The organism is Paraburkholderia sp. RCC_158, assembly GCF_041355255.1.
GTDB classification, from domain to species: Bacteria; Pseudomonadota; Gammaproteobacteria; order Burkholderiales; family Burkholderiaceae; genus Paraburkholderia; species Paraburkholderia graminis.
In genome coordinates, this window is sequence record NZ_JBFUPM010000004.1 from 346029 (window position 1) to 461371 (window position 115343).

At 59.2% G+C, this 115343-nt stretch carries 98 protein-coding genes and 5 pseudogenes (1 of these 103 only partly in view); 47 read left to right on the forward strand and 56 right to left on the reverse strand.

Annotated elements, in window-relative coordinates; translation table 11 throughout:
- Positions 1–1278 precede the first annotated feature (1278 nt).
- The 5 genes from AB6809_RS10990 (at position 1279) to AB6809_RS11010 (ending at position 4981) form a co-directional block, all read left to right on the forward strand.
- Entirely contained in the window at positions 1279–1719 is a 441-nt protein-coding gene (locus AB6809_RS10990) for a hypothetical protein (RefSeq protein WP_244814151.1), read from the forward strand.
- 25 nt (positions 1720–1744) lie between these two features.
- Positions 1745–2071: a hypothetical protein gene (locus AB6809_RS10995; protein ID WP_244814152.1), complete on the forward strand. Its 327-nt coding sequence runs from the start codon at positions 1745–1747 to the stop codon at positions 2069–2071.
- Positions 2072–2239: 168 nt separating this feature from the next.
- Positions 2240–3247, forward strand: a complete 1008-nt coding sequence (locus AB6809_RS11000; RefSeq protein WP_371026627.1) for a hypothetical protein — start codon at positions 2240–2242, stop codon at positions 3245–3247.
- A 194-nt stretch (positions 3248–3441) separates the two neighbouring features.
- On the forward strand, positions 3442–3765 hold the full coding sequence (locus tag AB6809_RS11005; RefSeq protein ID WP_371026628.1) for a hypothetical protein: 324 nt from the start codon (positions 3442–3444) through the stop codon (positions 3763–3765).
- 232 nt (positions 3766–3997) lie between these two features.
- Positions 3998–4981 carry a hypothetical protein gene (locus tag AB6809_RS11010; RefSeq protein WP_371026629.1) on the forward strand — a complete coding sequence of 328 codons (984 nt, stop codon included), beginning with the start codon at positions 3998–4000 and terminating at the stop codon, positions 4979–4981.
- A gap of 658 nt (positions 4982–5639) precedes the next feature.
- Here AB6809_RS11010 and AB6809_RS11015 read toward each other — a convergent pair.
- The gene (locus tag AB6809_RS11015) at positions 5640–7877 is read right to left on the reverse strand and encodes a DUF262 domain-containing protein (protein WP_371026630.1); all 2238 of its coding nucleotides are present in this window, start codon (positions 7875–7877) and stop codon (positions 5640–5642) included.
- A 742-nt stretch (positions 7878–8619) separates the two neighbouring features.
- Between AB6809_RS11015 and AB6809_RS11020 the strand changes: the two genes are divergently transcribed.
- Positions 8620–9066, forward strand: a complete 447-nt coding sequence (locus AB6809_RS11020; RefSeq protein ID WP_371026631.1) for a hypothetical protein — start codon at positions 8620–8622, stop codon at positions 9064–9066.
- A gap of 107 nt (positions 9067–9173) precedes the next feature.
- Positions 9174–9659 carry a hypothetical protein gene (locus tag AB6809_RS11025; RefSeq protein ID WP_371026632.1) on the forward strand — a complete coding sequence of 162 codons (486 nt, stop codon included), beginning with the start codon at positions 9174–9176 and terminating at the stop codon, positions 9657–9659.
- 195 nt (positions 9660–9854) lie between these two features.
- Here AB6809_RS11025 and AB6809_RS11030 read toward each other — a convergent pair whose 3' ends face one another.
- A complete protein-coding gene (locus AB6809_RS11030; RefSeq protein ID WP_371026633.1) occupies positions 9855–10214 on the reverse strand; it encodes a hypothetical protein in 360 nt (119 codons plus the stop codon).
- A 444-nt stretch (positions 10215–10658) separates the two neighbouring features.
- Here AB6809_RS11030 and AB6809_RS11035 point away from each other — a divergent pair, with 444 nt between their 5' ends.
- A complete protein-coding gene (locus tag AB6809_RS11035; protein ID WP_371026634.1) occupies positions 10659–10793 on the forward strand; it encodes a hypothetical protein in 135 nt (44 codons plus the stop codon).
- A 408-nt stretch (positions 10794–11201) separates the two neighbouring features.
- Here the strand turns inward: AB6809_RS11035 and AB6809_RS11040 are convergent, their stop codons facing one another.
- Positions 11202–14663 carry a TM0106 family RecB-like putative nuclease gene (locus tag AB6809_RS11040; RefSeq protein WP_371026635.1) on the reverse strand — a complete coding sequence of 1154 codons (3462 nt, stop codon included), beginning with the start codon at positions 14661–14663 and terminating at the stop codon, positions 11202–11204.
- Positions 14664–14905: 242 nt separating this feature from the next.
- Here AB6809_RS11040 and AB6809_RS11045 point away from each other — a divergent pair, with 242 nt between their 5' ends.
- From AB6809_RS11045 to AB6809_RS11060, 4 genes are all read left to right on the forward strand, one after another.
- Complete coding sequence (locus AB6809_RS11045; protein WP_244814164.1) at positions 14906–15571, forward strand: hypothetical protein; 666 nt, start codon at positions 14906–14908, stop codon at positions 15569–15571.
- Between the two features lie 113 nt (positions 15572–15684).
- Positions 15685–16899 (forward strand): hypothetical protein, encoded by a 1215-nt coding sequence (locus tag AB6809_RS11050; RefSeq protein ID WP_244814165.1) that lies wholly within the window; start codon positions 15685–15687, stop codon positions 16897–16899.
- Positions 16900–16923: 24 nt separating this feature from the next.
- Positions 16924–17334 carry a hypothetical protein gene (locus tag AB6809_RS11055; protein ID WP_244814166.1) on the forward strand — a complete coding sequence of 137 codons (411 nt, stop codon included), beginning with the start codon at positions 16924–16926 and terminating at the stop codon, positions 17332–17334.
- Positions 17335–17852: 518 nt separating this feature from the next.
- Positions 17853–18524, forward strand: coding sequence for a hypothetical protein (locus AB6809_RS11060; RefSeq protein ID WP_371026636.1), 672 nt, complete (start codon positions 17853–17855; stop codon positions 18522–18524).
- Positions 18525–20708: 2184 nt separating this feature from the next.
- Here the strand turns inward: AB6809_RS11060 and repC are convergent.
- Genes repC through AB6809_RS11075 form a run of 3 tightly spaced genes read right to left on the reverse strand, consistent with a single transcriptional unit; the run spans position 20709 to position 22782 of the window.
- Complete coding sequence (gene repC, locus AB6809_RS11065) at positions 20709–21671, reverse strand: replication protein C, IncQ-type (protein ID WP_244814168.1); 963 nt, start codon at positions 21669–21671, stop codon at positions 20709–20711.
- On the reverse strand, positions 21668–22594 hold the full coding sequence (locus AB6809_RS11070) for a helicase RepA family protein (RefSeq protein ID WP_244814169.1): 927 nt from the start codon (positions 22592–22594) through the stop codon (positions 21668–21670). The genes repC and AB6809_RS11070 overlap by 4 nt, the downstream gene beginning before the upstream one ends.
- Positions 22591–22782 carry a hypothetical protein gene (locus AB6809_RS11075; protein WP_244814170.1) on the reverse strand — a complete coding sequence of 64 codons (192 nt, stop codon included), beginning with the start codon at positions 22780–22782 and terminating at the stop codon, positions 22591–22593. The genes AB6809_RS11070 and AB6809_RS11075 overlap by 4 nt, the downstream gene beginning before the upstream one ends.
- Positions 22783–23183: 401 nt before the next feature.
- On the opposite strand from AB6809_RS11075, the gene AB6809_RS11080 reads away from it, so the two are divergent.
- Both AB6809_RS11080 and AB6809_RS11085 read left to right on the forward strand, forming a co-directional pair.
- Complete coding sequence (locus tag AB6809_RS11080) at positions 23184–23537, forward strand: hypothetical protein (protein ID WP_244814171.1); 354 nt, start codon at positions 23184–23186, stop codon at positions 23535–23537.
- Between the two features lie 21 nt (positions 23538–23558).
- Complete coding sequence (locus AB6809_RS11085) at positions 23559–23942, forward strand: restriction endonuclease (RefSeq protein ID WP_255751452.1); 384 nt, start codon at positions 23559–23561, stop codon at positions 23940–23942.
- 531 nt (positions 23943–24473) lie between these two features.
- On the opposite strand, the gene AB6809_RS11090 is transcribed toward AB6809_RS11085, so the two are convergent.
- The 3 genes from AB6809_RS11090 to AB6809_RS11100 all read right to left on the reverse strand — a co-directional run bounded on the left by AB6809_RS11090 (position 24474) and on the right by AB6809_RS11100 (position 29819).
- Positions 24474–26282 carry a hypothetical protein gene (locus tag AB6809_RS11090; RefSeq protein ID WP_244814172.1) on the reverse strand — a complete coding sequence of 603 codons (1809 nt, stop codon included), beginning with the start codon at positions 26280–26282 and terminating at the stop codon, positions 24474–24476.
- A 1-nt stretch (position 26283) separates the two neighbouring features.
- On the reverse strand, positions 26284–28875 hold the full coding sequence (locus tag AB6809_RS11095; RefSeq protein WP_244814173.1) for a hypothetical protein: 2592 nt from the start codon (positions 28873–28875) through the stop codon (positions 26284–26286).
- A 293-nt stretch (positions 28876–29168) separates the two neighbouring features.
- Positions 29169–29819 carry a hypothetical protein gene (locus AB6809_RS11100; RefSeq protein WP_371026637.1) on the reverse strand — a complete coding sequence of 217 codons (651 nt, stop codon included), beginning with the start codon at positions 29817–29819 and terminating at the stop codon, positions 29169–29171.
- An 888-nt stretch (positions 29820–30707) separates the two neighbouring features.
- Here AB6809_RS11100 and AB6809_RS11105 point away from each other — a divergent pair.
- From AB6809_RS11105 to AB6809_RS11145, 9 genes are all read left to right on the forward strand, one after another.
- Complete coding sequence (locus AB6809_RS11105) at positions 30708–31985, forward strand: hypothetical protein (protein WP_371026638.1); 1278 nt, start codon at positions 30708–30710, stop codon at positions 31983–31985.
- 58 nt (positions 31986–32043) lie between these two features.
- Complete coding sequence (locus tag AB6809_RS11110; protein WP_029972175.1) at positions 32044–32373, forward strand: single-stranded DNA-binding protein; 330 nt, start codon at positions 32044–32046, stop codon at positions 32371–32373.
- Between the two features lie 304 nt (positions 32374–32677).
- A complete protein-coding gene (locus AB6809_RS11115; protein WP_029972174.1) occupies positions 32678–33742 on the forward strand; it encodes a hypothetical protein in 1065 nt (354 codons plus the stop codon).
- Between the two features lie 607 nt (positions 33743–34349).
- Positions 34350–34775 carry a hypothetical protein gene (locus AB6809_RS11120; protein WP_244814177.1) on the forward strand — a complete coding sequence of 142 codons (426 nt, stop codon included), beginning with the start codon at positions 34350–34352 and terminating at the stop codon, positions 34773–34775.
- Positions 34750–35067, forward strand: a complete 318-nt coding sequence (locus tag AB6809_RS11125) for an ImmA/IrrE family metallo-endopeptidase (protein WP_244814178.1) — start codon at positions 34750–34752, stop codon at positions 35065–35067. The genes AB6809_RS11120 and AB6809_RS11125 overlap by 26 nt, the downstream gene beginning before the upstream one ends.
- A 123-nt stretch (positions 35068–35190) precedes the next feature.
- Positions 35191–36171 (forward strand): toll/interleukin-1 receptor domain-containing protein, encoded by a 981-nt coding sequence (locus AB6809_RS11130; protein ID WP_244814179.1) that lies wholly within the window; start codon positions 35191–35193, stop codon positions 36169–36171.
- A 276-nt stretch (positions 36172–36447) separates the two neighbouring features.
- Positions 36448–37296, forward strand: a complete 849-nt coding sequence (locus AB6809_RS11135) for a hypothetical protein (RefSeq protein WP_244814180.1) — start codon at positions 36448–36450, stop codon at positions 37294–37296.
- A 137-nt stretch (positions 37297–37433) separates the two neighbouring features.
- Complete coding sequence (locus tag AB6809_RS11140; protein ID WP_029972166.1) at positions 37434–37802, forward strand: helix-turn-helix domain-containing protein; 369 nt, start codon at positions 37434–37436, stop codon at positions 37800–37802.
- Positions 37803–38347: 545 nt separating this feature from the next.
- Positions 38348–40192, forward strand: a complete 1845-nt coding sequence (locus AB6809_RS11145; RefSeq protein ID WP_371026639.1) for a P-loop NTPase fold protein — start codon at positions 38348–38350, stop codon at positions 40190–40192.
- A gap of 38 nt (positions 40193–40230) precedes the next feature.
- Here AB6809_RS11145 and AB6809_RS11150 read toward each other — a convergent pair whose 3' ends face one another.
- Entirely contained in the window at positions 40231–40383 is a 153-nt protein-coding gene (locus AB6809_RS11150; RefSeq protein WP_244814182.1) for a hypothetical protein, read from the reverse strand.
- A gap of 177 nt (positions 40384–40560) precedes the next feature.
- On the opposite strand from AB6809_RS11150, the gene AB6809_RS11155 reads away from it, so the two are divergent.
- The 3 genes from AB6809_RS11155 to qatD are packed head-to-tail and all read left to right on the forward strand — an operon-like array spanning position 40561 to position 43081.
- Positions 40561–41076 carry a hypothetical protein gene (locus AB6809_RS11155; RefSeq protein ID WP_233386162.1) on the forward strand — a complete coding sequence of 172 codons (516 nt, stop codon included), beginning with the start codon at positions 40561–40563 and terminating at the stop codon, positions 41074–41076.
- On the forward strand, positions 41073–42335 hold the full coding sequence (qatC, locus tag AB6809_RS11160) for a Qat anti-phage system QueC-like protein QatC (protein ID WP_029972163.1): 1263 nt from the start codon (positions 41073–41075) through the stop codon (positions 42333–42335). Before AB6809_RS11155 ends, qatC begins: the two co-directional genes overlap by 4 nt.
- Positions 42335–43081: a Qat anti-phage system TatD family nuclease QatD gene (gene qatD, locus AB6809_RS11165; protein ID WP_029972162.1), complete on the forward strand. Its 747-nt coding sequence runs from the start codon at positions 42335–42337 to the stop codon at positions 43079–43081. Before qatC ends, qatD begins: the two co-directional genes overlap by 1 nt.
- A gap of 698 nt (positions 43082–43779) precedes the next feature.
- Here the strand turns inward: qatD and AB6809_RS11170 are convergent.
- From AB6809_RS11170 to AB6809_RS11245, 16 genes and pseudogenes are all read right to left on the reverse strand, one after another.
- Positions 43780–44475: an H-NS family nucleoid-associated regulatory protein gene (locus AB6809_RS11170; RefSeq protein WP_371026640.1), complete on the reverse strand. Its 696-nt coding sequence runs from the start codon at positions 44473–44475 to the stop codon at positions 43780–43782.
- A 400-nt stretch (positions 44476–44875) separates the two neighbouring features.
- Positions 44876–45160, reverse strand: a complete 285-nt coding sequence (locus AB6809_RS11175) for a PAAR domain-containing protein (RefSeq protein WP_371026641.1) — start codon at positions 45158–45160, stop codon at positions 44876–44878.
- 123 nt (positions 45161–45283) lie between these two features.
- Positions 45284–45802, reverse strand: coding sequence for a hypothetical protein (locus tag AB6809_RS11180; RefSeq protein WP_371026642.1), 519 nt, complete (start codon positions 45800–45802; stop codon positions 45284–45286).
- Between the two features lie 188 nt (positions 45803–45990).
- Positions 45991–46956 carry a DUF6708 domain-containing protein gene (locus AB6809_RS11185; RefSeq protein ID WP_371026643.1) on the reverse strand — a complete coding sequence of 322 codons (966 nt, stop codon included), beginning with the start codon at positions 46954–46956 and terminating at the stop codon, positions 45991–45993.
- Between the two features lie 75 nt (positions 46957–47031).
- Complete coding sequence (locus AB6809_RS11190) at positions 47032–48120, reverse strand: Imm72 family immunity protein (RefSeq protein WP_371026644.1); 1089 nt, start codon at positions 48118–48120, stop codon at positions 47032–47034.
- A gap of 57 nt (positions 48121–48177) precedes the next feature.
- Entirely contained in the window at positions 48178–49680 is a 1503-nt protein-coding gene (locus tag AB6809_RS11195) for a hypothetical protein (RefSeq protein WP_371026645.1), read from the reverse strand.
- A gap of 2 nt (positions 49681–49682) precedes the next feature.
- The gene (locus AB6809_RS11200; RefSeq protein ID WP_371026646.1) at positions 49683–52451 is read right to left on the reverse strand and encodes a type VI secretion system Vgr family protein; all 2769 of its coding nucleotides are present in this window, start codon (positions 52449–52451) and stop codon (positions 49683–49685) included.
- 1152 nt (positions 52452–53603) lie between these two features.
- Positions 53604–54113: a hypothetical protein gene (locus tag AB6809_RS11205; protein WP_371026647.1), complete on the reverse strand. Its 510-nt coding sequence runs from the start codon at positions 54111–54113 to the stop codon at positions 53604–53606.
- Between the two features lie 387 nt (positions 54114–54500).
- Positions 54501–55183: pseudogene (locus AB6809_RS11210) on the reverse strand (transposase); the annotation flags it as partial.
- A 132-nt stretch (positions 55184–55315) separates the two neighbouring features.
- Positions 55316–55567: a hypothetical protein gene (locus AB6809_RS11215; RefSeq protein WP_371026648.1), complete on the reverse strand. Its 252-nt coding sequence runs from the start codon at positions 55565–55567 to the stop codon at positions 55316–55318.
- Positions 55568–57443: 1876 nt separating this feature from the next.
- Positions 57444–57563 (reverse strand): annotated as a pseudogene (locus AB6809_RS11220) (DUF1289 domain-containing protein); the annotation flags it as partial.
- A gap of 11 nt (positions 57564–57574) precedes the next feature.
- Positions 57575–57808, reverse strand: a complete 234-nt coding sequence (locus tag AB6809_RS11225) for a hypothetical protein (RefSeq protein WP_371026649.1) — start codon at positions 57806–57808, stop codon at positions 57575–57577.
- 109 nt (positions 57809–57917) lie between these two features.
- Complete coding sequence (locus tag AB6809_RS11230; protein ID WP_371026650.1) at positions 57918–58199, reverse strand: hypothetical protein; 282 nt, start codon at positions 58197–58199, stop codon at positions 57918–57920.
- A gap of 545 nt (positions 58200–58744) precedes the next feature.
- Positions 58745–60148, reverse strand: coding sequence for an ATP-binding protein (locus tag AB6809_RS11235; protein WP_371026651.1), 1404 nt, complete (start codon positions 60146–60148; stop codon positions 58745–58747).
- Entirely contained in the window at positions 60145–60807 is a 663-nt protein-coding gene (locus AB6809_RS11240; protein ID WP_371026652.1) for a response regulator, read from the reverse strand. Before AB6809_RS11240 ends, AB6809_RS11235 begins: the two co-directional genes overlap by 4 nt.
- Positions 60808–61008: 201 nt before the next feature.
- Positions 61009–61311 carry a PepSY domain-containing protein gene (locus AB6809_RS11245; RefSeq protein ID WP_371026653.1) on the reverse strand — a complete coding sequence of 101 codons (303 nt, stop codon included), beginning with the start codon at positions 61309–61311 and terminating at the stop codon, positions 61009–61011.
- Positions 61312–61533: 222 nt separating this feature from the next.
- Here AB6809_RS11245 and AB6809_RS11250 point away from each other — a divergent pair, with 222 nt between their 5' ends.
- On the forward strand, positions 61534–61857 hold the full coding sequence (locus AB6809_RS11250; RefSeq protein WP_371026654.1) for a DUF4148 domain-containing protein: 324 nt from the start codon (positions 61534–61536) through the stop codon (positions 61855–61857).
- Between the two features lie 1368 nt (positions 61858–63225).
- On the opposite strand, the gene AB6809_RS11255 is transcribed toward AB6809_RS11250, so the two are convergent.
- Together AB6809_RS11255 and AB6809_RS11260 are read right to left on the reverse strand one after the other, a co-directional pair.
- Entirely contained in the window at positions 63226–63606 is a 381-nt protein-coding gene (locus AB6809_RS11255; RefSeq protein WP_371026655.1) for a hypothetical protein, read from the reverse strand.
- Between the two features lie 11 nt (positions 63607–63617).
- Complete coding sequence (locus AB6809_RS11260) at positions 63618–64085, reverse strand: PRC-barrel domain-containing protein (RefSeq protein WP_371026656.1); 468 nt, start codon at positions 64083–64085, stop codon at positions 63618–63620.
- A gap of 231 nt (positions 64086–64316) precedes the next feature.
- Between AB6809_RS11260 and AB6809_RS11265 the strand changes: the two genes are divergently transcribed.
- From AB6809_RS11265 to AB6809_RS11315, 11 genes and pseudogenes are all read left to right on the forward strand, one after another.
- Positions 64317–64757: a PleD family two-component system response regulator gene (locus AB6809_RS11265; protein WP_371026657.1), complete on the forward strand. Its 441-nt coding sequence runs from the start codon at positions 64317–64319 to the stop codon at positions 64755–64757.
- Positions 64758–65056: 299 nt separating this feature from the next.
- Positions 65057–66766 (forward strand): ATP-binding protein, encoded by a 1710-nt coding sequence (locus tag AB6809_RS11270; RefSeq protein ID WP_371026658.1) that lies wholly within the window; start codon positions 65057–65059, stop codon positions 66764–66766.
- A 547-nt stretch (positions 66767–67313) separates the two neighbouring features.
- A pseudogene (locus tag AB6809_RS11275) lies at positions 67314–67538 on the forward strand (recombinase family protein); the annotation flags it as partial.
- 38 nt (positions 67539–67576) lie between these two features.
- Positions 67577–67846, forward strand: coding sequence for a recombinase family protein (locus AB6809_RS11280; RefSeq protein ID WP_371026723.1), 270 nt, complete (start codon positions 67577–67579; stop codon positions 67844–67846).
- Positions 67847–67999: 153 nt separating this feature from the next.
- The gene (locus AB6809_RS11285) at positions 68000–68185 is read left to right on the forward strand and encodes a recombinase family protein (protein WP_371026716.1); all 186 of its coding nucleotides are present in this window, start codon (positions 68000–68002) and stop codon (positions 68183–68185) included.
- A 711-nt stretch (positions 68186–68896) separates the two neighbouring features.
- Positions 68897–69568: a cation:dicarboxylate symporter family transporter gene (locus AB6809_RS11290; protein WP_371026659.1), complete on the forward strand. Its 672-nt coding sequence runs from the start codon at positions 68897–68899 to the stop codon at positions 69566–69568.
- 135 nt (positions 69569–69703) lie between these two features.
- On the forward strand, positions 69704–70384 hold the full coding sequence (locus AB6809_RS11295; protein ID WP_371026660.1) for a hypothetical protein: 681 nt from the start codon (positions 69704–69706) through the stop codon (positions 70382–70384).
- Positions 70385–70678: 294 nt separating this feature from the next.
- The gene (locus tag AB6809_RS11300) at positions 70679–71398 is read left to right on the forward strand and encodes a hypothetical protein (RefSeq protein WP_371026661.1); all 720 of its coding nucleotides are present in this window, start codon (positions 70679–70681) and stop codon (positions 71396–71398) included.
- A gap of 98 nt (positions 71399–71496) precedes the next feature.
- The gene (locus AB6809_RS11305) at positions 71497–71742 is read left to right on the forward strand and encodes a DUF2934 domain-containing protein (RefSeq protein ID WP_371026662.1); all 246 of its coding nucleotides are present in this window, start codon (positions 71497–71499) and stop codon (positions 71740–71742) included.
- A gap of 284 nt (positions 71743–72026) precedes the next feature.
- Positions 72027–72494 (forward strand): annotated as a pseudogene (locus AB6809_RS11310) (PRC-barrel domain-containing protein).
- A 326-nt stretch (positions 72495–72820) separates the two neighbouring features.
- The gene (locus tag AB6809_RS11315; protein ID WP_371026663.1) at positions 72821–73306 is read left to right on the forward strand and encodes a hypothetical protein; all 486 of its coding nucleotides are present in this window, start codon (positions 72821–72823) and stop codon (positions 73304–73306) included.
- Between the two features lie 172 nt (positions 73307–73478).
- Here the strand turns inward: AB6809_RS11315 and AB6809_RS11320 are convergent, their stop codons facing one another.
- On the reverse strand, positions 73479–73667 hold the full coding sequence (locus AB6809_RS11320) for a CsbD family protein (RefSeq protein WP_371026664.1): 189 nt from the start codon (positions 73665–73667) through the stop codon (positions 73479–73481).
- A 726-nt stretch (positions 73668–74393) separates the two neighbouring features.
- Between AB6809_RS11320 and AB6809_RS11325 the strand changes: the two genes are divergently transcribed.
- Positions 74394–75737, forward strand: a complete 1344-nt coding sequence (locus AB6809_RS11325; RefSeq protein ID WP_371026665.1) for an alkaline phosphatase family protein — start codon at positions 74394–74396, stop codon at positions 75735–75737.
- 96 nt (positions 75738–75833) lie between these two features.
- On the opposite strand, the gene AB6809_RS11330 is transcribed toward AB6809_RS11325, so the two are convergent.
- From AB6809_RS11330 to imuA (AB6809_RS11345), 4 genes and pseudogenes are all read right to left on the reverse strand, one after another.
- A complete protein-coding gene (locus AB6809_RS11330) occupies positions 75834–76067 on the reverse strand; it encodes a dodecin domain-containing protein (RefSeq protein ID WP_371026666.1) in 234 nt (77 codons plus the stop codon).
- Positions 76068–76381: 314 nt separating this feature from the next.
- On the reverse strand, positions 76382–78259 hold the full coding sequence (locus tag AB6809_RS11335) for a potassium transporter Kup (RefSeq protein ID WP_371026667.1): 1878 nt from the start codon (positions 78257–78259) through the stop codon (positions 76382–76384).
- Positions 78260–78566: 307 nt separating this feature from the next.
- Positions 78567–78965: a hypothetical protein gene (locus AB6809_RS11340; protein ID WP_371026668.1), complete on the reverse strand. Its 399-nt coding sequence runs from the start codon at positions 78963–78965 to the stop codon at positions 78567–78569.
- A 119-nt stretch (positions 78966–79084) separates the two neighbouring features.
- Positions 79085–79806 (reverse strand): annotated as a pseudogene (gene imuA, locus AB6809_RS11345) (translesion DNA synthesis-associated protein ImuA).
- 127 nt (positions 79807–79933) lie between these two features.
- On the opposite strand from imuA (AB6809_RS11345), the gene AB6809_RS11350 reads away from it, so the two are divergent.
- Complete coding sequence (locus AB6809_RS11350) at positions 79934–80143, forward strand: hypothetical protein (protein WP_371026669.1); 210 nt, start codon at positions 79934–79936, stop codon at positions 80141–80143.
- A gap of 1023 nt (positions 80144–81166) precedes the next feature.
- Here AB6809_RS11350 and AB6809_RS11355 read toward each other — a convergent pair.
- From AB6809_RS11355 to imuA (AB6809_RS11385), 7 genes are all read right to left on the reverse strand, one after another.
- Entirely contained in the window at positions 81167–81976 is an 810-nt protein-coding gene (locus AB6809_RS11355) for a tetratricopeptide repeat protein (protein ID WP_371026670.1), read from the reverse strand.
- A 29-nt stretch (positions 81977–82005) separates the two neighbouring features.
- Positions 82006–82956 (reverse strand): Ku protein, encoded by a 951-nt coding sequence (locus tag AB6809_RS11360; protein WP_371026671.1) that lies wholly within the window; start codon positions 82954–82956, stop codon positions 82006–82008.
- Positions 82957–83674: 718 nt separating this feature from the next.
- Positions 83675–84019 carry a response regulator gene (locus AB6809_RS11365; protein WP_371026672.1) on the reverse strand — a complete coding sequence of 115 codons (345 nt, stop codon included), beginning with the start codon at positions 84017–84019 and terminating at the stop codon, positions 83675–83677.
- A gap of 264 nt (positions 84020–84283) precedes the next feature.
- Complete coding sequence (locus tag AB6809_RS11370) at positions 84284–85243, reverse strand: SOS response-associated peptidase family protein (RefSeq protein WP_371026717.1); 960 nt, start codon at positions 85241–85243, stop codon at positions 84284–84286.
- A 118-nt stretch (positions 85244–85361) separates the two neighbouring features.
- A complete protein-coding gene (locus AB6809_RS11375) occupies positions 85362–88511 on the reverse strand; it encodes an error-prone DNA polymerase (RefSeq protein ID WP_371026673.1) in 3150 nt (1049 codons plus the stop codon).
- Positions 88512–88517: 6 nt separating this feature from the next.
- Positions 88518–89999, reverse strand: coding sequence for a DNA polymerase Y family protein (locus tag AB6809_RS11380; protein WP_371026674.1), 1482 nt, complete (start codon positions 89997–89999; stop codon positions 88518–88520).
- Positions 89929–90636 carry a translesion DNA synthesis-associated protein ImuA gene (gene imuA, locus AB6809_RS11385; protein WP_371026675.1) on the reverse strand — a complete coding sequence of 236 codons (708 nt, stop codon included), beginning with the start codon at positions 90634–90636 and terminating at the stop codon, positions 89929–89931. The genes AB6809_RS11380 and imuA (AB6809_RS11385) overlap by 71 nt, the downstream gene beginning before the upstream one ends.
- 83 nt (positions 90637–90719) lie before the next feature.
- Here imuA (AB6809_RS11385) and AB6809_RS11390 point away from each other — a divergent pair, with 83 nt between their 5' ends.
- The 4 genes from AB6809_RS11390 (at position 90720) to ligD (ending at position 96920) form a co-directional block, all read left to right on the forward strand.
- Positions 90720–91037 (forward strand): hypothetical protein, encoded by a 318-nt coding sequence (locus tag AB6809_RS11390; protein WP_371026718.1) that lies wholly within the window; start codon positions 90720–90722, stop codon positions 91035–91037.
- A gap of 346 nt (positions 91038–91383) precedes the next feature.
- Positions 91384–91605 (forward strand): hypothetical protein, encoded by a 222-nt coding sequence (locus tag AB6809_RS11395; protein ID WP_371026676.1) that lies wholly within the window; start codon positions 91384–91386, stop codon positions 91603–91605.
- A 502-nt stretch (positions 91606–92107) separates the two neighbouring features.
- Entirely contained in the window at positions 92108–94528 is a 2421-nt protein-coding gene (locus AB6809_RS11400; RefSeq protein WP_371026677.1) for an EAL domain-containing protein, read from the forward strand.
- Between the two features lie 487 nt (positions 94529–95015).
- Positions 95016–96920 carry a DNA ligase D gene (gene ligD / locus AB6809_RS11405; RefSeq protein ID WP_371026719.1) on the forward strand — a complete coding sequence of 635 codons (1905 nt, stop codon included), beginning with the start codon at positions 95016–95018 and terminating at the stop codon, positions 96918–96920.
- 145 nt (positions 96921–97065) lie between these two features.
- Here the strand turns inward: ligD and AB6809_RS11410 are convergent, their stop codons facing one another.
- The 13 genes from AB6809_RS11410 to AB6809_RS11470 all read right to left on the reverse strand — a co-directional run bounded on the left by AB6809_RS11410 (position 97066) and on the right by AB6809_RS11470 (position 110633).
- Positions 97066–97221, reverse strand: a complete 156-nt coding sequence (locus AB6809_RS11410; protein WP_371026678.1) for a hypothetical protein — start codon at positions 97219–97221, stop codon at positions 97066–97068.
- A gap of 91 nt (positions 97222–97312) precedes the next feature.
- On the reverse strand, positions 97313–97540 hold the full coding sequence (locus tag AB6809_RS11415) for a DUF2933 domain-containing protein (RefSeq protein ID WP_371026679.1): 228 nt from the start codon (positions 97538–97540) through the stop codon (positions 97313–97315).
- Positions 97541–97595: 55 nt separating this feature from the next.
- Positions 97596–97736, reverse strand: a complete 141-nt coding sequence (locus AB6809_RS11420; protein ID WP_371026680.1) for a hypothetical protein — start codon at positions 97734–97736, stop codon at positions 97596–97598.
- A 732-nt stretch (positions 97737–98468) separates the two neighbouring features.
- On the reverse strand, positions 98469–100322 hold the full coding sequence (gene dsbD, locus AB6809_RS11425; RefSeq protein ID WP_371026681.1) for a protein-disulfide reductase DsbD: 1854 nt from the start codon (positions 100320–100322) through the stop codon (positions 98469–98471).
- Positions 100323–100417: 95 nt separating this feature from the next.
- Positions 100418–100765, reverse strand: coding sequence for a copper-binding protein (locus AB6809_RS11430; protein ID WP_371026682.1), 348 nt, complete (start codon positions 100763–100765; stop codon positions 100418–100420).
- A complete protein-coding gene (locus AB6809_RS11435; protein ID WP_371026683.1) occupies positions 100762–103968 on the reverse strand; it encodes an efflux RND transporter permease subunit in 3207 nt (1068 codons plus the stop codon). Before AB6809_RS11435 ends, AB6809_RS11430 begins: the two co-directional genes overlap by 4 nt.
- Complete coding sequence (locus AB6809_RS11440) at positions 103965–105491, reverse strand: efflux RND transporter periplasmic adaptor subunit (RefSeq protein ID WP_371026720.1); 1527 nt, start codon at positions 105489–105491, stop codon at positions 103965–103967. Before AB6809_RS11440 ends, AB6809_RS11435 begins: the two co-directional genes overlap by 4 nt.
- Before the next feature lie 11 nt (positions 105492–105502).
- Positions 105503–106798, reverse strand: coding sequence for a TolC family protein (locus AB6809_RS11445; RefSeq protein WP_371026684.1), 1296 nt, complete (start codon positions 106796–106798; stop codon positions 105503–105505).
- A gap of 93 nt (positions 106799–106891) precedes the next feature.
- A complete protein-coding gene (locus AB6809_RS11450; protein ID WP_371026721.1) occupies positions 106892–107254 on the reverse strand; it encodes a hypothetical protein in 363 nt (120 codons plus the stop codon).
- Between the two features lie 290 nt (positions 107255–107544).
- On the reverse strand, positions 107545–108750 hold the full coding sequence (locus AB6809_RS11455) for an MFS transporter (protein ID WP_371026685.1): 1206 nt from the start codon (positions 108748–108750) through the stop codon (positions 107545–107547).
- 58 nt (positions 108751–108808) lie between these two features.
- A complete protein-coding gene (locus AB6809_RS11460) occupies positions 108809–109063 on the reverse strand; it encodes a DUF1289 domain-containing protein (RefSeq protein ID WP_371026686.1) in 255 nt (84 codons plus the stop codon).
- Positions 109064–109066: 3 nt separating this feature from the next.
- A complete protein-coding gene (dmeF, locus tag AB6809_RS11465) occupies positions 109067–110344 on the reverse strand; it encodes a CDF family Co(II)/Ni(II) efflux transporter DmeF (RefSeq protein ID WP_371026687.1) in 1278 nt (425 codons plus the stop codon).
- A 13-nt stretch (positions 110345–110357) separates the two neighbouring features.
- Positions 110358–110633, reverse strand: coding sequence for a metal/formaldehyde-sensitive transcriptional repressor (locus AB6809_RS11470; RefSeq protein ID WP_371026688.1), 276 nt, complete (start codon positions 110631–110633; stop codon positions 110358–110360).
- A 626-nt stretch (positions 110634–111259) separates the two neighbouring features.
- On the opposite strand from AB6809_RS11470, the gene AB6809_RS11475 reads away from it, so the two are divergent.
- Both AB6809_RS11475 and AB6809_RS11480 read left to right on the forward strand, forming a co-directional pair.
- Positions 111260–111457 carry a hypothetical protein gene (locus tag AB6809_RS11475; RefSeq protein ID WP_371026689.1) on the forward strand — a complete coding sequence of 66 codons (198 nt, stop codon included), beginning with the start codon at positions 111260–111262 and terminating at the stop codon, positions 111455–111457.
- Positions 111457–111675: a hypothetical protein gene (locus tag AB6809_RS11480; protein ID WP_244814208.1), complete on the forward strand. Its 219-nt coding sequence runs from the start codon at positions 111457–111459 to the stop codon at positions 111673–111675. The genes AB6809_RS11475 and AB6809_RS11480 overlap by 1 nt, the downstream gene beginning before the upstream one ends.
- Before the next feature lie 387 nt (positions 111676–112062).
- Here the strand turns inward: AB6809_RS11480 and AB6809_RS11485 are convergent, their stop codons facing one another.
- Together AB6809_RS11485 and AB6809_RS11490 are read right to left on the reverse strand one after the other, a co-directional pair.
- Positions 112063–112425, reverse strand: coding sequence for a hypothetical protein (locus AB6809_RS11485; protein ID WP_371026690.1), 363 nt, complete (start codon positions 112423–112425; stop codon positions 112063–112065).
- 358 nt (positions 112426–112783) lie between these two features.
- Positions 112784–113899: an IS630 family transposase gene (locus tag AB6809_RS11490; RefSeq protein ID WP_371026691.1), complete on the reverse strand. Its 1116-nt coding sequence runs from the start codon at positions 113897–113899 to the stop codon at positions 112784–112786.
- Positions 113900–114458: 559 nt separating this feature from the next.
- Here AB6809_RS11490 and AB6809_RS11495 point away from each other — a divergent pair.
- A complete protein-coding gene (locus AB6809_RS11495; RefSeq protein WP_371026692.1) occupies positions 114459–114923 on the forward strand; it encodes an SET domain-containing protein in 465 nt (154 codons plus the stop codon).
- Positions 114924–115185: 262 nt separating this feature from the next.
- Here AB6809_RS11495 and AB6809_RS11500 read toward each other — a convergent pair whose 3' ends face one another.
- Positions 115186–115343 carry the 3' end of an SWIM zinc finger domain-containing protein gene (locus AB6809_RS11500; protein ID WP_371026693.1) on the reverse strand. Its footprint extends 1618 nt past the window's final position, so the window shows 158 of its 1776 coding nt (coding positions 1619–1776); its start codon lies beyond the right edge, outside the window — the gene reads right to left on this strand; its stop codon occupies positions 115186–115188.

Consider the following 115343-nt stretch of genomic DNA (forward strand, 5'->3'; position numbering starts at 1 on the left):
AGTTGCATAGCTCACCGCCGTATAAATCTGAGCTTCCGGCAGCCGTACTCTATGGTCTCTATATAGTTACGCTCACTGGAGCCCACGACTGATGGCGTCGCGCGCTGTTATGCAATCGTGTGCGCGACACACGTCTATCCTCTTGACGAGACCGACGTCACGTGAAACAAACGCAGCGAGACTTCAGCGGCCAGTTGACGCATTATGAGGCCGGGTTGAGACATTTCATGTCTTATAAGGATGGCGGCTGCGGCGTCGGTCTGCCAAATTGCCTCGAACGGACAGGTGCGCCGGCGGCTGTCCCTCGCCGGGAACAACAGCATCAGGTGCAGAACGCCCCATCATGCATCACCTTTTGCGCCTGCTGTCGACTACATAAGCTTCCGGCGCCGCATCGGGTCGTCCCGGCACCATTGCCAAGAAGAAACATTCAGCAATTGCGACACCAGATGTCTCAATCCGGATGAATACTGTCGACCTAGCCCACGTCAGAGGGACATTCCCCGATGCCGTTCGACCGGGAGCTCGCCGCCCAATATTTTCATGTCCAGCCCAAACCGGAAGCGTGGCACCACAACCCGACGAAAGAAAAAAGCCATACCCGCTCGGCCGCCGCACAAGAAAAACGTTCTCGTGTAGTTATCGAGGCACGAGGGAATGCCATTGGCTGTGACGCGACCAGAACAACTTTCAAGACGCACGCTGGAGCCTGAGAGAATGACCCAACCCCATCCCCGCATCGCCTTCCTAGCCGACCTGCTCGGACTACGTCCGCCAGAAGGAGGCAGCGAGCGAAGCCTGACAGAGCTGGTATTAGGCAGACTTGAGAAGAAATGCCAACGCTTGCGCGATGAATTGCCCGGTCTCACATTTTCCGCGAGTGAGGCGACTATCGCGCGAGCTTGCGCCATTCCGAAATGGCGGCTACTTATACACGAGCTCGCGGAACCTACATGCTTTACGAGGTTCCCAAGCGGGCGCTGGTCTGTCGCGGACGTTCTACCGGCTGCTGTCGACGTCGACAGCATCGAAGTTCCGTTGAACGACGGTCAGCGACTTTATGCGCGGCACTTCGCCATGAGACTCGCTAAGGCACTTGCTCTCGAACAACCCGCTGCCCACGACCTGGCCGCACGCCTTTACGGAGCAGAAAGCTGGCTGGCTCTGGTTGGGAATATTCCGTTCCTCGCGCCTGATGAACCCCTATACACGTACCGAAAGACTGACCCCGGGACAGATGCGAGGGCCGCACTGCACTCTTCGACGGGATGTGTACGGTTGGCCGCAGAGCTTACGGCGCTCACATACCTTGCACACCCGGACGCCAGAGCGCATGCAGCACGCCACGCACTCACCCGAAGGCCGGATTTTCTGACCGCCGCACGCATCGCCGTGGACGCGCTTATCGAACAGGGGGCGGACCAGGAGGCTTTGGATTGCGCGAATCGCACGTTGCGCGCCGTATCCAGAACCATCCCCCCAGCCTCTCCAAGCCTTGATTCGTCCAGTGCCGCGAACATCGAATATTTCCGGCTGCGTTGCGCCCGTATCATCGCGCTTAGGCAGCTTGCGCAGTTTGACAATGCCGACGATGAGAAAGTGGAACTGGTTGCGGAGCTCGTCGCGGCAGGTGCACGAGGCGAGGCGTTGGCAACGCAGTGGCTCGCTGAATATAGCGCCGCTCAGGGGCTTTGGCCGCAAGCAACCACGTGCCTGTGATACAGGTCGCGACATGGAGAGCAGCATGACAGTAACCGCCGGCAAGCTGATTTTCCTTAGCGTCGAGTATGTCCGCACCGCGCGGTATCGCACGCGACGCCAAACCGAGAGCCATCGCACCCCGCGCTATCACGTGCGATACCAACTGGAGAACCAATCTGCTCATGAGGCGATGGTCGGCCCAAATCCACGACAGTATCTCGTGGCTCACATTCGTGCGAGCAAGCTCGGGGACATAGTCGAGGTGAGGCTATCCAAAAGCGGGACCGACATCGTCGATTGGACAAACAGAACAGACGAAGAGCTTATGAGGGACTTTGGCGGAACGTGGTTCGAGCAGTGTGATTTGTGAATGACAAAAGCAAACAAAATGGCCAGTCAGCTAGGCGTAGCCGAGAACCGAGACTGAGTGGCAGCGGTTCGAATCGCAAGGCCCTCGGGCTGACGAGACGTCTAACATTTGAGACACGGTTTGTCTTGTTCTCAGCTTACGATTCAATATCAACACGAGACGGAGAAAGTGAACAAGGTGAGCTACAAGCGATTCTTTGCGCTCTGTGAGGTCGTTGGCCTTCCCGCGCCCGGCACCGTCAAGGCCGAAAAGCTAATTGAGATAATCGAAAAACGTCTGCTCATCAAGAGCGAACGCCTCTCTCAGGAAGTCGAGGGTCTGAGCTTCGAGGGCGCCCGGGATGCAGTGGCCGCAGCCTGTCAGTCTATTCACTGGGAACGGTTGACCAGGGCGTACGGAGCAATTCGCAATCAGCAGTACCTGGTCAATGGAGCGTGGGACGTCATCAGCAGCCTGCCGGCAACGTTTGAGCCAAAGCCCGAAGACATTCCGCTCAATGCGATGCGCCGCATAATCATCCGGGAGTTCGCATCCGGTATGCAGGCAGCACTCCGGCTCGAAGCGCCGGCTGCTCACGACCTCACGGCGCGACTGTACGGAGTACCGGACTGGTTCACACTGACGGGACCGCGTGTAGTCATGTGCCCGGCCACGCCACTCTACCAGTATCGCGAACGCGCCACCGTCGACGGAACTGTCGCATTCCTCGAGCCAAGCTCTGCCGCATTGATTGCCGAAGAAGAAATTGAGGCGGAGACTGCCCTATGGAACGCGGATAGGCGCGCCGACATCGCAATGCACCACCTCGCCCACCGCGCCGACCTATTGGCGGCAGGCGCAATTGCGTGTTCGTCGGCAATCGCAGCAGGAAGGTACGAGCAGGCACTATTCTGCGCGAACCGCGTCATTCAAGCCATGAAGCCGGTGCTCCCTGCTGAGCTTGCCCCGCTTTCGACTCGCTGGCGCAGCAACCAGTACTGGCGGGAGGTCTTAGGAGCGTGGGTTGCCGCTGTTCGCAAACTTGGCCCGGCTGCAGAAGTGTCGCGCCGTCAAACGCGTTACGCATTCCGCGCCCTTGAAACATTTTGCGCAACGGACAGCGTCCGAGGACCGGCCTTCCCGCCCACACCGCTCGCCGACCGCAGCGCATTCAGACTCGTCTTACGTGAAGTTTAAAATCGCATTGTATGTAAGACTCGATGACACAACGCTCTAGCGACCGCAGACTGCCCTGGTTGCCGAGTTCGACGCAGTCGGCACTTCGGGGGCGCCCCAAGTGACACGGTGGCTACTGACCATGACACCCAGCCGAGCCATCGGGTAGCAAGCAATGACGTCACGACGATGCAGTTGACGATGCGAGGAACCCAATGGCAGTGACTGCCGGCACGCTTGTCTTCATTTCCGTCGAGTTTGTTCGCACCGCCCGGTATCGCACGCGACGTCAAACCGAGAGCCATCGCACGCCACGCTATCGCGTGCGATTTCAGCTCGAAGACCAAACGGCCCACGAGGCGATAGTCGGCCCGAGTCCGAGACAAGGTCTGGTGGGGCGTCTACGCGGAAGCAGGCCCGGCGATATGGTTGAGGTCCTCCTCTCAGAGGACGGAAAAAGCATCGTCGACTGGACAAACAAGACGAAGGACGAACTGTGGAAGGACTTCGACGGGACATGGTTCGAAAGCGACTTTTGAGCGCAAGCGTGAATGCCGAGAACGCGTCTCACAAAATTGGACCAAGCCGCTCGCGTTCGGAGCGAACTTATTACGGAGCTCGAGGAGCCCCGAGCTGACGCTACCGCTATTGTCTCAACGTAGCTACTAACTATGACGCCCACCTGGCGACGATGCTCATTGAAGGCCAACAGCATTATTCAAGATTTCGTCCTTCGTGCCGACAACGTATAGGTTAGCGAGCGGAAGCTAGATGGACTTCTCGAAGCTCAAAAAAATTCTTGTCAACCAATTTATGGAGTGGCCAATGAGAGGGATAGGCGCGCGCGTGCTTTTCCACGATTTTTTTGTCGGGGAACTAAAGCCGAATCGAATGGCGGGGAACAACGTCGTCTTCGAGGGAACCGACCCACGAGGCACCGCAACAGTTATCCGCGACCAGGTTATGGGTGTTCACAACCCCCTGTCGTCCAACCCTCCACAATGGCAAGCTGCCCAGAACCATGCAAAAAGCGTGGCAACGACTATGAAGGGCTTACTAGGGCTTGGCGGACCGGAAAGGGACCACGTCGCTCTCGAGGTGAGAAGTACCGTCCAGAGAGTGCCCGCAATGCCTTTTCCGCAAGCGTTGGATTACATCGCATCGGCAGTGCAGCCGAACGTAAGAGAGCGGCGCCCAATCTCCGGTATATCGAAAATGCTCCAGCTATATCCTGGATATTCGGAACAGGCCGTGATTTACGACAGCATGGTAACAAGCGTTCTAGCATCGATGGGTATGCCTCGCGTTCAGGGAAACGCTCGAGACCTAGCTCATCTTCAGAACTATTGTTCCTTGGTCGCGGACCTGCTCACTGTTCCACTGCTGTTCAACGATTTCCGGCCAGCTGGAACCAGTCAAAAGTTGGACCCTGCAGATATGAGCCAAGAATTGCGTGCTAGTCCGCTTGACGGTTACTCCGCGATAGGCGGTCACCTCACGAGGCAAGGACCTGTGGGACCGGAGTGGATTAGCATCGAGGAGTTTTTCAACCATCCGGATGTTGTCTTTGAGGTTAGCAACAGCCATCCGTGGGCAGCAAAATTGTCGGCCTTCATGAATCGACGCGGCTTGGACCGCGTGCTATGGCACATGGGAGCTATCGACGGACTTTTAGCGGCGCCGTCAGTTGCTGCTCCGGCCCCTACCACGCCATCTTCTACAGCGCCCTCTGCGACGACGACCGTCAACCCGTAACTGTTTGCTTGCGCCGCCTACCAGTTGCCAGTGGCTTACTCGAGCACTGTGTGGCGGCGACTCACGCCTATCCTCAAGCTGGCTCCAATGGGCGTTGGGGCTTCAACGGCGCTCTGCTTGGCATCGGAAATTCTTTTTGCAAGTGATTCAATTTTGTACGGTATTCCCTCTGTTTTTTTACGAGCGGCGACCAGTTGTTGACGTCCAGCGTTCAAACGTTCTTACTGGCCCGTCCTCGTCTGCCCCCCCGTGAGGTTCTCGCGGACATGGTGAACGCCTTTCCCCATGCCGCCTCTAACTTTTTCAGTTAGCGGATTCTTGTACCATGCCAAGGCCTGGTCGAGACAAGCCTGATATTTTTCAACCCATTCCTGGTTAACCATGTCGCGGAACTGCGGGTCTGATTGCCTTGCACAATGCCGAATTTGGACAGCCGACGGGAGAAAGCAGCCGACGCGGAAAGGGCCGTTCGGCATTAGGGAGCACTCGTCGCATTGCGCAGCCGCGGCTGTCTTCCGTCGGGAGGCACAGTTTAGTGCGCCGCCATGCCCCCTAAACGGCTGTCAAGCAAGACAACAACCAGGAGCAACAGTTTCGCTTTGCTTCGAAGAAGCACTATGGTTGCCCGAGCGTGTGTGGTCGCTTCTGTGCAACTGGCTCAGGCCAGTTCCTCAACCGGTCGCGTGACAACTGTCGCGGGCGTCGCACTGTCCGTCACGTTGACCGTAAGACCGAGCCCACGTAATTCGCTGATGATATTGTCGATGCGAGCTTCGACGAAGTTCAACAGAGCGTCGGCCGGCAGTTCATCAAGCGAGGCAATACGCGCCAGGTCCGTGCCAATCAGGTGGCTCTCCATGACTTTGTTAAACGCTTCGCCCACGTAGTCCTTCAGGTAGTCGACCGGATTTTGGTCGCTGATGTCAAGGTTCGTAATCTGGGTGAGATAGGCGATGTTCATTAGACTGTTACCCAGTTGTTTACCATGCAGGAACGAATCCCGCTCGACAAAGGCGCGCGGAAAAACGTGATGAAGATTGGGCTGGTCTGTTGCCTGATAGTACGTATTGGCCAGCACTCGCTCGTGTGGCGGGGCCCAGTCGCGAGGCTCTTGGCTTGCGAAAAAGCCCACGACAGCACGGTAAAACCGCGATTTCGAGTTATAGCTTGACGTGCGCAGGTCAGCCTTGTCCAGTTCGAGCGTGCTGAATGATGGAATTGACGGCGAGGTTGCTGCTGCGTTCGACGCTGCGATGAGTTCTCGTGCCTGCGCCCACATCTGGCTCGTGCCGCTGAGCAGGTCTTTCTGGTGGAACGACACCGTCCAGAAATAGCGCCGCAGCAGCGAATAGTCGGGTCTTTCGATATTGTAGAAGTACGCGGCGAGGACCATGTAGAGATAACGGTACGGAACCAGTCCGGGGCCGCCGAGATGAAGCTGGTGGTGTAGGAAATGAAACGTCTCGCGAAAAGCGTAGGTCGCACGCTCCCAGACGTGTTCCACGTGGTCGGCTCGTAACTGCGGCAAATACCGGTCGGTGATGTTCTCAACGTCGCACTGATTCCCGAACTGAAACTTCACAACGACTGCAAGCATCTGCAGGTAATCCAGGTCGCTCAGATTCCGGTAAGGACTCTGACTCATTTGCGGACTATCGCGGAAGGCGTCGAACATTTCGCGCAGATAGAATGGCAAAAGGCCTTTGCCGGGTTCAGCGGGACGATAGGTCTTTGCCACCACGATATCGAATATATTGAGCGGCTTGCCGCCAGTGTTCACGCGCGCGAAAATCTCGCACACCTCGGCAACCTGAATGCCATTCAGCTCGATAATCGAAAGTCGATAGTTGCTGAAGAGCGCCATGAAACGCCGCAAGCTTTCGCGTGCCGGGTGGCTGAATTCGTAGCCAAGTTTCTCGAGAGCGCTTTCAACGCCTAGATAATTTTCCAGCACATCCTGAAGTTTGACGATTTTTCGCGCTGCGTAGCGCTCCCGGAGCTCGGGGTCTTCAAGAATCTCCTGCGCGAAAAGAAAGCGTTGCCGGTAGCTCACGTCATCAACGTCACTAGAATCCCCCACGGTGAGGTCGACACACAACTGGGGATTGAAGCCTGGACGGCCTGCAATAGCGCCACCGAAAATTGAGGTAAAGAGCGCCGTGGTGCGCTGCTGACCGTCTAGCAGGTAATGAAATTCTCTCAGCGGCTCGTCCGAGCCAATCTCAACACCGCCAATGGCGCGGTGGCGATGCAACTGGATATCGGTACGCCAAACAAGGATGCTCCCGAGAGGGTAGAACTTGTAAAGGCTGTCCCACAGCTTTTTGACGTTTTCGGCTTCCCAGACGACGTCGCGCTGAAATGTGGGAATCTGATATCGGCGTTCTCGGAGGTTGTTCAGAAACTTGCTGATGGTCAGGTCCGTGGGCAGGATGCGGTTCGCATAGGTGCTCGTGACCTTTCCCGGACTGCCACTGGCGGGTGCGACGAGGTCGTCAAGAGACTGGATTTCGGCTGATGTGCTGGTCATGCGTCCCCCGGAAAATATGAAAGCCTCTTCGCCGTGCAAAAAGGCGTGTTTATATGAAGGCGTTACGCTATCACAACCCAGTCCACACTCCCAGCCGGCTACTTCTCGCACGAGCGCATCGATTTTCCGCAGAGCGGCCCGCGCTTGGCCATAGCCGGAAAAGCCGAAGCCGCACGATGCGGCATAAGGCGCCGGAGCAAAGCTCAGTCGAAGCAAAAAGTTCGAGGCAATTGAACTTGGGGATGCGTCTCGCCATTGACAACGTGAGCCTTCTGGGTCGATGACATCGCGCTCAAGAGCTGGTTGAGGTGGAAAAGATGGATTCTCGATGATATGAGGCTTCCTTAACGGAATCATTGGGGACATGCCATCGCCTACAGATGCCGCACTCGACGACGCGGTGGACCGACGTTGCCAGGTGCTTTTTCATATTATCGTGGGACGGCCAGCGGAGGTTTCTCGCCGCACTTGGTATGAATTGCGCTGCTGCCCAGGTACGATGGGCTGGCTGCAGTGCTCGGCGGATTTGGCCAACTTCACCTTGCAACGAATCGCGGTGCAGGCACTGGAAGAAGAGAAGTGCACGGCCCGAGTCCGCACCGGGCGTTTAACGAAAGGCATCCATTCAAAACCTCGTTCCGATTGGAGCGTTGTTAGTAACCTTCACGGTATGGAGGTATCAGCCAAGGCTCTCCATACGGTGCGCTCTCACGGCACCGGCCAAGCACTGGCAATACGCGGACCCGGCGAGAGGGAAACTTGTATGTTCGAAAGGGCCAACCCATACTTGACGATATTGAATCCCGCCAGACCCACTTCTGGTGGCCGGCATGTTCAAAGCGGTCTTTCGCCCTGAAACACGAAAATAAAAAAAATCGAGCCACCGAATGTCTCAACCCCAGCGCACACTAACGTCTTGGAGAACATTCAAGATGGCGCTCGACCAGGAGCTCGCTACTCAGTATGCAAATGTGCTGCCCGCACTCGAGGCGTGGTAACGCAATCCGGCCAACGAAAACACCGATATCGTTCTCGACGTCGCGGGCATTCGCGGCGTCGGAACGGGCACAATAGAGGCAACAACATTGCACATCAAGGAGGTCCCAGCTTGAACGACACCCCCGCCCTGAGCGCAGAGTTCAGTCGTCTGGCCTTTCGATTGGAGAGCATGTTTCACGTCGACACGATGCTCGACGACGGCCGCCTGCCTGCAGATATCAGGAAGGCATTCACGGACGATTTCGACTCGGTGATGCTTGCACTGCGCCGCGATTTCCTCGGAGGACGGGCAGACCAACCCGCCAACGCGGAGCAGTTGCACCAGAAGATTGAATCCTTTATCGAGGACGAGAACGGCGAGCTTGGCTGGCTGGTCAAGGCCCGGCAGCGCGAGTTCGTCGTAGTCGGCAATGGCGAAGTTCACTTTTCTTGGGCGCCGGTGCGCACCGCCTGGTTTCACGCACCGAGCTACGAGGCCGCACAACGCGCGGCGCTCGAGTGGGCAGAACGGTATTCGCGAGAAGTCTGGGGCGAGGCGGAGGACGACGAAGCCTGAGCCACTTGGCGGGTCGCGGTCCCTAATCAGCATGATGCCAGCGAAAAAGAGACAAAGTTTGTCCCGTTTGTGCTCGACAATTCTGTTCATTGACAAGAGGAGACTAGATGACCGGCACGCCCATTCAATGCTTCATCCGTTGCAACGCTCTGTCGGTGCGCCTCGAGCGCATCATGCATCTCGATTCCATGCTCGTCGACTGGCGCTTCTTTGACCCGACGCGTTCGGAAATCGAAGCAGAACTGTCCGATGCGCGAGATGCCCTTCTCGCCGGCGGCTTGCACCTGCCCGGCCTTGAAACGGCAAACACCATCGACGACTTCGAGGAAATCCTGCATAACAGCGTATTCGACCGGGAGCAGGTGCTCGGCTTCCTCGTCAAGGCGCGCCAGCCGTACTTCCAGGTAGATGGCGAGCGGCTCGGTTATTCTTGGGAAGTGAGTCGCGACCAGTGGTTTTACGCACTCACCTTCGAAGACGCACTCGAGAAGGCCTGTACCTGGGGCCAAGCCTTCCACGACGAGGCTCGGGCTCGGCACGCGGAGAGCAATAAGCCGCGTCTGTTCAGGCTGCGGCATTCACGTCCCCGGTGATACCGAACCGCGTCGACGAAAAGCAGGACAAGCAGAACGACTAAGCTCGCAGCTAGCGGTACGCCCAGCATCGCGCCGAGAATTTGAACGCAGCCTTTGAAGGACCGCGGTCAGCGCGCAGAACAAGCGTGGCCATTGCGGCCATGAAGCCTCGCCGCCACTTAAACCCCGCAGCGCTCCGCTCGTCTGGACTGCTTACGCGGCCTTCGCGAGATGTTCCGCGCGGGCAATGACGTCGAAAATCACCGCCTTCGTTCCATGCTTGGCACAAAATGCCTTAATGGCAGCCTGCGCTTTCTCATACTGTGTAGCGGCTCTCCCATGGTCGGCTTCGGATGACTTATAGTCAAAGTCTTTTCTGAGAAGCTCCTCGGCCAACTTGATTACCGGCTCGTTGAGCGTCGCATCGCCTTTTTCGTAGATAGCCTCGGCAAGTTGTTGGCCCAACTCGGGATGCGCGCGGAGCGCCTTAATGGCCAAATTCACGAAGCGCCGAGCGGAATGCACCGAAAGCGCCGGTGCCGAAGGGTCACGTGCCGCGTTCCAATCAGTCATTAGAAGCTTTTCCGCAACAACTCGAAGCTTCCAAAACTTTACCCGTACGAATTTCGGCGATGCTGGGATTGCCCGACTGAATGCTACTGATAAGCTTGCTATGCCACGATTTCAGAACTTCGCTAGGCGACTTCGGGCCTGGCGCGAGGTAACCGGTGCTCACACGCACATCATCGTAAAACACTCCGGTTAGCGTCTGCTCGGTAGTCGGGTCGAAGAACCACCTGGTAGCCGGCTCGATTTGAGCTTCGAATTCGTCGATATTCACTCTCGCCCCTAATTGTGATAGGTGCTTATTTTAACCGGAGCTCACTGGATTGCGAACGAAGAGAAGGACGGAGAGGCAATCATGGAAAATTGCTATAAACCCGGGCCGGGCAACAGAAAAAAAGGCGGCTGAGAGACCAAAACTTTCGAGGATGCCCTTCCGTACTTGCAGGCAACATGGCCTTCGAAGATGCGGCCTTTTGCATTGTCGATTTCTTCGCCGCCATCCTCTTGGCCGCAACCGGTACGCTCTTGCTCACGACAGCGTTCGGTTTAGCACCCGCCGTCCTGACCGCACTCTTCTCGAAGTGACCTTCTCCTCGGACCGCCGACTTTTCGCTGCAAGCTTCTTCGCTGCTAGGGCCTTCTTCACAGACGCTTTCCATGGAGTCGGGACCGTCTCGAAGCACGCTTTAGTCAGATGCGCGGCCTCTTCTAGTGTGAACCGACCGAACCGGGTGCCAATCTGCCAGTCGGTCGTTTGCAGTATTCTCATTGTTTATGCCTTCTGCATTTTTGTCGGAGTCTGTCGTCTGATTCTGCCCCGCTCACGTGACGGCTTCAGAAGATACCGACCTGACGCCCTCGACTATTCCTGAACAGGGGATGTTTTGTGCCCCTCTCCGCTCCCGATGCCCCTTAACAACATGAACGCAGGAAGGCGGCCATGAAAACAGCCACCCGAAATGGGTGGCTTTAGCTCTCTGTGCCGGCCGTCCTTCAAACCACCACCCGGGCGCTGGCGGGCAACTCCCTGCTCGCGATGCGGCCGGAGTAATGCACGAGGGCGCACAGCGTGTTGACGAGTGCCATCTGCTCCGGCGTCGAACATGGCACGGTGAGCAGGTCGGGACAAGCGACCAGGATAGCAAGCGCCTTCGCCCGAGAGATTCCGACATTCAGGCGATTCTTGCTGAACAGGAACTCGATATCGCGCGGTAGGTAGTCCGCGTTGGACGTCGCCATCGACATGATGACGACGTGCGCTTCCTGTCCCTGGAACTTGTCGACGGTGCCGACGCGAGCGCCGGCCGGCAGTGCGCGTTTGAGCTCATTGACCTGCACGTTGTACGGCGCCACGACCAGGATATCGTCAAGCGTCATCGGAACCATCTGTCCGCCGTCGTCGCGCGTGCCTTGAAGAAGCTCGTTCACCAGACTCACGACCTTCTGCACTTCTTCCTTGCTCGATTGTGCGTTTCCGTCATGCGGAACGGGAATGAAGCGAATGCCTGTCATCGGCGCGGCGCTCCGCCCTTCAAACGGTGCATTCACGACACGAGCGGAGGTGCCAGGCGCTGGCTCTAGGCGACTGTCGTATACGGCGTCCGAGATGAATTCGCAGACGTTGGGGTGCATGCGGTAGCTTGCCTTAAGGAAGATGCCCTTGTCCGCCGGGATGGTCGCGATGCCGTCGAGCAGGTAATCAAGTGAAGACTCTCCGGAACGGCCCGGGTGCATGCCTTTGCTCGGCTGCGCGAGCTGCATCTGGTCGCCGAGCAGCACGATGTTCTTCGTGCACATACCGACGGCCGCGAGGTTCGCGAGCGCCATCTGCCCTGCTTCGTCGACAAACAGGTAGTCAAGCTGGTCGTGCATTTCTTCCTTGACGAAAAGCCAAGACGTACCGGCGACCAAATCCGCCTCGCCGTAGAAAACGTCCTCGTCGTCGCCCACATCGACAATGATGGAGCCGCACAGTTCCGATTCGCCGCCGCTGGACTTCTTCACACCTGAAAACACGAACTTCTCGTCATGCGCGCGCTTTTCCACCGCCTGAAGCAGATTGTTGATGGCGTGATGGCTGTTGGACGTGACGCCTACGCGCTTGCCCTGCTTCAGCAACTCGAGGATGACATGCGAGCCCGTGAACGTCTTGCCTGCGCCCGGCGGCCCCTGGATGAACAAGCACGTTTCGTCCATACCCTTGACGATATCAACCACCTGCGGAAGCAGGTCGGCATTCTCGTTAATTAGCGCGGACCCGGGGACGACTTCCTTAATTCGCGGCGTTTCCCGACGCAGCAGCGCATGCACAGCCTTGTAGCTCTTTACGCCGTTACGGAACTCAGTCGCGAAGCGAACCAGCGCGGCGCGATGGTACTTGGTCTCAACAGGCCCGGTCGGTCCGATGGACAATCTGTCGCCCGGCTCCGCCGTCGCGGTGAACGAAACGCTCAGGTTATCCATGTCGACCTGGAGGTTGGACAACCCTTTGCCCGTGAGTACATCCATGCAGCGAGAATCACTGCGCAGCTTGGTTTCCTGCGGCGGCGCGTTATAAAAGTAGCGCTTGGAGCGTTTCACCGCTTCCGGCTTGCGCGTGATATCCCGCGTCAAGCCTCCGAGGCATTCTGCATCCTCGGTGAGCTCAATGTCCGACATTTCTTTGCGGGCAAACACCGCCCACCACTCCGGCTTAGCTTCTCGCTGGTGAAACAAGACCATCCGCGCGATGAGCGCGCGGTACTCATGCTCGGGCGTCCAGTCAAATTCATCAGGAGGCAGCGTACTCAGAAGCGACTCGACGAGCAGCTGAGCCTGGAGAATTTCTTCTTTGACGGCAGCTGCCGCCGCGGCTGCACCTCCGTTCGGGTCGCGGCGATTCGACCATTGAAGCGGCGTCGGCCGAAGTGAAAGTAACCACTGGAGCAGCTTGTACGTCGACACGACGTCGTCTTGGTTGTAATCCGAAATGTCCTGCAACAGCTTGTCTGCGTCAGCTCTCTTCTCGGGGTCCTCGCGCAGCGCCTTCCAACGCTCGTAAAACACGATGCTCGCGCCGGCGTTGGTGACGTCGCCCGCACGGGCGCCGCGGTAGAACCGCTCCACGTACTTGATAGAGTAGCTCGACTCGGAAACGCGCAACGCCTCGCGCACGACTGCGTACAGGTCGATGAGCTTGCCCTGACGGAGAAGATTGTCCACGGACGATTCGCGCGTGCCGTGCACCGACATCAGCTTTTTGAGTGCGGTCGGCTCATACGGCGCGTAATGATAAATGTGCGCGTCCGGGTACTTCTTCAGGCGCTCCTCGACGTAGTCCATGAACGCTTCGAACGCGAGCTTCTCTTCGGCTCGGTTGTGCGCCCAGAAAGAAACGAACTCGCCCTCCGGCTCGTCGACTTCCCAGACCCCGAACAGATACTCAAGGCCGCCGCTCTCCAACGGATTGCCTTCCATGTCGAAAAACATATCGCCAGGGCTCGGTTCCGGCAGACGTTCGAATCCGCGAAGTCGCGTGTCTTCCTTGGCTTTCGGGATAAGAATGACTTTCCGCTGTCCGGTTTCGCGGAAGTGCCGCTGGAGTTCTGCTTGCGAGCGCAAACGCGCGAGCGTCTCGTCCGCGATTTTGGGGACAGACGTAACGGACGGCATAGTTGCAAGCGCTGCGAGCGTCGGCACGCCTGCACTGACAAGCTTGCGCACTTGCACGCGCGTGATGCCCGCGACTTGCGACAGGTGGTCGTCGTCGACACGGCGTTTATCGCAGAGCTCGCTCCAGTGACACTGCGAGCACTTGTCGCACGGGTCAGGATACGTCTCGACCTCGGCAGCGGTCACGCTCGCAGCCTCGTCAATCGTCACGCGCGCGAGGAAGCGCGACAGCGCCATGTCGAAATAGTGGCGATACTCGGCGCAGCGGTAGGTCGTCGTCTTGTTCGAGCCGAGGACGACTGCCATGTGCTCCGGGTAGACGCCTTGCGCCTTGGCGAGCAGGTGCGAGTAAAAGGAAAGCTGCGTGATGAACTTGCCGCGCGACGAAAGCGCGAGCTTAGTGTCGACGGCTTCGTAGCTGAAGGCCCCAAGGTCGGACGGCGTCGCAACCTTTACCAGAAAATCTGCGTAGCCGAGAAGATTCGAGTCGAGGAAGGCGGCCTGGTAGATGACGTCGTAGCCGGCGCGCATCGCCTTAAGCGTCGCGTCCACGCGAGCCTGGATGTCTTTGCCTGCGACCGCGTTGATGTCGATGATGGACTTGCCGGATGCGGTCAGGTCAGCGAGATAAGCTTTCTCGTGTATGAGTCCCCGTTCTTGCACGAGCGCGAGCTGGTCGTCCTTCGGACTGCGCTCAAGCGGCGTATCCATATCGATAAGCGCCAGCGTTGTGCTGTGCTCGCATTCCAGGAAGGACACGAGGTCCGACGCCGAATAGATTCTCACACCGTCAACATGCAGCATCTCTTCTCCTTGTTCTCCGCAGCCTGCTCATGATACGGCCATAAGAGACAGAATATGTCTCCTATTGGCGGTATCGTGGCGCCGTTGGATTGCGGTCAGCCATATTTGACGACCAGATGGTGGGGAACCTGGGGCAAAAAGCGCCCGGCCCTTCAGAAATCCGATAAGTGTGCCGTTATTAACGCGCAGCGCCCGGCTTGCCGAGGCATTCACATCAATTGATATTGAGCGAGGCAGACCCCTTGAGTACGCCCAACACCAATCCGACGGAGCATTCCCTTGTCCTTCGCGGCTATCAAAGCTCCATTGACACGTGCCGCCAGCAATTTCGAATCGTCAACAACGAGAATACGAAGTGGGGTGCCACACCCGGCGCGTTCAGGGGAAACCAGAGCGGACCAGAAGGTTACCCGCGCACGGGCTACGAGATTTACAACGCCTGGGCAGAGGCGGAGCTGAAAAAACTCATCGTCCTTAAACGGGACGGCAAGCTCAGCGGGATGGTGACTTCGCCACAATCCTTCGATGAGTGGCATAAGAACATGCTGGCTTCCCTGCATGAAGCATGGGCGGCTCAGGCGCATCGCGAGTTTCCACTAAAGCGTCGGCAATCGCACAAGCTCGTCAACCTGTTCATCAAATGGCTCCGCATCAAGCCAATCCCGCAGGAATTCCGGAATGCTATCGAGCAGTGGGGGCACACCACGCTTAGCAAACCAACGATGAATCGCATTGGCGGACTGCTGCAGGACGATACGCTCGCCTTCCCACCGGAGGAGCAGTTCGACGACTGGTACCGGATGACCCAACAGCGCCTGCGCGAATTTACACAGGAGAACGGTGGCTCGCCCATGCTGGTCGATATTTACTGTCGTTGGGAGTCTCTCGGTGACCCAGACGAAGACTGAAGTTATTGAGTGATTGAGCGCTGAGCCGAAGTCGCTGCGCAACGCAGTCTGCCGCAACTTATCGCAAGCTCACTGCACGGTATCAGTAACGTCTTCACCACCAGAACAGAGCTATGACTGCATTTCTTTTCGATGAGAAGGCGAGCGGCGTCCTCGCACCGTTCGAGCGCGTTTCGCTGTCGGCGACCACAGGACATAGCGAGCGTTGGCTACAGGAGCGACTCTATGAGTTGCCGCAACTGCTGCCGATGACGGAAATGTTCGGCTACGGCGAGAGTTTCGTGCCGCTTTGTCGCGAACTGCGTCTGCGCTACAGCGCGTCGAACGTCTTTCTGGACCTGCTCGGGGTTTCGGCGAGCGGCAGGCTCGTTCTGGTCGAGTGCAAGCTATGGCGCAACCCGGAAGCGCGACGGGAGGTTGTTGCTCAGCTGTTCGAGTATGCGACCATCCTCGCCGGCCTGACTTATTCCGACCTCGAGGCACAGCTCAAGAAGTCGCGAGGGCTGACTGGCGAGAATCCGATTTTTGCCGCGGCCAAAGCCGTGCATCCGGACCTAGAGGAAGCGCCATTCGTCGACGCGGTGAACCAATCTCTTACGGGTGGCGACTTCCTGCTCGCCATCGCCGGCGACGGCATCCGGAGTGACCTTCACGCTCTGCGGCGCCTGCTAGCCAGCCAGGGCGGATTGCTGTCGCGGCTTGCCTTTGTCGAAATCCGCACGTTCCGGGATGACGCCGGCCGCACGTTGCTCATTCCGGCAGTGTCGGTTCAGACGGAATTGGTGAGACGAGAAGTCCTCGTGCGGGGCGATGGAAGCGCCGTCGAACGCCTGCCGCAATTGGGACCCGTCCGCGCGGACGAAGCTGGAGGTCGTGCGGACTCGACCAGCTCGAGCCGCAACGAGAATCGCGCGTTCTGGGACAGGTTCATCGCGCAAGCCACGTTCGACCATCCTGACCAGCCGCCACCACGGCATGGCGGCAACAATTGGGTTCAGCTTGCCTTGCCCGGACCGGTAGTCGGCCTGACTGCTTATCGCGCCCTGCCGACGACAGCCGGGTTCTCAGTCACCTTCAAAGGAGCCCGAGGGCGAGAGGCACTCCAGACGCTGCTGGACGACCAAGCGGCGCTCGAGCAGGAAATCGGCGAGCCGGTGCGGTTCGACATTGCCGCTGATGCTGACCCGAAGGCAGGAACGATGGTCGTCGACTTCAAGCCGCCGGAAGAATCCGTGCAGCACGACGAGGCACAGATGGCTTGGCTGTTGCGGACTGCAAATGCACTTGTGAACACCCTCCGCCCGAGGTTTGCAAGCTTCGAAAGCTGAAAGTTAAACCATGGGAGACCGAGAATGCCGATGCTTATCAAGCACATCGACGCGATTGCCCGCGAGAAGCAACGCGATGTCCTTTACCTGTCGTTTCCACCGGCTGAAAAGCGGGAGAGCCGAACACACTATGAACAGCTCGATAGCCGAAAACGGATTATCGAGTGGCTCGACGCTCATCACGTGATATGGCTCATGTGCGGCGACGTCGCAAACGAGAATGTTATGCGTTCGTACGCCGGCCAGATTTACGTTGACGTGCCGTATGACACGGAAGACCCGACGTATCACTCTCTCCAAGAGTTACTCGAACACTCCGACGGCTCGATGCGGTTCAAGGATGTGATGTTCTGGGTCGTGTCGCTTCAACTGGCAATGAAGAACGCACATCACGATGAACCAGGCTTCTGGGAAAAGTGGGCCGAAGACTTCTGAGCCGTCGGTCCCACCCTAGCGGCTCTCTGTTCGCCGCGCCAAACGTACTCTGAAAAGAGTTCTTCGCCCGGACGCTGAATGCCCCGCCGCCATCCAAATCAGGGTAGTTGCGAACGAAAAAAGAGCACCGAGGCAATTATGGAGGGCAGCCGAACGTCGGAACGTCGGGCATACGCGGACGGATTGCCATGCATCTCTGATTCGAGTTACCGACTTGTCCGGCAGCAGAATGTCCCTCTGATTATAGGCTCGCGCGGCCGAGGAGCCAACCGCGGCTCCTCGATTCTAGTCAGCGTTCTGCCCTGCATCCTTGTCTTGCCACAGTTGCGCGTCGCCGGCATACGCTCGTTGGGACGCGAAACGTCCCAATCGTGACGGACGATTCAGATGTAGCTGCAACGAAGCAGTTAAAGAATTTCATTAGCTTCGCCGATACTTTCGTTGAAAAGTCCACGGCGTCGGGACGACAGAAACATCCAGCGCCCAGACTGCGAACCTTATCTGCTACCGTGGAAATCATGTACGAATCCGTGCTGCAATACGTCAGGAATCGAATCGAAAAGTTGCCGGAGCAATATACCTGGTCATTCACTGAAGGGGCGCTGCCTTTCGATATCCGGTTGCCTGCGGGCTCATGGTTTGAAAAGAACCTGGCGCTGAAAAAAGCACTTCATTTGGCGTGGCAACTCGGCTCGCGCGACGCGCGCATAGCGTTATGCGACTGGTATATCTCTGTTTGGGGCGGTATCCGGCGGAACAGCGCTGAGAACATCCGCCTTTACGCTACCGGGAGCGAGGAAAATATTTTTGCGCGCGGAGTCCAGGGAATTGCGTCCTGGTCAAAGGCGCTCACCATTCGCGACCCGGGCAGGTTCGCGATTTTTGACGCTCGCACGTCGGTATCGCTGACAGCCATCCAAGTCCTGGCGAACACGCCCGACCCCGTCATATTCCCGCCATTGCCCAGCCAGAACACGCAGGTGAAGGGCGCGAGTGCGCTGGTCAGGACACTTTGCAAGACACGCGCGTTTCAACGCGTGGCGCCCTCAAGCTGCTATGCGGATTACAACAGGCTTTTGATAGACGTTGCAAAAAACGTCGGCCGGGGCATCACAAATCAGATGGTGGAGATGGTCCTGTTCGCTGATGCCGAGTTGCTGGGCGAAAAGTTGATTCGCCACTATCAATGAAATTCCCTTTACGGGCGGCCACGTTCACCAGCATAGATGCAATGGTTGCTTGCCGCAGAAAGTCGACTCTTGCCGTTCAGCGGAAGCAGGAGAGGGGCTTGCGCCCTTCGAGCGGAATCGTGGCGACGCCGCCTCGCTCCCTAGTTGCCTGCGCGCCATTGCAGAGGCCATCGCAGACCTTCGTGCCAGCGCGCGCTTATCGCAGGCAAGTATCGAATCAGGACGGTGCGACGGCACGACGTCTCGCTGTGTTGTGCGTCAATCTCCGATTTGCTTATGGGGCGAACCAGCCGATTCGATAGAGACGCCAAATGTCCCGATGCACAACGACAATACGTCATCGAAAGTCGGCGAATGCTTGGGCGACGACATCCATGCGGACGGGTTAGGACGCGCCACCGTTGCTACCTTAATGCCTGTTTTACAGGGCACACAAGAACCTGAGAGAACAGATGAACAGCAATATCAAAGAGAGGAGCGGCGTCCAGAGCCCGCATACGGCTCAGAACGTTGACGCCGCTATCGCGCATCTCGAACGCATACTGTCGTTAGAAGGCTCCCACTCATTGTTCGGCCAGACCTACTGGCGAGCCCGAGTCATGCAAGTATGCGCAACCCGCGGGCTGATGCACGGGCAGCGGACGCGGTTGCAACGACTGCTTGGCCTTCTTGCGGACGCCGCAAGCACGTCACCGCCCCAAAGCTCGAGCTACAAAAGTCCGGGACAGGATGGTTATATGGCTAGTCTGGACGGTTTGCGTCATTCCAAACAAGTAGGACAGGCGACAACGGTACGCGTGGCGACGCACCTATCACGGGCGAATGTCGCATAGGACGACCGAACGCCGCTTTGCCGCATTTCGCCGTTCGCAATTTGCCTATCGTCGGAATCATCGGATTCGATAGAGACGCCAGATGTCTCAATGCGCGGAGACAATAAGCCATCAGCACTCGGTGAGCTTTTCCGCAACGACATACAGGCGGACCTGGCCATGGACGCGCAGGCAGCGCCATTTCGCTCCCTGATTCCTGCCACGAGCCAAAAGTGCGCAAGCTGGCTTGCCGTCGTCGGAAAAAGTTGACGACCGCGCGACGCACCGACGGTCGCATGTAGCGTTTCGGAAAAACGCACCAAAGAACCTGAGAGAAACCAGATGACAACCAACCCATAAGGAACAAGGGCGGTCCAAAGTCCGTCCACAGCTCAGAACGTTGACGCCGCAATCGCTCACCTCGAGCATGTCTTATCATCAGAGGGCGCCCATTCACTGTCGGTCAGACCTACTGGCGAGTCAGGGTCATGCAGGTGCGCGCGACACCGAGTTTGATGCATACGCAACGAGCGCGCCTACAACGACTGCTGGACCTTATTGCGGACGCTGCAGGTACGTCACCGCATCAACGTCCCGGCACTAACAACGCATTTGCAGAAAGTATGCCTATGTGATGTTCGTGGTCTTCGTCCGTTCACCAGTCGGACGGCAGTAACTGTAGAGCGGATGCCGACGCCAGTCATTGGACACGCGCACCATACGAGCGCCTGTGAGCCCTCGCGAACTCGCTGCAGGTACGCAACCATTGGTCGAGGCCAGCCAAGCGGACAGTGGTCACGGGAGGCCCCGCGAAAACGGCCGCCGCTGTTTTGTTGGAGCATCTCCATGACTGATTCGCGACCTGGACGGCGTTACCTTCGGGCATCGTACAACTCCCGGGGCATTCGGCTGCATCTTGAAAAATACCGCCGTCACTGCAATGGACAGCGTGACCTGGTCAACATGAAGCGCCGGTCCGACATATCGGGTCGACTACGGCATCGGCCTGAGGCCGTTTCCGAGGAGTTCTTCCCATTACGAGAAAGTTCTTCGACGCCGAAGGCGTCCGGTGCCTACGGCGGTGCAACGCACCGCATAGAAAGACTGGCGTCGACTGAGGGTCGCGCCAATCTTCCCCTTCGCATAAGACCTTATTCTTTCTTAAGAAAGAATAGAGTGACCTTGTCAAAAACCCGGCAACTCCTTGTGATACGAGGCTCCGCCGATACCACTCCGTTCACGACATGCCCGGCTCGTTCACCAAATGCCGCGTCATTACGTGAACGCGCGACGGGTTTAAAAGGAAGCTCAAAAGGACTGCTGGTGTCGTTCGTCGTTCAGGGCTACCGGCCCAGACAAGCACGGACATTCCTCACACGCACAAGGCAGATATGTCGACGCCGATATTCGGGCTATGGTCGCCGGAGCTCTCTAGGCGTACGGCGGCCTTCCTCCCCTTGTCTGATGCGGCTTTAGCTCGTTTGACGCGTTTCGTCGGCTGCCAGTCTGTTGACCATCGCACGATTCGTACGGTGCCAGGCACCGCGCACACCGGCTTGATGGTCCAACCCTTGACGCCCCCGAGTTGCTGCAATGCGTCGCGAATTTCCTGCCGGCGCCTGCGTACGGTGGCATCGGCCACGGCATCTCCTGACCAAACGTACGCGGCGAGCGTATCCAGCTTGAATTGCATGGTACCCCCAGGCCGCATACGAACCGAGAGGCTACAATGCAATGCCCGTGCGCAGTCCGTCGTGAGTGAGAGACGCTGCCCTAGGGAGACGGGCGAAAACTGGCCGCCAAACAGTACTTCGGCGAGCCGCCAGTTCAACACGACATCAACGCCTGCGTTGTCACTGCGGCGCCAGGCTAGCAATCGCGACGAAATCTGCCTGTCTTTCTCGGCAGACATCCAGACCGTCACCTCGCATAGGCGTTCAAGCTCGCGCCGAATCTGACGGGATGCACTACCGCCGCTCGCTCCCCGTCCAAGCTTGCGGCACAACTCCGCAAAGCTCACATGGAGACTCACAACAGGAGGCCTCCGTGCTTCCTCGTTAGCGTAAAGCATGTCCTCCATCGCCGCAATGCAAGCGTCTTGCCCCTCCGCGCCAATCTGTTCTTGAGCTAGTTCGAGCAATACCAGCAGTAAGGTCTGTTCGGGAATGCCAAGCCTATCTGGACCGCGCCAACGCCACGTGAGACCGGCAAACTCATACGTGACATCGAGCTTCGGCCGTGGGCCGTTCGGCAGGGAGCAGAACACGCCAGCGGTTGCAAGCGCCGTGTCATATCGAACCAGGCGAACTTCAACGAAGGTCCCAGGTCCAGTCATCGCGCCACCCGGGATTCTTTGGGCCGCCGCACCGCGGGAGCCTTCGGCCGCGCACCGACCCACGGCATGAGCGCCCCTGTCTCGCGGACCTTGCGCAGAACGACTGGCTCTAGCGGTTCCATATAGTTCGACTTTGAGAAATCGAATCGAACAAAGTACCGGCGCTCATCCTGCGCAATCCCCAGCTTTTCGGCAAACGACTCCGAGAGTCCCGACAGATTTGCCTGCCACCGCACGCCATCGGTCAGCGCGGAAGAGCCACGAGACGCTGTCGCCTGGTCGCCGGTACCGCTTAACGTCGAGCTGCGGTTGGTATGATGAGCAAGCAGCACTGCGGCGCCGGTCTTTTTGGCAATGCGCTGGAATGCGTCGACAACCGCCGTCATATGACCGCTGTCATTCTCATCGCCATCATGGAAACGTCGCAATGGGTCGGCGATAATCAGCCGGGCATCCCGGCACTGGTCGAGTATCTGCTTGTATCCCGCGCCATCGATTGCGTCAGCGCCAATACACAACAGCCGTCCCTCTCCGCCCAACGGGTACATGAAGAGATTGTCAGTGAGGCGATTGACGATGGCCAGCCGGCTTTCACGGTCATTCGTCTGCAAACCGGCAAACAACTGCTGTGCTGCCCCGTGAAGACGGTGGTGCATCACGGGTCTCGTCTCCTCCGCGAGAAAGGTCACGACTTTGGCTGGCGTCGATGCCGGGCAATTTGTCATCGCGCCGCCCAGCACCGGCTGGCCCGCGGCAATCGCCAACGCAATTTGTGTCAGAAGCATGCTTTTGCCCGTCCCCCCGGGCGCCGCGACGACACCGACCGAACCGGCCAGCAATCCCGGCAAGACATGGTCGAGTGTAGGCGGAGGTGTGGTGAGAGTCAGGCGGATATCGAGCCGCAATTCTTCAAGCTTCATCATCGCGCACCTCCCGCGACATGTTCGGCAAGCCACGCTTCAACGTCGCACTCGCGCCAGCGCAGCAGCCGCGTGCCCGGTATGTGCAACCGCGGCGGCACCGCGATTGGGTTACGGCGGAGGTCCTTCTTGATGGTTTCGGGGCTGCGCCTGAGAAGCGCGGCCAGCTCATCGAGGTCGAGGAGTTTCATGGTTGGTCCCAAAGAAACGGTTTTCTGGGACACGGGAGGGCGTTCAGCGCCGACACGTGCCGTTACGTGCCGTGAGGCGACGTAACGGGGCGTGTAGAGTGGCGGGTTTATATTTCGCACGAACAGAAACTGTGCGGCGTCGCTCAATCTGACGTCGAGCGCCGCGCCCGAAACCACTCGCGTCGTTTCGATGCGCGCGTCTGATTGCGCAAGCAGTTCTTCTGTCTCTGTTGCGGTTGCAACGCGCCGCCGTGGGCAGCATTCGCGCCCGTGCGCACAGCGGCCTTCCTTTGTTGTCGGCGACGCCTCTTCTGCGATGGAGGCAACACGTCCGCGTCAGCCTAAAGGTTTATGGGCGAATGCCGCTAAGACATACTCGACGAACATTCAATGGAGCGCACGTGGCAACAAAATTGACCTCGAAATCGCCGGCCGAGAGGGACGCCATGGCAGAGCTGGAGAAACTGATGAAGAGGCTGCAGAAGGACAACGCGGACTCCGTGAAGGCGGCTGCGTACCTCAGTCACATCAGTACGCCTCTGCACGCACTGATGGCCGCAAGCGCGGACTTCTTCGTGGCGGCAGAGGCTCTAAGGGCGGCCGAAGCAAGCGGCGACAAGACGACAACAAAAAGCGCGAATCGTGAGGTGAATAGGCACAAGCGCAAGCTGGACAAGAGCCGGGATGAGCTGTTACAGATGGTCGAGATGTCAAAGTTTGCTTTCAAGCGCAAACCCAAAACAGCAGCAGCCTGAGGACGCGCGTCGTAAGGTGGCCTGCCGCCCCGAGCCTCGCGGGCCGATGCTGGCAGAGCGGTCGGTCAGAGCGGCGATGAAGGCATCGACGGCATCATCAAGAAAGACCGGCTGGGGTTGGATATCATTCACCTGCGGGCGAAGCGCTGGCAGAATCCGGTTGGACGCCCGCAGGTCCAAGCGTTCGTGGGCAGCCTTGTCGGCAAGGGTGCGGGCAAAGGCGTCATGCTCACCACCTCACGCTTCACCGACGACGCCAGACAGTTCGTCAAGCACCTTCAGCAAAAGGTCGTGCTCATCGACGGCGAAGAACTCACCGGCCTGATTGACTTCAACGTAGGCGTCTCGGCCACGACACAGTACGTCATGAAGAAGATAGACCTCGATTACTTTGGCGAGGAGTAACGGACCGGAACAAACGATTGGAAAAGAGAGCCCGCCAACAGGCGGGCTCTCTTTCGTTACTACTTTCAATCCGCCTGCACGGCGGCTAACGGAATGCAGCGACTGCACGGAGACGTCCGGTTGACCAATGAAAGGGGCGACGGTCGACACCAGACTGCGTATTTTCTAAGCCGCCTACTCGGCGGTTACCACCCGTGCGCTGCGTTCACAAGAAAATAGAGAGACGATTTATATTCGTGCCGATACCTTCTTCGCCTACCCAAACATCTCCCTCTGCAAGACCGTGGACGGACTGTCCTGTCCTCAATCGCAGGCCTCATCGATGCAGCGCTGGCGGCAGTTTGCGTCGGTGTCGCGCACATTGACGGAAGGCGCCACACTGTTGTGACTAGCCTTGAACGCAGCTTGCGCCTGCTGACGCGCTGCCATCGGTGTGAGATTCGCACCCGGTAAGGCGGCCGCCCTGACGGTCCAGCTGGTTCGCTTGCGTGCCATGGGGTATCTTGGAAAGGCAGAGTCCTTCCTAGCCTATCACGCTACCGCCGGGAGCTCCGGAGGGCTGGTCGGCGGCGGGAAAGCCGACTCGTCGACACTGGATGCGAGGAACTCGGCCGCGCGCCGGCGGCCCTCCGGTGTCACCTTGAACGCGAGCACATCACGCTTCTTTTCGTCCTTTTCGAGCAGGCCTGCCTGCGTCAGAAGCAGCATCGCGCAGCGCAGTCGGTCCGTCAGAATGGGCGGCTTGAACGTCGTCTGGCGTTCGAAGTTGAGTTCAAGGCCCTCCTCGCCTGGAACGAGAATGTATCGCTCCCGGGGATTGGTCGGCTCCGCTTCAGCCCGCTCGCGGGCCACCTTGAAGTGCAGATTGACGACGAAATCCCGGGCTATCATGGACAGGAACTCCTGCGCGGGTCGAGCGCCGTATCTGGTCGCCAGCTGGGCGAGCCGCTGCGGTGCAAGGCGGTCTCGGCCGTCGGCCAGCCGATAGGTTTTGTTGCCCTCCCAATTGCGCGCCTCGACCGCGCAATAGGTCAGCGCGACGAGCGCCTGATAAGCGGCTTTGCCTGCTTTGTCCATCTTCTGCTTCGAGGTAGCCCGCAGCTTGTCGAAGAGTGCTGGGAGGCTCATGAGGTCCGGAGCCGCGCCCTCGACGGCCCCGGCTTCGTACAACGTGTCGGCGCTGCCCTGCAGACCGTTCCATCGCTCAAGCCAGGCGTCCAGTGGTTCCTGCACACGTGCCCCGTCAGACGCCAGGGCAGCAACGGCATCAGCCACCTGCTGGATTCGATGCGCTCCCGAACCCATAAGGCCCCGGGTCGTGAATTCGGTCAGACGCAGGAGCGTCTCGAGAGCAAGCTTGAGATACTGCCGGACCTGGAGGCTTGCCCATACGCCGCGTGCCAGCTCAATCTCGTCGATATCGACCTTGGTGCCATCAGGAGCGAGCCCGCTGCCCATGGCATGTCGCAACATGGCCTCGGGAACGAAACCCTTGGGGGCGCCAGCATCATTCTCCGCAGCGATGATGGCTCGCAACGCAAGTGCGATGCCCTGGTGACGCCCCGTCCATTCCGCCGTGAGTTCTTTTGGCTTGGCATCGGGCGACGGGAAATACTGCCCGAGAAATGCTTCCTGCTCCTTCGGATGCGGCATATCAAGATGCAGCAGAGGATACAGTTCGGGCACGCGAGACGGCGCAATATCAAGCGCTTCCGGGTCCTCGAGCCACCTTACCAGTTGCCGCGTGCTTTCCGGGTCGTCACTCTTGGAAATCTCGTGTTCCAGATGCTCAGCAAAGGCGTCGGCGAGGCTGTGACCGGCATCGGTCAGTCTGTAGAAGCCCTTGATGTCGGTGGCGTACGCAAGGAATCCCAGGCCGGTGACGATGCTCGGCCTGTACTGGGGTGCAGTCATCAGGTAGGCGCCGCGCGCCGTGTTGACTTCCCCTGTTGCCTTCTTTTTTTCCGCCTGCGCCTTGCTAAGGATATCCTTGAGCCGCAACGTGACCGGCTCGTCACCTTCGGGCCATTCCCGGTCAGTGCCCGGCAGGCCGCTTCGTTTCGAACGGTTGCACCACACCAGAAGCAGGTCAATCTTCTCCAGAGCGCCCACGGCGAGCTCCCGTCGTTTCTCGGTCTGCTCCTCGGGCATTGCAAGGGCACGCTCGCGTGCCAACCGGACCATCCAGCACAGGGCCGAGTACACCCGGATGGAATCTGCAACGTTATTGATGCCAAAAAACATCGTCCGGTAGAGGGCCATGTTGGCGCTCTGCAGGCCGAGCGGGTCGATGATGGTCGCCGTCTTGGCGCGGGTCGTAAAGACAGGGCTGGCGTGCATGTCACTTGCTCCAGTCGATGTACAGGTCACGCGACACGTTGAATCCTTGAAGCTTCGCGTGACGGATTCCCGCAAAGACCGGCTTCCCGCATGCCGAGTGAATCGTCACCTGGTGCGTCTCGAGCGCTCTCACTTCTCCAATTGCCCCTATCGAGACCCTGCAGTTAGGGCAGCCGGGTTTCCTCGTCAGCGGAAGCTTCTGTGAAATGAGGCCGAAGGACGGTTCATCATCCTCTGGCGGACTGGCCCTCAGGGTCCGCAGGCGCTCAAGAATGCGCTGATAGCGCGGATTGGGCGGCGAGACTGCCGGGGCAACCCCGAAAACGGAACCGACCATCTGCTCCAGCTCTTCCTGCACCGTGAGGCTCGCGACGATTTGTGCAGCATGCGCGCGCAGTCGCTCACGTGCCTGCGCCGGAACAAACTCGAACGGGTCGTCCTTACGGGTCGTATTCGCGATAGCCGTATGCCAGTCCTCGAGGGTCAACTCTCGATTCGCGAATGACTGCATCATCTCCTTGAGCGCGCCGGTCGCGAGCCTCGGGGAGATGTCCAAGGCACAACATGCGAACGTGCAGAAAACCGAGAGCAATCGCTCCCGGTTGCCATCGTCGTAAGCATAACGGGTGTACTGCTCCAGCCACTCTCGAAGCCCATACGGGTCCGTCGCGACATAGACCGACCCTTCGGCGCTCTGGTCAGGTTCAGATGCTCCACCGGCCGCCATGATATCGACGTAGTCTTCCAAAACTTCGGCGGCGGCTTGCGCCACCACCGCCGATACGATGGGCGCGGTAGCATCTTTTTCGAGTGTCTTGGGGAGCTTTTCAAGCATGGCATCCCATGCCTTCTGCTCTTCCGGTTCTCCCGGTCTGTCCTTGCCGCTTTCCTTTTTCTGCGAATCGACAATGACAAGCTTGCTACGAGGGCCGCCTGCGAGCGCCGAATTCGACAGGATGCGTGCCGTCAGCTTTCTGAACGCGGCTGCCATGGCCTGTTCCGCGGTGATGGGAGGCACGCCAAGCTCCGGCTGGTCCTGGGCACTCCACTCGTTTGCGGCGCGCGGCTCGATGCGCTTCTGTCCGGAGGGCGGCACCTTGGCTGCTTCGCCCTTCTTCGGCCCAGATTTTGTCTCGTCGCCGAGCGTCGTCTTAGGCTCCGGCTTGCGGTGCAGAACGGCCGTCATCCAGTTCAGGATGGGCAGCAGGTCCCGGTCGTCGGGCCGGCCTCCCTGGCGTATGCGCCTGACGGCACGGGACAGCGCCTTTTCCTGCGGATTGGCGTCGAGCTCAACCTCTACGTTCAGCCACCCGGTCACGGTGAAGTCGCCTGCCTGAAGACGCAGACGCCGCGCTCCCTCTTCATCGGCGAGCGTCTGGGCAGGCGTGACAAACGAACCATCTTCTTCAATGAGCACAGCTTCGATAGGCCCACATTCCAGCTCGTCCTCACGCCACACTTCGAAGGTGGCCAGCCGCTCATCCGGACAAGGTGAAACCGTGCCCGTGATGGTGCCGTCGGACTGCCACTGGGCGTCGAGCGCAGCCGCGGCGTGGCCAAGTTCAGGCGACTTGAAGACGCACGCCTCGAACTTCGTGTTCGCGAGGTCGTCGCCTTCCAGCGCCTTCCAGTCGAATGGCGGCTTCTCAAGCTTGCGCACGAGCGAAAGTTCGACGTTCTCAAGACCAAAAAGACTCTGGAGCGTGGCATTGACCGAACCCGTCATCACCATGCATCCGGAGGGCGAACGCACCTCGAACACTTTTGCATGGGGAAATCGGCTCAGCGCCTTGGGGTCCAATAGCGCCGGCACCACGAAGCGCGTCCCCGCGGGGAGGCTATGATGGGGGGCGACCCGAATCACGTACTCGTTGCTCACGAGCTGCGCACCCAGCGAAATTTCCGGCACACCGCACAATCCGGCCAGTTGGCATACGGCCTCGCCCTTCGGGTCAAGGTACGGTCCGTATGCCGTCAATGTGGTCGCGGTAGGAAGGTGTTCAAGAACCAGTTCCGCAAACTGGTTGCCCGCGGGCCCGTTAAGGGTGTGGATGAGCCAGGCGGTTAGGCTCTGGCGGGCGGCAGCAGGTGCGGCGGCTGCGACCTCGCGCCCACGGCGCGCGTAGTACATTAGGCTCGCGGACGCCTTGGCGGACAGTCCCGGAGTCTGCGCAAACAGTTCAGCGAACGCCGCGAAGGCTTCGAACACCAGCGGGTGCTCAAGCGCATTCACGGAGTCGAGCACTTCGAGGTTGGAATTCTGTCCGCGCGTCGTCAGGTTCCCGCTACCGACCACAATGACGTCATCGCCGGAGCCGCGCTCAAGGTAGGCAATCTTCGGGTGGAAGAATCCGCCCGATGCCTGTCGGACTGGGATGACGCGATAGTAAGTCCCGGCATAGAGACTCGACGTCTCGTCCGTGGACTTGCATGCTTCACGAGAGTCGACGAGGAGGTCGACCTTATGGCAGCCAGAGACCCTAAGCAAGGGCAGGCAGAAGGACTCAAACCAGTTGGCGCTGAAGGTAAACGTCGTGAACATCGCGCGGCGCGGCCGCGCCTCGTCGATGATGGCCTGTAGTCTCGTCTGCATGCTCTTCCCCGATGGCCGCTTCGATGCGGCCTTTTTATCGCGCCACCGTGATTTTAGACTTCGGCAATCAAGGTGTCATCTCTTCCCGCTGCCTCTGAGTCATTAGGCTCTAGTCGATTTACCCCTTAAATTTCGGTACCGCCACCGACAAATTCAATTGGCAAGGAAGGGTTTGGATACCGACAACACGTTGCAGGCCTTCTAACAATGCGAAAACTGGCAGTCTCCGGGAAGAACGTCAAAGATGCAGCAAGTGTGCATCGCGTCGGGATGACCTGCGTTGCACCGCAAAGTCAACCGCGCGCATCGGGCATATATCCACGTACTCTCGCCCACCCTTTTCCCTGAAGCGCCTTGAGCAGGCTGTCGTTACCTGAATCGACAACGTCGCGGACACGCTGCCAACGCTTATAAACAGGCGTGTCGCGGACATTGTCGACAGGCGCGCTTCCGTAGTGTCCGGCTTTCACCGCAGTAATCGCTGACGCCACCGCAGCGACAACCACGTCGAGCGGGTCACGCCGAACCTTCCCTGCTATGGCCAACTTCTCGAGCGCAGCGTCGAGTTCATGAATCGTTGAAGCATAGATGTCGCAGCCGGTCTCGGAGACCTGTCTGCCTGCGTCTGTGAGCAATCGCAGCGCCTCTTCAAGGCGCCAACGCGGGTCACGTTCGCGCTCTTCTCGCGCGCGGCGCTCCTCCTCCGCCAACCGACGCGATTCCTCCGCAGCCTTCCGGGCCGGAAACACGACCTTGTTTTCAACATACGTAGTTTCCTCTGGCGAAAGCTTGGCAGCCAAGTCCCGAGGAATTTCGAGGGCGTTGGCGGGCAGACTGCCCACAAACTCCTGCGTGCTGTAACCGTATTCATTGCCATCGGCACCCTTGCGGACATATCGCGAGCGATAAAGCGAGAAGAGCTTGTTGCGTTTCTTTGCGTGCATTTCGTGTCTCCACGAGAGTAAGTGATGCACGGTATAGAGACGCGCGACGAACCGGTTGGTAACACCGAGTACGTCTAAAACGCATCCTGCGCGCATAGCGGTCCCGCCCGATGGATAACACCGCGTTTGGAAACGCGCGTCACCGGGATACGCGACGAGGAGACCCTTGGCATCGGTCCGTGCGTCAACTATGGAACGCCCGGCCCGACGGCACCGGACATTCGCTCATTGGTGGACAAGCGGAGGAACGGCGCGGCGTGCAGCCGCGGGCATCGATGGCGGAGATGCCGCGTATGCGGGTCACAGCGGCATTGGGTGCACGGTTATGGGAGAACAGCTGCTCGCGACCGGGACCGGCAAGGCGGGGCGAACCCCGCCGCCGGCCCAGCGCGTGCCGACAATGTGGGCACGTGCAAGCGCGACAGCGCGCAGCACGGTATCGGCGCGGGGTCCCCGCGCTGCGTCGATGAGTCAGTTGATTTCGCAGCGCGGGGCAGCCGGGAAGGTACGGCATGCCGAGAGAAGAGTTGGTGTCGCCGACCATGAAGGACGTCGGTCATTGAAAAAACGGTATGGGCGGCGGCGGGGTTCGCACCGGCGCAGCCGGTCGGAGAGAACAGTCGCTTTGACGGACGTCGCGACGGATACATCGGTGCTGCGCGCCCCAAGCGCGCAAGGCTGGTCGAGGGGAAGAGACAGTTGACCCCTGCCCTCGCCCGGCCGGGCGACGAATCTTTGATTCGACCAACATGAGCCGGCGCACATGGTGGGCAGCTTTATGGAGGGAGGTAGCGAAGCGTCTCTATAGGAAGGACCACCACCATGTGCGCGACGAAACGAGCGATGGGCCGGTGGCCTCGAGAACGCAAACTTCCCGGAGCAACATCAATGCGCCAATCCACCGCGACACCAAACATCACGACCGACGATACTGCCGTCGGCATCTCTGCGGCATCGCCGACAGCAACCACGGATTCTATCGCCGGCAGTACAGCGATACCGCCGCCGGTATCGCACGCGACTCATTCCAGCGACACCGGGGCATCGGTGCCCGCATCCATCGCCGCACATCTTGGCAACACCGAGACACGCGCGGAGGTATCCACGCACGACACCGCGAGCATACGCGTGCCACGCAAAATCGACCGCGGCCTCGTCGCTGTCATTCCGCCGAACCAACTCCGCCTCGCCATTCGCCTTCGCGCGCTATCGCTGGCGAATCGCTTCCGCGTGATTCGGACGATTGACGTCGCAATCGCGTGCTTTCCAGAGCGTCCGTTTAAGGCTGCGTTGACGGCTGCGCAGCGCGCCATGCGCGCAATGACAAAAGCGAAGCTGCTGCTTCGTTACCGCACAGACCGCTTCCAACATGTGTACGGCTTGACTGAGGCCGGCGCACAATGGCTCTATGACCACGGCATCGACGCCGCCGCGTCGGTGCGGCGAGTCGCCGACATGTCAAATCCGGAGCACTCGCTTTGGATGCATTTCATCACCGTCGCCTGCGAGGTACGAGGCTTGACTGCGCATACGGAATCGGAAGCGCTTCAGCATCTGAATCGCGACCGTGCGTCGGGCGCCTCCGTAAAACAGGGCTTCGTGTCGGTCCTTGCTCGCAACAGGAAGCGCATCCTGCGACCCGATGTGCTTTGCTACGAGCCCGACGGCGTCACATGGTACGAGATTGACCGCAGCAAACGTGGAGCGGACCGGGAGGCGTCGCTCGCCGCGTTGACGCATTGCGTCGGCGGCACGATTGCCACGGGCGAAGTCTTACGCCGCGTTGTCGTACATGCAAAAAATGAACGCATTCTCAAGCGGGGTTTGGCCATCCTGCGCGCGCAAGAAAGCGCGTCGAAAAGGCCGCACGCGCTGACTGACCGCACGTTTCGTGAAATCAATGAAGGCATGTTTGAGGTATGGGCTGAAATAGAGCAGCGTCTGCCGGATGGGCGCATCGGTATCGTCGAGCGCTGCGTCGGTCAAGTCATCATTCAGCTTTTGCCTACATGGCTCCCGAAAGTCAGACTGGATGCCAAAAACAAACAGCCTTTGAGCGGCTGGCTCGGAGAAAACTACCTGCCGTATCGGCGGCCAGAGGCTCTCGGACCGTGGCCACGCCCTGCTTCCCCGCTGCGCAATGCAACTACCGAGGCGACTTTGTAGCGCTCTCTATACGGGGCGATGGGACATCCATCGACAATCGATTGCGAAGGACATAGACATGCAAGCATTTGGAAATGTGGCGACGGCGCCGGCTCGGAAGGAAACCAAGTCGACAGGGAAAGGATATTTCGAGTTCCGGATGTGCGAAAGTCAACGCGGCACCGACACGGACCCGACGTGGTTCACGGTGCGCGTAATGAAGGACGTAGACCCGGGCTTGGCGAAAGGTGACTTCGTCAAGGTAACCGGCAAGCTAAAGGCAGACTTTTACGTCTCACGAGAAGGTAAGCCCACAGGAACGTTGTTGGTCATCGCGTTCGAGGCAGCGAAGATTGCCAAACCCACGGCCGCGCCGGTGGCTACGGCCGAAGCAGCGCAAGAAGCGTAGGCCACGGATTTGATTGCAGCCACCCTCGCGAGGGTGGCTTTTATCTTCGATAGTCGTCCGGTCAAGCAGCGCGCCAGCTTAGCTGTGCACAGGCTCCCCGGCCGGGGGCCGGGTCCATCGCTATCGCCGGGTTTGCGACTTGCCCCCTCTAAAGCGCCCTCAACTCAATCTAAAACGGCGGCTGCGCCAAATATAAACGTAGGGTCGCTATACGCCGGACACATGACGCAAGCCGGACGAACACAGGTGCGATGTCGCACGGCGACCGCGGGACATGTGATTACACTGAATCAAGGACATTACCGTGTATACCCAAGCCGCCGAGAAGCACTTCAATTTCGACCATTTAACGCATGTGACCCTCGCTACAGGTCACACCGGCGCCGCACACTCGGACTCCGTCTCGACTGAAGTGCGCGCGTACTTCGCTCCATTGATTGCCACGGCCCTCGCGAGCGGCGAGCCGGTCGCTGTTCCTCTAGTCGCGCCAAACGCCTTCATGACGATTTGCAAGGAAGATGGTGCGTACCGTACATGCCTCCTCGCCCGCGACGGTGGCGCACTTGTGCCGGTCGTCACATTCGGCATATCACTCGCGCCTCCCCAAGGCGCTCTTCTCTGGCAGAGACTGAACTCGGAGTTGCTTCTTGCGTCCGCGAATAGTGCGCGTCCGCCCAAATCACCGTGGATTGCAGTCCGTCTCGAACTTGCCGCCCTCCGTCACATCGGTGTCGTCGCCGCGGCAGGTGAGTTTGAACGCAGCATTGCGTGGACGCTAGCTACTCACATTGTCCAGACCCAGGCGCAATCCCCTCCCGCGAACGACCTTCACGCGACGGCGACCAGCGGACAGCCGATGGCCGAGCGCCCATCCGTTCCGGCGTCCGATGGCTGTGTCTTCGACTGTCAGAATGGCGGCGGTCCAACGCTCACTGTCTACTTTTCCTCGCCGTCGGACGAGGAAATCTGCGATATCCGGCGAGGAGAAGCCCGGTTCGCCATCGCGAAGCATCGTGACACAATTTTCATCCTCGCGAAGTTTGGCAAACTCGACTGGATGGACGCACCGTTTCACGCCGGCCTGTATCCGGCGGAATCGCGAGGTATGCCGGCGGAATGGCACCCGGGCGCTCGTCTCGGCCTCGCTGTGCGAATCGTCGACCGGAATACCGGTCTGCAACGCGGAGCACGCCTGCTGTCGCTCAGCCCGCACTTCTGGGACACCCTGGCGGCGCAGGTCAACCGGCAAGACGGGTTGCCGATTTCGAGGAGCGAATATGACGTGGCAATCAGCGTGGCGTACGGCGCCTATCCGACTCCCCGAGCGATGCTGAAACACGCTCTGGCGACATCAAAAGCGGGTGACTGATTGACCTGGCGGAGCCGCGGGGAGCCGCATGGCGCGGCTCCTGTGTTTTTTACCCGCTTCTCTGGCATGTTTTAGTTGCTGCCCCTTGTAGGCCGCCCCGTCCGGATACCGCTCCGGCCACTCCTTTGCCAGCAAATCCACAGCTTCCCGCATCCGCACCCGCAGCGCCGTTTCCTCGTCGCTCGCGCCCACGCTTCCCTCCCTCATTGTTTCCAAAACGGTCTGCGCGCAGGCAACCCGGTCTATAGCCCGGCGCAAGCGCACGAAGCCGGCGTCAGGTATCCCCGCGTCTCGAGCCGCAACTCCGACGTCGTTAGTGACGTCGATTATCCAATTACGCCGCAGAGAAATGGAATCAACAAAGGACACGCGCGGGCAAGAGTCAAATTTTTGACAAGGGGACCATCTCATAAAGTTTGGCAGACTCTGACCGTTAACCCGAGACGATAAGGCCAAGCAGTTATTTCCGTAAAAGCAGCCTATATCGCGGACGACCATCTGCCAGCGACACATGCAAAAAGCATAGGTCGCATTGTTCGTCGCCGACAGAATCTCGCCTTCATGCACGGCTGAGCGCAAACAGCCGCGATTGCAACATCGACCGATTATGAACGTACGTCCATCCAAGCAAATCAAAGCCACGGCGCCTGAAGCCGAACCTGTCGAGCCGATGGCCGAGCGCGGACCGCGAGCGGATACACCGCGCCGGGTTCGCGAGCAATACGAAATCCCTGAGGGCGTGATGTATTGCAAGCTGGAAGCAGTTGATGCCCGGTCCGACTACCGAGAAAACACGCAATGTGCGCGCCTGTTCGGAATCTCAAGAGGGCAGTTTGAGCGAAGCCTGAATCCAAACTTCGCCGATGCGAGCTTCGACGTCTATCTCCTTGACATCGAATGGTCCCTTTGGGAGCAGCTTGTCGTACGAGAGCTACGGTACGAAAAGCTTCGCTTCGCTGACGCCAGCCCCGAATGGCTCGAAGTCACGTACCGCGCAAACAGAGGTCTTGACAGCGGTGACGCCTACGCCTAATCACTTTGCCGCGTGCTTCCTCGCTCCAGAAAAGTTGGTTAGACGGGCGTTCCAAGAACGATTTGGCTGCGAAATTCTTCATCTCGACGACCGCGTTGCGTTCGCTATCGCAGGTAACGGCGCTCAGGACCTTCTACGGTCGAAAACCGGCTCGCTCGAGTTCCCGCGTGCAGTGGCAAACGCGCGGAAGTTTGGTCTTGGCAACCACTTCAAGTCGCTCGCTGAGGAGTTCGGCATGTCGCCGACCGCCATGGCGATTCGCATCCACGAACTCGACTTGGTTAACTACTGATGGCGTGCGGCCTAACAACACGTAGGCCGTTCGGCTTCACGCGTTCGCTCAAGCCAAATCGCCATGCTATGGTCACAATGGCATAGCCGCCTACAACACCTAATTTTCTTGTTGGACTACTGCATGGCATCGGTTTTCTTCTCCTACACGCACATCGACGAGTCGCTGCGCGACCAGCTCGAAATACACCTGTCGCTGATGAAGCGCGAGGGCCTGATTTCGGCATGGCACGACAGGCGCATCGTCGCGGGCGACAACCTCGACGACAGTATCGATGAGCAGCTCGAGAAGGCCGACATCATCTTGCTGCTGGTCAGCGCGAACTTCATCGCGTCCGAATACTGCTTTGCGACCGAGATGACGCGTGCCTTGGAACGGCATAAGGCCGGCGATGCGCGCGTCATCCCTGTCATCCTGCGAGCATGTGACTGGCACAGTGCCCCGTTCGGCAAACTGAATGCAGTCCCGACGGACGGTCGGCCAGTCACCTCTTGGGCCAACCAGGACGAGGCTTTTGCCGACATTGCGAAGTCGATTCGTAAAGCCGTGGCCGCGACAGCCTCGTCGGCCGCACCCAAGGTGGGCGCGGCATCGACAGCGAGAAGCTCACCCCCCCGGCCCGTAGCCGTCGAACCTTCCGTGGCCGCGCAGCTGCCGCGGTCGAGCAACCTTCGCGTCAAGCATGAGTTTTCGGACCTCGACAAGGACACGTTCGTTTCAGAGACGTTCGACTTCATCGCCCGCTTCTTCGAGGGTTCGCTCCAGGAGCTGGAGAAGCGGCACGGCCAGTTTCAAGGACGCTTTTCGCGCATCCATGCGCGCCGGTTCACCGCGAGCATCTATAAGGATGGAAAGAGCGTGTCGCAGTGTACCGTCACGCGCGGCGGGGCCTTCGGTGGACACAGCAATCGCGAGATAACCTACTCGAATCAGATTTCCTCGCACGCGAACAGCTACAACGAAGCGCTCGCGCTCACCGAAGATAGCCAGACGCTTTATCTGAAGCCGATGATGAGCATGGCACGAGGCGCTTCCGAGAAGCTGTCTGACACTGGGGCGGCTGAGTATCTGTGGTCGGCGCTTATCGAGCCGATACAACGGTGATTCACCGCGGCCGACCGCACAAATAGCGCGTCGGCCGCTGCTTCGAGACTGACGGCGGCGCAGATTCACCCACCTCCCGACGAAGTTCAGCAGCTCACGGAACAGCTCTTTGGCGCTACTTCTAGTGCTTCGCGAGATGCACCGGGTGACGTGCCGGGAGTGTGATGACAACAACGCTCTTGCACGCCGGGAAATATCCCTTTACGTCCGCGGTCGGCGTATAGCGCGCAGCTACAATACGTCTACAACTTGCGTGAATCGCCCTTGCTATCGCTCATGACCACTCTGACCACGAATTCGCATCTCGCCTTGATGTATGAACAGGCAAGCGCTTTCCTGCAACTTGACCAAGCGGCTCGCGCGCAGTCAGACTGGTTCAAAAGCCTTCGTGACGACAAAGACGTCCGCAGCTTCTTCAAAAAGAAGAAGGTGCTCGAGAAAGGCACAAGTTTGCAGGTCACGGTTATCTCACAGATTGCCCGTGCAATTGTCGACTGTATCGAAGAAGGCGAGCCTGACCTCGCACCAACTGGGGCTGAAGTGCGCGACATCATGAAGAGCGCTACAGACTTGGCAACCAAGCTGACAGCGGCGCCCGCTTCTTGGCTTACTCCGGATGCCCGAACACGCGGCTTCCAAGAGCCGCTGCGTAAGCTCCAGACCATGCCGTCGATTGTGCCGGTCCGGACTGCGGGCCGCTTGCCGATGACACAGCGTCGAACGCTCATTCTTCGGCTCGCCCACGCCATCTGCGAGGCTTGTGACGAAGTCCCTGTTCGACTCATCACCGCGGTTGTCGCGCGCGCGTGGGAAGAAACCTTAGAACGTCAAGTCTACGATGTGCTGACTGCCGCCGAACGCGTCAGCATCCGAGCGCTCGTCGAAGCAAAGCGCAGGAATCAAGCAGACAGCGAGAACACAGCACATCTGGCGATGAGCCGGGCAAGCATCTCGCGAAACCGGACTTCGCCGGCGCCCGACGCCCGAACCGACGCCCAGCGGCTGGCTCAGGCTCTCGACATCGTGGGTGGGTTCGCCGATGAGACCGCGGCCATCGTGCTTCAGGACGCGCTCAGCACCGCGGCCGCCGAACTTGGGATAGAGCCGGATTCGGCCGAGCAGTGAAAAACTGCGGAAATTGGTCCCGTTTTCCGGCCTATTTCCTCCGGATTTTTCGCGACTGAATCTGCTTGGTATTTCGGTAGCAGTGTTTCGAGCCGACTGGCGAACAATACGTCTTGTCATAACTCGCACTGCATCGAATGCAAAAACGCACCAAACCGCAGAACTTCCTGTCCTTCGACCATATCATCGCCAACTGGCCGGACAACACGGCCGAGCATCAGCGCTCCCGCCTGCTCGAGGCGATGCGGCTATTTGCAGGGGTTACGACGTTGGAGGCAATGCGCTTCCTCGACATCGTTGACCCCCGCGCGCGCGTGGTTGAACTCCGGAAAGAGGGTTACAGCATCATCACGTCGTGGGTCAGTCGGCCGTCCGAGTGCGGGCGCTTGCACAATGTCGGGCTCTACACGCTCGCATGCAACGAGAATGCCATCGAAGTCGGCATGAAGGGTAATTCCATGTCCAAGGCGGTCGGTAACCAGATGGTCCTTGCTCTTTGGCACTGACGGGCAAGCGCGGTGATGGAGGCCGATTTACTCAGCGGTTCATCATGCGCCTCGCAGACCATAGCCACCTTGATGACGGCCCTTGCATCAACAGCTCAGTGCGGCCGCTGCGTTGCGACCGCATCAGCTATGGCAAGCTCAATTAGCTGCTCGACCTCTCAGACTACAAGCAGCCAACGCTCTCGCAACACCCCCAGCGACTCCTAATGACTAGCGTATTGCACGTGAGGACCGATGAAGCGATGCTGCATGTAGGGCATTTGGGTGGGCGAAGGCGAGGCCACGTCCATCGTGGCGCTGCACCTAGTCGACCGCGGCGGTCTTTCTTGACGAGTTGCGCACCTAATCGTACGACCTCCTTAGCTCCGATGCATATCGCATTTTATTGAGGTAATCCTACGCCAATTGAACGGCTTCAATTAGCCAGAAATCTGGTATAACCGAGCGCATATGCGATTTACACGTTATCCAGCTTCGAATCCACAACAAGAACGTTTTCACGGGCTTAACGCAAGGTTGAGCTGCGACATCGAGAGGCCAAATCAGTGTGGCATGACAACGAAACTACCGTTGACTATCTAAATTTCGGCATCGTAGCGGATGCCTGCGCAAAGTTGCTCCAACAAGCTCGCGGCGAGCCGATTTCTGTTGGAATTTCCGGTGGATGGGGCGCCGGCAAGAGCTCGCTGGTAAAAATGGTCGGACAGCGTCTTGAAGGGCTCAACAAGCCCGACGAGAACAGCTACGTTTTTGTCACCTTCAATCCTTGGTTATATCAAGATTTCGACAGCGCCCGCAGCGCTCTTTTGCAGTTAGTTGGCGACAAGATTCTCGAAGAAGCCAGTAAACGGGAAGGGTTGCGCGACAAAGCGCTAAGGCTTCTCAAGCGTATAAACGTGCTCCGACTCGTACAACTGGGTGGTGAGGCCGCCGCAACATATCTCACTGGCGTTCCCGTTGGGATGATTGGCCAGGCCATGAAAAGATTTGGCTTGCTCGATAGCGAAAACGGTGAGGAAGGCGATAAAAAAGAAGACGATAAGAAGGACGATGGACTTATCAAAAAGGCGGAGCCGCTTTCGCTGCCGAACGAGATACATGAGTTTCGTGTAGCACTCGAAGCCTTGTTGGATGAGCTAAAAATCACGTTAGTTGTCTTCGTGGACGACCTAGACCGCTGCTTGCCCAAGACTGCCATTTCCACGCTCGAATCCATCCGGCTGCTGCTGTTCATTAAGCGCAGCGCATTCGTTATTGCGGCAGATAACGACTTCATCAAGGGGGCGGTCCGCATTCATTTTGCTGGCACGGAAATCAAGGACGAGGTCGCAACGAACTATTTCGACAAGCTGATTCAGGTTCCTCTGCATGTTCCGCGACTCGGCGTGAATGAAGCAAAAGCATACATCGCGCTCTTACTTCTGCAGAGAGCATGTCAGGACGACAAGTTCTCGGTAGATAAATTTTCAGATGCCCAAGTAGCAACCTCGAAACGGCTAAGAGAAGCATGGCGTGGGGATTCCGTCACTCTTGAATTTCTGGAGGCACAGGCCGCTGGAGACGAAAACATAATCGAACTGATGCGTCTCGCGGACGGGTTAGCACCTTTGCTTACCAGGTCTGTTGCAGTCGACGGAAACCCTCGTCTGATGAAGCGGTTTCTCAACACCGTTTTCCTGCGCTCCAGCCTGGCTGAGCCGCAAGGCATCAAGCTTGACCTTCAGGCTCTCGCAAAATGGCACCTCGTGGAACGTTGTGCTCCAACACTTGCGTCGGCACTCGCGAACCTTGTAACGTCCGAGCACGATGGGCGCGTTGAGAAATTGCGGCTTGCGGAAGAAGCGAGTGCTGACGGCAAGCCGTTGGAAGAGCCCTTTAACACCAGCGAGCCTTTCGTGTCCCAATGGCTCGGGCTTGCTCCTCCCTTAGGCGAGGTAGACCTCCGCCCTCTTCTCCACCTCAGTCGCGATACAGCAACCCGCGACTTCGGTGTGGACGATTTGACAGCGGGAGGACGCGAGCTGCGTGATGCTCTCGTCGAAGCCAAAACGCGGAGCCCGCAACTTGCCGCGGTAATTACCGGGGCGGGTGAAGTACAGGCGGGATTGGCGATGGCGCGTGCGTGGGTGCTCAAGGCCTCGAAGCGTACTTGGAAGAAAGCAGAGGACGTATTGATGCTCATCGAGACTTGCAAAGTCTTCCCCCAGCATTCTGCAAGGGCGAAGGAGTTACTACTCACCGCTCCCGTCGGGCAAATCGGCGCCGGCATTATTCCAGAACTGCAAGCGCAACCTTGGGCGAAGGAAGTGCTAGATATGTGGTCAGCAGACGACGCCCTCGACCAAAAGGTGAAGCGTGCAATTGAACCCATGGATAAAAGGAAAACCTAATGGGGACCTCAACTTCGAGTAAGGGCGGCGGACCCCGCTCACCATTTGACCCAGAATGGCTCGAGGGACCCGCCGCAGTCGGGGGTGGCGGGGACATCGGTGGCGGAGATGGCGACGAAGGCGGAGATGGTGGAGACGGTGCTGATGAAGGAGACATTGGCGGGGACAACAATGGTCAGCCAGTAGGCCAAGGCGCGGATGTGCCCGGAGACCAGCAGCCGCCCATTCTCAATCCGGCAAGACGTCTTGCTGGCGCCCGTGCCGCTTTAGCAGGAGCTTTGCGCGGCGGCGGTTCGGACCAAATCAGGTCCGCTGCGAGGCGCATGGTTGGACGTGGGATGGGTGGCCCAGCCCGCGCGGCACGAACCATGCGTGCAACTGCGCAGGGTGCGGGTGCGTTGGGGCAATTTCTTACCCAAGCACGTGATGGGACAAATCCACACGTTGTAGATTGGGTCGCGCGCGTTCGCGCCGCGAATCTGTCCGCCAACGACCTCATCTTGGAAATTGTGCGTGAGGTCATGCCGAACTCTGGAAGCGTTGATGAAGAGTCAGTTCGCAACGCAGCGACAGAAACGCTCTCACTGCTGTATGAGACCTCCCCCGACGTCGACGTTTTTGGTCTAACTGACCAACAAATCGCTGATGTCATCGGCTTCACAGTCGCGTACGACATCTGCAACCGAATGGACTTGCTGCTCGGACAAACCTACGAAAAGTTGAAGTACACGCCCCAGCAAGTACAAGCGTGTCGTAATGATGTCCGTGAGTACGTTCATGGGCTTGTTCGAGTAGAACTCGACAAACTCGGGCCTCGCCCTGTAGACACACACGGCCTCGCGCGCGATGTCCTGTCGAAAACTCTGGAGGTATTCGGGGAATGAAGATTTTATGTACCAGCCCGGATAGCCTACCGGCAAACCTCGGACCTGACGAACAAGCCTTCTCGTTCTTCCGTTCGAGTAGGCGCGCAGGGGTCGGAAACATCGCGATTGGCTGGAAGCGACTGTTGAAACGCACAGGCTTTGCTCCAGATGCTGCGACGTGGGATTTTGTTCAACTCTGTCTCGCTGTTTGTGCCGCGGACTTAGCTTGCCCTCGAGCGACCAGCGCAGATGGTTGGACTCGAGTCATCGACCTCACGGTCGGCCTGCACGAGCCAGTGCGATGGATAGGCTTTGAAGAGCACGTAGAAAAGATGCTCAAGCTGCTGACAGGCGACTACTGGAAACTCCACTTCGTCGTGGGCGGTGAAGCACCGCCTGCAGGCAAGGTCGAAGCCGCGCCACACGACTGCGTATGTCTTCTCTCGGGCGGTCTAGATAGCTTGGTCGGTGGCATCGACCTTGTGTCGCAGGGTCGCCGGCCCGTGTTCGTTTCGCAACTCGCTCACGACGACTCTGCCAAGCAAATAGAGTACGCTCGACAGCTAGGCGGTCCCAATGCACATTGGCAATGGAGTCATGGCATCAATTTTCCGGGACAACGCGAACCTTCGACGCGAGCTCGGTCGCTTGCCTTTTATGCTTTCGCCGTATTGGCTGCGTCTCGAGTGGGTGGAGAACAAGTTCAGGTGTTCGTGCCAGAGAACGGCTTCATCTGTATCAACCCTCCCCTTGTACCAGGTCGCGTATCAAGCTTAAGCACGAAAACGACGCATCCTCAATTTATCTCGATGATGCAAGAGCTGCTGAACGGGATGGGCCTCAGCATCGTACTTGATTTGCCCTATCGATTCAAAACGAAGGGCGACATGCTCCGAGAGTGCCTCAATCAGGAGCTGCTGGAGAAATTCGCAAGCGGCACGACAAGTTGCGGACGATTTCGAACATACAATCGACGTCACTGCGGGCGATGCGTTCCATGCATGATTCGGAAGGGTGCCTTTCATGCGTGGGGCGCTGGGCGGGATAGAACGGACTACAAACACGAGTCACTTCTGGTAGCGGAGAAATCTAGCGGCCCGGACGACGCTATGGCCGCAGCCCTTGCGGTCCTAACCGTGCAGGAGCGAGGACTCGAGAGATTCCTCGGAGCGACCCTCGCTTTTGCTCCAACGGCATACCGAGAGTCGTATCGGGAGACTATGAGCCGCGGCCTTGCGGAAGTCGAGGCAATTCTCCGTCGGGACGGCGTGCTCTAATGGATTTCCACTGTCACCTAGACCTCTATCCGGGCGCGAGGACCGTTTCCGAAGAGGCGTCACGTCGAAACCAGTTCACCTGGCTCGTGACGACAAGCCCTCGCGCCTTCGAAGCCACGTCGAAGGTACTTGGCCACGTTCCGCGTGTGCTTATCACCCCAGGATTGCATCCAGAACTGGTCGAGCAGCGCGCAGGAGAGCTTCCTCAACTGCTGAAGCAGATGGAGCAAGCGATTGCAGTCGGAGAAGTGGGAATGGATGGCTCGTATCGCTTCAAATCGAGCTTACCGATACAAAGAAAGGTGTTCGAGGCAGTAGTAAGTCGCAGCAGAGAGCTCGGCGGCAGGGCCCTCAGCATCCACTCCAGAGGTGCTGTAAAGGAGGTGTTGCCCATCCTCTTAAAAAATCCCAGATTCGGTACAGCCGTTCTTCATTGGTTCAGTGGGACCTTGGCCGAGGTGGAAATCGCCCATAAAATGGGCTGCTGGTTCAGCTTGGGCCCCGCTGCATTTGCGAGCGCAGCTGGTCGCGCACTTGCAACGAAGCTTCCCCGAGACAGAGTCGTTCCCGAGAGCGATGGGCCATTCGCTACCGAAGGTGGCGCCCCGATTCAACCATGGAGCATGGCGCGGACTGCAGAGCTGCTTGCCGTGAGTTGGGGCTGCTCTGAATCCGAGGCGGTGCAGACTCTAACTCATAACAGCGGGCGTTTGCTCACGGTGATGGGATGGCCGGGCTCTCCGTGAACGCCGGTTGTCGGCTCGTAGGACTCTGCACGGACCGGACCGGTGCTTACATGCAGCTGCCCCTTCCGCAGTGCATCGCGTCCCCACACGGTCGGGGCCTCGTCGCTCACAGACAGTCCGCCAAAATATTTTTTCTGGCAAATCTCCTCGGCTCGCGGCCAGATTTTCGAGCGCGGCCTCCATGCAAATCATCACCCCTCTCCCGCCGTATACATACTGCTGCCAGCTTCGCGGTGCAGCCGCGCGACTGGTCGAACATCAACGGCAGCGGTCGCGGGACAACCGGTACTGTGGGATAGCCTTGAGACACCGGACAGGGTGGCAAAGTTAGCGCCCTGAGGCGAACGGCTGACGGGCGACGCTGGCTCCGCGGGGCATCTAACGATGCTTGGAACGTGTCTGAAGGCCTCGCTCAGGATAAGGCGGGGCTCAACTTCACCAAGGGGCATTCACAAAAACAAAGGATGTTTGCTAGAGGGAAATGCGTTGCAGAATGCCGCTGGGTCCTTGCATGAAACGATGCTTACCAGGCGCGTTATCTTATTTCAATGCACAACGGCACGACCGTCCAGTGCGATGGTGAAAGTCGCCACGAGCAAGCTGTACAAAGGCAGGCCCCGCCGGCCCAGTAAAGCGCGCCAATCACTCCCCAGTAGAGCCGAAGACGATGTCGGCTCTACTGGTGCACATCACCCTTCTTAAACAGTCGCTGCAGCTTCAGAGCCGGCGTTCGCCTCCGGAGCGGCCGCAGTCGCGCTCTTGCGCGGCGCTGTTTTCGCCGACGCTTTCTTTGCCGACACCTTTGCGCTCGCCGGCTTCTTGGCAGCAGTTTTCTTCGCCGTCGGGGCTTTCTTGGCAGCAGCCTTTTGGACCGGCTTTTTGCCCGCCGCGGCCGCGCCCTCAATCAAAAATTTGCTGCGGTCCTTGACGTTAGCAAGCCAAGCCGGCGGGCGTGCACGCCCACTCCACGTCGCGCCGGTCTTGGGGTCGCGATAGAGCGCCGGCTGCGGGCCCCTGACATAGTTTCCAGCCTTCGCTGATTTTTTTGCAGCAGGAGCGGACGACGTTGCGTTACCTGCAACCAAGAACTTCGAGCGGTCCTTAGCGCTGGCAATCCAGCCCGGCGCGCGGCCGTGTCCTGACCAAGTCGCGCCCGTCTTCGGGTCACGGTACTTTGCCGCGGAAGCAGACGACTTGGCTGCGGCCTTAGCGCTGGGCTTGGGCCCGCGTTTTCTTCCGCCAGTGTGCGCGTCAATGTCGGCAGTCGTTAGACCGTGTTCTGCCATCAAGCTCTTAATCTTCTCGATAACAGCACTCGACTTTCTCGCGCGGAGCGCATCGGCTTGCGCCTGCAGTCGCTGGATTTTTGCTTGCAAGGATTCTAAGGTCGCCATTCGCGCCTCCGCAGTTAAGATGCCCAACTATGCCATGCGGATGACCGCGCGGGCTAGTTAAACGCGGGGCTATCATGTGAGCGCTTCGGGCCTTTCGCTACCGCTGCATTTAGTGCGAGCGCCTTCGCGGTGATTGCTCATGGCGAAAAGGTGCCGCCAGCGTACAAAACTATCGATTGAGCCTAGAGCGTCAGCCGCCTGCCTCAAGTGTTCGCCTCAGTTGCCGATACCGCTAGGCGGGCAATAGAACTCGGGGGCAAGAGGGCGCAAAAGTAACGCGGACATTGGTCCCACGCTTGACTGGGAACTCGCACCTTACAGATGGACACCGCGAGACAATGCGCCTGCACATGTCTTGGAAGGCGTGTAGCGAGGTGGAACCTCAATGTGCTGGCGCCAATCAGACACTTAGCGAGCCCATGGTCTGCGACGCCACAAGCGTTGGAAGCGGCTGACATTTGCACTGGCACAAATCGTTCTCAAGCGCGACCTGTTTGCCCATAACGTTGATGGTGTGAGGCGAGCCATCGCTGATGATGATGCCTTCGAAGTTGCACGTGTGGCACATCACAGGCGCCCCAAGATAAGCCAACGGCCGGCCGTCGAACGAGGAACCTATGATGCCGTCCAGCACCACGCCGTTGCGGTCCGTCGTGTCGTCTTTAAGAATGAATCTGCGGCTCATGGTAAGACATTCTCCTTTCGCTCGATGCATTCCGATGAATGCGAACATCAGATGACCTCAATGCCGCTTCGGTGATGTCGCGATGCCGTGACTACGAATTGGCTGTTTGCCGGTGCACCAAATCTAGCTACCGCTCTGCACCGATTTGCGAAGCGCCTTCGCCGTCTCGATATCCTGCTTTTCCAGCGCACGCAGTCCCGTTACGACGGCGTTGTCGGGGCCAAGATTGCTCTCAAGCAAACCTACAGACATTACGTGCGTGGCGCAGTCATGCAACCTTGCCTTGAGCGTGCTCTCATCCAGCGTGTCTTTGCCATCATCGGTCTTCGCGTCCGACCATACCTCACCTGACGACCAGGAACCACTTGTCCCATCCTGCTGGATGCGGGCGTGAATAGCGTACTGGCCCGGCTTGAGTCCGATACGCGCGGTCCAGGGGTGGTCAGCGTCCGGGAACTTGATGGCACACTCCTGCACGGCCGCATCACTGCTTTCGAGTTGGACCCACTGGGCGTCATGCGGAGCCTCCGTCTTCGCGAGCGTAGCGGCCGCGCGAGCGAGTGGGCTGTCTGATGCGCTGTGGCAGGCTGTGAGAATAATCAGCGCTGTGGTGCAGAGGAGAAGACCGCATTTCTTTTGCATCGGATATATGGTGACAAGTTGAATGGGGACGTGCCTGCGAGCGTGCAAATTCGAGCCCTGAAGAACGTGACGTTACGACACGGGCTGACGAGCTGACCACTGCCACGACGCAGGCCCTCGCAGTTCACCTAGGCGATTCGGGGCAAGACAGCAGCAGTGCGTTCAGACAGCAAAGGAAGCCCGCAACCCTACGCTTGAGCCATTGCGGTCGACGCTGAGTTGCCGCAGGCGGCCTCTACTTCGGTCGGCCATACCGGCTCACGGCTCGTCAGTTGTGCGATGTAGTGCAGTATCGACAGCACAAATATCGGCCCCGAAAGCAGTATGGTGAGACCTCTCATGGCACCGCCAACGCTGCCGACAGCTCCGATGCCGTAAAACCAGACGCTCATTGAGGCGCGCAGCGACGGGCCTCGCGGCAGATACTGCTCGACCTTCGGTAGCGCCGGGCCCTGTTCCATGTACCGCCGGATGAACTCGAAGTTGGCCTGAACCTGATAGAGAACCTGTTTGCCCATTGGAGTGGACTCGTCTGCGCCGTTGACCGTACGGGCACCGAAGCTGAACGTGTTCACGATTTTCTTTCCTGCATCGTCGAGCACAAAGCAGCGCATCAGGGTAGGTGCTCCCCCGGCAAGCCCGTTGGAAGGCAGCCGATGCGGATAGAAAAACGCCTTGTCCCAAGGTACCGCGATTACTCCGCCCGGCCCGTTGTGCCGGAAGGCATACACCATGCGCGTCTGGCGGTTGAAGCGCACAGCCTTGTGCCTGTAGTTGAAGCAGTCGCGGAGCAGTATCACGACGGTGAGCGCGCAGCACAACACCGTAATCGCGACGAAAATCCACATGGTGGCACTGAACATCCCCTGTTCACCGTTCCTGACCATTGCCGGCGTATCGACAATCGCACTCTGAGCGGCTTCCACAGTAAGGAAAGCAAATGCCGGGAAACAAAGCAGGAAGGCAAGAAGGCCCCAGCCCACCTGCGAGTAAGAAGCGTCGCAGACTTCGAGATAAATATCGTTCATCTCGAACGCGGTGTAAGCGTCGGCGGCGTCATCGACGACTGGCTTGTGAACATCAATCCGCCGTGCGGCTTCTTCTTCGGTTAGTGGACGGTTGATTGGAATCTTTGTCAGATAATCGTACGCCATGGTGTCTCGCTTATGATGCGCGGCCGAGACGCGCAGCGTCAGAAGCGAAGCGTCGAGAGCGCAACCAGAATATTGTCACGTTCTCTTGACCAGATGCCAGGTCACCCAATGCACTTTCTTCTCACCCAGGCTATCTGTGACCATCAGGTCCGGCATCACTGCTCCTGCGGCTATGTGAATAGACGAATCGTCGAATTTTTCTGCACGCCACACTCCCGAAACTGGACAGATGTCTCCCGTCTTGACATCTGGAACATCAACCAGCTCGGCGGTCGATTCTTCGGGCTCCGCGTCCAGAAAATATTGTGACTCGTCCGGAATTACCCCGTCCTTATATCGTGTGTCTTCCCACAAAAGGCGCCAGGCGGTGCCCTCCACTGTGGCTCGGGAAGTGGCCGCATCGAAGCCTTTCAGATTTGGGGCAGTCGTCTTCGCAACGAGATAGTTGAAGCAGCCATTGTTTGAGAATGTTTTGGCACCCATGGGAAGAACTCCAAGCATTTTGCTCTGCTCGACGATAACCGGCTCCCAGATGCCGTCACAAGGTACCTCTTGGCCAGAAAAGATAATCGGGCCGGGTGCCTTCGGCAATTCGGGGAGCGTTTCCGGAAAGTTCGGGTAGCTCAACTCATAAAACTGGTATTTATATCTGTCGACATCGAGGAGGAGCGTCGGGGAACGCAGTTGGGCAAGATTGTCATTGACCTGAGCGACTTCCAGTGGAGCATGCTCCATCTGAAACTCAGAAGCGCGCATCAATTTTGCGAGCACGTCGACTTTGGCAGGATAGGGTGCTACCTGCGCGCCTCGGTCCCAGCAAGCCCAGTCGGGGTAGAAGTATTTGGTTAGATGGTCATATCTGTCCAATGCACGATTGAATGCTTCACCATCTCGCCAGACGAACCGGTATCCCCGGGCAAGCTCAATCAAACCCTTGTCATACAGACCCAGGATTTCGTAAATCGTAGTCAGGTTGTCCGCTGGCATCTGCTCTGGCTGCGTCGCGGGCCAAGTCTTCACTGCGGTTTCGTACGCCGTCGTGAACGCGGCAAAGGCCTCACGCTTTGCGTGCCAAAGGGTGAAGCTTGTTAGCCTCTGCAGCAACCAGAAGACTTTGCGCCGCGTGAGGTCATCCTGCATGTCGTACTGATTCATCGTTTCCATCGCCAATTCGTGTGAGGTCAGTGTCCACCAGCACAGGCACTGGGCCACTCCAGACCGTTACTTTTTCTGCACTTCTTCGTCACCAAGTTGCCGCGTCCTGGCTGCGTTGTCGACACTTTCTTCAACCTTGCTGTATCCATGTACTTTCTCGACGTCTTCCCAATTTGTTTTGAAGAAGTCTACGCGGATACCTTCAATCACTTTCGATAGGCGTACGTCCTTGTTCGCCTCTTTGAGTTCCTCTCCTATCCTCGTTATCTCTTTTGCTAATTCACCGAAGTTAGCGACGAGCTGTTCTCCTCCACCTTCCAGATACTGTATAGGCTCCTTCGTGCCATATTGCTCCGCAATCTTGCCTTGCCACGCCTTGACGTTGGGCATGAGCTCCGCAAAGTTTTCGGGCAGATGCATAACCACCATAAAACCATTCCCGTTCCACGTGTCGAGGACGGCCGAACGCGTTCGCCATTCTTCCGCACTTTTTGGGGCGTTACCGACACCCCAATAGGCGATATCGCGCCCGCCCGCTGAACTTCCCTTCTCGTACGTAGCCAGGTCCGATTTCCTACCGAATGCGCGATACAGCGTTTTACCAGCCAGTTGCTCGGCCTTGACGGCGGAGATTTCTCCGTGAAACGCCCCTACATCGAGATACACCTCGTCTTTGCCGAAAACCGGCATCGTTCCTTTCTTTCCGAGAATATTCGGCCAACCCTCCTGTATCTTGGGCTCGTACATGGCCTTCACTCTCGCTTCCGCTTCGGTACCATCGGCGGCACAATCGGCAGAACAATATTTCCCTTTCCGAATCTCACGCGCGAGTTTCCTTTCCTGAAGATAGGCCTCCGCTTCCCGCTTGACCTTCGGCATACCTCCGGTTGCGATTTCGTGAATTTCGCCCTTGTAAACTGCATTCTGAAGAACCTTCAGCTTGGCGTTCAGCTCTGTCAGAGCATGCGGGACCATCTTGTCGGCAAGCTCGGGCAAAGCCCGAAATCCGCTCGAAATGCCTTCCAATTGTAGCCGCCATTCGCTGGGCAGCAGCTTACCTACCTGTGCATCGAGGGTTTTCTGAATGGCACGTTGGATGGTTGCGCAAAAGTTCTTGAGCTTCGAAATGATTTCCGATTGATACTTGATGACATCAAGTTCCTTCAGCCATTTCGGCGCGTCACCATGTCCCATCCGGTTGAGAAAATCGATAACCTCGCGGAGCAGCTTCTCATCCTTGGCGGCATCTCCGGCGACGCGCAATGCCAGCCGCCCCACGCCTTTGATAACACCACCCACTACTGGGATGAGAGCGAACGCCAGAATCACGAGAAGGACCCACTCCATCGCCTGCTGCCGCTTTCTCGGGTCCGCACTCATCCCAATACTGACCGCTAGCAAGTCACGGACGGCGGTAACGTCGCCCAATAGAGGAATCATGCCGATAGCCGCATCGGTGATGACCTGGCTGATAGTCTGCTTCTCGTTGAACGCTCCCTGCATCGTCCCCCAGCACCATTGACCGACCTCCATCGAGGTCGCCTTGAAGTCTTCTATGCTCCAGCTCACTCTTACGCTCCCCCGTGCTTCTGAATCAGCGAATCGATGTCGGCCTCGGACAGTTGCTCGCCTTTAAAGTCTGGATTGCTGGTCCTGTCCTTGCGAGCGTATGAGCGTGCGTCAGGTCCAATCTCGACCTTTACGGGGCCCACAGGGACGTCGCTGAGATTCATCCGTCCCTGTGCGTCCAAAGTGCCTTGCCGCGTGCTACCGTCGGATAGCGTGGCTATATATTTCGCTCCCTGCACCGGTTCATCGTCGTGATACAGATACTGCATCGCCGTATCGTATTTGGATGTCGGCAGCGCGGGCAGCGGGTATGTGGTATTCGTGGGCCCATTGAATGAATGCTGGCTACCCTTGACGTCTATCTTTCCGGGGGCATGGATTTCAATGTTGCCGCCGGAGATACGGATGTACGCGCCACCGGAAGTCAGCAAAATCTCCTGGTTCGCTGCTGCCTCAACTTTCTCCGTGGCAGACAGTAACCGCAGGGTCTTCTGCGCGGTTATCTCGACGTTGTCCGAATGGGCTTGAATCTCCACCTTGCCCTTCGCGGCAAACAGTTTCATGCCGGCGTTCTGGACGAAGAGGCTGATACGTTGCGCCACGCTTGCGACCAGTGACTTGCCAGTCGCTATATGCGTGCTCTGCCCGCTCACAAAATTCAGCTGCTCGTCGGCTGCAACATGCGTGGAGCGTGGCGTCGACACTGCAATGCCTGCCGGACTCGCGAACAGCATGATGGGGTCCTTGAAAGCGTTGGCGTTGCCGGTGCCTCCACCAGCTGTGTTTCCTCCTGACGACGCTCCCGAAACGCTGCTTTGTGTCGCATCGGTGAACGCTTTCAGCGAGTCCCGACCGTCCTTCAAACTGTCAGCCTGATGGGTCTCGCTGGCATCCGATAACGACTCCAGCACACTCCCGGAATTGACGAGCTGCTGCTGCGCGTCACGGACATCAAGCGGCTGGCTCGTCGAGCCGTTCGCGGGATGCGTCGACACGTATAGACCTTGCCCCGCCCGAACAGCGCCGTAAGCGTCCGACTTCAAGTCGAATCCGCTGCCCAGATATGAGCCGCGATTGTTTCCCGACTGCTCGATGAGATAGCCCAGATGCAGATGCGCATTGGTGCTGGACGAATACAGATGAACACGGTTCTGGCCGCTCGAATCGTCCATTACCAACTGGTTGTAGCCAGCGCCGCCGTACTCTTTGGACTTGTACCCTGACAGCAATCCATTCGAATGCCAGTGTGGCGATTTCTCAGCATTGAAGACACGGCCGGTGACGATAGGCCGGTCGCAGTCGCCGTCGAGAAAAGAGACGATGACCTCTTCGCCGACTCGCGGTACGTGAACGCCGCCGTAGGCACCGCCCGTGTCGGAGTAGGCCACGCGCACCCAGCAGGAAGCATTCTCATCGCCACTGTTCAGCCGGTCCCAGTGAAAGAGGACCTTGATACGGTTCAACTCATCCGTGAAAACTTCAGCGTTGGCCGGCCCGGCAACCGTAGCGGTCTGCAGGCTTATCACCGGCTTGGCGTGCTCCAGCGGGCTGCGGAACGGAACGGTGCGGCGCTGGAGCTCAGCTTCAACGAGATAAAACCCTTCGCTCCCGTCTCCGTGGGCGACAACAAACGCGGGTGCGGCGCCTGCATGCGCTGCGCGCACCCGCGAAAGTTTTGCCCTGAGACTGTGCGGAAAATCGGCCGTGCTCGAAACAGGCAGATTGTTCTCGATGTACCAATGCGTAGCGATGACTGCGAACTGCCGCTGCTGTTCGGCGTCCTTGTCGTGTTCGGGGTGGCCTTCGAGCAGAAACCACTTTCCGGCATCGATGTTCCGTACGCCCCCAACAGCCATGAAGCGTTTCGCTCGCGACTCCCATTCCTCCATCCGGATTTTGGACAGGTGGTCGCCGCGGTCCTGCGTCAGATGCGTGTATGCGCCTGTGTACTCATAGACCTCAGCCTGGGCGGGCAGACTGCCGTGGGTCGATAACGTGGGCACATTGGTCGACTTCTCAGCGCCAGGGGACTTGTAGTCGAATGTCCTCGTCGACAACGAGGAGCTATGCAGCGTCCGAGAACCCGCCCATTGAACCCAGGCGTCAGACGAAGTATTCGTACCCGCGCGAGCGAACTGTAGCGTCTCAGGTACCGCTGGCTTCAGCGAATACACGTCGTCCGTTATGACCAGCGTGTGCGATTTACCGTCGTCCGCATGCTCGAAATAACCGAACAGGCCTTCCGACTCCATCAACCGCTGGCAGAAATTCCAGTCGTCTTCATACTGAACGCAAAACGACCGCTGCGGTAACGCTTGTCGTAAGTCGAAGCGAAACGCGCCCTGCGCCTGAGGGTGGCCGTTGAAGACGGTCGCGAGTATTTCATCGACCGGTTTGTCCTGAAAGATGCGCGCGTCTTTTCGGAACCGCAGGAAATGCATCCATGACGCAAACGTAACCTGATAGGTGGTCAGGTTACCGTCAGAGCCGAGACGCCGCGCCGTATAAACATATCCATGGTGAGGCAGATACGATTTGTTGCTGGTCTGAATCCAGAGAGTGACAGGTTTCGCGATAAGTGTTTTGAGTTCCAGCGAATCGCGCAGTGAGACCGCGTCAACTGTGAATTCAAAGTTACGGCCAATACGCGACGTGCCGATGACCCGTTGAGGCAGCAGAACGTCTTCGCCAAGCGGCGTGTCCAGCTTTAAAAGCCGGCCCTGTTGAAGCAGCCCCGCGGAAATCGCCGTGATTATGTCCTGCGCACCCATACCGCCTCTTCTTATGGATTAACAGCGCAAACGCGCTCCGCGGGATTCTACAAAACTTCGGATGAAATTGACATCGTCAAATGTTAAACATCGTAGCCTCATGAATCTCGCATTCAGAGAGGCTTAAAGTTGGGTGTTTTAGTGAGCTTGGGTGAAAATTCTGTCATAAAAACTAAAATGGAACGGACAGTGCCATATAAAAGCCCGCACCGAAGACGAAAAATCTTGTTTTATGCAAATCGCATAGAAAATCGAACCGGCGTTCATCCCAAAGGACGTTTACGACTAAAACCTTGCTGTTAACACAACGGCGCAATCGGCCCGAATGCAATCACGGCGTCACCATCTTGTGCTGGAGGCATTGAAGGATGCGCGTGGAACGGCCAACTGTCGACCGACCTTATCCGCGTGGTTTACGTTGTTTGATACCTTCAGCCGGCCGGGCTTCGGGGCGACCGACCTGCAATTCTTCCGGAAGCAGAACCAGCACTGCGCGCTGCGGAGCGGAAGAAAACATCTGGCAGTTCCGCCAGCCTGACAGCCGTGCACATGAGCGAGTTCTCGCGCTCTATGATTGGCAGCTACAACATGCATCCGTCAAGGCCTTGCTTGAGAGGCGGCTCACGCGGTTCGCGCAAAGCGACAAAACCTCGCCGTGGCAAGACATCGATGCATGAGCGCGCTGGCCATTGAACTAGCCTGTACGCCATTATTAAGCACAAGGTCGTGACGAGATGGTTCAGTCGCCGACCTGCCGGCAGGAGCAGCGCATGGTGCAAAGTCGAAGCCAAAGGTTCATTAGTCAGTCGTTGCGAATCCTGAACGATATGCGGCCATGTCTATCCTGACCTCGAGGGATGTCTTATTGCCGACAATATATTGGAACGGGCGTCGGAACTTCGACCGGGTGGGCGAACAATCCCGCCCGCGCCTTTATAAACGGCAGCACTGAGTAGCAAAATTCGACGAGGATGTGCTTGCAGCTGTGCAATAGGTCGTCTGGTCGGCGATTGAAGCACAATCGCAAAGCAAGATACAGTGCGATGTTCCGCAGCATTCCGGCCCCCAGAAATTCTGGAACGCCGCCCTGCCGAGGCTTACTTTGATTTCACGCGGTGCTCTTGGCCACCCGTACCGGGCGGGGACAGAAGTTTATTTAGCGAGATGCCATGTCACCTTATGGTCGACCAGCGCGGCGATTTCGTCCGGGCCTGGCGGCTGCAAAATTCGCCGCGTGAACGGCACAGAACCGGATATTCCCTCGTATTTCCCCGTCCCCCCGGTTATGTTGTGCGTCGCCGACACGTAGTCAAAAGTAGTAAATACCTTGTCGCCGTCAGGGTCCGTCTCGACGCAGTTTCCCTGACCGCCGAACTTCCCGCCGACGGTCTGCGCATAGCCGATGCACCGCACTGACATGTTATCGAAGTAAGGCTTTCCGTCGGTATTTCTTGTGACTCCCAAAACCTCAAGCACCGCACCTTTGTCGTTTGCGCTAAGCGCTTGCTTCGCCAGAACATGGGACGTGTAATAGGTTACATATGTAGTTGTCCCATCACGAGGCAATCGCGCCACGGCCGTCGCGTCCTGAGCGATAGCGGTGGCAGTTCCAACCAGGTACAGTACCGCGTAAGCCGGCGCAGCGACAAGACTGCTTCTCACAGTGCTTCTCCCAATAACACGTCACAACTTTCTTAGGCCCCGGCCTAGCCCATTGCTGGCGCACGCAGAATGCAAGGGTTGCGTGAGTTGACTTGGATACTGCGCTGACCGCTTTGTTATAGCCCGTTTATCCAGACATTGCTAGCGGGATGACAAGAGGGTGGCAGCGCGCGTTGGTACGTAATGTCCCATGCAGCAGCCTGGAGCGGCCGACCGGCCCTTTGAGTCATCCAAACACGTTCCAGCCGAAGCTCATGGCAACTGCTTTCATGCCCGAAAAGGATAGCGACCTGGCCTTCTCGAGAAGCGCCTCCAGCGTTGCTTGGCTTGTGGTCGCCCGAACTGCTTGCCGTGGAAATTGAGACCGCACGTCGTCGTATGGTCCGCCAAGCCGTGTCGGTTGTCAGTCAACAGGTGGCTCCTATAACAGAGCATCGCTCCGGTTCGCTTGCTCTTGCGAAACAGGCACGCCTGCTCGTCGGTCGTGGATTGATGCGTCTCGTTACTCCGTTTCTGTCCGTGCCAGTTGTCATTCGGCGCGGGCGTTCGTCAGGAGGCGTGTCTGCATCGTCTGCACTTCCCTTGGGCACGAAGCTCTTGTGTCCCGTCCATGCCTGAATCAACGTGCCGTCAACGCTAAAGTGTTCCCCAGAAAGATACCCGCGCTCGCGCGCGGTCTCAACTGCCTTTTGAAGGGCAACACCAGCACGTCGTGTTCGAGCCACCGGTCGCGCTTCTTGCTAAACGTCGAGTGGTCCCACACAGTCCCGTCCATCGGCAGGCTGACGAATCAGCGGAACAGCATGTCGCAGGAATCTGTTCCACAGCATGTGCTCGCTAGGAATTGAGTACAGCACCTGCAGCAAAAGAGCTCGCACCAACTTCTCCGGCGCGATGCTCGGCCGGCCTCCTCTCGCGCGGCTTCGTACATCCGCGTGAAGACATCGTGCATGCGCTTAAGCGCGTCGTTGAGCCACGCGCGAATCGGACGCGACAGATGGTCCTTCCGCACAAAATCGTAGCTTCAACACCGTGAACGTCGATTCCGTAAAACCATCTGGCTTAGGCATCCTTTCAATCTCGCCCTCATTGATGACATCACTTCAACGTTTATCCCTTCGTCATGGACGACCGCTACATGAGGCATTTTGACGGCCTGCTAATGCGCCGCATGCGCTGTTGGCCGATTTTACGGCAGTCGTTTAGTGCGAGTCATCAGGCAGGACCTGCGGTGTTGCAAGCGGGATTTTTCGCACCCCGCTCTCGCTCATCTGGCGCTGGCTATCTGCAGTTTCGGCCTTAGAACCGGGAACGCTCGTCTGTTGAACCTTCCCGGTGTCTGCCTGTTGGCTCGGCGTTTCAAAGGCGTTCACCTCCTCTTGCGAGTATGCGCTGGCTATGCCGCTGAAGAGAAACAGCGCAGTACCCGCCGCTAATACGAAACAAGTTTTCATAAGACTCTCCAAAAGCCTTCCTTCCACGAAATCGAATGACACAGCCGCTAAGGAACGCACGCCTCGCCACGAAGGAATGACTCACTTTTCGGTCGCGTTGCCGACGCTATTGGTACGGTTTCCTAATGAATCTATCTTTCTGTCAAGCTGCAGCGACAGCGGCGCCCTCCATGCGTCCGGACCAACTCAGCGATTCATAGACTGCCGGCAAAGGCGGGTGTCAGCCAGTAAACTGGCGGACGGGTCGAAAGAAACGTCCGGATAACCCGCTCGCCAGCGGCCCTGGCCTAATGCCCGTGAAAGATGTCGCACGACGCTCTGGATATGCAGGACGGTGCACGCATACTGCTCGCCGCTGTAGTCCCCGTGAGCGGCACTCCGCCGTAAGACGTATCAGTGCTGGGCTCCGCAGGCACTTCCGCCTTCTGCATCGTTGGTTGGGTGGATGGTGGCGTTGTTTGTGGCGGATTCTGCCCGTATGCAACTCCTCCGGTTGCGAACAGGCAAACGGCGCCTGTCGCCAATATGAGCTTTGGATTCACTTCATCTCCTTGATTCATGCGCAAGGTGCCAGAGCTTTGCTCGCTCCTTGCCGCTGTTCCCCTTCCATTCCCGACCGCCGTTTACCGGCGACGACTGACGCCGTTCAGCGGGCAAGCCCGGAGTCGGCCTCGGGCACAGTCTGTGCCGAGGTCGGACTAATCAGATGACCATGGGGTGGACGCGAGGTTTGTACCGCGCGAGGCAGGACGGTGCGCAGTAGATGCGCTGGTGATGGGACGTTGTGAGTCCGTCGGCCAATAAGAACCGTGCTACAGCTAAGTTATAGGTCCGCAAAGCGGCAATTGACAGCACATTTGCAAACCGGAAAATGCTGGGTGATACCACAGCGCTCGGCATGTAGTCATGCCTCTGCCGTGCGCGTGTGCAATGCAGGCAGCGCGACGTCAGCCTCGTCGCGATTGCTCATTCCGTGGCCCCCTGTCGGTCAGCGTTTGGCATATAACTGGGAGTCCGAGCAGATTGCACGCCCACGCCTATAGAGCACCAGTCGCATCCGTCCGTCTGCCTGGTTCCACCGGTGTCTATCCCCCGAATTTCCCGTTCCGTGTGCGCCAGGCACGCGAGACGTTGACCCTTGGAAAAGTTCGCATTTTGCGTTCGCTTCAGCGCCGCATTGACCCATGAGATACGAGCACCGTTGACGGCCGTTCTCGCAGGATTGAATTACTAGAGCGTCGCGCTTCCGAACAGACTTCATGAAGCAGCGCGCGGGCGTGGTCCGCGAAACGTTGGGTCGCAGACCAGGCTCGTCGATGACCTTCTCGACGTTACCCGCATCTCTTCGGGGAAGCTGGCGACTCCCACAAGAGCAATCCTCCTGTCGCAGGCACTGCTTGCAGAGCTGCGGGAGATTGAGCCGGAGGTACTGTTGCTCGTTTTCGCCGAAGACCGTTTGCGCGAGACACGATGACAGCAGCCACTTTATCCTCGTCATTGTCGCTGCTAAATTTTTTGGCGCAAGCATATGCCTTGCGTTGCGCCGGAGAAAAAAATTTGGAATCATGCAGTCGGCAAAAACCATCCTTGCTTTCTCTTTGATTCATGCATTGTTGTGCAGCTTCTGGGCTCGTCAAGCCCGGCGGCGAGAACCCCAATAGAATGGTCTGCCACTGTGACGGGTACGGGGAGTCACGCCGCCATTTTTAGCAGGATATATAACGCCGTGTTTGCTAGCGTGCGTCGCGTTGAAGTCTGGGGCTCGCGGCGGAGCGGGCATGACCGCAAAAGCGCAATGTCCGATAAACCCCGTCGCCCCGAAAATGCTTTGGAAATCTGAGCTATGTCCCAGCCCTGCGGACGGGTCGCTCGGCGATTCTGGCGATTCACGCCGCAGCCTGGCCTGTCGTCGCGCCCGGTCGTTAATCACTTCATGCCGCCGGTGTTCGGTCATCTTCTTCTATGCTCGAACTTCGTCGAGGGTACGAAGACACCCTTCAACAACCGCTACTGTGCAGAGGCTGCACTCGCGGCAGCAGCCTGACTCGCGGCCTTTGCCTTCTTGGCGCCCTCATGGTGACCGATGGCACATCCAGCGGCCGCCCCCGCCACTCCATGCTTTCCTGCAACGTGGCCGACAACGCCTCCAACTACGGCGCCCTTCGCGCAGCCGGCAGCATCGGCATTACCAACGGCGGCGATGCTCAAAGCGAAGAGAACACAGCCAACACGTTTCTTCATGAGAGTCCCCCTGAAATGACGTTCGATTTGCAGGCGACGGCATGAGCCCTTGCGTGGTCAGGCATGCGCACAACTCAAAGTGTATGACTGGGTCGAGCACAACGACGCATCAGTCGTCGTCATCCTCACGGTGGTGCTTGTACCAGCCACGATGCCGGCCATGGTCATGCCAACGACGCTCCTCCCAGTATTCGTCCTGATATCCGTAGCCATAGGGTGGTACCGGCGCGTAGACGACGGGTGGCGGCTGTTGGTAGACGACCGGGGGCGGTGCCACGTACACCGGGCCGGGAACGCCGAAATAGACTCCAACGTCTGCGTGGGCCAAGGCCGTGCCCGATGCGCATCCAATAGAAATTCCCACCGCAGTCAGAACCAATGCGCGTTTCATGATGCTCTTCCATTCAGGTCATGCGGACCGCCTGCCGGGGTCCGATGTCCGCATCGTATGCGACGGGACATGTACCCGGTGAAACGGAGCAATCTCTCCTGTAACCGTTTGTAATGCATGATGCGAGTTCGGACTCGCTCAAAGAGGAAGCTATCGAGCGGGCGGACAGAGGTCGTCGGCAGCAACAGGGAAGGTCGTGCGGCCATATCGGTGGGAGAACAGCAAGCGACCTGGAAAACAACGACTACAGCTCTGGCAAAAATTCTTCGTCGTCGGTCATCCGACGGTCGCAACCGTTTCACGTGCTTTAGTCGGTCCGCTGATTGCCGGGGCGTCGTCTAACTGCTCAGTCGGAAATGTGCCATTCACCGCAGTCCTTTGGAACAGCGGCATCAATTTCGGCGGGGTCGCTTCTTTCATTGTTGGCCAACCCCGTCATCCTTCCCCTCCTCAACAGCTACCGGAAGTACTACGGTCGCCGGATAACGGTATTTCTAGCTGTGACGTTCTATCCTGCGATGGTCTCGGCGCCTTCCTGCCCGCGGTTAGCTGCGCGTGCGTCCGCTTGGCTCGCAAGGCGCAGTTGATGACCTCCTCATGGCTGGAGCGTCGGCACGAATACGACGCAGTCCAGTTACAGAGACCTTCAACCCTTGGCCATCCGTTCGATTACGCAGAGAAAACCGCGCGTGGTGCTTCGCCGCGACCTTTGCTGCGATGGCCAATCCCAACCCGCTGCCCTGTCCGGTTGTATTTCCTGCGCGATAGAACCGGTCGAATACGCGCTCGAGGTCGGCCTCCGGTATGCCAGGTCCGTTGTCGACAACCTCCAGCGTCACTTCCATGTCGCTCGCGAAAATTCGCACATCGACCTGGCCGCCTCGCGGCGTGTACCGGATGGCATTGTCAACCAGATTTGTAACCATCGTCGTCAGCGAACTGTCGTCCCCAATGACGACAATTGGAACTTCCAACCCCGCAAGACCGGTGCAATCCAGGCCAAGGTCAATTCCTTTGTGTTCCGCCATCACCGATATGTCGCTGACCACCTGTGTCGCCACACGACGAAGGTCGGCATTTCCCGCGCGTGCCCTCGCCTCTGCATCCTCGCGCGCAAGGGTCAGGAGCTGCTGGACTAGATGAATGGCGCGATTCACCCTATCCTCCAGTTTGCGCAGCAGGTCCTCATCACGCAGTTGCGCGTGGTGCTGCCGAGCCACCTGAATCTGCAGCTTCAGCGCAGCCAGAGGAGTCCGAAGCTCATGTGCCGCGTCGGCAACGAAGACGCGCTGCGCATGTAGCGCCTTGTCCAGACGTACAAGCAGGTCGTTCAAAGCTTCGACTAGCGGCTCAATTTCCGTCGGTACAGAATGGGCCATACCGATGGGCGCCAACGTTTCAATCGAACGGGCTGCCAGGGACCTCGAGATGATAGTGACAGGTCGCAACGCCCGCTTAACGACCAGTAAGACCAGGGCGATTTCGAATGGTAGTACCGCGAGCAACGGCCAAAGCGTCCTTGATGCCTGTTTCAAGGCAGCCTCGTCACGGACAGACAGAGGTTGTCCGACCTGAATAAAACGGGAAGCCTGCTGTAGCCCGAAAACGCGATAGTGACGCTCGCGCACTTCGATAGACTGAAAACCCGCATGCAGGCGTGGCAGCTTTGCGCTCGGCACAGACTCGTAGGTTAGAACATTCGAGGTGTCCCAAATCTGGATGGCGACGCGGTCCTCGTGTAGTCCCTCCAATTCGCCTGACGCACTACTTGCTAGTTCCGTATCGGCCACCGACTGCGGCAGGGAAATGGCGACCGAGCGCAGTTCATAGTCAAACAGCTCGTTCGCCTCTTCGAGCGCGCTTCGAAAGATGCCATATCCCGCAAGACCGCTCATTGCGCCGAGCACTAGAATCAGGCCAACGAGCAGCTGTGTGCGCACCGACTTCATGCAGTGCCTGCTAACCGATATCCGATGCCTCGAATCGTCACAATCTGTTCGGCGCCGAGCTTCTTTCTGAGATTGTGGATGTGTACCTCGATGGTATTACTCTCCACCTCCTCGTTCCAGCCATACAGTTTCTCCTCCAGTTCCGATTTGCTATATACCTTGCCCGGCTCTTCGATAAGCGCGCGTAACAAACTGAATTCGCGGGCGACCAGTGCGACAGGCGCACCGCGAACCGTTACCTCGTGCGAAACCTCGTTCAGCGTGAGCGCACCGTGAATATATATGGGCCGCGATTGTCCGACGCGCCGCCGAAGCAGCGCTCGCACCCGCGCAGCAAGCTCGTTCAAATCGAACGGCTTGACGAGATAGTCATCTGCGCCGGCGTCAAGCCCGGCGATTCGGTCGGTCACCGCATCCTGCGCCGTCATGATTAGGACCGCGGCGCTGCCGCCGCCGGCCCGATACCCCCTAAGAACGGTCAGGCCGTCCTGTCTGGGCAGCCCCAAGTCCAGCAGGACCAGGTCATACACGTCATTTCCAAGCGCGAGTTCACCTTCTCGTCCGTCTTGCGCCCAGTCCACTGCATGACCAAGACCTCGCAATGCTTCGAGAACACTCTCGGCAATCATGGTGTCGTCTTCGACGAGTAGCAGGCGCATGCGTGGTCTCCTCAACGGCAGAGTGTGCGCTACGGAAGCTTAAGGCTTTATTACGCAGAGGTGTGGGCCACGCACCGATGCCGTACGCCGACATTCCAGTCGCAGGAGCTGGCAAAAAAGGGACCCGCTGGCGTCGAGACTGGGGCGCTAACGCTGTCAGCCATCGTCACGCGACTTCCGGCCAGGCCGGACGCCTACGCGTCAGTCTGGATTGGGCCCTTCCCGCTTGTTTTCGAGAACGGTCCCGTCCTGAGCGTCAACCCCAACCTCCTGAGTTGCGTGTCCCGTGCGAATATCGAAGGAATACCTCAGTCCAGTGCCACCAGGCTCGCGTTCCAGCTCTTCATCAACAATTTTCCCTGGATGCGCCTTCAGAGCGATAGAGCGTGCTTCCGCAAGTCCGACCTTGGCATGTTTCGCGAGTTGCTCGCCTGTGAACGCGTGCGCTCCGACACTTGCCACCAGTAGTCCGCACGTCAATCCAGTCGTGAAAAGTCTTTGCATCTCGTCCTCCATCGTGACGTTGGTGTACTGCGATGCTGCCAATTCGAGCTTAAGGCATGCTGATGGCACGTAACGATACGAGGGAACAAGGGCCCGGCGACCAATAGAATAACAATCCCTGTGGCTTGCATAATGTCGGCTTAAGCATCTGTACCTTAACCTGCATTTACCGTCCGTGAACAGGGCTGTTCGCAACGGAAAATCACTGTGGAGGTACCAATCATGAAATCATTTCAAGCAGTCGTTATAGTTGCCGTGCTGGCGACACCGCTGTCCTCTTTTGCTGAGCAGTCGAACGGGCCGGTCAGCCGGGCGCAAGTGCGCGCGGAAATCGTGCAGTTAGAAAAGGCGGGCTACAATCCGGCACAACGGGACGAAGCTCGCTATCCCGCTGACATTCAGGCAGCTGAAGCACGAGTCGCGGCTGAGAATTCCGCAGCCGAGGCCACTACGCAAGCAGTGGGCGGAGTGACAGGTGGTGCTGCGCAGTCCGGCCGACGCATTTCCACCCCGTTTGGTCCGAGTCCATTGTACGGACACCACTGATGTGGACCGGCTCGTCTTACGGTCTGCTGCGCGCACGCAGACTTTGACGACGAGCCGCGCCGGTTGTTCGACCGACGGTTCCAATCACCGCACGCCGAAATTGGTGCTTGTCCAGTGTGCAGATAAGATGCTCTGGCTGCGTTGACTAAAGACGCCGTCAATTGCTACGTCATGACGCTCGAATCATTGATTTTCTCCTGGTCGGCTCAAGCGCCTCTCACTAATCAGTCGATATAGGCTCCCCATTCTTCAACATGGACCGCGATGACGGCACGCATTGTGTTTCGGACGAGGTCATGCACCTGTCGCTTGAAAAGTCGCGAATACGAGAAAAGGGTAATCTCGGACCTCGGTCGCCATCGCAGGTCAAGCGGCAAAACAGATAGCGGCATCGAGGGCGTCTGCGGCGTCGCAACGGTCTTCTCAGGCACTGTGTCATCGTTTCGTCCGTCTTCCATACAGGCGGGCCACAAAGTCCGAGCTACGTCGAATCGTTCTCGACGGAGACCGGCATATCGGGCGCATTGACCGGTACAGACACAAGAGCGTTCAAACGGAGTAATTCATCGTTGCGGCCTCGCATTCCCAGTTTAGACTCTCGAAAATTAACCATGATTTGACAACGCTTATGCGCCCTATCAATGTGCTTCTATTGACTACTGCATCAGTCGCGCTGCTGATGTTTGTGCTGTGGCGGGTCGCGGCGGTGAAGGGCTGGCTTTAGAGTGTCGGCGAATCTGCCACTGCACGAGTTCCCGCCGCAGCTCATATGGTGGGTCGCCGTGTCGGCGAACCACGGCACTCATATGACCTGGAAAACGGCCATACATGCAGGTCGGCGACGGTGTCGCCACTGTCCTCAATAGCGTGCTGCTCGTTCTCCGCCATGCACTGCCCGTAATGCATGTTGAGCAGGATTGCGCCGGCATCTAGCTGCAAGCCGTAACACCAGTTTGCAATCACCAGCGCGAAGCCCGGGTGACAGCATCGTCAAAGACGAGGTTTTGTTTCCGTGAGCTGGCAGTGCTTCTCGAGCGGCGAACGATGGTCGATGGAAGCGCAGAATGTGGCTTCCATTTCGCCGTTGAAATCGGTTTGGTGGTCGGAAGACGCAGCGTCGTTTCAGAAGCGACGGCGTCGTGCATGAGAGTGCGTGGAAACTCTGGGTGTTAGGCGGCGTCATCGTCGGCACGCTTGCCGCGCGATAGCCGACCGGCGCTCTGCAAGAGCTAAGTCACGGGCTCGGGCGAACATCGCCTGGCGGGCGGCCCACCATTGCTGGGGGGCCGCTTGGCTGTGCAACACGCACGGAAATAAAACAACGCGAGTCGGACGAGCCGTTTTGCCCGGCAGGAATCCCGAAGCCACTCACTGCGCGCTGGAGGCAGCGGTATCGGATGCGCCTTTGGCTTGAGAGTCCTTCTGCGGCTTTCGAGTGGGCGGCATCGTCGCATGCGAACCCTTCGACATCGACGTCGCACCGCCAGTACCTCCCGAATTCGGCGCATTCATCCCTGGACCGCCCTGGCCAGCACCGTTCGCGCCGCCAACGCCTGCCCCGCCTGTTCCCACGCTGGTGCCGCCGCCCCCATTGCCGCCACCGCCACCACCACCGGCGCCCTGAGCGAACGCGCTGCTGACAGCCGCCAGCACCAAGGCTGAGCAAAGCACTGCTGTTTTTATCGTCTTCATGATTGCATCCTCGATAAAGCGGACGCCGGTTCTGCCTGCGCGGAAGCCGGCGTCCATGAGAACCGTCTTCAGATGTCGCTCGGCGGCAAGTCTTCTACGCTGCGGGTCGATGACCAGTACGGTTCGCGGTTGTAATACTGATGAACCGTGGTGCCCCAAGTGGTATCCGCCATTGACGGCCAGTGGTCCTTGTCAAAGCCCGGGTCGTCCTTGATGCGTTGAGCATCAATGCTGACTCGAAAACACTTCGCGTCGGTATCCATCGTGAGGGCGTTCCACGGTATCGCGTGCAGGTTCGTGCCCATGCCGAGGAAGCCGCCTTCGGACAGCACCGCGTATGCAATCCTGCCGCTGCGTACGTCAAGCATAATGTCGGAAATCTTGCCTACATCCTCCCCGTCCGACGAAATTACCTGCGTTCCGTCAAGCGTCGCGGCGGCCATTACCTCCGGCCCGGGCCCCTCTCCAATGCCGCTGCCTACAATTTCCGCGCCGCCAGTTCCCGAGGCGGTGCCTTGCGGGTCCAGTGTGCCCATGACGTCCTCCATGTGTAATCGTGCAGACGTTAATGCGCAACTCATATGCCCGCGGCGCGCGACTTCCCCGCCATTGGGTCGGTATTCTGTAGGACGAAACAGCGCGCATCGGCTATGAATATCCCTTGCGCCGCAGCACCTTTGGAACCGGATTCGAAGAGGAAGCGAGCAGCGACCGCGCATAGGTACGCGGCTTGCGAAATATGTTTGCTGCTATTCACACCATTTCGCATGATGTCGACTGTACTGCTCGTCGACGATGACTATCAGAACCGATGGGCGCTGCAACTGGCGCTGGAAAGTCGTGGACATCACGTCGTGCTGGCGGAGAACGGACGCGACGCACTCCCGAAAGCCGTTGCACATTTTCCAGAACTGGTGGTCACGGATTTGCACATGCCGGAGATGGACGGCAGGGAGCTTTGCCGACGTCTGAAATGCATGCCTTCGTTTGCCGACGTACCGGTAATCCTGCTGTCGGCTATGCCCGAGCCCGTCGATGAAATTTGCTACTGGACTGCTTTTCTGCGAAAGCCCGCCTCAATGGAGGTGTTGCTCGACACGGTCGATACGTTCATCGCTGCACGCCTGACATACGCGCGGGCGCCACGCGTCTCGGAACACCACGCCGGGGGGCGTCGGCAAGCCATCGATTCTCGTTGCTGGCCCTAAACGAACGATGGTGGAGCGGGGACGCACGACTGTCCGGACATCTTCTGTTGCAGGTGAAGTTCACACGACGGCGACTGCCGGCGCCCCTCGCTTACGCAACCGCCGCCATCGCATCAACGATGCGGTCAAGGAGCGAAACGGGGCGCTCCCGGGGCCCTATGAATCGTTCCGGTGACGTTGCGCGGTGTTCTCCGTAATGTCAGCTATAGTTGTAGTCGGATTGAGGTTCGCTGACAGAATCGGCTCACCGTAAAGCAGGGCCGGCCTCATGTCTTCCAGTTTCCTGATTCGCGTCAACTATGGACAGTGACCGCACGCTCGGCGATAGCGACGAGCTCGCCCGGCGTCACCCGCGGGCACCAGACCACGCAGCCGAAAACGCGGCCCTCGTTGCTCTTGCGCAGGCCCAGGCGGCCTCGCGCGGGGACCTGCTGCAAGCCATTGCAGACGCTGCAATGTCATTGTGCTCTGCGGGGAGTGCCGGTATCAGCCTTATCGAGCACCGCGGCAGCGAGCGTTTCTTTCGATGGCTTGCCGTATCGGGGCTATGTGCTGACCTTCGAGGGAAGACGACCGCCTGGGACGAATGCCCATGCGCGGTGGCGTTGCTGACAGGTAAGCCTCGATTTTTTGTTGACCCGCAAGCGCAGTTTCCATGTCTGGCATTTCCAGGGTTAAAGGTCCCGGAAGGCATCGTTGTGCCCGTCGGCGTCGCCGGACGCGACCTTGGCGCGATATGGGTCATGTCACACACGGACGATTGCAGATTCGACCTCGAGGACGTAAGGCTACTGTCTAACCTCGCCCTGTTTGCTGCGTCGTCGCTCACCATCGTAAATGCCCGCGATGCAAGTGAGGAAAGCGACCGCCGACATAACGAGTTCATCGCGATGTTGGGGCACGAACTGCGAAATCCGATGGCCCCTATCGACAGTGCTATCGGTGCGGCCCAGCGCCTATGTGCTGATAATCAGCGAGCGGTTGAAGTTCTTGATATCGCGCAACGACAGATGCGACATCTAAGAACGCTTGTTGACGACCTGCTCGACGCCGCGCGGCTTCAGCATGGCAAGCTGGCTATCAGGCTTAGCGATACCTCGTTCAACGACATTGCTTTCGATGCGATGGCCGCAATCAGGCACCACGTCGAAGCGCGAAAGCACACCCTCACCGTCATCGGCCTACATGAACCGGTTTATGTCCGGGCAGACCACGTCCGGCTCAGCCAGGTGCTCGGCAACCTGTTGTCCAATGCAGCGAAGTACACGCCGGTCGGGGGCAATCTCGAACTTCGTGTTGGCGTAGAACAGAGCGGTTCGACCGACGAGATATCGGGCTGGGTGGTCATCGTCATCAGCGACAACGGCATTGGCATCGATAGCGCGGCGCAACCGGAAGTTTTTGACCTCTTCGCCCAGTGTGCCCAGTCGGAGACCCGGAGCCAGGGTGGCTTGGGAATCGGGCTTGCGGTAGCCAAACGGATGGTCGAACTGCACGGAGGAACCATCGCGCTAGAAAGCGACGGGCTGGGACTTGGCACGACAGTGACGCTTCGCTTGCCGATACTGAGAAAGCCGGGCGCCATGGACCTGACAGGCGCAGTCCAGCGCACTGAAGAAGTCCGGCCGGCGCGCCTGCTGCTAGTCGACGACAATCGCGACGCCCTTGAGGCGCTGGCCCTTCTGCTCAAGGTAGAAGGACATGACGTTACCACGTCCGATAACGGCGTTGACGCACTTCGGCTGATGTCCGACCGCAAACCCGAGGTCGCGATAATCGATGTCGGCATGCCTGGGATGGATGGCTTTGAAGTCGCCCAGCACGTGCGCCTCGACGCAACGCTGAACGAAGTACTGCTGGTCGCGCTGACCGGGTACGCGTCCGAATCCGACAAATCCAGGGCGCTTGCGGCCGGCTTCGACTATCACCTTACCAAGCCACTTTCGCTGGACAAGCTTGAACATATCCTTTCGAACCGTGCTGGCGGAAGGCTGCGCGGTATCGTATGACCGTCTTTGCGCAACGGCGTAATGCTCGGTCCAGGCTGACGCTATGGCTATCGGCGACTTGCTGCATACGAACGTGCTGCAGGTGCCGGTACTCTGCGCTGCCCCTGGCAGCCCCAAAACCAAAAAGAGTTCCATCCAGCATGTGGCTTTATGTCCAAGTGACTCTTTGTGAGTGGAAGATGTTTAAAGACATATGTAGCGAACAGGGTTTTAACTTTTGACGGGACGGCTACTTTAGATTGCCGAACATTGTCCCGAGCGTGCGGCGCGACTGAGATGCAGGGCCACTGGCGGCCTATCTGTGCAAGTCGACGAGCATTTGAAGCAGCGCTCGGCCGGCAAATACGCGCAGCCGATTCACAATCAGGCGAAAAACAAGCGGGCTCTGCCAAGGCCCTCTTACAGGCAGCCTCAGCTTCCTGCGACCCGTCCAGCACCTGAGTGGGCAAGCCGGGCTCAGCGCGTCGCGGGCAAGGCGTAGCCATCTTAGCCTGACTTACCGCGCAGAAACGCTATCACTGACGTGTGGCACCACTGGACATGTGGCATGCCTTCCGGAACTCGCCATCGAGTAGCACCCGTCGTGCGCCTATGTGCCGCACAGTACATCCGCATGTCGACCGACCATCAGGAATACTCCCCGGTTTTTCAGCGGCAGGCTATCGCCGAGTACGCACGCGCACACAACATCCGCGTCGTCACCGATTACGAGGACGCTGGTATCAGCGGGCTGACTTTCCGCCAGCGACCCGCGCTCGTGCAGCTTCTGCTCGACGTTGAGAACCCAAACGCAATTTCAGCAAGGTGCTTGTGTTCGACGTTAGCCGCTGGGGACGCTTCCAGGATGTCGACGAGGCGGCGTTCTATGAATACGCGTGCAGGCGCGCGGGTGTCGACGTCATTTATGTGGCCGAGTCTTTCGCAAATGACGGCAGTCCGGCGACGTCCGTCATCAAGGCGCTGAAGCGGGCGATGGCCGCGGAATTCAGCCGGGAGATGTCCCGCAAGGTCTTCCTCGGGGAGTGTCTTAACGCTCAACGCGGATTTCATGCCGGTGGGCCGCCGGGCTACGGACTGTAACGCATCCTTCTTGACGCCAGGCGTGAACATAGACGTCCCCTTGCGAAGTACGAGTACAAGAGCGTGCAAACCGACCGGGTCGTCATCGCACCTGCGTCGGCAACTGAGGCGTCGCTCGTCAGGAAGATTTTCGAATGGTATGCAACGCAACCGGTGACCGGGGCGGCCATCGCTCGGCGGCTCAATGAGTTTGGCCGGCGCAACCGTCACGGTCGCCCCTGGCAGGCACAGAACATCCGCCGGATACTTCGGAGTGAGGCGTATATCGGCACCAACGTCTACAGCCGGACCTCGTCGAAACTTGACGGCAGGTGGGAGCAGGTTCCGGCACACGACTAGATACGCGTCGAGGATGCGTTCGAACCGGTGGTTGACAGGCATGTCTTCGCTGCAGTCCAGAAACGAATGGATTCGGCCCGGCGCAAACCCACGCGCGAAGAGATTCTTGAGGGCCTCACAAGGTCATCAGGCGGGCCGGCGACCTCAATCAAGCCACGCTGAGACGTTATCGCAGTGCGCCGTCCGTTGAGCAGGTCATGCGGGAGTTCGGCAGTCTCTACGACGCGTATGACGCAGTCGGGTACGTGCCGAAGCTGGCCCGCGAGCGCTCTGCGAATCGGCATGCAGAGAGAAAAATTGAACAACCGGTCGCGCAGGTCGCCATTCAGACGTTGCAGTCCCGCAGCCACGAAGTCCGGTACGAAAGCACACCAGCACATTTTGCGTCGATAACTGGCTCAGACTGAGCCTCGTCGTTCGCAGTCCGCGGCTCATTGGTGGCCACCTGCCTTACTGGGTCGCGCGTTGGCCGGACAGCTTCCCTATCGACTTCCTGGTCTATGGCCGCATTGCGCGGGCAGGCACAAAGCTGGTCGACTTCCATATCTTCCCGCGAGGAAGTCTGGTGCCTGGAGCATTCACCGTTGTCTGCCGCCACGGACAGTCACATTTCGGCATGTACCAACGGCCCGACCTGCGCTCACTGCTGGTTATCGCCGAGAGCGTTCCCCTAGCAACAACGCCAGTTGATGGCACGACCAGGAACGGAGAATGAAGCCGGCACACGGTGGTGCACGAAGTGTCGGGGTGCAGATTGTCGTCGGCATTGTCGCTGGCATCGCGCTGGGTTTCATCGCGCCGAAGCTCGCGGTGGACATGAAGGTGCTTGGCGACATCTTCCTGCGGCTCATAAAGATGATTGTTGCGCCTCTTGTGTTTCTGAACGTCGTCCTGGGTATCGCGGCAGCCGGCGACCTGAAAAACGTCGGCCGGAGTGGACTGCGCGCGCTCATCTATTTTGAAGTCGTGTCGACCATCGCACTTGCCATCAGCATGGTAGGTGCCAATCTGTCAGGCGTTGGTGCGGGCATGCATCTCACGCAGAGTCCAGAGGCAGCGGCTGCCGCACATGCTCAATACGGGAAGGCCGGAGCAACCTCCGTCGAGCACTTTCTGCTCACACTATTTCCGGACAACTTTGTGGGCGCTTTCGCCAATGGCTCGCTGCTGCAGGTTCTGGTGATTTCAATTGGCTTTGGGGCTGCCGTTCTGATGCTGAAGAAGGAACCGCGCGTAAGCGTGGAAGGCGCGCTGACACGCATGTCCGACTGCTTCTTCAAGTTCGTCGACGTCATCATGAAGTTTGCGCCGCTAGGTGCATTCGGTTCGATTGCTTTCGCGATTGGTAGCAGCGGGATGAGCGCTGTGATTTCTCTCGGCTAAGGCGTTCACGCACGCGGCGATATGGGCGAAGACGGTACGACGAGCTGGAAGTCACGGCGTTTGCGCGCTCGCCCGACCGGGTATACCCCTTGCGCGCTTGAGTGCATATCAGTTGATGACGAATGGAGGAACCGCATGCCACAAGTCATCGTTGCGCTGTTCGGCTCATATCATGACGGCGTCGAGGCGCTTCGCGCGCTGGAGGCATTGGGGTTAAGCTTGGACCGTGGACTTTTATACGAGGCAGGAAAACGTGCCCCGGCGACGCCTGTTCCTGTCAACACGCCAGTGCGGGATTGGCGCCTCCACGAGTTCGCGGTGTATGCCGCACATGGCGAGCGTCCGTGCGCAAGCGCGAACCGATACGACCCGGAGACGGAAAATTTGGGCCCCAGCCCCGACACTGCGTCTCCGGTGGGCGTCGACACAGCCTCGCGCAACCTTCTGGTTATTGAGGACACAACTGGCCTGAGACCTGCCACCGCTTGCGAGGCGCTTTACGACTATGGCGCCCTCGCGGTAAAGGACGCGGCCGGCCACTGGCGCTTCTCACCCACGGGAAGGTCTGCCGCAGCCAGGAATCGTGATTTGATTCGCGACGGCAAGTTTTGCGACGCCGTGATGGGAGGTGCCTGGCTAACCGAGCGAATGCGGCGAACCGCGGTAACGCACGCAGCCGTTGCAGAGTCGCACCGTTCATCGGTGATGCGGGCACACCATGCGACAGTGTGCCCGGCTTCTAAGTTGCGGCGGGACCTGCTGATTGCTGAAATACTGGTCGCCTTTAGCGAAACCGCGAGGCGCGATAAACGATAAATTGAGAACGCTCAGCACGGCGAGCAGATAACCGCGCCAAAACAGCGCCATGATAAGCGAGCCGACTATCCCGCCTCGGAGGTGCAAGCCGAGTGCCCCGCACCCCCGATGCTGCCAAAACCGTCGCGCAAATCCACTTACGATGTACGTCTACGCGGAGCCGCACCGTGACGCCGTTTGCGCTATCCAAATCTCCCGGGAACGCGTGTTGCGTCAACATTGCGCGGGCGAAGCTTCGGATTTCTTAGTTGTTGAGACCGCGCTTGAACAGCCTTCAACCTGGGAGCCGCAATCATGCAGATTCTTGCCACTCAAACCGGCCTGCCTCGCGTGTCATGGGGTGCCATTTTCGCCGGCGTAATTCTGTCACTCATTGTCTATCTGGTCCTTAGCGTGCTGGGGACGGCTATCGGCGCAACACTCCTGTCTCCGCTGTCGCAGCCTGACCCGATGCGGGCATTCGGCTTTGGCTCAGGCGTCTGGATGATTGTGACTACGGTCGTTGCCGTCTTTACCGGCTCCTATCTGGCCGGCCGATGTGCGCCCGTTCTTGGATGGTTGCATGGCCTGCTCGCGTGGGCAGTCATGATTCTTTTCGTCGTGTACGGCATGGCGTCCCTCCTCGGAGGTGCGGTGAGCGTTGCGGGCAACGTCGCCACGGCGGGCGCGGCTGTAGGGGCCGCGCAGAGCCAGACGCCCGGCGGCAACCCGGTGGTCGACTCGGTCAAACAACAGGTCCAGAGCGTGGCCGCGTCCGCAGCCTCGGTAGCTTCGGGCCCGCAAGCCGAGCAGAACGCACGCCAGGCGGCGGACACCGCTGCCCGCGCCGTCGCTCGCGCGACGTGGTTTTCGTTTGCCGCGCTTGTAGTGGGCGCAATCATCGCTCTGGGGTCCGGCAGTCTCGGCTTTCGCCATCAACCCCTTTACGAGGAAGGAGGCGGCTCGGCGAGCGACGACGCAGTACGCGCCGCACGCGGAAGTGGCGGCACACGTACTAACAGTCCTGCCCGTTGACGCCTAAACGGCTGGCGTTCGGTTTTGCGCGAGGAACTTGCTTCTGTTGAGCGTCGCCCGGTCGACCGTCCGGCGCCCCCGTCGACCTCAAGGAGATTGTGTCGAAGTCCGCGAGACCAGCGAGCGGCCAGTCGTTTCGAAAAGTTCGCGAGTGGTCCAGGAGGCCGAGCGACAACGTTTCGCGGGAAGAACAGATTCGTGTGTGCGCCTATGAGTTCTGGGAAAAAGACGGTAGCTCCGACGGACGCGCGGACGAATATTGGGAACAGGGCAAGGCCCAGATAGACGAAGAAGAAGATTCGGGCGAAAACGGAACTGAGCCAAAGAGTCGGCTGCCTAGGTGACGGAAAACGGACGCTGAAGAGAAGCCCCGCCGTGGACCGCCCAGCGGAGCCATAACTCTTGCAGGCTAACTGTTCGACGCCGCGATGCACGCGGCGCGTCCTTCCGTTCCCGCCGTGCGCCGCCCCCACGACGTGCCCGACGCTGTCCGGTTGCGTCGCGCTACCGCATGACGCTGCTGGCCAGCCCGCGAGCTTGCATCGGGCACCGCATGCGATGCGCGAACAACGGTCGTCGTTGGAGGCGCGTTGCGCGCCCAGAAGCATCAACATTTCAGGAGCAGGCCATGACAACCCTTGACCCCAAAATGCAGTCCCAGACGGGAGGCACAGGTGCGAACATAGTTGGTGGCGGAATCGGCGATGGGCCGGGGCCGGATGTGATGGCCGCCTCAACCCTGGATGGCACCAAGGTGATGTCGTCTGATGGAGAACACATCGGGAAATATCCGACATCATGCTCGACGTGCGCAGCGGTCGCGTCGCATACGCGGTCCTCGCCGAGGGCGGGTTTCTCGGCAGGGGCAGCACGCGGCACGCGATTCCGTGGAGCGCGCTGACACTGGGCACTGACGAAAAGTGCTTCTTCGTCGACATAACAGCCGAACAAATCAGGAACGAGCCGTTTCGACAAAGACCACTGGCCATCCATGGCGCACGCACAATGGGACGCCGCGGTCCATCAGTACTACAACCGGAACCCGTACGGGTCTGCTCTTCGCGCTGCTCGCGAAGGAGACGCGACTGACATCTAAAAGTTCTGTCCCCGGCAGGCGGCATACGAGAAGCGGCCGCGCCTCTCGGATAGCCCCACACGCAGCACCCGTACATCGGGTGGCTGCTTCCCTCGCGGAGGAAACCATGACGAATCATCGAAAAATGCAGACACGCGACGCGGACCGCGCGTCGCCGAATAGAAGCGGTCCGGCGACGCCCTGAACTCGCCCGCGCCAGAAGGCACTGCACCCGTCCTGCAGTCGGAGGATGACGACGCATTGGCCGACGAAGACGCGCCGGGACGAAGCGTTGCGCTGAAAAAGCTGACCTGTCCCGGAAGGGGCGCCGCGAGTGGAGATAGTCGATGGACGACCGATTTGACAGACGTGAGTTGCTGCTTCACCTCGGGGACATGCTCGAAGCTTTGAGCTGTCTGGCCCGGACAGGTGCGCCCGACACGCCGGTGGTGCAGCTTGCAAAGGAACAAGATTTGTTTCGGGACTTCTGGTTCCTCCGGGCCCTTGCCCCGAAGATGACGGTGGCCGAATTCAGCGCACGCGTCGCCAGCGCGTTCTTCCCGTGGCCAAAGGAACTGCTCGATACGGAGCTCAACCACAACGCTCTGGCGTCAACCATTCAGCACGACCTGTTTGATGGCAACCCGGACGGCTGGAAGACATATGTCGCCCATATGCAGAAGAAGGTGAGATGGTTCGGGACCGGACTTCACGAGATGAGAAAAAATGTCGCGGTCGAAGTGACTCCAGTCGGGGGCGCGCCGTCCGCCGGGCAGAATGCGCCCGGAGAGCGGAAGGGTTGGCCCTGGCCCGAGCCAAAGACGACGAACTGACGGTTGCAGGTCTTGGCATCCATACCGGATTCAAGGTCCCCGGCGCGGCCGGGCCCAGTGTCCCAAACGCCGAGGCTCCCGTGAAAAAGACGGCGACAACTTGCGAGTCGGCCGCCTGACGAAGCCCTTGACGCCGGGGCGCAATGCGCTCGCGAGCCCCAAAGGCACGCGGTTAATGGTGACGCGTCGTCCGGTCCTTCGCCGCTTCCCTGGCGTCACCGACGTCCTTCCTGGCTTCTCCCGCGGCCTGCTGCACATCACCTTTCAGTTCCCGGGACGGTCTGCCGGTGACCTTGCCCATTGCCTCATTAACCTTGCCCCTCATCTTTTGAGCAACGCCTTTGACCTGGTCCTTGTTCATGATGCATTCCTCCGAATATGCGACCGATGTCGCGTTAATCAGTTGCGACACAATCAGTATAGGAAAAGCGCTTCGTTCGTGAACGAGGCGACAGGCGAGATTCCAGGCTTTGCGAATGGGAAATCGCGCGGACGAAAGAAACGTTAGCCTGCCCGAGCAGGTCGGCGGTTAGAGCGCGCTCGCGACATGCATCGTGCGGACGCCGGATGGCCGTCGCAATATGACGCTTTCGGCGCGCTGGATGGATGCGAGAGTCGCCAGGCCTGACCTCGCGACCGGCGCGCCGTTCGTGGCATCACGACGAGTACTGCGGACCGGGGTCCGCTTGGCCAGCATTCCTCCACTGTTTTGCCGACGCAAACAGCAGTGAACTCGTCCGACGGGTGGCTAAATCGGGTTTGACGCTGCGCTCCCCGGAGCCGCTTACAGCGCGCCCACCGTAAGCCTCGTCCTATTATGTCTGCCCGAGGGTAGCCGAGCTTCCCAGGGCGCAAGGTTGATTTGATTTCTAAGCGAACTACCATGTGGCTGTGGCTTACGCAAACCGCAGAGCCCTCACTAGCGCATTCCTCATTGCGTTTTCGTATAACCCGCATATAAGTAAGCCAGCTGGTTGCGCTCAACAGTAGTCGGGCGAAGCCGAACTGGTGATAGCGGCCCGAGTGCCTTGCTATGCTGGCTTGGCGCCGACATGAAGACTATGGGTAACACATTCCGAGGTGACCTATGGCGGCGATACAGCACGTTTTCGTTCTGATGCTCGAGAATCGTTCTTACGACAGCGTGTTTGGATGGTCCAACCTGACGGGCGTCTCACCTGGAGGTGAGACCACAACCGCCAACGGACTGCCCGCTACGCCCATAGTCAATTTCGGACGAACCGGGACGGCTTATCGGCTAGGCAAGGGTGCGCCCTATGCGCTTGGCTTCGACCCCGGACACGAGTTTACCGACGCCTGTGTCCAGCTGTGCGGGCTACAGGTCGCCAGTGCAGATACCGTGCGTAATGACTCCCTCGTTTTCGGCCCGAACGGCTATCCACCATTTGCGACGGACACTTCGACGATGGGTTTTGCCGCGACGTACGAGGACCATTCCGACGCGGTAGCCGACGCTTTTAACGCCTTCACACCGGACCAACTCCCGGTACTGAACTTCCTGGCCCGCCAGTACGGCGTGTGCGATAACTGGTTCGCATCGATGCCGGGACCAACGTGGCCGAATCGTTTCTTTGCCGTGGCTGGCACCTCGTCCGGGCTCGACCATTCTCCGAGTGATGCGCAAGTTGTGGAAGCGGTGTTCTTCAACGCACCGCTTTTCACTTTTCCGAACGGCACGGTTTTCTCAAAGCTTCAGGAGTCGGACTGGCTTATCGTGCAAGGCGACGTTGCACAGACGCGCGGTATTCACGGGATGCAAAATCTGCTCAGTCGTTTCGTTCGAATGGATACGCTGCTTTCCCGGCTTGCTGATAATTCATTGACCGAGAAATTTATCTTTATCGAGCCAACGTACGATGCGAAGAATGACTTCAGAAACGGCAATTCGATGCATCCGGCCGGCGACGTTCGAAACGGGGAAGCGTTGGTCAAGCAAGTGTACGACGCTATAAGTGGTTCTAACCTTTGGTCCAGCAGCGTGCTGCTCATAGTCTTCGATGAGCATGGTGGCTTCTTTGACCATGTGACGCCTCCAGATGCTGCGCCGCCGGGCTCCGCCGAAAATGCCCGCCTGAAAACTCACAACTTCGCGTTTGACAGGCTCGGCGTACGCGTGCCGGCCATCGTTGTCTCTCCTTTCGTTCCCGCTGGCACCATCGACCATTCGGTGTACGACCACAGCTCGATTCTGAAAACAACAGATACGCTGCTTGGGCTCAATGGAGTGCTCAACCTGACGGCGCGCGTGCGCGCAGCGGACAACTTCGCGAAGATGTTGAGCCTTTCTACGCCTCGTGCCGATATCCCGCAATGCCCGTCACCCGTCGCTGCGAGCGGTGACCCGAGACCCACCAGCGAAGGCGCTCCGCGGTCGAAGGACCCTTTTTTGCCGCTATATGCACATCGCTAGAACCGGCGGCTCACACTAGGACATCCGGCCACCGACAAGCGACCATCGTAGTGAGCTCAGGCGACCGCCTCCTTCTGGCGACTCCGAGTGGCAACTTCAACCGCGGACTGGCGGGAAAGACGCACATGCCGCGACAGCAGAATGCGAGTAGGTTGAAGGGCAATCGCGAGGGGCTCGGTGCACGAAGGGCCCCGCCGTTTGATGATGTCGACGTAGCGAATTCGCAGCGAGTTCCACAGCATTCTTCGAGGCAACTTCCCAGGAGTTCGGGCTGGTGCCGATAATCTCACTGACGCTGTAAACGCTGCATTCAGTGTCCTGCGTGGCCATGATTTCCACTCCTCTTGGTTAGGAGGCGCGATTCCCGCACCTTGGTCATTTCATCATAGGCCCCGACGTGCCAACCGTAGTCGCTCCCCGCGGAGCCGCGCGTCTCGGCTGGTTAGCGGCCGGTGGAGATTTTTCGGATGTTGTGCGCCGGCCACCTATCTCGCAGGCGTTCGTTCCTAACGAAGGCCGGCGCTCAATGCTAGTGGAGCGATTGGCTTCGTTCCGAGCGCTGTACAGCCAACTATCCCCACTTTTCCCGACGTGATGTTGCCAAGGACGTAGCCGAAACTCTTCGCTCGAGTCGGCATTACCCTTCAAATCTCTACCTGCGCTCCCAGTTCGATGACCCGATTGGGCGGAATCTTGAAGTAATCAGCCGCGTCGCGAGCGTTGCGAGACATCGCGGAATACAAGGCCTCCCGCCATAGCGCCATGCCGGATTTCGGCGTGGCGAGGACTGTCTGGCGGGCGATAAAGAAGGAGGTTTGCATCGGGTCAATCGAGAGTCCAGCATGCCGACCTTCTTGCAAAGCGCGCGGTATGTCGCGCTCATCCGAGAACCCGTAGTAGACGTTGACTTGATAGCAGTGGTGTCCAAGCGGGACCACCTTGATGCGTTCCCTATCCGGAACTCTGGGGATGTCGGTGGCGTACACGGTCAAAAATATCGTTCGTTCATGTAGCACCTGGTTATGCAGTAGGTTATGCAATAGCGCATGGGGTACGCCGTCACCTTCCGCACGGAAGAAGACGGCCGTACCAGGCACGCGTAGCGGTGGATTGATGAAGAGCGACCGGAGGAAGTCGTCGAGAGGGATGAGTTGGCGTTGCAGGCTTTGGAATACCAGTTCGCGCCCCCTTCGCCAGGTCAGCATGAGCATGACCATCAGCGCACTGATTGTTAGTGTAAACCAGCCGCCGCTAATGATTTTCAAACTCGTGGAAGAGAACAAAGCGACGTCAATCGTCAAAAAGAATCCGGTCGCTGCGACCGACAGCAACAGCGGAAATTTCCAGCCGAAACGGACAACGAAGAACGTCAGCAGCGTCGTCGTCAACATCGTAGCGGTCGCAGCAATGCCATAGGCCGAAGCCAAATTGGAAGACGAGCCGAATCCCACAACGGCCAATATGACAGCCGTGAGCTGGAGCCAATTGACGAGTGGGATGTAGATTTGCCCCTTTTGACTTTCGGAGGTCTGGAGGATACGCATACGGGGCAGGAAGCCCAGCGCAATAGCTTGCTGAGTCACTGAAAATGCACCGGAGATTGTCGCCTGCGATGCGATAACCGTCGCCATCGTCGAGAGCACTACGAGCGGATAGACGCTCCAAGGGCCAAGTTGCAGAAAGAAAGGATTCGAAACCGCTGCCGGATTCGATAACAACAAAGCGCCTTGCCCGAGGTAATTGAGTGCCAGCGCGGGAGCGACGATAGAGAACCAGGCCAAGCGAACTGTCTTCTTGCCAAAATGGCCCATATCAGCATACAGCGCTTCCGCACCGGTGAGCGCCAGGACAACCGCACCGAGGGCGACGAAGGCCAACCACCCGTTGTGGATGAGAAAGCCGAGGGCGTGGAGCGGATTGAAGGCAATCAGAATGACCGGGTTCTTAGCGATATTAGCAACGCCCATCGCAGCAAGCGCAATGAACCAGACCAGCACAATCGGGCCGAACCATTTTCCGATACCGGCTGTGCCCCTGCGCTGCAACAAGTACAGTGCAACCAGAACGGCCAATGTCACAGGGATAACATACGGCTTAAGAGCAGGCGCGGCCACTTCCAACCCTTCAATGGCCGACAAGACTGAAATGGCTGGCGTAATCACACCGTCGCCGAAAAATAGCCCTGCGCCGACCATGCCAAGGAGCATCACCGGATAGTACCAACGGGATTTCTGAGTGACCGACGATAGCGCTAACGCGGTCATCGCCATAATGCCGCCTTCCCCTCGGTTGTCCGCCCGCAAAACAAGAGTTACATACTTGAGCGAAATCACGATTATTAGGCCCCATAAAATCAGCGAGACCACCCCCAGCACATTGACAGGGACTGGCGAAAGACCGTGATGTTTCGCGAATACCTCCTTCATTGTGTAAAGCGGACTGGTTCCAATGTCGCCGTACACAATTCCAATGGCAGCCAGCGTCAGCGCAGCAATGCTATTTTTATTGGAGTCTGAAGTCACAACGCCGCCTCATTGTTGAGCCTCAAAGCATGTAACTGCGGAGCAAACTGCTGCTCCAGCCCACTACAACTTCTGCAACCGTCGCATCGCATCCGACCGTAACCGACCTACAAGCCATTGCAGACACTGCCACGTCGCTGTGCTCTACGGATTCCGATATTAACTTCTCGTCGTCTTGGGCTGACTACATCGGATGGCACAGAACGCGTCGGCCATAACAATTGAATTGTTAACGTCAGTCCGGAATCAAGTCGCCGAGGCAGCAGGATGATGGCCCGCCCATTTCCCAGTTGCCACGCATCGGCGGTCACGGCGACTCAGTGCAGCCACGCGATTCCGGCCGCGCCCACAGCGGGCAGGCCCAACAGAGGAAAGCAGCGACGCATGCGGTGAAGAGGATTCCGCCTTGACCGTGCCCGCGCATGAATGGGTTCAACCCGCCATACCAGGCCTCTACAAAGACAATGACGAAGGCAACCACAGTTGTTAGGATTCTTGCCCGCCGGGAGCCAAAGACGGTCGCCTCTCGCGGAAGCTTCGTCCGCATGAACAGGTAAACGGCAAGTGCCGCAAGCAGCCCCTCCATGGTCCAGAACGCCTGGTCCCTTCCTCTGATGAGATAGTCGACTCCATCGTACCAACCGATGAACAATGTAATCGCGAAGGCGCCGATTGCAGCCAAACCAATGATGACGTGAGCTTTCACAGGGCTGTCTCCATTCTGTTCAAGGCAGAACAACGTCCCGGCGAGTATATCTCGCGCAGTGAATGACTGGGAGTCCGGGCGGAGCCAGCATGTGTCGACCGCTATCGACAATGGTGAGGTCAGACAAGCACTTCTTTCCGATGACTCCGAGTGGCAACTTCAACCGCGGACTGGCGGGAAAGACGCGCATGCCGCGACAGCAGAACGGGAGTAGGTTGAAGCGCAATCGCGAGGGGCTCCGTGCACGACGGGCCGCGCCGTTTGACAATGTCGAGACCGTTAGACCCTCGGAAGATGGCTTGAGCGCCAGCCGCAACAGCGCTGGTGATGCGTCTTGTGCGGCGACGGGCGGTCGCACCATGATGAAAAGCGTCTTTGATGACTGCGCGGCCAGATGCAGACGCCGCAACGATGAAGCTTGCGCATACTGGGTCCAAAAAACGAGCGCCCCGCAACTCCCTGCCCGCAATATCTGCTCTACCGACCAGAGCGCGTCCGCAGTCTTCGGTGCCTTGACGCGAAGCATCTGTTCGAGCGTCAGGCCGATGTAGCTGAGCCCGAGACCGTCGGGTGTATGCGGCGGCTGTACGAATGCGACGGGTCGCCTGCCTGTCGCGCTCAGCGCAGGACGCAACAGCCGGGCCTCGCCGACGCCAGGGTGCTGTACGAGCAGGTCCACCAGCGCGCCCACCGGCCAACCACCGCCCGGCAGTTCCGCCGACAACGCCGGGTAGCCGGTCTCAACTACGCGACCGCGGCCATGCGCGAGCTGAGACGCCCGCCAAAGGGACGGATGTATCGCTTTGGAGACGGCGCGACAGTGGTCATTTGCGAAAAACACCTGTATGGATGTACAGTACTCTACAGTCAAAACGTTGAATGTGAACTGTCGTTTCTTCAGCTCGTCAGCAGACCCAACGGGTCAGGCGCGAGGTGCGGAGTCGCAGGCTTTTTGGAGGAGGTGCAAGATGAGAGCGGATAATTGGGTTCGGGAGGCCCAGCGAGAATCGAGGCTCGTCGATGCGCTGTTTAAAGCGCGCAATGTGATTTCCATGCACAACGGCATAACCGTGCGGTGCGACGGCGAGGAATGGGCGCTGGACTTCGGCCAGGAGCTGGAGGCGATTGACGCAGCTTTGAAAACGGCAGGAATCGATGTCGCACGGTTCCGGCAGTAAGACGATGCCGCATGCAGGGGTCAAGTGATGCAAGCGGATGAGTTGCGCGGATACTCGCTGTGGGGACATGCGATAGAACAGGGAGAAGTTCGTCCCTCCCCGCGATGTGGGGCGAGCGGCACAATCACGCGCGGTAGCGACGCGCGATTGAAGACTGTTCAGCCGACGAGCCGACGATAAGCGCTTAGATGTCGGACGAGGCCTTGCTCGTCCGACGCAGAGTACGCGGTCGTACTCTGTGCGCATTTCGCTCCGCTCGAAGAGGCCGGCCTTGAACATCTTTTCCATTTCCTGAACGAGCTTAGTCGGGCCAGGCTGCGTCACGTTTCCGGAAGAGCCTGATGCATCGAGTACGCCAACTATTCTTCTGACCCGTCATCTAAGCCGTTCACCGCGTCCGGGGCTATGCCGAGCATGCGAAGCGTGTCTTGTATGACGTCGACCTCCGCCTGCATGCGCTCCATAGAGCCAACCGGAAGGTCCTCTGGCATCATCTTCCCTTGCGCCTTCCGAATAGTATCGACGGTCACGCAGAATGCGAAGGCCGCTAGATAATCGTTGTCCTCCACGTCGTCTTCTCTCTGTCAATAGCTACAACAAGCTAGATATCGACCGAATTTCATCTTTCTTGATGGCCCTGAAACGTCTACTCGGAAAGGTTCGACAATCCCCCGTTCGTCGCGCAACAGCCGATTGATTTCGGTTAGGAGCTCGAGACGATTGACGCAGCTTTGAAGACGGCCGAAATCGACGCCGCGCGCTTACGCGAGAAACAATCAAGCACATACAGGTCAAGCAAAACAGCACCGCGGATACGCACTTTGGGGACATGCAATAACGCAGCGCGAGGGCATCCGTCGCGCCGCGCAGTTCGCAGCGAGAGGCACAATCCCGCGCGACAAAGAGTTCGTTGCGGGTAAGGAGCGCTCGGCTATTTGGCGCCGCGCGGGACGCCGGAAGAAGGTGGACCCGAATGGACCCGCGCCTGGATTGACAGCCACGGATAGCGCGAGCAAGACCGATTTAACCGACGAGCCGTCGATATGCGCTGAGATGCCGGACAAGGCCTTGCTTGTCGCCGCGAATCTCGCTCAACCTGGCGAGGTTGAAATGAGCGTCAGCATGCGTCGGGTCAAGGTCGATGCATCGCTGATAGGCCGCTTCCGCAGCGTCATAGCGTTTCAGTTCTTCGAGAACCACCGCCCGGTTGAAGTGCAGTAACGCGTCATCGGGAAAGTGCTGTAACGCCCCGTCGAAAACGGACAATGCCTCGTCACAGCGCGTTTCGGTCTCACACAGCAGTACACCGAGATTGGTATACGCGTGGTAGTGCGGTGAAGGCGCAAGCTCAAGCACTTTCCGGTACGCCTGCTCGGCACCAACGTCATCGCTTCCGGTGAGCTGTTCGGCAAGAGCGAACCATTCTTCTGCCTGCTCTTCGCGGCTCGCCAAGTTTCGCGGCGCCGAATCGAGGAACGCGACGTCACCTCGAATAGGCGCCACCTCGAAGTCGAGCAGCAGTTGGCCCGAGGCAGCGTCCCATTGCGCCTGTCCTGACCTGACTGCGACGGTCTCGCCCACCGATGTGATTCGGATGCCAGACAGCGGAAGCTCGTCAGGCAATTCGGCTCTCAGTTTTGCAAGAGCCTTGAGAATCTTCCGGGACGAGACTCTGGCTGATTGCAGCCGGAATGCTGTGCGCAGGACTACTACGTCCTGAAAAGAGAATCGGAGTTCGTTTCTCGAGCCGCGCGCCGGGTGAACAAATCCTGCATCGATAAGTCCTGAAAGCACCCGACGCGATACTCCCAGCAGCGATTGAAGGCTGCGCAACGAGTAATCGTTAGAGTGGCTCCGTCTTGTCACTTGCGTGCCCGGACCTTTGCTGGTGGCGCCTCTTTGACGTCAGCTTTCGGCGTGGCTCGTTTGACAGGCCGGCGAGGTTTCGCGGCGAGCACCTCGACGTCGGCGGGCGACGCCTTGTTTGCCGCTGGCACCTTCGCCGCTGCTGTCTTCACCGGCGCCTCACGTTTCTCCTTATTGGCGCTCAGGCTCGCGCGCAGGGCTTCCATCAGGTCAATCACCTGGCCGCCGGAGTCATCGGCCGGTGCTTCAGGCGACACAATCTGTTTGCCCGCAATCTTCCGGTCAATGGCTTCGAGAATCCGCTTCTTTTCTTCGTCTTCGTAAGCCGTCGGGTCGTAGGCGTCTTCCGACACCTGGCCGATGATTTGCAGCGCGAGTTTCAGTTCTGTATCGCTGACGGACACCTGTTCGATATGCAAATCGCTCAGCGCGCGCACTTCGTCGGCGAACAGCAGTTGTTGGAACACCATCCCGTCTTCAGCAGGCCGTATCTGAACGATTCGAGTTTTTCCCTTGTACGACCATTTTGCGAGCGCACAGCGTTCGCTTTCGCGCATGGCGAGCTGAAGCAGGCTGTAGGGTTTGCCGCCGCGTTTGTCGGGAGCGATGAAGTACGCCTTGTCGTAGTACAGCGGGTCTACCGACTTTTCAGGGACGAACGAGACGATTTCCACGACGTGGCTCGCGCCTTCTTCGAGCGCTTTCAGTTCTTCGGGGGCGAAGACGACGAACTGCCCCTTCTCGAACTCGTACCCCTTCTTCATGTCCGCGCGCGCCACCACGGCGCCGGTGGCCTCTGATACATATTGCTGCTTCACGCGACCGCCCTCCGGCGTCAGAAGGTTGAATCCAACACCGGCAGCGCTATCGGTCGCCGAGTATAGTTTCACGGGTATTGACACCAGTCCGAAAGATAGCGTCAGCGAAGCGATGGAACGCGCTGCCATGTGAGTCTCCTGATAGCGGCCGGCGGTGAGTCTCCAGCACCGGAACTAGCCAAACACGGGGGCAAGTGTTCGCGACAAGGGGCATGTTATGTGCCGACCGATGAGCGAGCCAGCGCCCGCGAAATCGGCTGGCTTGCATGTAGCGAGAGCTGTCGCGCCCTACAAGTTCTTTCGGCCCAACGGCGGCGCTTCCTGGTGCGGGCCGTTTCATCGTAGGCGCTTTATTGCGGAAGCCACCGACTGTTGCGCCGACCAGATAAGCTTCCATGGGTCTCGCGCTTGGAAGCTAAGATACTCTCTCGCCGTTTGCACTGTCCACTGGGCACCGCTCTTGAGCCCAGACAGTTGCCCCCACGACACGGCGGTAAATCCGGGGTGCAACGAAGACGAGGCTCGCCCGTTTCGCGGTCGGGCCCACTCAGGCTGGCAGTAAATGTATTCGACGGATGTATCGCACACATGCAGCGTCCCATTGACCGCTGACGGCGATGCGGATACCTCCTGCGGCATAAACGGTTCGCACGAGCGGCGTTGGCGCTTCCCCCATCGCCTATCAGCCGACTGTGTCGTGAGGTGATGATTCCGCCAGTTGTGGGTTTTAACGTGCAGCCTTACGGTGAGAGCCAATTGTCCAGCATTCGCGTGCCTCGCAGGGTGCGCGTCTCACTCTGAGCCGCGTCGGCCAGCACCGCTCTGCTGGAGCCGAATTCTGCGACTATTAAGTCAGTTGAGAAACTACCGTTAGCAACTGGTCAACGGCCACCGGCTTCTCAACGTAAGCGTCAAAACGGGGCCCGTGCGGGTCTGTCGGCGGCGGGCCGTCGGAGAGAAGGATGACAGGAAGGCCTTTACCCGGGTGGGCGTGCCGGAGCAATTTACAGAGGCCGGGTCCATCTAACATCTTTCCGTCCGTGATAACGACGTCCGGAAGCCTTCCCGAGACCATTTCAAGCGCCTCCGGACCATCGAGGGCAGTCATGATGTGATGACCTTCGGACTCAAGACACATTCGCAGAACCTCAATTAGCTGGGGCTCTTTGCCGGTCAACAATATTCTGCTCATGAACTTCCCCGCTTAGTTCCCTCGTACGCGCATGGGACATGCCTGGCATTGCGCCGCAGGCGAGAGCACCTACCGGCCGCTCGTAGGCTTCCGTAGGCGCCTCAGGCGACTTGTCTCGGCGGGGGGCACCGCACGAAGTGCTTGCAAGCAAAGGCCTCAACGCGGACACGCTCCACGTCGAATCAGGCCGCGGCGTGCTGGCAAACCATCGATACCCGGTACTGGCCTTGAACCGAGCGCCCGAAATAGGAATAGCAGTGGTCTTCACGCGGCCAAACGATGCTCATAGTACGACCGTACCCTGTCGTCAAGAATCGCGTACATCGCGTCAAGATTCTTCGGGTCCGGGTTAAGCCACGAATCGACGTGTTCAGGCTTGATTGGAATGATGCACCGGTCGTGTCCTGCCGCCGCAATCTCCGGAGGAGGGTCGTCCGTAATGGCAGCAAACGATAGCAAGTCTGGCTGCCCGGGCGCACTCCACCGTGACCAGAGACAGGCGACGTGCATCAGTTCCCCGCTGCTCGGACGAAATTCGAGAATCACATTTTCGTCCCGTTCATGCGTCTCGAGCAGTGTCCCTTCGAACTTCGCTTTGCTGACATTCTCGTAAAAGACATCGACGAGCATGACACCATGTGTGTAACCAAACAGGGGCTTCCAGAAGCCCTCTAAACTATCTCTTCTCGCGTTGTAGGTGCTCGGATATTTGATGTCATACGCCGCCGGTTTTCCCGCAATGCGACACTGGTAGCGCATGGGTTTCACGACGCGCTGGCCGTCTTCCATGACCATGACGGGCGCGTAGTGTCCGGGAAAGATGCGGGAATCGCGGTCCTCCGGGTCCGTGCGCTGGATATCGTCAAGCTTGCCGCGAGCCCACACGATTTTGTCGGCCGCGATGCGTTTGTTCTCAGTCGCCTTCTTCGTTGGCTTCTTCTCGAGCGAACGCTCTGCCTCTACCAGGCGGGTGCGCTGTCTGAACAGTTCCCGTTCGAGTCGCACGGTCTCGTCCGCGTTAAACCGGTCGATATAAGTCTTTATCTCGCGCTCAGCTTCGGACTCCGGGCGCGCGAACGCATCTTCCAGAGCCTTCGGAATCTTCGCATTGCTGCCCTCGGCCCGCTCGAAAAAAAGCTGTGCGAATTCCCTGATGCTCATCGTCGCACCGAACATCCGCACGAACTTGCGATAGTCCGCCTGAATCTGGGCCGAGTAACACATCGGTTTCTCCGGAATCGGTCTTATGAATAAATGAAGATGCAGCCGCTGTTGCATGAATCTATACCTTTCCGGCAAACCTGAGGTCAGGGTTCGCGATGGTCTGAGGGACACAGACCACTCAACAGAAATTCCTGCTGACAGAATGCAGGCCGCCCAGCAGATGCGACATGTCGACAAGCCGCTGCGCCACCAGATGCCGCACCTCGCCCTGACACTGCCAGACGCCGTAGACCGCCAGCAGCGACGCACTGAGCGCTTCCTTGCGCTGCTTCTCGAGCAGAGTCGGCCAGATGATGACGTTCACGTTGCCCGTTTCGTCTTCGAGCGTGACAAACACCACGCCCTTGGCCGTGCCAGGCCGCTGGCGCACGGTGACGAGACCACAGCCGCGCGCGAGCTGGCCGTCCCGGTACGTGCGCAACGTGGCCGCGGGCATGAGGCGATTGGCGAGCAACTGCGGGCGCAACAGCTCCAGCGGATGACGACCGAGCGTCAGGCCCACCGAGCGATAGTCCGCCACGATGTCGTTCGCTTCCGAGGGCGCGCCGAGTTCCGGCGTTTCGTCCTCGACGGCCGCGGCGGCCAGCATGTCCTTCTCAGGTACCGCCGCTACCGACTGCCAGAGCGCCTCGCGCCGGTTGCCAGCAAGCGCGGCGAGCGCGTTCGCATCAGCGAGAACATGCAGGTCCCGACGGTCGAGCGCCGCGCGGCGCGCGAGGTCCTTCACGCTCGCGAAAGGCCGCACCGCGCGCGAGTTTTCAATCCGCTCGGCTGTGGCTTCCTTCATGCCCCGCAGCAGTGAGAGGCCAAGGCGCACTCTGGGCCGCTTTTCGCTGGCCGTACGTTCCAGGGACGAATTCCATCCACTAATGGTCACATCGACCGGCAGCACCTTGACGCCGTGGCGCTGCGCATCCTGCACCAGCTGTGAAGGCGAATAGAAGCCCATCGGCTGGCTGTTGAGCATCGCGGCGAGAAATGCCTCGGGCTCCTGACATTTCAGCCAGCTGCTCGCGTACACGAGCAGCGCGAAACTCGCCGCATGACTTTCGGGAAAACCATATTCGCCGAAGCCTTTTATCTGCTCGAAGATGGCTTCGGCAAACGCCAGGTCATAACCCCGCTCCTGCATCCCAAGCACGATGCGGTCATAGTATTTTCCGAGGCCACCCTTACGCTTCCAGGCGGCCATTGCGCGCCGCAGCTGGTCTGCCTCGCCTGCAGTAAAGCCCGCGGCGAGAATGGCGACCTGCATCACCTGCTCCTGGAAAATCGGCACGCCGAGCGTGCGACCCAGTGCGGTCTTCAGGGCATCGCTTGGATAGGTGACCGGCTCAAAGCCCTGGCGACGGCGCAGATAGGGGTGAACCGCCCCGCCCTGAATCGGACCCGGCCGCACGATGGCCACTTCAATCACGAGGTCGTAAAACGTGCGCGGCCGCATGCGTGGCAGCATCGACATCTGCGCGCGCGATTCAATCTGGAAGACGCCTACCGTGTCGGCGGCCGAAATCATGTCGTACGTGGCCTTGTCTTCCGCGGGAATGTCCTGCATCTCGAAGCGCTCACCGCGCTGCTCCGACACGAGGTCGAGCGTGCGACGAATGGCTGAGAGCATGCCAAGCGCGAGTACATCAATCTTGAGCAGTCCGAGCGATTCGAGGTCGTCCTTGTCCCACTGGATGACGCTACGCTCGGGCATCGCGGCATTTTCAACCGGAACCAGCCGCGTGAGCTTGCCCCGGCTGATGACGAAGCCGCCCGAGTGCTGCGACAGGTGCCGCGGAAAGCCATAGAGCTGTGCGGCGAGCGACGCCCACGCGCGGATGAGCGGCGTGTCGGCATTCAACCCGCACTCCTCGAAGCGCTTGAGCAGGTCCGCACTGTTATCGAACCAGTGATGTGACTTGGCGACCGCATCGACTATCTGCAGGTCGACGCCCAGCGCCTTGCCCGTTTCGCGCAAAACGCCACGCGCGCGGTATGTCGACACAGCAGCAGCAATCGCTGCGCGGTCGCGTCCATACTTCCGGTAAATGTACTGGATGACTTCTTCGCGCCGCTGGTGCTCGAAATCCACGTCAATGTCCGGCGGCTCGCCGCGCTCCTTCGAGATGAAGCGCTCGAACAGCATGTTGCCGCGCGCGGGGTCCACCTCCGTGACGCCGAGGCAGTAGCACACCGCGGAATTGGCCGCCGACCCTCGCCCCTGACACAGGATGTGCTGACTGCGCGCGAAGCGGACCAGGTCGTAGACGGTCAGAAAGTACGGCTCGTACTGCAGGTCGGCAATCAGTTCGAGCTCGTGCTCAATCTGCTCCTGGACGTGATGCGGAATGCCCGACGGAAAGCGCCGCTGTGCGCCGATGTAGGTCTCCTGCCGCAGATAGGCGCCCGGCGTGAATCCGGGCGGCACGAGTTCGTCCGGATACTCGTAGCGCAATTCATCGAGCGAGAAGGTGCAGCGCGCGGCAATGTCGACCGTTGCGGCAAGCGCATCCGGTGAATACAGATTGGCGAGCCGCAGGCGCGAGCGCAAATGCTGTTCGGCATTCGGCGCGAGGTCGTAGCCGCATTCATGGACTGGCTTGCCGACCCGGATGGCGGTTATCGTGTCCTGCAGGGGTTTCCTCGAGCGCACGTGCATCAGCACCTCGCCGAGTGCAACAACCGGCACGTCGCGGTTGCGCGCGACGAACTCCACCGCGCCACGGTGAATGTCGTCCATGGCCCGCTGATGCAGCACGAGACCGAGCCATGCACGCCCCGGAAATGTCTCGTCCAGCCATTCGGCCTGCGCGTCGAGCACGTCCTCCTTTGCGGGGAATGACGGCACGAGAATCGCCAGGCAGTCCGGCACGCCCAGCAGGTGCCGGTATTCCTTGTCGGGGCGCGACAGGTCTTGCGGCGTGAGCCGGTATTCGCCTTTCGGCGCGCGCGTGCGGGCGAGCGTGATGAGCTCGGAGAGGTTGCCATATCCTTCGCGATTTCTGGCAAGCAGGATGAGCCCGAATGCCGGCGAGCCGTCCGCGTTCACCAGACGGAAGTATGAGCCGACGATGAACGGCAGCTTCGCTTCTTTCGCCGCCACGTGCGCCCGTACGACGCCAGCGAGCGAGCACTCGTCGGTAATCGCGAGCGCCGAGTAGCCGAGTTGCGCGGCGCGCTCAGCGAGTTCCTCCGCGTGCGAGGCACCGCGCAGGAACGAGAAGTTCGACAGGCAGAATAGCTCGGCATACGCCGGCAGCATGGTGAAGGTGGTGTCCACGGCGCGTCATCCGAATAGGCCGTGCAGGAACCAGCGCGGTTCTTCTTCCGCGTCACGGCTGCTTACGCGCTCGCGGTAAATCCAGTAACAGCTCTGGTCGTCGGCCTGGGCGACGAAGTAGTCGCGCGTGACCAGCTCGCCGTCGAACCAGCCCGCCTCGATGCGCTCGCCCGGCGACACCATGCGCAGCGGCGAACCATAGAACGGGCGGTGCTGGCGCATCAGCAGGCGCACCGGCGTATCGAGCATCCACGTCGGTCGCGGCAGGCCTTCCGGGATGACGACAGGCTTCGCGGTTTGCGTGACCGGTACCCAGCAGTTGGCGACTTCCGGGCGATGGTCAGCGCTTGGCGCCGGCCGCAGCACATTGTCCTCACCGAGCCGCGCGACGAGTAATTCGAGTAGCCGTGCGTGGTCTTCCTTCGAGCCCCCCGGCTCGGGGAAAAGCGTGTCGGACGCCGGCGCGGCGGACTCGACCTTTGATGCGTCAAGACGCAATGCAATAACCGGCGCGGTGAGCTCGATGCGATGCAAGCGCTCCTTGAGCAGCCTCACGAGGTGCTCTTCCCGCCAGGTGGGCTCACCCAGTGCAATCTCGATAGTGGTCGGTTCGATGGCGTCACGCCCGCGCTCATGCTCAAGCGACAGGCGCACCGCGCTCACCGCGAGCTGCTTTGCGCAGAGCCACCCGCACAGTTGCACGATAAGCCGGTGTGCGCCGAAGACTGCGCCGTCCGCGTGTTCGAGCCGGTCCGGCATCTCGATGCGCGCGGAAAACGTGGGCGGCAGTTCCAGCCAGTCGAAGAGTTCCGGCGCGGTGCCAAACGCGCGGTCGAGCGAATCGAGCAGGTGTTCGCCACAGCGCCGCTGCAGTCCGGCGCGCGGCAACCGGCGGATGTCGGCGATGGTTTCGCAGCCGAGTCCGCTGAACCAGTCGGCGAACTGCCGTACTTCGGGGACGGCGACCATGGGCAGGCCGGCAAGCCGCTGTTCGAGCCTGGAGACTTTGAGCACGCGCCGCGCACCATACCCTTTCGCATGGCGAGCCAGCAGCCAGGCGCCCTGGCCGGTCGGCGCGGCACTGATGCGCGCGGTAAGACCAAGCGTGGCGAGCAGCGCCTTTGCTTCGCGGCACAGCGCGAGCAGTCCGCCAAAGAGGCGCAGGCTCGCGCCAACCTCGACCACCACAGTCGCTTCATCGAGCAGCGCGACTTCGGGCGAAAAGCGCATCAGCGCAATGCCGACGTCGCGCTGCGCTGCCCGCTCTCGGGCGAAGTCGCGCTCGTGCATTTCCGTGTCCGGCGAGAGCGTCAGCACGCCACCGCGCTTCATCCCGAGGCGCACGCCTGCCGCGCGCGCGACGCTGTCCGCGATGACGACCTTGTCCTTCCCGAGCACGACGCTGCCGTGAAGCGGCTCAGGCGACCACCTCGGTCTGAAGACTTCGAGCGGCAACTTCGGCAGGTGAACGGCGAGAAAGACGCGCATGTCGTGACAGCAGAACAGGAGTGGGTTGAAGGGGAATCGAGAGAGGCTCCGTGCGCGAGGGCCCTCGTCGTTTCACGATGTCGACGGTCAGGCCGTCGGCCGATGGTTTGAGCGCCAGGCGCAGGAGCGCCGGCGACGCGTCCTGTGCGCTCGCAAGCGGGCGCACCATGACGAACAGCGTCTGGGACGACTGGGCGGCCAGATGCAGGCGCCGCAGCGACGAAGCCTGCGCGTATTGCGCCCAGAAAATCAGCGCGCCGCAGCTTCCCGCCCGGAGAATCTGTTCTGCCGACCAGAGCGCATCCGCGGTTTTCTGCGCCTTCACACGCAGCACCTGGTCGAGCGACAGACCGATGTAGCTGAGCCCCAGGCCGTCAGGTGTATGCGGCGGCTGCAGGAATGCAACCGGCCGGTCGTCTACAGCACTCAGCGCGGGCCGCAGCAGCCGCAGTTCACCCACACCTGGTTGCTGCACCAGCAGGTCCACCAGCGCGCCCACCGGCCACCCGCCTCCGGGCAGCTCGGCTGAGAGCGCCGGATACCCGGTATCGACCACCCGCCCCCGGCCCCGCGCGAGCTGCGATGCCCGCCACAGGGACGGGTGTATCGCTTCGGGGGACGGCAAGGGGGATGTCATTGCGAGAAAACCTGTATGGATATACAGTATCCTACACGGATTTCGGTAACGGCGAACAGGCACTTTTTTTGGGAGCAGGACGGATGGATATGCGTGTCCATGAACCGGTCAGCCATCCGATGCCGGAAATTGCGGCGTTTGTGGCGCAGATGAAATCAGCGTTCGGCGAGGAGGAAATCAACGAGGCGGTTCACCGTGGCAGGGCTGGCGAGCCGACGTTTTACGCCGCCGAAAACGGTCATACCGTTGGTACAGCGAGTCCGCTCACCGCAAGTGCATGGCAAGTCACCGAAGCCATTCGGGACCGCCACTATTGCGCAGACTGCCACGGCGGATGCCTCAACCAGGCGGTGTCTTGCAAACAGTGGCAGCAGCGAGAAGCAGGAAAGGGCAAATCGTGAGAAAACTTGGACTTGCGTTACTGACCGCGGCATTGGCGCCGGCGGCTTTCGGGGCCGGCACATATTCCGAAGTGTGGAATCCGCCGGAGGCGCGCGCGACTGCCCCGCACCGGGCCGGTACTCAACACAGGCTCGCAGTACGACATCACGTGGCCCTGCACGCGAGGAAGGTGCGTTCGCCGCGCGCGTTAGCAACTGCTCCACGGCTCGTGGTCAGGCAAGGCAACGCGCAAAAGGCCTTGCGCAACGAAGAACCGGACATGTGCGAGATTCCGCGGCAAACCACGCCGGAAGGCAACGTGCTTCGCGTGACAGGCCACGCGGCTTCCACTCACGTCGTCCGCTAATGCAATCGCAGAAGTACCGCGGCTATGACGTATGGGGGCACGCCATCGTTGAGGAAAACGACGGCATCCATCGACCGAAACGTTATGCAGCGAGCGGGACCATCACCCATGGAGGTAAGCTAGTTCAGGCATCGGGCGTTCTGGGCCATTTTGAAAGTGAGGAGGACGCTCAGCTTGCGGGGCTGGAATGGGCCCGCGCCTGGGTTGATGCAAACGCCTGAACTCCCCACTTGGTCTGCGTTTCCACAAAACGTCAAACCGCGTCCGCTCGAGTCGTTTCTGCGCTGCGCACGAGGCTTCCTTCGAGCATCCGCAGAATGCGGTTGCCTGCCCTAAAAAGAGTCCCATCCACTGAATGGCTTTAATGTCTGAAGAGACTCTTCGAGATACGAATGAGTAAAGACATATCTAGCGAACAAGGTTTTAATTTTTTGCGGCGGCCACTTTAGGCGAATCCGTCTTTCTGCGATAGCTTGCTGATGCTAGCAGCTAGCGCCGGAGCGTCACGATGCCGATGCCCCTGCAAGCGGCTGGTTGCGCTGTGTACTGCAGTCGCGGCTTACCGCGCTTGTAATCACCCCGCATGTCGGGGACGGGGGATGTTCACGCGCCCTGCCGCTCGGGTCTTCGATGTTAAAGATTTGGTGACTACGACCGTAATAGTGGAGGTGTGGTGGCGCCCAGTATCGAAGGCCCCACTCGAACAGGCGGTCGGAGAGTAGCTTGAAAGTAGAAACGGTATGGCACCGTATCGGAACCAATATTAACCGCGCCCGCAGCGATGGCAGCGCGTCTGCATGGCCAGCCCGAAACCAGCAGTTCCTTTCCTATTTCCTTGTCCGCTACGGTCAAGCCACAGCCGCGCCTCTTGCGATTCTGCTCATCGCGATTTCTGCTGGCGTTGGCATTGGCTCACTGGTGCACCACTTGGCCGCTGATGCGGCGATGCCGGTACGTCTTGCTGCATCTTTAACGGTCGGCGTTATTGCGCTCGCATCTGTACATCGAAAGCTTGCGGCTGACTACCGTCTGCGGTGCGCCGCTGTTGCCATGGCAAGCGCAATGCTGAACGCGAACCGGGACTGCCTGAAGGTCCTCTCGACAGACGGAAAGTTATTGCGGGTGTCGGAGCATGGCGCGGCGTTGATGGAAGCTGAGTCGCCGGACGAGCTCAGCGGCGCTGACTGGCTGAACTTCTGGAACGGTAATGACCGCGCACTGGCCGAAAACGCGTGCCGTGACGCTCTGGCGGGTATCAGCACATCGTTTACGGGCAGCTGCTCCACCACGAAGGGCCAGAAGAAATGGTGGAATTCGACAGTATCGCCAATAGCCGGCAAGGATGGTTCAATTGTCGGTCTGCTGTGTGCTTCTGAGGATGTCACTCAACAGTGCGACCTGCTGAAGACCCTTCGTGAACGTGACGAGCTAATGCACGAGATGGAGTCGCACGTCCGGCTTGTGTTCTATTCCTATTGCCCGGACTTCCAGCACTTCCATCACGTCAGTGCGGGGGTTGAGCGTGTGTTCGGCATCACCGCTGAACAGCTTGCCACCACGCCTTCCGCGTGGCTCGAACTGGTGTGCGCCGTGGACATCGGTCCTCTTCGCGCGGAGATGCATCGCATCGCATCTGAAGGCGTCGAGGGCCGCTTCGAGTACCGCATCCGGCGCCCGGACGGTTGTCTGCGCTGGATTCGAAGCACGGCATACCCCGTGCGCGATGAAACGGGAGCCGTTGTCCGCATTGTTGGCGTGAGTGAGGACATCACGGTCGAGCAGGAACGGCTGGCAGCGCTCGACCGGCTCGCTCACACTGACGGCTTGACGGGCTTGGCTAACCGCAGCGCACTTGTTCGGCAGATGAAGACGCTCTGCAATCGCGACGCCGCATTCGCTCTGATGTTCATTGACCTCGACCGCTTTAAGGTCCTTAACGACACCTTGGGGCATACGGCCGCTGACCGTCTGTTGAAGAACATCGCCGAAATCATCCAGACAGCGCTTCCAGAGGATGCATGCGTTGCGCGCCTGGGAGGCGACGAGTTTGCCGTCATCCTTAACGGCGAAGCAGACAAGGCGAGATTGGCGACGTTGGCGCACACTCTGCTCAGCGCGTTTTCGAGCGGTGTCCCAAAGGACAGCGCCGACCCATTTGTCACGGCATCTATTGGCATATCCGTTTACCCCGAGAACGGACGAGACCACGAATCGTTGCTGACAAGCGCTGATATCGCAATGTACGCGGCAAAAAAAGGAGGCCGTAACGGCTTCCGGTTTGCCGGTAAAGCGTCGAGCGACGTGCTCGGTGATTTCGAACTTGAGCGAGTTCTGCCTCTAGCCCTGGCGTCCGGCCAATTCGTCCTCCATTTCCAGGGTATTCATCAGCCGACGTCTTTGGTGATGACGGGCGTTGAGGCGCTCATTCGATGGAATCATCCGGCGCGAGGCATGGTACGGCCCGCCAGTTTCATTCCCATACTCGAAGAAAGCGGATTTATTGTCGAGGTTGGGGCATGGGTGATGGATGCCGCCCTCGCGCAGCTGGCCTACTGGCGAAACGCAGGCGAAAAGGACCTTCGCATGTCGGTGAACGTGTCAGCGCGCCAACTCAGGGATGACACTCTCGTGGCCATCGTCGACGAAGCATTGCGCAAGCATCGATTGCCGCCGCGCTGCCTTGAAATCGAGTTGACGGAAAGCGCATTGATGGAAAACACGTCCGTCGCACAAGGAACGCTTCTAGCGCTCAAGCGCCTCGGCGTGCGCATCGCCATCGATGACTTCGGAACGGGCTACTCCAGTCTCGGCTATTTAGCTGACTTCTCCCCCGACACGGTGAAGATTGACCGCTCATTCACGGCCAGGCTTGGTCGCGACGCGGCAGCCACTGCGATAGTCCGCGGCATCATTCAGATGTCGCACGAACTAGGCATGAAGGTGACGGCCGAAGGCGTCGAGACAAGCAAACAGCTACAAACCCTGCGCGAGGCGAGCTGCGACTTTGCTCAGGGGTATCTCCTGACAAAGCCCGCGAGCGCTGAGAGCCTCATGCTCGCGTGTCGCTCGGTGACTACAGGGCAGGACGCAGAGTCTGCCCCCGTGTCTGTTTCCGATGGCCGCGACTTACTGGTCAAGAGTTAATTTACCGGCGCAGCGTCACTCACTCGGCAACGAACACCTTTCCCCCATTGCTTTCGCAAGACGAAACGTAGGTGGCTAGGGTTTCGTTTTAGATTGGCCAACGGCAAAAGCGCGGCGTCCAATACTTGTTCGGAAAATACAGCCGCGAATTGTTTCGACTCCCTCGTTGGGCAGACAGCCCCGCAGGAAGCACTTGCGACACGCTTATTTTGCAAGAGGCAGTCCTGAAATCGGCGGCAGGAGCATCAGCAGGCGTTGCCTATAAGGCAAATTTAGTGAGGAACATGTCAGCAATCGCTGCACGGTAACCGCGTTCGAGCAATCATGGACGCAGCCGCGGATAGTTTTGAACACATAGGCTCTTGTGGCCCCGGTCGGGCACGAGCCATGCATCTCCCCCCAAGTTCAGGAGGAAAGACGCATGCCGGGACGATGGAGTACGCCACGCAAGCCCGCACGACGGCTTGTGGATGACCCGCCGGGCGCGATGCCATCGGTTATCGAGCCGCAACTGGCTACGCTGGTCAGCCGCGCCCCCGCCGATGGCGACTGGTCTTATGAAATCAAGTACGACGGCTACCGGATGCTCGTTCGTATCGAGGGCGGTTCGGCCAAGCTCATCACCCGCAATGGGCACGACTGGACGGATAGAATGCCGAGACTGAGCAAGGTCATTGCAGCGCTGCCGGTCGACGACGCGTGGCTAGACGGCGAAGTCGTCGTCTTGAATGCAGCGGGCATGCCAGACTTCAACGCTTTGCAGAATGCGTTTGACCGCCGCAGCACCACGGAAATCGTCCTTTTCCTCTTCGACATTTTGTGGCTGAACGGCACCGATGTGCGCGACCAACCGCTCCGAGCAAGACGCCAGCTTCTGCGTGAGCTGATGGAGCACGCCGAAGGTCCGCTGCTGCGGTTCTCCGACGACTTTGCGCAGGACCCGGACGCACTCGTCGCCTCTGCATGCAGGATGAAGCTCGAAGGCATTATCGGTAAGCGGGGTGACGCGCCATACCGCTCGGGCCGCTCCACCGACTGGATAAAGCTGAAATGCAACCTTCGGCAGGAGTTTGTGATTGGCGGCATCTCCCGAACGAAAGGCGCAAAGACGGGCGTGCATGCATTGCTTCTGGGCGTCTACGAGCAGGACGGCTCTCTTCGGTATGCCGGCAATGTTAAACCGTTCCTTCCGCCGGGAAAAAGTGCTGCGCTTTTTAAAAGACTTCAGCCTCTTAAGCAGAGCAAACCATCGTTCTATAACCCGCCTGAGCGCGACCGCGAGCGGGACTACCACTGGTTTGCACCGGAGGTCGTGTGCGAGGTCTCGTTTCTCGAATGGACACCTGGCGGCGAGATTCGCCACCCCGTTTTTCATGCCATCCGGGAAGACAAACCGGCACGCGCGGTGACGGAAGAACCGGTCGCCGATGCCTCGGCAGGCGAGCCGGATGATTCTCGTGTCGGGTCGACCCGCGAGCGCCCGGGGCCGCGTGGTACCGTCATCATCGGCGACATAAAGGTCAGCAATCCTGGCCGCGTGATGGACGACGTCACTGGCCACACGAAGCTCGAGCTCGCGCGCTACTACGATGAGATTGCTGAATGGGCGTTGCCGTATCTTCATAACCGGCCTTTGACGCTCGTGCGTGCTCCGGAGGGAATCAAGGGAGAACTGTTTTTCCAGAAGCATTCTGAACGCGTGCGGATACCGGGCGTCGAAGAATTGCCGGTGGACCTTTATCCGCGGCATCCGCCGCTGCTTGTTGCCAACAATGCTGAAGCACTTGTCGGACTCGCTCAGATGAGTGTCGTCGAACTGCACTCCTGGAACGCCGTCGCGCCCGACCTGGACCATCCGGACCGCGTTATCTTCGACCTCGACCCGGACCCTGCGCTCCCCTGGTCGGCCATGCTGGAAGCCGCGTCCCTTGTCAAACTTGTGCTCGACGAAATCGGGTTGAAGTCGTTTCCGAAGACTAGCGGCGGCAAGGGGTTTCACGTCGTCGTACCGTTGACTCGCCGACAAAGCTGGGATGAAGTGAAGGCGTTCTCGCAAGCGGTCGCCCGCCACATGTCACATGTCGTCCCCGAGCGCTTCTCGGCTGTATCCGGTCCTCGCAATCGTGTTGGAAAAATCTTCATCGACTATCTGAGAAACAGCCGGGGGGCGAGCACGGTCGCACCATTCTCCGTTCGTGCACGCTCGGGCATGGCGGTCTCAATGCCAGTTTCCTGGGACGAACTTAAGACCGTGGAGCGAGGTGACCAGTGGACGATGAAAAAGGCAGTTGCGCGGCAGCGTACGCTTAATTCTGACCCATGGGAGGGCTACTGGCGCGCACGGCAGGGCATCACTGCTGCAATGCGTCGAGCGGTCGGCATGAAGCCGTAATTGGGACGATATGCTTGCTCGTACCTTGGCCATAAGAAGGACCTGACCGCAGTGAGGACCGGCGAACGCGCTGCGCGCGCCTGATGCTCGTCTTCTTTATATGTCCGTTTTTTCATTGCAACTCTCCTTTTTCACAGGCCAGCGGCTATCGCCAGAGACGCATCGCCTCACTGCAAGAACGCATACCATGCATCATGCTTACGTGCATCACCATCATGCCGACGATACCGAGCACAGCGACGAGGCCAATGACGGCGAAAATGATAATGATGACGTTGAGCATTCGAGCGTTGTCGAACATGAATTCTTCCTTGGCACCAGTCGCGGAGCAGCGTGACGAGCAGCGATATCGCACTGCTCCGCGTGACTTGTCCGTGTCGTGATGAATCAGGTCATGATTTGGCACCCGTCACCGTTTCACTGTGCCCGTCGTGCTTGTCGGTACTGGACTTTGTTCCCCGCATCATGAGCAACATCGAAAGCGGACACACCAGCATGCAGGCCACTAGGATGAAGGGTGCGAGGGCGCCTCTGAACTGAGGCAGCGCCCAATATCCAAGGGCGATAACAAGGGCGAGCGCAAGTGCAGTCGTCACCATGGTCTTTGTGTTGCACTTCATGTTTGTTTCCTTCCTGAAAATGGATTGGGTATCAGTGTCGGGGAAGAAATCCGTGTCACTTCGTTGGAGACGTACCGGCCTGGTCCGCGTACTTGAGCATGATGTCGCCCATCGCCTTCATCATTTCCCCATGCATGCGCATCGCGGTCTTCGGGTCCATGCCCGTATTCCCGCCCATCATTGGACAGCTGCCCATCGTCCCTCCGCCCATTCCTCCCATTCCCATCCCGCCCATCATGGAGGAACCGTGTTCCCGCGTTTGCGGGGGGCGACTTGCTTCATTGCCGGTTCCACCGGCAGCCATGGCGACAGCGCCCGTGCCCAACGACAGTGTCAACAGTGCAGCAGTCAGTAGTGATTTCGCGTTCATATATATATCTCCGGATTTGGTTAAATCATGTCAATGAGAAAACAGTTGTCGAGGCGCGACCCGACGCGCCCTGCGTTTGCGACACGCGTGCGTGTACGACGACGCGGGGCCGTTCGAGACTCGTCGACGGGAGAACTACAGGGAGCGAGGCGGAGGCGCTGGCAGTTCGGGGATGAACTGCGGTATGAGAATGAGGTTAGTGGCCCATAGGACGGGCGAGGAAGTCACAACTGCGGTCTTGTGCGTCGTGGGTATGACAGCCATGCCGCAGGCGAGACCGCTCATGCTGCCGTGACATGCGGGCTGGGAACCTGTTACGTGCGCTCTTGTATCTTGTGCGCATGCCACCATGCCCGATGTATGCGACGGCTTCATCTGCGACTGCATTGTCGACGACATCTCCGGGCAAAACGCCACCTGCGCGGGGTAGCCGAGAAGCGGCAGCCATGCGATAAGAAGACAGGCGAGAAGTTTGGCCCAGAATTTCATCGTTTCAGTATAGGTGGTCCACACGACATCACCAAAGGGTAGCGTGACGCTCGCGCACTACCTGGTAGGTCACTGACCCCACTGTTTGAGATGCGCGAGGAACGTGTCAGCACCCACAAACCCGACCAGCTGCGCGTCGGCCTGCTGACGGCCATTGCGGTCAAAGAAAATGAGCGCCGGTGGCCCGAAAAGCTTAAAGCGCCGCAACATCGCAGCGTCCTCGGGCGTGTTCTTCGTCACGTCAATACGCAGCAGTTTCCAATGCGCAAACTCGTTAACCACGCGCGCGTCGGTAAAGGTAAATCGCTCCAGTTCTTTGCAGCTGATACACCAGTCGGCGTAGAAATCCACCATGACAGGCTGGCCGCGCGCCGTCTCGAGCGCCCGGTCAAGTTCCGTAGTCGACTGTATCGGTTCAAACCGTGCTGCAATAACCGTGTCGGTCCGCGCTCCCCGCATAACACCGCGCAATGGCTGAAGAACGTCAAAATTCCCCGACGCAACGCCGACCAGTTCGGCAATCGCCGCGACCAGTAGCAGTACACCCAGTGCTTTGCTCACGCGAAGCACACCGTGTGCGTTCGGCGGCAGCGGGTCGATGGCGCGCAGCATCATGGCGCAAGCGGCTAGCAGCAAAGCGACCAATGCCATCAGCAGCCAATCCGGCAGTAGCGAATAGACAAACCACAATGCTGCTGCAAGCAGCATGACGCCCAACGTGTTCTGAACGGCAACCATCCAGGGACCGGACCTCGGTAGCACGTGTGCGCCGAACGTGCCGACGAGCAGTAGCGGAATGCCTATTCCGATGCCCATCACGTACAAGGCCAGCGCTCCGCCGACGACATCGCGACTGTTGGCGATATACAGCAGCGCACCCGCCAGTGCTGGCGTCGAGCATGGGCCAACAATCAGTGCGGAGAGCACGCCCATCCCGAACACCGGGACAATCCGGCCGCCGGGCAGGCGATTGCTCCACTCGGTAAGCCGGGTCTGCCAGCCCGTTGGCAACTGCAGTCTGAACAGGCCGAACATGCCGAGCGCGAGGACGACCATGAGCAAACCAAAGCCGGCCAGCACCCAGGGCTTTTCCGTCACAGCCACCAACGGGATGCCGATGAGTGCCGCAATGGTGCCGGCGACCGCATAGGTAACCGCAAGTCCCTGCACGTAAGCGACCGACAGCGCGAAGCCACGCCACACGGTTGGCCGTTGCTGACCCCCGCCGATAACAGCGGTCACAATGGGAATGAGGGGATACATGCAAACCGTGCCCGCCATCAATAGGCCGGCAAGCAGGAAGCCCAGCAGTTCGGGAAGGCCAAGGCCATTCGCCGGTCGCAGAGTCAGGCCGAAAACAGCGATGCCCCGGTTTTCGCCGACAACTGGAAACTCGGTCGCACCTGTCGTTGCATTCCCTTCGTTCGCAAAGGAGGTAACGACGCCGTTGGAAGCTATCCGGTAGCTTCGGGTTAGCGGTGGGTAGCAGACACCGAGGTCCGCACACCCCTGCGACGTGATGGACAGCACGGTGCTCGCCGTGATGGCGCGGGGCAACGGAACGCGAATTTGCACAGGCCGGTGATAGACCTGGACCATGCCAAATGTCGGGTCGTTTTTCGATTCTGCGGGTGGCATCTGGTCCGGCTTCACGGCCACGCCATCTACCGCGAAGCTGAAGCGGTCCTGGTACAGGTAGTAGCCGGGCTTCGTGCCGAAGTCGAGCGTTACCTGTTGCGGCCCGCTGATGCTGACCGTCAATGGGAAGGCTTCATTGACGGGTAGCAGGTCAGATTCGTTCACCGCGTAAGCGGCCAGAGACACAAATACGAATAGCAAGCCAAGCGCGAAGCACAACGCGCGCTTCGCTGCGTCTGTTTGACGGAAAATTCCCTGCCGTACGTCGGATGATGTCAATCGCATTGCAGTGCCTCTACTCACGAGATGCGAGCGCAAGCGCGCGCGACCGCAGGCCCGCTGTCACGCTGCGAGCCTGCGAATGCGGCGTCAGCGCCCCATCATGACTGCTTTTCCAGTTTCACGATGGTCAGGGTGCCGTTGACGTTTTCGACACGGACTTTGACCTTGTCGCCCTCGTGAACCTGTTTGACCATCGCGGCATCCTTCGTCTTGAACGCCATCGTCATCGGCGGCATTCCGACGTTTTCCAGCGCGCCGTGCTTTAGCGTGACCATGCCGGTCGCGGCGTCCACCTTCCTGACCTCCGCATCGGTGAGCGCTGCGTTCGATGACATCTTCGAAGCCGACGGCCTGGACATGTTCATGCCGGCCATGTCATCGCCAGCGAACGCGGGCGCAGCAACGATAGCTGCAAGAGCAACAGACGCAACAATCAACTTCTTCATTGAGTTTCTCCAGTTTGAGTAGATGGCACTTTCATGCCGGAAGGTACTGCATGGGGAAGCCGCGCATGGCCCAGCCTTCGAGCGCGACGGCGTTGCAGCAGGAACCAGGCTGCAGGGATAACGAACATCGAAAGGATGGGGGCCGTGACCATGCCGCCTACCATCGGGGCGGCAATGCGCTGCATGACTTCCGAACCGGCGCCGTGTCCGACCATGATGGGGATGAGACCGGCCAGCACGACAGCAACCGTCATCGCTTTCGGCCGCACGCGCAACACGGCGCCTTCATGAATCGCATCGAACAGAAGCGCCTCGGTTAGCGGTTCTCCGGCTTCCAGCCTGCGATTCAGTGCACCCTTCAGGTAGAGCAGCATCACGACACCGAACTCGGCTGCGACACCCGCGAGTGCGATAAACCCGACTGCCGTCGCGACAGACACCGCGTGACCCAGAATCCATATGAGCCAGAACCCACCCACCAGGGCGAACGGCACCGTCGACATCAGCAACAGTGCATCGGCCGCCGAGTTGAAGGTCAGGAAGAGCAGCACGAAGATGACGACGAGTGTCACGGGAATGACCGTGCGCAGCTTTGCCGCTGCGCGTTCGAGATATTCGAACTGGCCAGACCATGCAATCGAGTACCCCGGCGGCAGTACGACCTTTTCCGCAACAGCACGCTGCATCGCTTTCACTGCCGACTGCAGGTCCGTGTTGCGGATGTCCACATAGACGTAGCCAGAAAGACGCGCGTTCTCGCTGCGAATCATCGGAGGTCCGTCGGCAATCGTGATGTGCGCGACATCGCCGAACTGGATTTGGGCGCCACGGTCCGTGACGACCGGCAACTGACGCAGCTTCTCGAGCGAATCCCGGATTTCTCGTGGATAGCGGATGTTGATGGGGAACCGCTCACGACCAGCAATGACTTCGCCGACGTTCTCACCGCCCACTGCCGAGGACACGACCGACTGAATGTCCGCCACGGCAAGCCCGTAACGTGCTGCCGCCAGGCGGTCGATGTCGACGTCAACGTAGCGGCCTCCGTTCAGTCGTTCAGCCAGTGCAGACGTGACGCCCGGAACACCTTTGACCGCGGCTTCCACCTGCGCCGCAACCTTGTCGATTTGTGTGAGGTCCGCGCCCGAAATCTTCACCCCAACGGGCGTCTTGATGCCGGTGGACAGCATGTCCAGTCGATTGCGGATGGGTGGCACCCATACGTTCGAGAGCCCCGGCACCTTGACGGTCCGGTCCAGTTCATCGACCAGCTTATCCGGCGTCAGGCCTGGTCGCCACTGGCTACGCGGCTTGAACTGAATCGTAGTCTCGAACATTTCGAGCGGTGCTGGGTCCGTCGCGGTGTCGGCCCGCCCGGACTTGCCGAAGACGGTCTCCACCTCTGGGACCGTCTTGATAAGCCGGTCAGTCTGCTGCAGCAGTTCGCTCGCTTTCTCGGCCGAAATTCCCGGAAGCGCTGTCGGCATATACAGCAGGTCGCCTTCATCGAGCGGAGGCATGAATTCGCCGCCGAGCTGGGACAGCGGAATCACCGAGGCGGCTAGCCCAACCACCGCCAGACCAATGGCAACCCACGGTCGCCGCAGCGTCGCTTCCAGCAACGGTCGGTACAGTCGAATCAGCACGCGATTGATTGGGTTCGAGTTCTCATGAGGGATGCGACCTCGAATCAGATATCCCATCAGCACGGGCACCAGCGTCACCGACAACCCGGCAGCAGCAGCAATGGTGTAGGTTTTGGTGAAGGCCAACGGAGAGAACAGCTTCCCCTCCTGCCCCTCGAGCGAGAACACCGGGATAAACGACAGCGTGATGATGAGAAGCGAGAAGAACAGCGCCGGTCCCACCTCCGCAGCAGATGTCGCGATGAGTTCCCAGCGCTGTGCCGTCGTGATTTGTTCGCCCGGATGCTCGTGGTCGTACGCTTCGAGATGTTTGTGAGCGTTCTCAATCATCACGATGGCCGCGTCAATCATCGCGCCGATGGCAATCGCGATGCCGCCCAAGGACATCAGGTTCGCGTTCACCCCTTGATAGCGCATGACGATGAAGGCGGCCAGCACGCCTAGCGGCAGTGACAGAACCGCCACGAACGCGCTGCGAAGATGGAACAGGAACACCGCACAGACGAGCCCAACGATGACGAACTCCTCGATAAGCTTGTCCTTGAGGTTGTCCACGGCGCGCTCGATGAGCTGCGAGCGGTCGTAGGTTGTCACGACTTCCACGCCAGCCGGCAGTGAACGCTTCAGGTCCGCCAGTTTCGCTTTTACTGCGTCAATGGTCGTCAGCGCATTCTTGCCGGAGCGCATGACGATGACACCGCCCGCGACCTCGCCCTGGCCGTTCAGCTCAGCGATGCCGCGCCGCATCTCGGGTCCGATTTGAATCCGGGCTACATCACCGAGCAGAACCGGTGTACCGGCATCGTTCGTGCGTAACACGACGTTGCGGAAATCGTCGAGCGCACGCAGGTAGCCGGACGACCGGACCATGTACTCCGACTCGGCCATCTCGACGACCGACCCGCCCGATTCCTGATTCGCCTTGCCAAGCGCATCGGCCACCGCCGCCTGGGTGATGCCATACGCACGAAGCTTGTCCGGGTCGAGGACAACCTGATACTGGCGTACCATGCCGCCGATGCTCGCGACTTCTGAGACGTCGGGCACTGACTTAAGTTCGAACTTCAGGAACCAGTCGTTCAATGCACGAAGTTGTCCAAGGTCGTGTTGCCCAGTTTTGTCGACGAGGGCATATTCGTACACCCACCCCACACCGGTTGCATCGGGTCCAAGCGAAACGGTCGCGCCCTGCGGCAGGCGGCTCTGCACCTGGTTCAGGTACTCGAGCACTCGCGAACGTGCCCAGTACTGGTCGGTCTTGTCGTCGAACAGCACGTAGACGAACGCATCGCCGAACGAGGAGTATGCGCGGATGGTTTTCGCACCGGGCACGCCAAGCAGCGTGGTGGTGAGCGGATAGGTCACCTGGTCCTCGATGACCTGCGGCGCCTTGCCCGGGTACGACGCCTTGATGATGACCTGCGTGTCGGACAGGTCGGGCAATGCATCAAGCGGTGTTTGCGTGACCGAATAGACGCCCCATGCCGTAACGAGCACGGTTGCGAGCAAAACCAGGAAGCGGTTGCGGATAGACCATCTGATAAGGCGCGCAATCATTTGGCGCCTCCGACCGGTTCGACTTTGGTCAACTGGTAGCCGTCGTCCGATTGCCTGAAGACAAAATGCACGGTCTGGCCAGGCTTCACGTCCGGAAACGCCGCCGGCGACGGTTTGCCGAACGACATCGTCATCGCGCCCCAGCCCAGCGCTGGAACGGGTTGATGTGAAAACGTGATGTCTGCCGCCGTCACCTTTTCGACCTTGCCCGTCGTGTCGTATGTCTGCGGTGCTGCTGCAGCAGGTGCAGGAGCAGGCGCACTTGCACTGGTTGGTGCGGTCGCTTCGAGCTTCGGCAGAACGGATTTCAGACTCGCTTCCGAGTCAATCAGGAACTGGCCGGATGCGACGACCTGCTGTCCTTCAGTCAGGCCGCTGCTCACCTGGGTATCGTCGCCGGCATCGTTGCCTACGGTGACCGAAACAGGTTGCAACCTGCCGTCGGTATTCCTGACGATGACCACCGACCGCTTACCCGTCGTGATGACGGCTTCCGAGGGAACCAGCAAACGCGATACCTTTTTGGCGGCGCCGATGCGAGCCCGCATCAACATCCCCGGCGTCAGCCTGAAGTTCGCGTTGTCGATTTCGAGGCGTGCCTGCAGCGTGCGACTGCTCGTGCTGATGCCCGGCAGGATTTCGCGGATGTGTCCCGTGAAATGCTGCGCCGGGTCGCCGGCAAACACGGCGTCTACGCTCATGCCGGGTTGAACCTGGAGGGCCAAGGCTTCGGGCACTTCGACCACGAGCCACAGCCTGTCGAGCCCGGAGACCTTCGCAAGCGTCTGCCCGGGTGACACCATCGCGCCATCGCGCACGTTCAGTTCGGTGAGCACACCGGTTTCCGGTGCGGATAGCGTGATGTGCGTCTGGGCCTTGCCGGTGCGGTCGAGACTTGCAATCACGCCGTCCGGAATCGACATCGCCCGCATGCGCGCACGTGACGCCGCAAGCATGCCGTCATCCATGCCGCCACGTTTCAGCGACAGATACTCTTCCTGCGGCGCAAGCCAGTCTGGAACGAACAGGGACGCAATCGGAGCGCCTTTTGTTACGCGTTGCATTGGGGCGCTGGCGTAAAGATGGTCAATATAGCCAGTCACCCGCGACTGGACGACATCGGCTTTCGACTCGTCGAACTGCGTCGTCCCTACCGCGTCGAAACCGTCGACAGTGTCCTGCCGACGGACCGTCGCGTATCGAATCCCCAGGTTCTGCTGCAATCCTGCGTCAATCTTGATGCCGTTCGAGCCGCCTTCATCGGCGTAGACCGGCTCTAACTGCATATTCATGAAAGGCGACTTGCCCGGCTTGTCGAAATGCTGGTTCGGCACCATCGGGTCGTGCCAGTACAGCACCTTCCGGCCAGTCTTCGGGTCGGTTCTGTCGCTGGAGGGTGCTGCCGCAACAGCGCTCTCGCCGCCCATCGTTGAACGATGCGTACCGGCGACATAGCCGGCACCCAGCAATGCCGCTGCGGCAAACACCATAAGGGCCGCGCGTGCCAGTTGTTTCTTATGCATGTTGTTCTCCATCACTGACTCACGGACATCGAGGCAGGTACGACCTGGTATTCCAGCTGGGCCCAGGTCTGCGATACGTCTCGCTGCAGGTCAAGCACCTGAAGCTGGGCGTCGAGTTGCGCGCGCCTGGCAGCGAAGGTGTCCGCAAGCGAACCAGTGCCTGCTTTGTACGCTGCAGTCGCAAGCAGAGCGCGCTGGTCCGCAGCGGGCAGCAAGGAATTGCGCAGATTGTCGATACGGTCGCGACCGCTGGCGAGAGTTGCCGCCTGCGTGCGAATATCCGCCTCCACCTGACGCCGCGCGTCCTCGTACATCAGACGTGCCTTGGTGCCGAGTTCCGCCTTTTCGGCAGCATCGCGGTTCTGACGATTTTTGCGGTTGATAGGCAGCGGAATGCTGACGCCGACCGACACCATGTTCGAGTACGCCCCGCCTCGCTGCTGGTACGAGACCTCCCACGTCCAGTTGGGACTGCGGTCGCTGTTGGCAACCGCGGTGTCAGCGTCGGCTACCGCAATATCCCGTGAGGCTGCGATGAGCGCCGGCTGCACGTCACGAAGTTCCTCGGGCGGCAGGGACGAGACATAGGACTGTGGCGCCGGCGGCTCGCCGGTCACATCGGAGACGGGTGTCGCCGTCCAGCGCGACAGGCCGATGAGTGCGGTCTGGAACGTCTGCCGCGCCTTGAGCAACTGGTCCTGGGTCTGCGCGAGCATCGCCTGGGCCTGCGTGACATCGGCGGCAGTCGCTTTTGCTCCGCGATAGGAGGCTCTTGTCGCATCCAGCTCATGGGTCATGTGGCCAACGAGCTCCTGCTGTAGCGAGACAGCTTTTTTCGCATAGACCGCGTTCAGCCAGGCCGTGGCCGTCTGCTGGCGTGTGTTCGCAAGCTGGGCCAGGTAGCCGGCTCGCTCCCGGTCCACTACATCGTTCGCCAACGCGGACCGGAGCCGGCGCTTGTCACCCGATACCCACTCCTGCTCGATGCCGATACGGCGCATCGTCATAAAGTCCTGCCCGATGGTGAACCGTTGCGGTCCGTTCACCGGCAGGTTGTCCACGCCAGCCTTCAGCATTGGGTCTGGCAACTGGCCGGCCCGGACGGCCGACTCTGAACTGGCACGGACTGAGGCCTGCGCAGCCCCCATGGCGGCAGAGCGGTCCGTTGCGGACTGGAGCGCCGCATCAAGCGTGACGGGTGTCTCCTGAGCGTGCGCGGCGACGCTTGCGAGAATCAGCGCGGCAAAAAGTGAACGCGCGCGCAGTGGTGCACGCCGGCATGACGGCGTGCCAATAGTTAAAGGCATGTTCTAACCCCAACGGCGGACTCCTAACGGGCAATCCACGTCCTGGACGCAGGACGACCTCGCCGCAAACGCGGCGAACCTGTCACAAAGGGATTAGATGGCGCGAGGAGGTCGCCAGAGTCCGGCCGGTTCACGGACGGTAAGCGACAGTGCGTAGTGGAATACGACGGGGCTGGACAGCCCGGCGGGACGGGTTACTTCAGCCACGGAGACCGGATGATACAGACTACCAAGCTGGCATTGCGCCGTTGCCTTGCAGGAGAAGCCTTTGGCCTTTCCCGGTTGCGAGGATTTCATCGTTTCGCAGCCAGGCATGTCCGAAGACATTGCACTACCATCATCGGCGCCCATGCTCATCTGCATCGGACATTCTCCAGTCAAGCCGCTGGCCGCCAGCCCACTGACGGGAAGCGCAGCGCAGAGCAACAGGAGGAGCAATGTCCGGAGAAATTTCATGGCTGGGATTATAGCGGAGGCATTTTGTCCATGTTCCATGGAATCTGTTGTCTGCGGCGGCCGCCGCATGCAGACAACACTCAACAAAATGAATGATTGCCCGTTGACCTTCCTGCAATGGGAAGGTGTATGCCGGGAAATCTGGTTCTTCCGTGAAGATGCCACCGGGGTTTGAAGTGAGGGCTTCATCAAGCAGTGCAGCGTCAGGGGAGAACTGCATCAGGCTTACCGCAACTTCTCGCTGAGCTGCGTTTATGCGCGGGGTCGTTGTTCCATACAGACATGAGCGTTCAGCGACCCACGGCGGGCTGAGGCGTCCGTCTGAACAAAAGCAACGCGATGGCCAGGACGCAGAAACCTACTCCCGCATAGAACGTGGCGGCTGCACCGAGGCCGTCCCATAGGGCGCCCGCAATAACGCTGGACACAAGCGTAACGACGCCGCTGAGCAGGTTAAAGAACCCGAACGCGGTTCCGCGCAGTTGCGCAGGTGCGGTGTGAGAGACCATCGTGGCGAGCAACCCCTGGGTCATCCCCATGTGCAGACCCCATAGCGCCACCCCCGCGAGCACAACGCTCCAGTGCGTGCCATGTGCGAGCGCCACATCCGATGCAATCAAAATAGCGAGGCCCGCGACCAGCAACCTTGTGTGGCTCATCGTGTCGGCAAGTTTCCCGAACGGATACGCCGAGAGCGCATAAACGACGTTCATCGCGACCATCACGAGCGGAACAAGCGCAATCGGTACGCCACTTCCCATGGCACGCAATACGAGGAAAGCTTCACTGAACCGAGCCAGCGCGAATACGGCACCCACGACGACCACCCACCAGTAGCTGGTGCCGAGCTGCCTGATGCTGTCCCAGCGAATCGGATTGACCCGTTTTGCGCCCGGCTCCCGCACTGGCTCTTCGATGCCAAAGGTCAAGAGGGCGACGGCCAGCAGTCCAGGAATGACGGCAAGCCAGAAAGCGAGCCGGAAGTTATCTGCCCACACCAGCATGATGATAACGGCCAGCAGTGGCCCAAGGAACGCGCCGACGGTGTCCAGAGACTGACGAAGCCCGAATGCCGCACCACGCAGATGCAATGGCGTGACATCGGCCACGAGCGCATCGCGCGGCGCGCCTCGGATGCCTTTGCCGACCCGGTCCACAATGCGCGCGGTCACCACGATTCCGATGGTCGGCGCCAAAGCGAAAAGCGGTTTACTTAGCGCACCCAGCCCGTATCCAGCAACCGCGAGCCACTTCCGATTGCCGAGATAGTCGCTGAGGGTCCCTGAGAACATTTTGACGATAGGCGCTGTTGCCTCAGCGATGCCTTCGATGAGGCCAATCGTCGTTGCGCTGGCACCGAGACTTGCCATCAAGAACATCGGCAACAGACTGTGGATGATTTCGGACGAGACATCCATGAACAGGCTGACACAGCCAAGTACCCAGACGCTTCGCGGAATTTGCCTTAGAACGCTGACCCGTTGTTCAGTCTGCATGGAACCCATATTTCCCAATGAGCCGGTGCCGTTCTGTCGCGCAGGGGATTGAAGCCAGTCACGAGAATGAAGCTGTGACGGCACTCCTTGTCGATTCAGGTGTCCGGCGTTGCGGTTGCTCGGTTAACAACGCCGGCGATTCGAGGTGCAGCTTGGCCTGTCGTCGCGCCCGGTCGTTAATGACTTGATGGCGCCGGTGGTCGGTCATCCTCTTCCACGCACGAATTTCATAGAGCGTGCGAAAACAACCGACGCACAATTTGGTGTTGCTGTCGAAAGCACATGCGTCGACGTACGGCGAGTTTACTGCCATGGGTCAGGCCGCCGCGTGTGAAGATTGCACTTCAACAGTGACATGGGACAGCCCTTTGAAGCGCTCGAGCACGGTATGGTAGAAGCGCGAATTCCGATGGGGTTCGCCTGTTGCTACTGACACCACGGCACTCATGTGACCCGGACCCACCCGCCATACATGCAGGTCGACCACCTTGTCGCCACGGTCCTCGATAGCGTGACGCACGTTCTCGGTCATACGTTGGTCAGAGTTCATGTCGAGCAGGATGGCGCCTGTGTCTCGCATCAGGCCGTACGACCAGTTTGCAATCACCAGCGCGCCGATGACCCCAGCTAGCGGGTCCATCCATAGCCAGCCAAATGTGCGTGCCAGTATGAGGCCAATGATAGCCAGAACGGAGACCGCCGCATCAGCCATCACATGAACATAGGCCGACCGGATGTTATGGTCCCGGGTCGTTGCCTCATGCACGTCGTGGCCGTGCTCATGTTCTTCGAATTCGACGTCGTGCTCCCCGTCCGGCAACTGCACGATTGCCTTGAAGGCATGCGGCTCAGGAATGTCTTCCTTCGATTCCAGATAGCCGCCACGGTCCGCCAGCGTGAATACCTGTTGCGTCCCATCGGGTCGCACCGTCGTAACGGACACCGCTGAAGCGTCCAGTCGCGAACCCTCCGTCGCCGGCGTAATCCGGAAAACGGGCGGCACGCCATCCTCGAAGACGGAAACCGCAAACACACCCGACGGCGCGAAAATCTTCTGCACCGCGTCTTCATGAGCATGGTCGTCGTGACCATGGCCGTGTCCGTGGCTATGCCCATGGCTATGGCCGTGGTCACCGCCGCTCAGCAGCCATACGCTTGCCAGGTTAACCAGCAGGCCCACCACCGCGATAGGAATCGCTTCGCCGAAGTGAATGGGTACCGGCGACAGGAAACGCGAGACCGCCTCGTAGCCAATCAACAGCGCAATCATTGCAAGCACGATGGCACTCGTAAAGCCAGCGAGGTCGCCGAGCTTGCCGGTGCCGAACACGAAGCGGGAATCGGTGGCATGCCTACGTGCATAGGTGTAGGCAAGCGCGGCAATCAGCATCGCGCCTGCGTGCGTCGACATGTGCAAGCCGTCAGCGACGAGCGCAAGCGACCCAAACATGCTGCCGCCGATAATTTCGACCAGCATCATCGCGCTGCACAGCGCAATCACGGCCCACGTTCTGCGCTCGTTTTTTTCATGACCGGCCCCCAGAAAGATGTGGTCATGTCCCGCGCCGAACGCGGCGTCTTTGAAATCACTCATTTTCTGACTCTGCTTACTTGAAATAGCTGTGAACGACTTCGATGAGCTGTTCGGTCGCGCTGCCACCGTGGTCCTCGCCGTCATTCACATCGACAAGATGGTTCCTGATGTGGTCCTCCAGCACGACGGCAAGCAGGCCATTCATTGCTCCGCGACAACTCGTAATCCGCTGCAGGACATCCGAGCAGCCGTGTTCTTCCTCGAGAGCCCGCTCGATGGCTTCAACCTGCCCCTTGATACGGCGAACCCTGTTGAGAAGCTTCTGTTTTTCCTGAACCGTGTGACTCATTGCGCTCTCTCCGTACCCCCACCGGGTATATTAGCGTCCACGTTACCATAGGGGGGTGGGGTATTGTCCGGGCCACCGCTCACGCGGTCAACTACCGAAGGGATACGGCGCAAAGGGCCAGCGCGCGGTGACCGCAGTACGCATCAATGCACACCGGGAGAAGCCGAAGTCCCAGCGCAAGTCGTCAGCCATCGAGGCCCGACATTGCCGCGTTCGTCGTCGACTTGAAAGCGGCCCTTGGCGCGCGGCAAAGCGACGAAGCCATCCGCCGCGGTAAGGCTGGAGACCCAAGGTCCCACGTATGCGAAAATGGCCATACCGTTGGCACAGCGAGCTCGCTGACTTCAAATGCATGGCTCGTCACCGGGAGCCATTCGGGACCGCCACTGTTGCGCCGGCTGTGACGGAGGGTGCATGAATCAGGCGATGGCTCGCAAACAGTGGCAGCAGCGAGAAGCAGGAAAGGGCAAATCGTGAGAAAACTTGGACTTGCGTTACTGACCGCGGCATTGGCGCCGGCGGCTTTCGGGGCCGGCACATATTTGGAAGTGTGGAATCCGCCGGAGGCGCGCGCGACTGCCCCGCATAGGGCCGGTACTCCACACAGGCTCGCAGTACGACGTCACGTGGCCTTGCACGCGAAGAAGCTCCATTCGCCGCGCGCGTTAGCAACTGCTCCACGGCTCGTGGCGAAGCAGGGCAACACGCAGAAGACCTTGCTGAAGGACGAACCGGACATGTCTGGGATTCCGCGGCAAACCACGCCGGAAGGCAACGTGCTTCGCGTGACAGGCCACGCGGCATCCGTACAGGTTATCCGCTGATGCAGTCGCAAAGCTACCACGGCTACGATGTCTGGGGGCACGCCATCCCAGAGCAGGAGGGCATCCTGCAGCCGGAGCGCTATGCAGCGAGCGGAACCATCACGCTTGGCGGTAAGTTAATCCATGCTTCGGGTGTCCTTGGTCACTTTGGAAGTGAAGAGGAAGCCGAGCTAGCAGGCCTGGACTGGGCCCTCGCATGGGTCGATGCGCACACCTAGAGTCGCCGCCTGCTCTGCGCTCCGTAATGCGTTGTACCGTGCGAGGGTCGAGCTAGTTTCTCGCTGGGCATGAGGCTTCCTTTGAGCATCCGCAGGATGCGATTGCCTGACCCAAAAAGAGTCCCGTCCATAGAATGGCTTGAATGTCCGAAGAGACTCTTCGATGATACGAATGAGTAAAGACATATCTAGCGAATGAGGTTTTAACCTTTTTCGGGCGCCTTGGCTTTAGGTGGGCGCCATCTCTTTGCACTTCGGCTCGCCAATGCCCCGGACTTCGCGATAGCACAGCGCAGGAAGCTCGCCTACGAGGTTCCCTCGTGCATGGTCGCCCCCCAAAGGCAAAAAATGCAGAAAGCGTCGCGTGAACCTGGCTTAAACGCGCGTTCACCAGCATCCAGCGTCGAACAGATGTGTGAGGCAGTGCTGATAGATTTGTCGTGCAACGGGTGACCGGAAATCGAGGCGCAGGTTTTCGCAGAACAGCGCCTTCACCGATTTGAGCGTCACGGCGGAGCCTAGCGTCCTTTCCAGGTGTCGGGCGATATTGTGAGCGCGGGCAGAAAGCATCACCCGCTGCATGACGTCAGCTCCTCCGCCATTTGCACTGAGCCAAAGCATCGTCGACTCAACCACATGCTCGACGGACAGCCACTCGCCCGTCATGTGCCGCGCAAGTAGGTGCGATGCGACGAGGTAGGCGAGCAATTCGGCGCGAGCGCGCAGGTCCAGATTAAGTGGGTTGCTCATCGCGGAGACGTACCTCCGACACATCGATGTGACATTGTAGACGGGCCACTTGGCGCACGACCATCTTGCACGAAGAGCCAGACCATTGACGGTCGCCGTTCTCAAGCACCGGGCTTGCATTGCCGCGCGTGCAGCGCTTCCCTTGTATTTGTAGAGCGACGCACGGCCAACGCGTCCTGTCTTCGGCAATCATCTATATGCGGGGTCCTTGCAATTGTTGGCAGCAGAGAACTCGCTCGTCGTCCGTTCCATTCGCCAGATTGCCTTGCCCGCACGTTTCGGATGTTCCGCGAAGTACCGGTTGCGCTCTGAGAAATAACGGTCAATAGCCGCCTTCGCAGCATCGGTGGACGCATAGTCACTGTTGTGGATGATGGCGCGCGCCCATCCCACTGAAGACTGACTCGATGACGTTCAGAAATTGGGCACTCGCAGGCAAAGGTGCGAGTTCAAGAATCGGCTGATGACGCAGTTGCGCAGACTCATTGTGGTCAGCGATGAATGCCGACAGTTTCTTCGAAAGGTGCCATGATGCCGCGTCCCACGACAGATACAGCTTGCGCATATCACCGTACTGTTCGAGCAGAACAGTTGCTATGCGAACCATCTCGTCAGTGTTCTTGGCCGTGGAATAGAAATGCGTCACCTGGTTGGACGAAAGTTCAAGCGCGGCCGTACAAATCAGACAACCCTTCGATATCTGCCATTGTGGAACGCTCGGCTGAACATCAGGAGCAGTTAGTGCGCGCCCCCGCTTCATAGTGACGGAGAACGGCCCGAATTCGTCGATGGAGAAGAACCGTTCGTCGGGCTGGAGATTCGCTAGCGTCGACCGGATGTGGTCCAGCTTTTCCTGGTACTTCGAGTCGGTACTCGTGAGAATGACCTTGGCGGATTTCCAGCGATAGCCAGCGCGCCGCATTATAGAGCGGATGGCATCCTTACCAGCATGATGGCCTCGCTCTGCCAGAACGCGGCGCAGGTCGTCCATCTTCCATGTGGTTCGGTTAATGTCCGAAGCAGAGGGCGGCTCGTGCAGAAGCGTGAAGACTGCGCTCTGCAGCGCCTCGCTATCGTCAATGCGGGACCGACTCGCTTTCGCGAACAGCGATTCACATCCGCCAGCTTTGTACGCACGTAGGTAAGTGCGAACAGCCCCGCGGCTGATGGCCAGATGCGTTGCGATTTGACGCCCAGAAAAGCCGGCTTCATACGCGAGCGCGGTAAGCGACTTATGGCGCTGGCTTTTTCGCACTGGCAACAGCATCTGCATCAGTTTGTCCTGTCGCACGCCGTCCCCGCCTTCGGGCGCATAGACGACACCCTGCTCGACCCGGTACATCCAGTTCTGCCATCGCTGCCGCCTTCGCGCCTCGGAAACTGTCGCCGGAAATTCGATACCCCACGTGCGCAGTCGGCGCGTGGCTGCTTCCTCGAACCCGGCATTGACATCCGCCGCAAACAGGTCGCGCAAAAACCGCGCTGCCTGGCGTTCGGTGAGCGAACGTACGACGCGTTGAACGCAGGTCCACGGAGCGGTAATTGGCTGGTCGATGACAGGCTGTCGTTCGTTGACGCACTTCCGATGGTAGCCCGGAGGAAATTCAGACGAACCATCTTGCGAACAGTGTTCCGGCTTATGGCTTCGGCATTGGCGACGTGCCGAACAGATTCACTCTTGATGAGGACACGCGCGCGTATTCGCGTCCATTCTTTAGTGTCTGAATACATTAGCCGCCTCCTTGCAACAGACGAAACGCCGTACGTCGCAATCTTGCGCCTTTGTCCTGCGCTACGGCTACGTCTGCGCCGTACGTCACTCTACAGAGCGTTAAAATGAAAGAGCAAAGGGATAGATAGCGAACGGCCCCGACGTTTGCTCGCGCCCGCGTTTTCGAAGGCCAGGAACCGTCGGGCTGACCGCGTCGCAGTGGCGGGAGCGGAAGATTGGCGCCGGTTGACAGCGTCTAGTGTCTTCCCCATCATCGGGCACAGCACGAGGAAATCCGCTCATTCCGCACGGCGCTGATGAGATGAACCAGACTGTCCAAAATTCCCGCCCCCGTTTTGTCACCCGACGTTCGCCGGTGCATGGACGCGGGCTGTTCGCCAACCGCGCCCTCGCCACTGGAGAACTCATCTGCGAATACAAAGGCGCGCGTGTCAGTTGGCGTGAAGTGCTGCGCCGGTGTGCCCGCGACACCTCAGAATCAGACCATACGTTTTACTTCGATTTGGGCGATGGCACCGTCATCGACGGCGGCGAAGGCGGCAATAACGCACGGTGGCTCAATCATGGATGCGTGCCGAATTGCGAAGCCGAAATCCTGGACAGGCGAGTGTTTTTCCGCGCGCTGCGGGATATATCGCCGGGTGAAGAGCTGACCATCGACTACGCGCTGTTCGTCGAAGCCCGACATACCGCCGAATCCGGGAGCGCTTCCGGTGTCACTGCGCCGCACCCGGCTGTCGTGGCACGATGCTGCAGAAACAAATAACCGGCCGCCGGAAGGCTGTTGGATGAATCAGCTCGCGGTACCTTGCAAGCAACCACCTGACGACAACTGGCCTGAATGGGTGACATTCGCGCGTCGAGTTCGCGGGATTCCGCAGGACGTAGTGCACCTCGACAATGTCCAACCGACTGCCATTATTCCGGTGCGGCTTTTCACCGACACGATGACCGTCAACTAGGCGGATTCCACTGGTCGCGATAATATTGCACAGATGTCTGCAGGCGGCATAAGTCGACAGCGACGGCTAACCCAGTGTTCCCAGCAGCTTCATGAAGTTGCGCTTGGCGCGATATGTCTGCCGAACGGTCTCGAGTTCATCGGCAAACACAATCTGCTCGTTCAGCTCGGCCCGCAACTTCCCGATGGTGCGCACGATGCCGAACGCTTCGTCATATCGGGCGT

Coding starts and splice junctions, on each gene's coding strand:
- AB6809_RS11025 (WP_371026632.1), top strand. CDS start 9,174: ATGACCGGCACGCCCATTCAATGCTTCATCCGTTGCAACGCTCTGTCG.
- AB6809_RS11130 (WP_244814179.1), top strand. CDS start 35,191: ATGGCATCGGTTTTCTTCTCCTACACGCACATCGACGAGTCGCTGCGC.
- AB6809_RS11200 (WP_371026646.1), bottom strand. CDS start 52,451: ATGGGTGCGCAGGACATAATCACGGCGATTTCCGCGGGGCTGCTTCAA.
- AB6809_RS11095 (WP_244814173.1), bottom strand. CDS start 28,875: ATGCAGACGAGACTACAGGCCATCATCGACGAGGCGCGGCCGCGCCGC.
- AB6809_RS11485 (WP_371026690.1), bottom strand. CDS start 112,425: ATGAGCAACCCACTTAATCTGGACCTGCGCGCTCGCGCCGAATTGCTC.
- AB6809_RS11260 (WP_371026656.1), bottom strand. CDS start 64,085: ATGGGCACACTGGACCCGCAAGGCACCGCCTCGGGAACTGGCGGCGCG.
- AB6809_RS11430 (WP_371026682.1), bottom strand. CDS start 100,765: ATGAAGAAGTTGATTGTTGCGTCTGTTGCTCTTGCAGCTATCGTTGCT.
- AB6809_RS11075 (WP_244814170.1), bottom strand. CDS start 22,782: ATGAAACTCCTCGACCTCGATGAGCTGGCCGCGCTTCTCAGGCGCAGC.
- AB6809_RS11420 (WP_371026680.1), bottom strand. CDS start 97,736: ATGGGCAGCTGTCCAATGATGGGCGGGAATACGGGCATGGACCCGAAG.
- AB6809_RS11265 (WP_371026657.1), top strand. CDS start 64,317: ATGATGTCGACTGTACTGCTCGTCGACGATGACTATCAGAACCGATGG.
- AB6809_RS11325 (WP_371026665.1), top strand. CDS start 74,394: ATGGCGGCGATACAGCACGTTTTCGTTCTGATGCTCGAGAATCGTTCT.
- AB6809_RS11070 (WP_244814169.1), bottom strand. CDS start 22,594: ATGATGAAGCTTGAAGAATTGCGGCTCGATATCCGCCTGACTCTCACC.
- qatC (WP_029972163.1), top strand. CDS start 41,073: ATGAAGATTTTATGTACCAGCCCGGATAGCCTACCGGCAAACCTCGGA.
- AB6809_RS11005 (WP_371026628.1), top strand. CDS start 3,442: ATGGCAGTGACTGCCGGCACGCTTGTCTTCATTTCCGTCGAGTTTGTT.
- AB6809_RS11480 (WP_244814208.1), top strand. CDS start 111,457: ATGCAGTCGCAAAGCTACCACGGCTACGATGTCTGGGGGCACGCCATC.
- AB6809_RS11155 (WP_233386162.1), top strand. CDS start 40,561: ATGCGTGCAACTGCGCAGGGTGCGGGTGCGTTGGGGCAATTTCTTACC.
- AB6809_RS11245 (WP_371026653.1), bottom strand. CDS start 61,311: ATGCAAAGACTTTTCACGACTGGATTGACGTGCGGACTACTGGTGGCA.
- AB6809_RS11410 (WP_371026678.1), bottom strand. CDS start 97,221: ATGTTCGACAACGCTCGAATGCTCAACGTCATCATTATCATTTTCGCC.
- AB6809_RS11250 (WP_371026654.1), top strand. CDS start 61,534: ATGAAATCATTTCAAGCAGTCGTTATAGTTGCCGTGCTGGCGACACCG.
- AB6809_RS11290 (WP_371026659.1), top strand. CDS start 68,897: ATGAAGCCGGCACACGGTGGTGCACGAAGTGTCGGGGTGCAGATTGTC.
- AB6809_RS11010 (WP_371026629.1), top strand. CDS start 3,998: ATGGACTTCTCGAAGCTCAAAAAAATTCTTGTCAACCAATTTATGGAG.
- AB6809_RS10995 (WP_244814152.1), top strand. CDS start 1,745: ATGACAGTAACCGCCGGCAAGCTGATTTTCCTTAGCGTCGAGTATGTC.
- qatD (WP_029972162.1), top strand. CDS start 42,335: ATGGATTTCCACTGTCACCTAGACCTCTATCCGGGCGCGAGGACCGTT.
- AB6809_RS11110 (WP_029972175.1), top strand. CDS start 32,044: ATGCAAGCATTTGGAAATGTGGCGACGGCGCCGGCTCGGAAGGAAACC.
- AB6809_RS11380 (WP_371026674.1), bottom strand. CDS start 89,999: ATGCGCGTCTTTCTCGCCGTTCACCTGCCGAAGTTGCCGCTCGAAGTC.
- AB6809_RS11455 (WP_371026685.1), bottom strand. CDS start 108,750: ATGCAGACTGAACAACGGGTCAGCGTTCTAAGGCAAATTCCGCGAAGC.
- AB6809_RS11330 (WP_371026666.1), bottom strand. CDS start 76,067: ATGGCCACGCAGGACACTGAATGCAGCGTTTACAGCGTCAGTGAGATT.
- AB6809_RS11185 (WP_371026643.1), bottom strand. CDS start 46,956: ATGGCGTACGATTATCTGACAAAGATTCCAATCAACCGTCCACTAACC.
- dsbD (WP_371026681.1), bottom strand. CDS start 100,322: ATGCGATTGACATCATCCGACGTACGGCAGGGAATTTTCCGTCAAACA.
- AB6809_RS11470 (WP_371026688.1), bottom strand. CDS start 110,633: ATGAGTCACACGGTTCAGGAAAAACAGAAGCTTCTCAACAGGGTTCGC.
- AB6809_RS11445 (WP_371026684.1), bottom strand. CDS start 106,798: ATGCCTTTAACTATTGGCACGCCGTCATGCCGGCGTGCACCACTGCGC.
- AB6809_RS11105 (WP_371026638.1), top strand. CDS start 30,708: ATGCGCCAATCCACCGCGACACCAAACATCACGACCGACGATACTGCC.
- AB6809_RS11495 (WP_371026692.1), top strand. CDS start 114,459: ATGAACCAGACTGTCCAAAATTCCCGCCCCCGTTTTGTCACCCGACGT.
- repC (WP_244814168.1), bottom strand. CDS start 21,671: ATGACTGGACCTGGGACCTTCGTTGAAGTTCGCCTGGTTCGATATGAC.
- AB6809_RS11350 (WP_371026669.1), top strand. CDS start 79,934: ATGAGAGCGGATAATTGGGTTCGGGAGGCCCAGCGAGAATCGAGGCTC.
- AB6809_RS11320 (WP_371026664.1), bottom strand. CDS start 73,667: ATGAACAAGGACCAGGTCAAAGGCGTTGCTCAAAAGATGAGGGGCAAG.
- AB6809_RS11035 (WP_371026634.1), top strand. CDS start 10,659: ATGGCCTTCGAAGATGCGGCCTTTTGCATTGTCGATTTCTTCGCCGCC.
- AB6809_RS11190 (WP_371026644.1), bottom strand. CDS start 48,120: ATGGAAACGATGAATCAGTACGACATGCAGGATGACCTCACGCGGCGC.
- AB6809_RS11030 (WP_371026633.1), bottom strand. CDS start 10,214: ATGACTGATTGGAACGCGGCACGTGACCCTTCGGCACCGGCGCTTTCG.
- AB6809_RS11240 (WP_371026652.1), bottom strand. CDS start 60,807: ATGCGCCTGCTACTCGTCGAAGACGACACCATGATTGCCGAGAGTGTT.
- AB6809_RS11300 (WP_371026661.1), top strand. CDS start 70,679: ATGCAGATTCTTGCCACTCAAACCGGCCTGCCTCGCGTGTCATGGGGT.
- AB6809_RS11015 (WP_371026630.1), bottom strand. CDS start 7,877: ATGTCCCCAATGATTCCGTTAAGGAAGCCTCATATCATCGAGAATCCA.
- imuA (WP_371026675.1), bottom strand. CDS start 90,636: ATGACATCCCCCTTGCCGTCCCCCGAAGCGATACACCCGTCCCTGTGG.
- AB6809_RS11395 (WP_371026676.1), top strand. CDS start 91,384: ATGCAATCGCAGAAGTACCGCGGCTATGACGTATGGGGGCACGCCATC.
- AB6809_RS11050 (WP_244814165.1), top strand. CDS start 15,685: ATGACTGCATTTCTTTTCGATGAGAAGGCGAGCGGCGTCCTCGCACCG.
- AB6809_RS11435 (WP_371026683.1), bottom strand. CDS start 103,968: ATGATTGCGCGCCTTATCAGATGGTCTATCCGCAACCGCTTCCTGGTT.
- AB6809_RS11450 (WP_371026721.1), bottom strand. CDS start 107,254: ATGAAATTTCTCCGGACATTGCTCCTCCTGTTGCTCTGCGCTGCGCTT.
- AB6809_RS11040 (WP_371026635.1), bottom strand. CDS start 14,663: ATGCTGCATGTTGACGGTGTGAGAATCTATTCGGCGTCGGACCTCGTG.
- AB6809_RS11140 (WP_029972166.1), top strand. CDS start 37,434: ATGCAAAAACGCACCAAACCGCAGAACTTCCTGTCCTTCGACCATATC.
- AB6809_RS11090 (WP_244814172.1), bottom strand. CDS start 26,282: ATGCACGCCAGCCCTGTCTTTACGACCCGCGCCAAGACGGCGACCATC.
- AB6809_RS11365 (WP_371026672.1), bottom strand. CDS start 84,019: ATGAGCAGAATATTGTTGACCGGCAAAGAGCCCCAGCTAATTGAGGTT.
- AB6809_RS11180 (WP_371026642.1), bottom strand. CDS start 45,802: ATGCAAAAGAAATGCGGTCTTCTCCTCTGCACCACAGCGCTGATTATT.
- AB6809_RS11135 (WP_244814180.1), top strand. CDS start 36,448: ATGACCACTCTGACCACGAATTCGCATCTCGCCTTGATGTATGAACAG.
- AB6809_RS11170 (WP_371026640.1), bottom strand. CDS start 44,475: ATGGCGACCTTAGAATCCTTGCAAGCAAAAATCCAGCGACTGCAGGCG.
- AB6809_RS11315 (WP_371026663.1), top strand. CDS start 72,821: ATGGACGACCGATTTGACAGACGTGAGTTGCTGCTTCACCTCGGGGAC.
- AB6809_RS11215 (WP_371026648.1), bottom strand. CDS start 55,567: ATGAAAACTTGTTTCGTATTAGCGGCGGGTACTGCGCTGTTTCTCTTC.
- AB6809_RS11055 (WP_244814166.1), top strand. CDS start 16,924: ATGCCGATGCTTATCAAGCACATCGACGCGATTGCCCGCGAGAAGCAA.
- AB6809_RS11370 (WP_371026717.1), bottom strand. CDS start 85,243: ATGTGTTACTCGGCCCAGATTCAGGCGGACTATCGCAAGTTCGTGCGG.
- AB6809_RS11360 (WP_371026671.1), bottom strand. CDS start 82,956: ATGGCAGCGCGTTCCATCGCTTCGCTGACGCTATCTTTCGGACTGGTG.
- AB6809_RS11120 (WP_244814177.1), top strand. CDS start 34,350: ATGAACGTACGTCCATCCAAGCAAATCAAAGCCACGGCGCCTGAAGCC.
- AB6809_RS11175 (WP_371026641.1), bottom strand. CDS start 45,160: ATGAGCCGCAGATTCATTCTTAAAGACGACACGACGGACCGCAACGGC.
- AB6809_RS11415 (WP_371026679.1), bottom strand. CDS start 97,540: ATGAAGTGCAACACAAAGACCATGGTGACGACTGCACTTGCGCTCGCC.
- AB6809_RS11460 (WP_371026686.1), bottom strand. CDS start 109,063: ATGGCAGTAAACTCGCCGTACGTCGACGCATGTGCTTTCGACAGCAAC.
- AB6809_RS11100 (WP_371026637.1), bottom strand. CDS start 29,819: ATGCACGCAAAGAAACGCAACAAGCTCTTCTCGCTTTATCGCTCGCGA.
- AB6809_RS11390 (WP_371026718.1), top strand. CDS start 90,720: ATGGATATGCGTGTCCATGAACCGGTCAGCCATCCGATGCCGGAAATT.
- AB6809_RS11270 (WP_371026658.1), top strand. CDS start 65,057: ATGGACAGTGACCGCACGCTCGGCGATAGCGACGAGCTCGCCCGGCGT.
- AB6809_RS11230 (WP_371026650.1), bottom strand. CDS start 58,199: ATGAAACGCGCATTGGTTCTGACTGCGGTGGGAATTTCTATTGGATGC.
- AB6809_RS11295 (WP_371026660.1), top strand. CDS start 69,704: ATGCCACAAGTCATCGTTGCGCTGTTCGGCTCATATCATGACGGCGTC.
- AB6809_RS11235 (WP_371026651.1), bottom strand. CDS start 60,148: ATGAAGTCGGTGCGCACACAGCTGCTCGTTGGCCTGATTCTAGTGCTC.
- AB6809_RS11060 (WP_371026636.1), top strand. CDS start 17,853: ATGTACGAATCCGTGCTGCAATACGTCAGGAATCGAATCGAAAAGTTG.
- AB6809_RS11225 (WP_371026649.1), bottom strand. CDS start 57,808: ATGAAGAAACGTGTTGGCTGTGTTCTCTTCGCTTTGAGCATCGCCGCC.
- AB6809_RS11255 (WP_371026655.1), bottom strand. CDS start 63,606: ATGGACGCCGGCTTCCGCGCAGGCAGAACCGGCGTCCGCTTTATCGAG.
- AB6809_RS11440 (WP_371026720.1), bottom strand. CDS start 105,491: ATGCATAAGAAACAACTGGCACGCGCGGCCCTTATGGTGTTTGCCGCA.
- dmeF (WP_371026687.1), bottom strand. CDS start 110,344: ATGAGTGATTTCAAAGACGCCGCGTTCGGCGCGGGACATGACCACATC.
- ligD (WP_371026719.1), top strand. CDS start 95,016: ATGCCATCGGTTATCGAGCCGCAACTGGCTACGCTGGTCAGCCGCGCC.